The following is a 106,780-nucleotide window of genomic DNA, read 5'->3' on the forward strand; positions in this document are numbered from 1 at the left end:
TGCGGCCGCGCTCGGCGACGGTGTGCAGGTAGCCGCCGTCGAGCGTGGCGATCATGGCGTGCGCGCCGACCGCGCGGGAGGCGGCCTCCACCTCGGCGTCACTCGCGCCGGGCCGCCCGTAGGCGATGGCGTCGCGCACCGTCCCGGGGAAGAGGTAGGGCTCCTGCGGGACGACGCCCAGCCGGTGGCGGTACGCCGTCAGGTCGAGCTCCCGCAGGTCGGTGCCGTCGGCGGTGACCCGGCCGGAGGTCGGATCGTAGAACCGGGCCACCATCTTGACCAGCGTGGACTTGCCCGCTCCGGTCTCACCGACGAAGGCCACGGTCTGGCCGGCGGGAATCCGCAGGCTGATGCCGGCCAGGGCCTCGCCCTTCTCGCCGCGCTCCTCGGCGGTGCCGTACTGGAAGCGGACGTCCTCGAAGGCGATATCCCCGCTCAGTGCCGCGACCCGGCGGGGCTCGGCGGGCCGCGGGGTGCTGGTGGGCTCGCGGAGCAGCCCCTGGATGCGGCCGAGGGAGACGGTCGCCTGCTGGTAGCCGTCGAAGACCTGGGAGAGCTGCTGGACCGGGGCGAAGAACAGGTCGATGTAGAGCAGGTACGCCACCAGCGCGCCGGTGGTCAGGGTGCCCGCCTCGACCCGGCCCGCGCCGACGATCAGCACGGCGGCCGCCGCGCCCGAGGACAGCAGCTGGACGAAGGGGAAGTAGACGGAGATCAGCCACTGGCCGCGGACCCGGGCCGCGCGGTACGCGTCGCTGCGCTCCGCGAAGCGGACGGCGCCCACCCCCTCGCGGCGGAAGGCCTGGACGATGCGCAGACCGGCGACGGACTCCTGGAGGTCGGCGTTGACCAGGCTGACCCGGTCGCGGGCAAGCTCGTAGGCGGCGACGGACCTGCGGCGGAAGAAGACGGTGCCGACCACGAGCAGCGGCAGGGTGGCGAAGACGATCAGCGCGAGCTCGACGTCGAGGACGAGCAGGGCGATCAGGATGCCGAAGAAGGTGAAGACGGAGACGACGGCGGTGACGAGGCCGGTCTGGAGGAAGGTGGACAGGGCGTCCACGTCCGTGGTCATCCGCGTCATGATCTTGCCGGTGAGCTCGCGCTCGTAGAAGTCGAGGCCGAGGCGCTGCAGCTGGGCGAAGATCTTGACGCGCAGGGCGTAGAGCACGCGTTCACCGGTGCGGCCCGTCATCCGGGTCTCGGCGAACTGCGCGGCCCACTGGGCGATGACGATCACCAGGGCGAGCGCGGCCGCCACCCAGACGGCTCCGAGGGCGGCCTGTTCGACGCCCTGGTCGATGCCGTGCCGGATCAGGATCGGCAGGAGCAGCCCGGATCCCGCGTCGACGGCGACGAGAGCGAGGCTGATCGCGAGCGGCGCCCAGAAGCCGCCGAGCAGCCGGCGCAGGCCGTAGCTCTCCTCGGCGGAGGCGGCGCGGCTCTCGTCCACCTCGGGGCGGTCCTCGGCGGGCGGCAGTGCGGCCACCTGCGCGAGCAGCTCAGGGGTGGCGGGCATGCCCGCCACGGCCCCGGCCATGGAGTGTCCGGCGCCCGGCGCTCCGGTGGCGGCGGCCGGGGCGGCGGGGGACCCGCCGTCCGACTCGTCCTGGCGCCGCCACAGCTCGGGGGTGACCCCGTCGGCGACCCGGCGCTTGGCGTTGACGGGCTCGGAGTCGATCTCGGCTTCGAGCTCGATGTCCCGTTCGAGGTCGCTGTCGCGGCCGAGGTCGCGCTCGAACTCGGCCATCGGGGCGTCCGGGGTGCGCGGCGAACCGGCGCCGAGGGCGTCGGGGTCGGTCAGCAGCCTGCGGTACAGGGCGGAGCGGCGCTCCAGCTCCTCGTGCGTACCGATGTCGGAGAGCCGGCCGCCGTCGAGGACGGCGATCCGGTCGGCCAGGGCGAGCGTGGAGCGGCGGTGGGCGATCAGCAGGGTGGTGCGGCCGGCCATGACGGCCCGCAGCGCCTCGTGGATCTCGTGCTCGACGCGGGCGTCCACCGCGGAGGTGGCGTCGTCGAGGAGGAGCAGCCGGGGGTCGGTGAGGATGGCCCGGGCGAGCGCGATGCGCTGGCGCTGGCCGCCGGACAGGGTGAGCCCCTGCTCGCCGACCTTCGTGTCGTACCCGGCGGGCAGGGCCTCGATGAACCCCTCGGCCTGGGCGGCGCGGGCGGCGGCCCGGATCTGCTCCTCGCCGGCCTCGGGGTGCCCGTAGGCGATGTTCGCGCGGATGGTGTCGGAGAAGAGGAACGAGTCCTCCGGGACGAGCCCGATCGCCGACCGCAGGGACGCGTACGTCAGCTCGCGGACGTCGTGGCCGCCGACGCGGACGACTCCGGAGTCGGCGTCGTAGAAGCGGGGCAGCAGCAGCGAGACGGTGGACTTGCCGCTGCCGGAGGAGCCGACGAGGGCGACCGTCTCGCCCTCGTCGAGGGAGAGCGAGAAGCCGTCGAGGACGGGCCGGTCGGTGTCGTACCCGAAGCGGACGGCGTCGAACTCGACGGTGGCCGGCGCGTCGGCGGGGAGCGCGGTCGCGCCCTCCCGGATGGCCGGCTCGGTGTCGATCAGCTCGAAGACGCGCTCCACGCCGGCGCGGGCCTGCTGGCCGACGGTGAGGACCATGGCGAGCATGCGGACCGGACCGACGAGCTGGGCGAGGTAGGTCGAGAAGGCGACGAAGGTGCCGAGGGTGACCTGGCCGCGGGTGGCCATCCAGCCGCCGAGGGCCAGCATGGCGACCTGGGCGAGGGCGGGTACGGCCTGGAGGGCGGGGGTGTAGCGGGAGTTCAGGCGGATGGTGCGCATCCGGCCGGCGAACAGCCGGCGGCTCGCGGCCCGCAGCTTGCCGGTCTCCTGGTCCTCCTGGCCGAAGCCCTTGACGACGCGGACGCCGGTGACGGCCCCGTCCACGACGGTCGCGACGGCGGCGGCCTGGCCCTGGGCCCACCAGGTGGCGGGGAAGAGCTTCTTGCGGCTGCGCTTGGCGATGAACCAGAGGGCCGGGGCCATCAGCAGGGCGACGAGGGTGAGCAGCGGGGACAGCCACAGCATGATGCCGAGGGATATCCCGAAGAGGAGGAAGTTGCCGACGGTCATGGGCAGCATGAAGAGCAGCCCTTGGATCAGCTGGAGATCGCTGGTGGCCCGGCCGACGACCTGCCCGGTGGAGAGCTCGTCCTGGCGGCGGCCGTCGAGGCGGGCGATGGTGTCGTACATGTCGGTGCGCAGGTCGTGCTGCACGTCGAGGGCGAGGCGGCCGCCGTAGTACCGGCGGATGTAGGTGAGCACGTAGACGAGCAGGGCGGCGGCTATGAGCATCCCGGCCCAGGGCGCCATGTCCTTGGTCTTGTCCCCGATGACGTCGTCGATGATCACCTTGGTGACCAGCGGCACGAGGGCCATGACGGCCATGCCGGCCAGCGAGGAGCCGAGTGCGAGGAGCACGTTGGTCCTGTACCGCCAGGTGTAGGCGGTCAGCCTCCGGGCCCAGCCCTGTTCGTCCCCGGTCGCCGTCTCTGCCGCCGTCACGTGATGCCTCCCCGTCGCTGCTGTCCTGCCGCCTCCCCCAACGCGCCGACCGGCGGATTTCATCCCGCCGCAACAATCGAACGGGTTTATCCGCTGTTCGGCGAGCCGTTCTGGTCCGTACGGGTCACGGGGGCAGCGGGGGCGCCCGCGGGGGGTCCGGCGATACTCGGCCCATGACGATCAAGGAAACCGGCGCCGATCCGGACCTCTGGGTCCGCGGGGCGACGACGCGGCCGGCACCGGCCGCACCCCGCCCCCAACCGGCCCCCCGCCCGGCCCCGACGGCGGCCCCGGGATGGGGCCCGGGCCTGGAGGCGGAACCGGGCCCGGAGGCGGAACCGGGCCCGGAGGCGGAACCGGCGGAGGACGACCTCTTCCTGTCGGGCTGGTTCGCTCCGGTCTAACCAGGTCCGGTGAGGACGTCCGCAAGGAACGCCCGGCGTCCCTCAGACGTGCGTCGGGGCGAACATCCTGAGGGTCGCGGGGAGGACCAGGACCGAGGGGCCCGGGGTGGCGAGGGACGTCGTGAGGTCCTCGCGGAGGGTGGCCGGGGTGGTGGTGGCCGCCGGGATGCCGAAGGAGGCCGCCAGGGCGACGAAGTCGGGGCGGGTCAGTTCCGTGGCCACCGGGGCGTCGAACGCGGCCGTCATGTACTCGCGCAGGATGCCGTAGCCGCCGTCGTCCACGATCAGCCAGGTGACGTCGAGGTCGTGCTGGCGGGCCGTGGCCAGGTCCGCGATCGAGTACATCGCGCCGCCGTCGCCGGAGACCGCCAGGACGGGGGTGCCCGGTTCCGCGACGCAGGCGCCCAGCGCCGCCGGGAAGGCGTAGCCGAGGCCGCCCGCGCCCTGCGCCGAGTGCATGGTGTTCGGGTGCCCGGGGTCGAAGGCCGACCAGGCCCAGTAGGACAGGATCGTCATGTCCCAGAAGGACGGGGACCGGGCCGGGAGGGCGGCGCGGATCGAGGCCAGCAGCTCCTGCTCCAGGGTGACGTCCTGGGCGGACAGGCGGGCCGCGATGTCCGCGAGGACCATGCGCACGCGTTCCGGGGCGGTGGGGTCCTCCCGCTCCGGCACGGTCTCCAGCAGGGCCTGGAGCGCGAGGCGGGCGTCCGCGTGGATGCCCAGGCCGGCGTGGTTGGACTCCAGCTTGCCGAGGTCCGCCTCGATCTGGACGACGCGGCCCGTGGGGAAGAACGTGTGGTAGTTCGAGGAGAGCTCCCCCAGCCCCGAGCCCACCACCAGCAGGACGTCCGCGTCCTCCAGGAAGTCCGTCATGTGGCGGTCCTCCAGCCAGGACTGGAGGGAGAGCGGGTGCTTCCAGGGGAAGGCGCCCTTGCCGCCGAAGGTGGTGACCACCGGCGCGTTGAGGCGTTCCGCCAGCTGCCTGAGCTTGCCCGCGGCGTCGGCGCGGACCACTCCCCCGCCCGCGATGATCACCGGCCGGGAGGCGTTCGACAGCCAGTGCGCCGCCAGCGCCGTCAGCTCCGGCCGCGGGGCGGACTCGTGCGGGGTCGCGTCCATGCCCGTGACCTGCGGGATGAGCGTTCCGGCGCGGAGCACGTCCTCCGGGATCTCCACCCAGACCGGCCCGTGGGGGGCCGTGAGGGCCGATTCCCAGGCCTCGGCCACCACCGACGGGATCTGCGAGGGCGTACGGGCGGTGTGCACGGACTTGACCACCTCCCGGAAGGAGGCGGACTGGTCGCGCAGCTCGTGCAGGTGGCCGCGCCGCCCGCCGCCCAGCCCCGCGACCGGCACCTGCGAGGCGATGGCCAGAACGGGGGCGGAAGCGGCCGCGGCCTCCGCCAGCGCGGGCAGGGCCATCAGCGCGCCCGGGCCCGTGGACAGCAGGAGCGGGACCGCCTCGCCGGTGATGCGGCCGTACGCATCGGCGGCGAAGGCGGCGTTGTTCTCCGTGCGGAGGCCGACCAGTCGCAGGTCGGAGCGGCCCACCGCGTCGAAGAGGGCCAGCGCGTGCTGGCCGGGCAGCCCGAAGGCGGTGGTCGCGCCCAGCGAGCGCAGTGTCTCCACGACCAGGTCCCCGCCCGTGCGCCCCGGCGGCGGCGCCAGGGCGGCGGCCGTCTGGGCCTCGGTGGGACGGAGTACCAGGTCGTGGTCGTGCGTCACGTGCGCTTACTCGCCCTTCGGGTTCGCCGGCACCGTCATCCGGCAGCCTTCGCGGCGGCGATCTGACGGCTCATGATGGTGGTCAGCTCGTACGCGGTGTGCGAGGCCGCGACGGAGGTGATCTCCGCGTGATCGTACGCCGGGGCGACCTCGACGACATCTGCGGAGACGAGGTTGCAGGAGGACAGACCGCGGATGATCTCCAGGAGCTCGCGGGAGGTCATGCCGCCCGCCTCCGGGGTGCCGGTGCCGGGGGCGTGCGCGGGGTCCAGCACGTCGATGTCGATCGAGATGTACAGCGGCCGGTCGCCGATGCGCTGGCGCAGCTGGTCGGCGACCTCGTCGGCGCCGCGCCGGTAGACGTCGGCCGAGGTGACGATGCCGAAGCCCATCTTGGCGTCGTCGGTCAGGTCCTGCTTGCCGTACAGCGGGCCGCGGGTACCGACGTGGGAGAGCGCCTCGGTGTCGAGGATGCCCTCCTCGACGGCGCGGCGGAACGGCGTGCCGTGCGTGTACTCGGCGCCGAAGTAGGTGTCCCAGGTGTCCAGGTGCGCGTCGAAGTGCAGCAGCGCGACGGGGCCGTGCTTCTTGGCGACCGAGCGGAGCAGCGGGAGGGCGATGGTGTGGTCGCCGCCGAGGGTCATCAGGCGGGAGCCGGCGCCGAGCAGTTCGTCGGCGGCGGCCTCGACCGTCTCGACGGCCTCGTTGATGTTGAAGGGGTTCACGGCGATGTCGCCGGCGTCCGCGACCTGCGCGAGGGCGAAGGGGGAGGCGTCCTGGGCCGGGTTGTACGGGCGCAGCAGGCGCGAGGCCTCGCGGATGGCGTTGCCGCCGAAGCGGGCGCCGGGGCGGTAGGACACGCCGGAGTCGAAGGGGACGCCCACGACGGCGACGTCGGCGGAGCCGACCTCGTCCAGGCGCGGCAGCCGGGCGAAGGTCGCGGGGCCCGCGTACCGGGGGATGCGGGAGGAGTCGACGGGTCCGCGCGGCTGCGTGCTCATGAGGGGGTGCCCTTCTGGAGGTCCTGCTGGGGGTCCTGCGGTGGCCGCCGGGGGTCCGCCCGGGGGGGTGCTGCTGGGGGGTACTGCTGGGGGACCGGGTCCTGCGGGTGCGGTGCTTCGAGCGTAAACGGACACCCCGGGCACGCGACGTGTACGTTTCATACACCACGCTTCCCCGATGTGTACGGAGTATCCATGGAGGCCCCTCCCACCGCCCCGGTGTCCCTCGCCCGGCTGCTCGCCGATGCCGAGCTGGGGCTGCGGCACCTGGCCGGGCCCGCCGACGGTGAGGTGCACGGGGTGCACGCCTCCGAGATGGCGGACCCGTCGCCGTACCTGCTGGGCGGTGAGCTGCTGCTGACGGCGGGGGCCGAGCCGGCCGATCCGGAGGAGTACGTGGCCCGGCTGGTACGGGCGGGCGTGGCGGCGCTGGGCTTCGGGGTGGCGCCGGTGCACGAGGCGGCGCCGCCCGGACTGGCCGAGGCGTGCGCGCGGCACGGGCTGCCGCTGCTGGAGGTCCCGCCCGGCACCCCGTTCACGGCGGTCGCCCGCGCGGTCTGGCGGCTGATGGCGGAGGCAAGGACGCGCGAGCTGCGCCGGGTCACCGAGGCCCAGCAGTCCCTCGCGGCGGCGGCCGCCCGGCCGGACCCGGTCCCGGCGGTGCTCCGCCGGCTCGCGTCCGCCCTGGGCGGACGGGTCGAGCTGACCCCGGACGGCCGGTCCGCGGGCGGGCCGGTGCCCGCGCGGGCCGCCGAGGCGCTCGCCGGCCTGCTGGCCCGGGTCGGCCGCCCGGGGGGCCCGGCCACGGCCACCGACGAGGTGGCGGGCTGGCACCTCACGGCCCACGCCCTGCCCCGCCCCCCGGAACCACCCCCCGCGAACGCCCCGCCACCGTCCGGCCCTCCACCGACCGGCCCTCCACCGACTGTGCCGACGACGGGCGGGCCGGTGACGGCCGGCTCGGCAGTAGGCGGGGGTCCGGCGCCGGTCGGCCCGACGACGGCCCGGCAGGGCGGCGGGCCGCTCGGGGGGCCGGGGGCGACCGCTCGGGCGCTCGGGACCGCCACGCCCGCCCGCGCCCCCGGTGACCACACCATCGCCTCGGTGGCGGCCGTCCTGCTGGCTCTGCTCACAGCCGACCGGCCCGCCGGGGACGAGGCCGCGGCGCTGACCCGGCTGCTGCTCGGCGGCTCCCCCGCCGGATCGCTGGGCGGGCCGGGCCCCTGGTACGCCGTCCATGCCCGCGGCGGCGCCGACCCCCGGTCGCTCGCGGCAGCGCTGGGCACCGTACTGCTCGACCCGCACGAGGAGCCCGTACGCCTGCTCACCGACCGGGAGCCCGCTCCGCAGCCCGGGTGGCGGCTGGGGGTCAGCGCCCCGGCCGCGCCCGCGGACCTGGCGGCCGCCGACGCGCAGGCGCGGCGGGCCCTGGAGCGGGCGGAGGCGGCCCGCAGCCCCCTGGCCCGCCACACCGACCCCGGCTTCACGGGCCTGGTCGGCGAAGCCGAGGCCCGCGCCCACGCCGAGGCACTGCTCGGGCCCCTCTCCCCCGCGCTGCGGGACACGCTGCGCGCATGGCTGGCCCACCACGGCAGCTGGGACCGCTCGGCCGGCGCGTTGGGCGTGCACCGCAACACCGTCCGCCAGCGCATCGCCCGCACCTCGGCCCTCCTCGGCCGAGACCTGGACGAGGCGGACACCCGGATGGAGCTGTGGTTCGCCTTGCGCAGTGCCTCCGCGCCCCCGGCAGGCCGCGCTCCGGCAGGGGACGCCCCCTCACGCGGCTGACCGCCGTCGGCCGGGAGCCGCGGGAGGTCCCCGCGCGCGTCCTCCCCAGGGGGTCCGGGGAGATGTCTGGACAGAATCGGCAACCCGCCGGTAACTTACGATGAGCAAGCGCTTAGCCATGGCGGCGGACCGCCGCGACCGAAGGGAGCCGGCCGTGCGCCGTACCGTTTTCACCGAGGACCACGAGGCGTTCCGCGAGACCATCCGCGCCTTCATCGAGGCCGAGGTCGTCCCCGTCTACGACGAGTGGTTCCAGGCCGGCCAGGCGCCGCGCGACTTCTACTACAAGCTGGGCGAGCTGGGCGTCTTCGGCATCAACGTGCCCGAGGAGTTCGGCGGCGCGGGCCTGGACACCCACAAGTTCGAAGCCGTCCTCTACGAGGAGACCTCGCGCGCGGGCGTCAACTTCGGCGGCTCCGGCGTGCACGTGCTGCTCGCCCTCCCCTACATCAAGATGCTCTCCACCGACGAGCAGAAGAAGCGCTACCTGCCGAAGTTCGTCACCGGCGAGGAGATGTGGGCGCTCGCCATGACCGAGCCGGGCACCGGCTCCGACGTCGCCGGCATGAAGACCACCGCCAAGCTCTCCGAGGACGGCACCCACTACGTCCTCAACGGCTCCAAGACCTTCATCACCGGCGGCGTGCACGCCGACCGGGTGATCGTCTGCGCCCGCACCTCCGCCCCGCGCGAGGACGACCGCCGCTTCGGCATCTCCCTCTTCGCCGTGGACACCAAGTCCGAGGGCTACTCGATCGGCCGCAAGCTCGACAAGCTCGGCCTGCGCACCTCCGACACGGCCGAGCTCGCCTTCGTCGACGTGAAGGTCCCGGTCGAGGACCTGATGGGCGAGGAGAACAAGGGCTTCTACTACCTCGGCGCCAACCTGCCGTCCGAGCGCTGGGGCATCGCCTTCGGCGCGTACGCCCAGGCCAAGGCCGCCGTCCGGTTCGCCCAGCAGTACGTGACCGACCGCACCGTCTTCGGCAAGCCGGTCGCGCACTTCCAGAACACCAAGTTCGAACTGGCCTCCTGCCAGGCCGAGGTGGACGCGGCCGAGGCGGTCGCCGACCGCGCCCTGGAGGCGCTGGACGCCGGGGAGCTGACCGCCGCCGAGGCCGCGTCCGCGAAGCTCTTCTGCACCGAGGTCGCGCACCGCGTGATCGACAAGTGCCTCCAGCTGCACGGCGGTTACGGCTACATGAACGAGTACCCGATCGCCCGCCTGTACGCCGACAACCGCGTGAACCGCATCTACGGCGGCACCAGCGAGGTCATGAAGTCGATCATCGCCAAGTCGATGGGCCTGTAGGGGACCAGAGGTCCGCACCCCTCCCCCATGAACGAGGCACTGACGACGCTCCTCGATCTGCTCGACCTGGAGCAGATCGAGGAGAACATCTTCCGCGGTACCAGCCGCTCGGCGCTGGTACCGCGGGTCTTCGGCGGTCAGGTCGCGGCCCAGGCGCTGGTCGCGGCCGGCCGGACCGTGCCCGAGGACCGCACCGCGCACTCGCTGCACTCGTACTTCCTGCGCGCCGGCGACCCCGGCGCGCCCATCGTGTACTCGGTGGACCGCATCCGCGACGGCCGCTCCTTCACCACGCGCCGGGTCGTCGCCGTCCAGCACGGCCAGCCGGTCTTCCACCTCTCCGCGTCGTTCCAGACGTACGAGGAGGGCCTCGACCACCAGGCCGCGATGCCCGGCGCCCCGGACCCGGAGACCCTGCCGACGGCCGCCGAGGCGCTCCCCGCCCACCGGGAGGTCTTCCGCGACCCGGACACCGTGGAGCGGCTGATCGAGGCGCGCGCGGCGGTGGACCTGCGCTACGCGACGGTCCCGCCGTGGGGCAGCGTCGGCGCGCCGGTGGAGCCGCGCTCGCAGGTGTGGTTCCGCACGGCCGGGAAGCTGGAGAGCGACGACCCCCTGCTGCACACCTGCCTGGCCACGTACGTCTCGGACATGACGCTGCTCGACTCGGTGCTGCTCGCCCACGGGCGGGGCGGCTGGGCCGTCGGCGACGTGGTGGGCGCCTCGCTGGACCACGCGATGTGGTTCCACCGGCCGTTCCGCGCCGACGAGTGGCTGCTGTACGACCAGGAGTCGCCCTCGGCGGCGGCCGGCCGGGGCCTCGGCCAGGCCCGCATCTGGACGCAGGACGGACGCCTGGCGGTGACGGTCATCCAGGAGGGCGTCGTCCGCGTCCCCCGCGCCTGACCCCGGCCGCCGGCGCGGGGGCCCGGGGGCCTTCTCCCACCGGGCCTACGCGTCGAGCAGGCCCGCCGCGTCCAGCAGGTACGCCACCATCGGGTCGTAGTAGCGCGGGTCGCGGACGTGGTCGTCCAGGGGCACCGCCACCTGGAGGGTGCCCTCCGCCTCGGCGAGGAAGAGCGCCGGGTCGTTGCAGTCGGCGTAGCCCACCGCGTCCAGGCCCCGCTGGGCCGCGCAGCCCGCCCAGCCGTGGTCGGCGACGACCAGGTCCGGCTGCGGGCGGCCGGAAGCCGCCAGGCCGTCCAGGATGGCGCCCATCGGCTCCGGGGAGTGGGTGTGCCACAGGGTCGCGCCGCGCTCCAGCACCGCGACGTCGGCGAACTGCCACACCGAGCCCTCGTCGGCGTGCAGCCCGGCCGGGATGACGACGATCTCGCAGCCGGCCGCCCGCAGTGCGGCGGCGGTCGCCCGGTGGACGTCGAGCAGCCCGCCCGGGTGGCCGGTGGCCAGCAGCACGCTCTGGCGGTCCAAGGCGGCCTTGCGCAGCCGCGCCGCCAGCCGGTCCAGGCCGGACACGGTCAGCTCCGGGTCGATGGTGTCCTGGCCGAAGCGGTGCTCGGCGTCGTCCACGACCCCGCACCGCTCGGCCATCACCGCGAGGACGTCCTGCTCGTCGCTCCAGCGGTCGCCCAGCTCCAGGCCGAGCCAGTAGTGCCGGTCGCCGTTGGCGAGCTTGCGGTAGTGGGAGAGGTTGTTCTCGCGCGGGGTCGCGACCTGCCCCGCGATGCGGGTGCGCACCAGGTGGTCGACGAGTTCGGCGCGGCTCGGCGGTTCGACGGATCGGTCGGGCGTCTGTATCGGCTTCGGCATACGGCTCATTCTGCCGCCGCCCAGGCGGAGGCGCTCCGTCCATCTCGTCCTCCGGACGCGCCCGCTCACGCCGACAGCGCCCCGAACGCCCCGTGCGCCAGCCTGCGCAGCAGCGATTCCGTCGCCCCCCGGCCCAGCGCCGCCAGGTGCGGGGTGGAGTTCAACAGGCCGAAGACGGCGTGGACGGAGACCCGCACCTCGGCCTCGCCGACCTGCGGGTGCAGTTCGCGTACGACGGCCACCCACAGCTCCACGTACTGGCGCTGGAGCTGCCGGACGAGCTTGCGGTCGGCGTCCCGCAGCCGGTCCAGCTCCCGGTCGTGCAGGGTGATCAGCGCCCGGTCGTCGAGCGCGAAGTCGATGTGGCCGTCGATGAGGGACGACAGGACCCGCGCCGGGTCGCCCAGCGCCTCGGCCACCCGGTGGCGGCCCCCGGTCAGCAGCCGTTCGCTGATGCCGACCAGCAGCTCGGCGAGCATGGCGTCCTTGCCCGCGAAGTGCCGGTACAGGCCGGGGCCGCTGATGCCCACCGCGGCCCCTATCTCGTCGACGCCGACCCCGTGGAATCCGCGCGCGGCGAAGAGTCGAGCGGCCTCGTTGAGGATCTGCTCGCGACGGGTGGGGGCGGCCGCTCTGGTGCTCATGGGAAACCATTCTAGACAGGGGCGTTAGCGCTCGTTAACCTGAGCGCCAGAAGCGTTAACGCTCATTAACAGCGTGCACCGAGCAAGGGAGCTCGACCGATGCAGCAGGCACCAGTGCTGACGAGCACGGCGGACCCGGCGTCCGCGGCCTGGCGGGCCAACGAGGCCGCCCACCGCGAGCTCGCCGAGGGCCTGCGCGCCCGCCTGGAGGCGGCCCGGCTCGGCGGCGGCGAGAAGGCCCGCGCCCGCCACACCGCCCGGGGCAAGCTCCTCCCGCGCGACCGCGTGGACGCCCTCCTCGACCCCGGATCGCCCTTCCTGGAGCTGGCCCCGCTGGCCGCCGAGGGCATGTACGGGGGCGCCGCCCCGGCCGCCGGGGTCATCGCGGGCATCGGCCGGGTCAGCGGCCGCGAGTGCGTCATCGTCGCGAACGACGCCACCGTCAAGGGCGGCACGTACTACCCGATGACCGTCAAGAAGCACCTGCGCGCCCAGGAGGTGGCCCTGGAGAACCGTCTCCCCTGCCTCTACCTGGTCGACTCGGGCGGTGCCTTCCTCCCCATGCAGGACGAGGTCTTCCCCGACCGGGAGCACTTCGGCCGCATCTTCTACAACCAGGCGCGCATGTCGGGCGCCGGCATCCCGCAGATCGCCGCCGTCCTGGGCTCCTGCACGGCGGGCGGCGCGTACGTGCCGGCGATGAGCGACGAGGCCGTCATCGTGCGCGGCCAGGGCACGATCTTCCTCGGCGGCCCGCCGCTGGTGAAGGCCGCCACCGGCGAGGTGGTCACGGCCGAGGAGCTCGGCGGCGGCGAGGTCCACTCCCGGATCTCCGGGGTGACCGACCACCTCGCGGAGGACGACGCGCACGCGCTGCGGATCGTACGGAACATCGTGGCGACCCTGCCCGACCGCGCGGCCCTGCCCTGGTCGGTGGAGGCCCCCGAGGAGCCGAAGGCGGATCCGTTCGGGCTGTACGGCGCGGTCCCCGTCGACTCCCGCACCCCCTACGACGCGCGCGAGATCATCGCCCGGATCGCGGACGGCTCCCGCTTCCAGGAGTTCAAGGCGGAGTTCGGGCAGACGCTGGTCACCGGCTTCGCCCGGATCCACGGCCACCCGGTCGGGATCGTCGCCAACAACGGCATCCTGTTCGCCGAATCCGCCCAGAAGGGCGCCCACTTCATCGAGCTGTGCGACCAGCGCGGCATCCCGCTGCTGTTCCTGCAGAACATCTCGGGCTTCATGGTCGGCCGCGACTACGAGGCGGGCGGCATCGCCAAGCACGGCGCCAAGATGGTCACCGCCGTGGCGTGCACCCGGGTCCCGAAGCTGACCGTGGTGGTCGGCGGCTCGTACGGCGCGGGCAACTACTCGATGTGCGGGCGGGCCTACTCGCCCCGGTTCCTGTGGATGTGGCCCAACGCCAAGATCTCCGTGATGGGCGGCGAGCAGGCGGCCTCGGTGCTGGCCACCGTCAAGCGGGACCAGATCGAAGGCGCGGGCCAGGAGTGGCCGTCCGAGGACGAGGAGGCCTTCAAGGCCCCGGTGCGCGCCCAGTACGAGGAGCAGGGCAACGCCTACTACGCCACCGCCCGACTGTGGGACGACGGGGTCATCGACCCCCTGGAGACCCGGCAGGTGCTGGGACTCGCCCTGACCGCGTGCGCGAACGCCCCCCTGGGCGACTCCGCTTTCGGCATCTTCCGTATGTGACGTGAGGACCATGCAGATGTTCAGCACTGTTCTGGTGGCGAACCGGGGCGAGATCGCGGTACGCGTCATCCGCACCCTGCGGGAGCTGGGGGTGCGCTCGGTCGCGGTCTTCAGCGACGCGGACGCGGACGCCCGGCACGTCCGGGAGGCCGACACGGCCGTCCGGATCGGCCCGGCCGCCGCAGCCGAGAGCTACCTGTCGGTCGAGCGGCTGCTGGACGCGGCCCGCCGCACCGGCGCCGAGGCCGTCCACCCCGGCTACGGCTTCCTCGCGGAGAACGCGGCCTTCGCCGCCGCCTGCGCCGACGCCGGGCTGGCCTTCATCGGGCCGCCCGCCTCCGCGATCTCCCTGATGGGGGACAAGATCCGGGCCAAGGAGACGGTGCGGGCGGCCGGCGTGCCGGTGGTCCCGGGCTCCTCGGGCAGCGGGCTCTCCGACGCCGAACTGGCCGCCGCCTCCCGGGAGATCGGCATGCCGGTGCTGTTGAAGCCCTCGGCGGGCGGCGGCGGCAAGGGCATGCGGCTGGTGCGCGACGAGGCGGTGCTGGCCGAGGAGATCGCGGCGGCGCGGCGCGAGGCGAAGTCCTCCTTCGGCGACGACACCCTGCTCGTGGAGCGCTGGGTGGACCGGCCGCGGCACATCGAGATCCAGGTGCTCGCGGACGCCCACGGGAACGTGGTCCACCTGGGCGAGCGGGAGTGCTCCCTCCAGCGGCGGCACCAGAAGGTGATCGAGGAGGCGCCGTCGGTCCTGCTGACGCCGGAGCTGCGGGAGTCGATGGGCGCGGCGGCCGTGGAGGCCGCCCGCTCGTGCGGGTACGTCGGCGCGGGGACGGTGGAGTTCATCGTCCCGGGCGGGGACCCGTCCTCGTACTACTTCATGGAGATGAACACCCGGCTCCAGGTCGAGCACCCGGTGACGGAGCTCGTCACCGGGCTGGACCTCGTGGAGCAGCAGCTGCGGGTCGCGGCCGGCGCGGAGCTGGGCTTCGGCCAGTCCGACGTGTCCCTGACCGGCCACGCGATCGAGGCCCGCGTCTGCGCGGAGGACCCGGCCCGCGGGTTCCTGCCGTCGGGCGGCACGGTCCTCGCCCTGTCCGAGCCGTCGGGCGGGGCGGTCCGCACGGACTCCGGCCTGGTGGCGGGCGTACCGGTGGGCTCCGCCTACGACCCGATGCTGTCCAAGGTCATCGCGTACGGCCCGGACCGGGCGACGGCGCTGCGGGTGCTGCGGGGCGCGCTCGCCGACACCGTGATCCTGGGCGTCCAGACGAACACCGGGTTCCTGCGGCGGCTCCTCGCCCACCCGGACGTGGTCGCGGGCGACCTGGACACGGGCCTGGTCGAGCGCGACCTGGCCGGACTCCTGCCGGAGGGCGTCCCGCCGGAGGTGTACGCGGCGGCCGCGCTGCTGTCCCGGCCGGCCGCCCCCGCGGGCGGCGGCTGGCGCGACCCCTTCGACGTGCCGAACGGCTGGCGGCTGGGCGGCACCCCCGCCTGGACGGTCCACCCCTTCCGCCTCCCGGGCCAGGACCCGGTCACGGTCCGCACCCGCCTCCAGGGCTCCGACACGGAACTCCTCCTCCCGACCGCCGACGATGACGCCGACGCCGGCAGCGGCCAGAGTCCAGCCCCGCCGGCGATGGAGGCGCGGGGTCCGGGGCGGAGCCCCGCGGCACCGGCCCGCGCCCGGATCGTCAGCCGCACCCCCGACACCCTCACCCTCGAACTCGACGGCGTCACCCACCGCTTCAGCCACGCGACCTCCCCGGAGGGGACCTGGCTGGGCCGCGACGGCGACAGCTGGCACGTCCAGGACCACGACCCCGTGGCGGCAGCGCTCGGCGGCCGGGGCCAGGGCGGCGCCGGAACCCTCGCCGCGCCCATGCCGGGCACCGTCACCGTCGTGAAGGTGGCCGTCGGGGACGAGGTCGTGGCCGGTCAGAGCCTGCTCGTCGTGGAGGCGATGAAGATGGAGCACGTCATCTCCGCACCGCACGCCGGCACCGTCACCGAGCTCGATGTCACGCCCGGCACCACCGTCGCCATGGACCAGGTCCTGGCCGTGGTGACCCCGGACGAGGAGGTGGCCGCGTGAACGGCCTGCCCATGAAGGTCCCCGCGGCCGGCCTCCTGGCCCGGGTCCGCATCCACGAGGTCGGCGCCCGCGACGGCCTGCAGAACGAGAAGACGGCCGTACCGACCGCCGTCAAGGCGGAGTTCGTCCACCGCCTCGCCGCCGCCGGACTGACCACCATCGAGGCCACCAGCTTCGTGCACCCCGCGTGGGTGCCCCAGCTGGCCGACGCCGAGGAGCTCTTCCCGCTGCTCGCGGACGTGGCGGCGGAGCTCCCCGTCCTGGTCCCCAACGAGCGCGGCCTGGACCGCGCGCTCGCCCTGGGCGCCACCCGCATCGCGGTGTTCGGCTCGGCCACCGAGACCTTCGCCTCCCGCAACCTGAACCGCACGGTCGCCGAGTCCCTCGCAATGTTCGAGCCCGTCGTGGCCCGGGCCCGGCAGGCCGGCGCCCACGTCCGCGGCTACCTCTCGATGTGCTTCGGCGACCCGTGGGAGGGGCCGGTCCCGCTCCCCCAGGCCGTCTCCGTCGCCAAGGCCCTGCTGGACCTCGGCTGCGACGAGCTGAGCCTCGGCGACACCATCGGCGTCGCCACCCCGGGCCACGTCCATGCCCTGCTGGAGGCCCTGAACGGCGCGGGCGTCGCCACCGAGCGGATCGGCGTGCACTTCCACGACACGTACGGCCAGGCCCTGTCCAACACCCTCGCCGCACTCCGGCACGGCGTGACCACCGTCGACGCCTCCGCCGGGGGCCTCGGCGGATGCCCGTACGCGAAGAGCGCCACCGGGAACCTCGCCACCGAGGACCTGGTGTGGATGCTCGACGGCCTCGGCATCGAAACCGGGGTCGACCTCGCCGCCCTCACCGCCACGAGCGTGTGGATGGCCGAACAGCTGGGCCGGCCCAGCCCCTCCCGCACCGTCCGCGCCCTCTCCCACAAGGAGTAGTCACACCATGCCCCTCGACCACCGGCTCACCCCCGAGCACGAGGAACTCCGCCGCACTGTCGAGGAGTTCGCGCACGACGTCATCGCCCCGAAGATCGGCGACCTGTACGAGCGGCACGAGTTCCCGTACGAGATCGTCCGCGAGATGGGCCGCATGGGCCTGTTCGGCCTGCCCTTCCCCGAGGAGTACGGCGGCATGGGCGGGGACTACCTCGCCCTGGGCATCGCCCTGGAGGAGCTCGCCCGGGTCGACTCCTCCGTCGCCATCACCCTGGAGGCCGGGGTCTCCCTCGGCGCCATGCCGATCTTCCTCTTCGGCACGGAGGAGCAGAAGCGCGAGTGGCTGCCGAGGATGTGCTCCGGCGAGGTGCTGGGCGCCTTCGGCCTGACCGAGCCGGACTGCGGTTCGGACGCGGGCGGCACCCGGACCACGGCCGTCCGTGAGGGCGACGAGTGGGTGATCAACGGCTCCAAGTGCTTCATCACCAACTCCGGTACGGACATCACGGGCCTGGTCACCGTCACCGCCGTGACCGGCCGCAAGGCGGACGGCCGGCCGGAGATCTCCTCGATCATCGTCCCGTCCGGCACCCCGGGCTTCACGGTGGCCGCGCCCTACTCGAAGGTCGGGTGGAACGCCTCGGACACCCGCGAGCTGTCCTTCGCGGACGTGCGGGTGCCCCTCGCCAACCTCGTCGGCGAAGAGGGCCGCGGGTACGCGCAGTTCCTCCGCATCCTGGACGAGGGGCGCATCGCCATCTCGGCGCTCGCCACCGGCCTCGCGCAGGGCTGTGTGGACGAGTCGGTCAAGTACGCCCACGAGCGGAAGGCCTTCGGCCGCCCGATCGGCGACAACCAGGCCATCCAGTTCAAGCTCGCGGACATGGAGATGCGCGCCCACATGGCGCGCGTCGGCTGGCGCGACGCGGCCTCCCGGCTGGTGGCGGGCGAGCCGTTCAAGAAGGAGGCGGCCATCGCGAAGCTGTACTCCTCGACCGTGGCCGTGGACAACGCCCGCGAGGCCACCCAGATCCACGGCGGCTACGGGTTCATGAACGAGTACCCGGTGGCCCGCATGTGGCGCGATTCGAAGATCCTGGAGATCGGCGAGGGCACCAGCGAGGTCCAGCGCATGCTGATCGCCCGCGAGCTGGGCTTCTCCGCCTGACACCCCATCCGGCCCGCCCCCTGCCCGGCCGCGCGCACGCGCCCGCAGGGGGCGGGCCCGTGCGCGGCCGGGGCCCCTGCACCCATCTGACGAAGGTTAGGCTAACCTTCCTTCCGAACGCCCCCCGGCCACCCTGCGCGCACGAAAGCGGACACCGACATGCCCCAGTCCCGGACCCCCCTCCTCACCCGCCGCGGCCTCCTGGCCGCCGGCGGCGCCCTCGGCCTCGTCGTGGCACTCGCCGCGTGCGGCGGCAACGACACGGCGAAGGGCGACGGCGGCAAGGACAAGGGCGCCGCCTCGGGTCCCTGGTCCTTCAAGGACGACCTCGGCAAGGACGTCAGCGCCAAGGCCACACCGAAGAACATCGTCGCCTTCACCGGCACCGCCGCCGCGCTCTCCGACTACGGCATCCCGGTCAAGGGCGTCTTCGGCCCGACCAAGACCGGCGACGGCAAGCCCGACGTCCAGGCCGGCACGATGGACATCTCCAAGGTCGAGATCCTCGGGAACGCCTACGACCAGTTCAACGTGGAGAAGTACGCGGCCCTGCGGCCCGACCTCCTCGTCACCAACACCTGGGACGGCACCTACTGGTACGTCCCGGAGGCCGCGAAGGACAAGATCCTGAAGCTCGCGCCCGCCGCCGCGATCGGCGCCGGCGGCGACGTCACCATGGACAAGGCCCTCCAGCGCACCGCGGAGCTCGCCCAGTCCCTCGGCGCCGACCTGGAGTCCCGCAAGACGGTGGACGCCAAGGCCCGCTTCGAGGCCGCGGCCGGCAAGGTCCGCGAGGCCACGAAGGCCAACCCGGGCGTCAAGGTGCTCGCCGGCTCCGGCGCGGACGCCCTCTTCTACGTCTCCAGCCCCGACACCGCGGCCGACCTGAAGTACTTCAAGTCCCTCGGCGTCGAGTTCGTCACGCCGCAGAACCTGGGCGAGGGCGGCTTCTTCGAGAGCCTCAGCTGGGAGAACGCCGGCACGTACAAGGCCGACGTCATCCTGCTCGACAACCGCACCAGCGCCCTGCAGCCCGAGCAGCTGAAGGCCAAGCCGACGTGGGGCGAGCTGCCCGCCGTCAAGGCCGGCCAGGTCGTCCCGCGCATGGCCGAGCCGATCTACTCCTACGACAAGTGCGCCCAGCTCCTGGAGGACCTCGCCACGTCCATCCGGAACGCCAAGAAGGTCAGCTGACCCGCCGTCGGCGGCGCGGGCCACGCGCCGCCGGCCCGCACCTCATTGACCCCATTACTTAACTGAGGCTAACCTAAGAACGCAGGGTCGATCCGGGAGACCGACACCCTCGTGAACCCCGTCGCGACCCCCGCGCGGCGGTGTCAACGGGCCGGGCGGGGGCTCCGATACGGTCCCTCGGAGCCCCCGCCCGGCCCACCCCGTTCCTCAGCTCCAGGGGACGTCCGGCGACCGGTGGTAGTTCACACCCTGTGCGTCCAGCCGCGGACCCTGGGCCGCGAGCCGCTTGCGGTATCCGTCCCAGCCGAGCGAACCGGCCGGGGACCACCCCAGCTCCGCCAGCCCGAGCATCCGTGGGAAAGCCATGAACTCCCAGTCGGCGCGCGTCGCGACAGTCTCCGTCCACAGCGGGGCCTCCACCCCCAGCACGGCCGACTCCGGCACCCCGGCCAGATGGGCGCCCGGGTCCCAGGAGTACGCCCGCTCCACCGGGACGTAGCCGGCCCACGTCAGCCCCGGCTTCGTCGCCGCGTCGTACTTCATGTCCAGGTACAGCCGGTCGGACGGCGACAGGATCACCGGGTGTCCCGCCTGCGCGGCCGACGCCACCGCCGCCTTCTCCGCGGCGGCCGTCCTGTCGTGGCCCCAGTACTGGAGCACCGCGCCCTCGGCCGGCCCGGCCGCCGACAGCTGGTGCCAGGCCACGACCGTCTTGCCGTGCCTGCCGACCACGGCCTGCGCCCGGTCCATGAAGGCCTCGTAGTCCGCCGCGGGCGTCGAGTGCGCCTCGTCGCCGCCGATGTGCAGGTAGCGGCCCGGGGTCAGCTCCGCGACCTCGCCGAGCACCTCGTCGACGAACTCGTACGTCCGCTCCTTGCCCACGCACAGCGAGCTGAAGCCGACCTTGGTCCCCGTGTAGCGCTCGGGGGCCCTGCCGTCGCAGTTCAGCTCGGCGTACGAGGCCAGCGCCGCGTTCACGTGCCCCGGCATGTCGATCTCCGGGACCACGTCCACGTACCGCTCCCCCGCGTACGCCACGAGGTCGGCGTACTGCTCCTTCGTCCAGTACCCGCCGGGGCCCCCGCCGACCTCCGTCCCGCCGCCGTACTCGGCCAGCCGCGGCCAGGAGTCGACGGCCAGGCGCCACCCCTGGTCGTCGGTCAGGTGCACGTGCAGTGCGTTGACCTTGTACGGGACGAGCTGGTCGACGTACCGCTTGACCTGCTCCACCGTGAAGAAGTGCCGGGCGACGTCGACCATGGCCCCTCGGTACGCGAACCTGGGCCGGTCCTCCACCGTCCCGCCCGGCACCGTTCCGGGGCCCGCCGCCGGCAGCAGCTGGCGCAGCGTCTGGCCCGCGTGGAAGAGGCCGGCCGGGGTCCGCGCGGTCAGCGTCACCCCGCCGGGGGCGGATTCCAGCCGGTACCCCTCGTCGCCCACCCCCTCGGCCTCCTCGTCCAGCCGGAGCCGGATGCCGTCCCCGTCCGACCCGCCGACCACCGGGAGCGGGAGCCCGCTCGGGCCGCGCCACTGCTCCGCGAGGAGTTCGCCGACCCGGCGGACCTCCTCTCCGGGGCCCGCGCCCGTACGGATGACCGTGCCGGGCCCGACGGCGTAGCCGGGGCCTGCGGCCCGGACGGAGACCGGGGCCGGCAGCAGCCCTTCGAAGGGCGCGAGGGCGGCGGGGGGATCGTCGCCGGGCCGGGCGTCGTCACCGCGGGCGGCGGTGCAGGACAGCGCGGCGCCCAGTGCGAGGAGGGTGCCGAGCGTGCGTCGCAGGACTCTCATGGGCCCAGGTATAGGCCAAGTGGGCCGCCGTCGCCGGTGCGAGAATCGCGGGATGGCGGAAATCATCCAGAAGGACGGCACATGGACCTTCGACGGGGACACGGTGCGCATCGTTCCGGGCCGCGACAAGGGGGTGGGGCCGCTGCGCCAGACCCTCGGCGAAGTCGCCGTTCCCCTGCACGCGCTGGCCGGCATCAGCTACGAACCGGGCCGCAGGTCGGGACGGTTGAGGCTGCGGCTGCGCGACGGCGCCGATCCCCTGCTCCAGGTGACGGGCGGGCGGCTGCCGGACGCGTCCGACCCGTACCGGCTCACCGTGGACTCGGACCGCAGCGGGGTCGCGGAGTACCTCGTCGACGAGGTGCGCAACGCGCTGCTGCTGGACCAGGTGGGGACCGGCCCGACGGACGCGTACCTGCTGCCGGGGCCCGCCGTGCCGATCACGGTGGGCGCGGGCGACGGGACGGTGGCCTTCGACGGGGAGCGGGTCACCCTGGAGTGGAACTGGACGGCGGAGGAGGCCAAACGCTCGGGCGGGACCCGCTCCGTCGAGCTGGCGCAGCTGCGGGCGGTGGAGTGGTCCCCGTCCAAGGGGCTGGGGAGCGGCTGGCTCCGCTTCCTGCCGGCGGGCGGCTGGACGCCGGTCTCCCCCAAGTACGACCCGTACACGGTGGAGCTCTTCGGCTTCAAGAACGACCCCCTGATGGCCCTGGTCGCGGCGGCGGTGGCGGCCCGCATGCCCCACCCCGGGGCCGCGGCGGCGGACGCGCCCGCCCTCGCCGCCGCACCGGCCGCGGCCCCGGCTCCGGCGGCCGAGGAGGGTCCGGCGGATCACGACGCCCTGCTCCGCCGGCTGCGCGAGCTCGGGGAGCTGCACCGGGCGGGGGTCCTCACCGCCGATGAGTTCGCAGCCGCCAAGCAGGCCGTTTTGGCACGATTCTGACCGGAATAACACACTCCGCTGGTCCAGGCCAGAGAGATCCTGCCCGATTTCGGGCAGGATCTTTGCATTCGATCACGCGAGACGCCAGTATCTACGCATGCTCGATCGCCGTCCGCCGTCGCACGACGACCTCGTCGACCACCTGGTGCGCAGCACCGCGCTCCAGCGCGGCGAAGCCGCCCGGGTGGTCCTCGACGTGCTCGCGTACTTCGACGAGACGACCGAGGAGTTCGTCCGCCGCCGCCACCGGGAGATGCAGTCCGGCGGAGCGGTCAACGCGGAGATCTTCGAGCGCATCGCGGCGGAACTGCCGCACCGCGCCGTGGCGCCACCGGAGCTGTCGCTCCGGCAGCTGCGCCGCATCGTCTACGGCTGAGCACGGACACCGGACTTCAGGAGGGGCACAACCGTATGTGCGGAATCGTGGGATACATCGGCAGGCGTGACGTGGCACCGCTGCTGCTGGAGGGACTCCAGCGGCTGGAATACCGCGGCTACGACTCCGCGGGCATCGTGGTCAACACCCCCAAGGCCAGCGCCCTGAAGGTGGTCAAGGCCAAGGGCCGCGTCCGCGAGCTGGAGTCCCGCGTCCCCAAGCGCTTCGCCGGCACCACCGGCATCGCCCACACCCGCTGGGCCACGCACGGCGCCCCGAGCGACATCAACTCCCACCCGCACCTGGACCCGGAGAACAAGGTCGCCGTCGTCCACAACGGCATCGTGGACAACGCCTCCGAGCTGCGCACCAAGCTCGAGGCCGAGGGCGTGGTCTTCGTCTCGGAGACCGACACCGAGGTCATCGTCCACCTGATCGCCCGCTCGCGGGCCGACTCCCTGGAGGAGAAGGTCCGCGAGGCGCTCAAGGTCATCGAGGGCACCTACGGCATCGCCGTCATGCACGCCGACTTCGCCGACCGCATCGTCGTCGCCCGCAACGGCTCCCCGGTGGTGCTCGGCATCGGCGAGAAGGAGATGTTCGTCGCCTCGGACGTCGCCGCGCTGGTCGCCCACACCCGCCAGGTCGTCACCCTCGGCGACGGCGAGATGGCCACCCTCAAGGCCGACGACTTCCGCACCTACACCACCTCCGGCACGACGACCACCGCCACCCCGGAGACCGTGGAGTGGGAGGCCGCCTCCTACGACATGGGCGGCCACGACACCTACATGCACAAGGAGATCTCCGAGCAGCCCGACGCGGTGGACCGCGTGCTGCGCGGCCGGATCGACGACCGCTTCAACACCGTGCACCTGGGCGGCCTGAACCTGGACCCGCGCGAGGCGCGCGGCATCCGCCGGGTCAAGATCCTGGGCTGCGGCACCTCCTACCACGCGGGCCTGATCGGCGCCGGCCTCATCGAGGGCATGGCCCGCATCCCCGCGGACGCCGAGCCGGCCTCGGAGTTCCGCTACCGCAACCCGGTGGTGGACCCCGACACGCTCTACATCGCGGTCTCGCAGTCCGGCGAGACGTACGACGTCCTCGCGGCCGTCCAGGAGCTCAAGCGCAAGGGCGCCCGCGTCCTCGGCGTGGTCAACGTGGTCGGCTCCGCCATCGCCCGCGAAGCGGACGGCGGCGTGTACGTGCACGCCGGCCCCGAGGTCTGCGTCGTCTCCACCAAGTGCTTCACCAACACGGTGGTGGCCTTCGCCCTGCTCGCCGTGCACCTGGGCCGCATCCGGGACCTGTCGGTCACCGACGGCAAGCGGATCATCGAGGGCCTGCGCAGGCTGCCCGCACAGATCCAGGAGATCCTCGACGGCGAGGACGAGATCAAGAGGCTGGCCGCCGAGTACGCGGAGGCCAAGTCGATGATGTTCATCGGCCGGGTGCGCGGCTACCCGGTGGCCCTGGAGGCCTCGCTCAAGCTCAAGGAGATCTCCTACATCCACGCCGAGGCCTACCCGGCCTCCGAGCTCAAGCACGGCCCGCTGGCGCTCATCGAGCCGGACCTCCCCACGGTCGCGATCGTCCCGGACGACGACCTGCTGGAGAAGAACCGGGCGGCGCTCGAGGAGATCAAGGCCCGCAGCGGCCGCATCCTGGCGGTCGCCCACCGCGCCCAGGAGAAGGCCGACCACACCATCCTCGTCCCCAAGAACGAGGACGAGCTGGACCCGATCCTGATGGGCATCCCGCTCCAGCTGCTGGCCTACCACACGGCCCTGGCCCTGGGCCGGGACATCGACAAGCCGCGCAACCTGGCGAAGTCGGTCACCGTCGAGTAGTCGCCCCGCGACGAAGGGCACGGCCCCCGGGACCTCCCGGGGGCCGTGCCCTTCTTCCGCTTCCGGACTCGCGCGACCCGGCCGGCCGTCAGGCCGCGGGGACCGCGTCGCCCCGGGCCGTCAGGCCGCGGGGACCGCGTCGCCGCGTCGCGAGGCCCGGCCCAGCGCCATCGGCCAGTGCGCCAGCGCCGCGGTGGCCCCGTACCAGGACAGCAGGCCGGCGACCGCCGCCACCCAGCCGGCGGCCTTGCCCAGCACGCTGCTGTCGGCGAAGGCGCCGACCGCCAGGAGCAGCAGGGAGAGGGTGAACAGGCCGTACACGCCCTGTCCGAACAGTCCGCCCGCGGCGCCCGCGGTGAGGCTGAGCCCGAGCAGGGCGAACAGGACGAGGAACGCTCCGGCGGCGTCCGGCGAAACCTTTCCGTCCGCCGCGGCGGCCCAGGTGAACCAGAAGGCTCCGAGCCCCGCGAACGCCGTGCCGTCGAAGCCGTCGCCGGCGCGGAACGCGAGGATTCCGAGGACGAACAGCGCCAGACCGCCGACGTAGGTCGCGAGCGACACCGAGTCGGCGGCGGTGACACCGCTGATGATGCCGGTGTGGCCGATACCGAATGCCAGAAGGGTCAGCCCCAGGGCTATGTGCCCCAGGGTCGAAGTCGAGGCCGTGCTTCCCGCAGAGACACCGTTGTCCACGGCGGGCTCCCTTCGATCTGCAGTTGTTTGCTGGGTCCCAGCAGCACTTATCTACCCTTTACAGGGGTGCACAACCGCACAAGCGACGTACAAAGGGTCACGGAATGACAACGACAGGTCGCTGTGCGCGCTTGGCCAGCCGGCCGGCCACCGATCCGAAGACCCGACCGACGATCCCGTGCGTGGAGCCGACCACGATGGCGTCGGCGCAATACTCCCGGCCGACCTCCTCCAGCTCATGGCAGATGTCCCCGCCCCGCTCGACCAGAATCCATGGCACTTCCGCCAGGTAGTCCGCACAGGCGAGCTCCAGCCCGAGCACCTCGGTGCGGTGGTCCGGCACGTCCACGAAGACCGGCGGCTCGCAGCCGGCCCACACGGTGGTGGGCAGCCGGTTGGCCACGTGCACGATGATCAGACCCGATCCGGACCGCCTGGCCATGCCGATCGCGTACGCGAGGGCGCGCTCACTGGACGTGGATCCGTCGAAACCCACGACGACGCCGTGGCGGAAGGCCGGGTCGCACGGAAGGCGCGTCTGCTCCACCGCGCGCACGTCGGCGGCCGACGCGGGGTCGGCGAGCCGTTTGCGCTTGCGGTCCGCGGGTTCGGAGAATTCGTGACCGGCCATGGGTGTCTCGGTGAAGAGGTCCTTGGAGGAAGCAACAGGGGGAAAGTGGCGACGCTGTGTGACGGAGCTCTGGCCGGGAAGCATCTTCCCAAGCCCATACCCACCAGGGTACGGCGACACTCCCGTCCTGCACAGGGCATGCCGCCCTTGGAGAGCGTCCCAGGGAGCATGCCGGAGCGCGCGCTCCTTGGCAATGGCCCCTGCCCCCTACAGCCAGTGACGAACTGGCGCGGAGCCACCCGTGCGCGCAGTGACCGAGCCCCGCCGCGCGGCGTTGGTCATGCGTCCGACCGTCCAGGAAGAGCCCGCAGGGAGCACGCCGTGCCCGGCCGTCCGGTCCACCCCGTCCAGCCAGCTCAGCCGACGCAGTCCGCCCGCTTCACCGACCCGCCCCTCCACTTCACCCCTCCCCCGCGGTCCACGCCGCACCCGTCCGCGCACCCCGCCGGACGCCCCCTCGACGACCCCGCGGGCGACGTCGTGCGCTGGGCCGCCTTCAGCTGCCTGCTCGTCCCGGTCGTCCTCGTCGTCTACGGGACGTCCTTCGGCGGGGCCGCGGTGGCCACCCTCGGCCTGCTCGCCGTCACGGCCGCGTGCCGGGCGATGCTGCGGTACTCGGAGAAGGCGGAGCGGGCCGCCCGGCCGGCCCGGGCGCAGGCGCGCCCTCCGTCCGCGCACCGGGGCCGGCACTCCCGTTCCGGGGCGGGGAGCCACCGCGGGTGCCGCGGTTCCGGCGCGACGTCCCCGCACGACTGACTCATTCGCACACCCACACCCGCGCGTTTTCAGCCAACTTCCCGGCAGGGCGCCCCCCTTGCCGGAATGTCCGGCCAACCCCCCTACCACCAGCGACGACAGAGCCCGAGGGGCGCCGTGACCCTATGGGTACTGGCCATGGCCGGACGGCACGCTTCCCACCCGGGTAGCGGAGTGGAACGCTTCCTGATCGAATGCTTTTCGCCAAGTTGCCAAGTCGACATAGCGCTGCGTGCTGAACTTGTCACGCCGACACCACGGGACGCAGTAGATTCGATCATGTATTTACGGCGGGGGATCCACGTGCAAGGCCGAGGGGAAACGTGCAGGTGCGACCAGACCAAGGAGTCGCGACACCCAAGGGGGGCTTAGCGCCATGAGCCAGGATTCCACCGCCGTCGTCGCAGACGCCGGCCGGAAGCTCGCGGGGCGTCGCCGCAGGGAGATCGTCGCGGTGCTGCTCTTCAGCGGCGGACCGATCTTCGAGAGTTCCATTCCACTATCCGTGTTCGGCATTGACCGGCAGGACGCGGGCGTTCCACGCTACCGACTGCTCGTGTGCGCCGGTGAGGACGGTCCGCTCAGGACCACCGGCGGACTCGAACTGACCGCGCCGTACGGGTTGGAGGCGATCGCCCGGGCAGGCACGGTCGTCGTGCCCGCATGGCGTTCCATCACATCGCCACCGCCTCCGGAGGCGCTCGACGCACTGCGTCTGGCGCACGAGGAGGGGGCCCGGATCGTCGGCCTGTGCACGGGAGCCTTCGTGCTCGCCGCCGCGGGCCTGCTGGACGGCCGGCCCGCGACGACGCACTGGATGTACGCGCCGACGCTGGCCAAGCGGTACCCGTCCGTCCACGTCGATCCGCGGGAACTGTTCGTCGACGACGGCGACGTGCTCACGTCCGCGGGCACGGCGGCCGGAATCGACCTGTGCCTGCACATCGTGCGCACGGACCACGGCAGCGAGGCGGCCGGGGCCCTGGCCCGCAGGCTCGTCGTCCCGCCGCGCCGCACGGGCGGCCAGGAGCGCTATCTCGACCGGTCGCTGCCGGAGGAGATCGGCGCCGATCCGCTGGCCGAGGTCGTGGCCTGGGCGCTGGAGCACCTCCACGAGCAGTTCGACGTGGAGACCCTGGCGGCCCGCGCCTACATGAGCCGGCGCACCTTCGACCGGCGCTTCCGCTCGCTCACCGGCAGTGCGCCGCTGCAGTGGCTGATCACCCAGCGGGTGCTCCAGGCACAGCGGCTGCTGGAGACCTCCGACTACTCGGTCGACGAGGTCGCCGGGCGCTGCGGGTTCCGCTCGCCGGTCGCCCTGCGCGGCCACTTCCGGCGGCAGCTGGGGTCCTCTCCGGCCGCCTACCGCTCCGCCTACCGGGCACGCCGCCCGCAGGCGGACGTGGCGCAGGTCTCCGAGCTCTCCGGGGGTCCCGTGCCGCACCAGCGCACTCCGCAGCCCCAGCGGACGGCGGCGGCCCTGGCCGCCGCGGGCCCGACGGTGACGGAGCTGTACGCTCCCGGCCGCGTCCTGCGGGAACACGCCTAGCCCGTACCACGGGTGGGACATGCGAAGGTCCCCCGTCGGTCACCGCCGACGGGGGACCTTCCGCATATGCGGTCCGGGCCGGAAGGGACCGCATAAGGTGGGACACATGAACGATCGCATGGTGTGGATCGACTGCGAGATGACCGGGCTCTCGTTGACGGACGACGCACTTATCGAGGTGGCCGCACTGGTCACCGACTCGGAGCTCAACGTGCTCGGCGAAGGCGTGGACATCGTGATCCGCCCGCCGGACGCCGCCCTGGAGACCATGCCCGACGTGGTGCGCGAGATGCACACCTCCTCCGGACTGCTCGAAGAGCTGGCCGGCGGGACCACCCTCGCGGATGCCGAGGCCCAGGTCCTGGCCTACGTACGGGAACACGTGAAGGAACCGCGCAAGGCTCCGCTCTGCGGGAACTCGGTCGGAACCGACCGCGGCTTCCTGCTGCGCGACATGGCCGCGCTGGAGAGCTACATGCACTACCGGATCGTGGACGTGTCCTCGGTCAAGGAGCTGGCGCGCCGCTGGTACCCGAAGGCCTACTTCAACAGCCCCCCGAAGAACGGCAACCACCGGGCGCTCGCGGACATCAGGGAGTCCATCGCCGAGCTGCGCTACTACCGCGAGGCGGTCTTCGTGCCGCAGCCCGGACCGGACTCGGACACGGCGCGGACCATCGCCGCCAAGCACGTCGTGCCGGGCGCGTAGCACCCCACCGGAGGCGGGCGCGGGAAAAGGGTGGAGCGAGCACCCTCCCGGACCCTGTACGCTTTTCTTCGGCCGGTCGGTTCTCCGACCGGACATGGTGGGTGTAGCTCAGTTGGTAGAGCACCTGGTTGTGGTCCAGGTGGCCGCGGGTTCAAGTCCCGTCACTCACCCTGCGTGAAGGCCCCGGCCCGCGAAAGCGGCCGGGGCCTTCTGCATGGCCGGGCCCGGGCCGGGCGGGCTTGCGGGCGCCCGCAGGCCGGGCAGGCCGGTGCGACCCGGGCTCCCGGGCGGCGGGCCGCCCGGCCGGAGCGCGCTCAGGAGGACTCCCGGACCACCAGGCTGTTCGGGAGCACGACGGCCGGCCCCTCCGACTGCTCCCCCGCGCCGAGCTTCCCGGAGATCCGCTCCAGCAGCACCCGCGCCATGGTCCGGCCCATCTCCTCGATCGGCTGCCGGACGCTGGTCAGCGGCGGGTCCATGTGCCGGGCCACCACCGAGTCGTCGAAGCCGACCAGCGCCACGTCCTGCGGGATCCGGCGGCCGGCCGCGCGCAGCTCGCGCCGGGCGCCCGCCGCCATCACGTCGGACGCGGCGAAGACGGCGTCCAGGGCGGGGCGGCGCTCCAGCAGGTCCCGCATGGCCCGGCGCCCCCCGTCCTCGGTGAAGTCGCCGACCGAGACCAGCGCCTCGTCGACGCGGTACCCGGCTGACGCCAGGGCCTGCCGGTAGCCGTCCAGGCGGCACTGGGCCCCGTACACGTCCAGCGGGCCGGTGATCGTGGCGATCGCGCGCCGGCCCCGCCCGAGGAGGTGGCGCACGGCCTCGGCGGCGCCCGCGAGGTTGTCGGAGTCCACGCTGGGCAGCGTCTCGTCGGCGGAGCGGCGGCCGCTGATCACGGTGGGGATGCCCAGCTCGGCGAGCAGCTCCGGCAGCGGGTCGCCGGCGTGGACGGAGACGAGCAGCACCCCGTCGACGCGGTGCCCGGAGAGGTACTGGGCCAGCCGGCGCCGCTCGCGGTCGCTGCCGGCCAGGGTGAGGACGAGCTGGACGTCGGTTTCGGCGAGGGCTGCGCCGACCCCGCGGACCACGTCGGAGAAGTACGGCTCGGCGAAGAACCGGGCCTCCGGCTCGGGGATCACCAGCGCGACGGCGTCGGTGCGGTTGGCGGCCAGGGCGCGCGCCGCACGGTTGGGGACGTAGCCCAGCTCCGCGACGGCCGCCTCGACGGCAGCCCGGGTGTGCTCGCTGACCTTGGATGATCCGTTGACCACCCGGGAGACCGTGCCGCGCCCCACCCCGGCGCGCGCCGCGACTTCCTCCAGGGTCGGCCGTCCCCCACTGCGCCCGTGCCCGTTCATGGCTTCCTCCCGGTTGCGAATCTACCCCTTGACGACTGTGGGAGCGCTCCCACACTGTGTCACACGACACCTGGCACGTTCCGTCCTTCAGGGAGGATGCACATGCGAGCCCACGCCCGAGCCCGAAGAACCCTTCTCCACACAGGCACCGCACTGGGGGTGGCGGCTCTGCTGCTCGCCGGTTGCGCGCAGGACCCGGATGCGGCGCCCGAGCCCGGCGCCCCGTCCGGAGGCAAGGCGAAGACCACGCTCACCGTAGGGGTCTTCGGGGCCTTCGGCCTCCAGGAGGCCGGCCTCTACGACGCGTACATGGCTCAGAATCCGGGCATCCGGATCGAGCAGACCTCGATCGAGCGCAACGAGAACTACTACCCCCAGCTCCTCACCCACCTGGGCACCGGAAGCGGCCTCGCCGACGTCCAGGCCGTCGAGGTCAACAACGTCGCCGAGATCACGGCCACGCAGGCGGACAAGCTGGTCGACCTGGGCAAGGTGCCCGGCGTGGACAAGTCGGCCTACCTGCCGTGGAAGTGGGCCCAGGGCACGGCGAGCGCGACCAAGGGCGGGGCCACGGTCGCCCTCGGCACCGACATAGGCCCGCAGGGCATCTGCTACCGCAAGGACCTCTTCGAGGCCGCCGGGCTGCCCACCGACCGGGCGGCGGTCGGGGCGCTGTGGGCGGGCGACTGGAACAAGTACCTGGAGACGGGCAAGGCGTACAAGGCGAAGGCCGGCGCGGGCAAGGCGTTCGTCGACTCGGCGTCGGGCGTGATGGCGGCGGTGACCGGGGGCAGTGCGCAGCGGTACTACGACGAGCAGGGCAAGGTCGTCTACAAGACCAACCCGGCGGTGCGCGGGGCCTTCGACTTCGCGGCGTCCTTCGCCACCGAGGGGCTGAGCGCCAAGCTCCAGCAGTTCACCCCGGGCTGGGACCAGGGCTTCTCCAACGGGACCTTCGCGACGGTCTCCTGCCCCGCCTGGATGCTCGGCTACATCCAGGACAAGGCCGGTCCGGCGGGCAAGGACAAGTGGGACGTGGCTCCCGCGCCGAAGCCGAGCAACTGGGGCGGCTCCTTCCTGGTGGTGCCGAAGGCGGGCAAGCACGCCGAGGAGGCCGCGAAGCTCGTGGCGTGGCTGACGGCCCCGGCGCAGCAGGCGACGCTGTTCGAGAAGCGGGGCAGCTTCCCGAGCGCCAGCGCCGCGTACACCCTCCCGTCGGTCTCGGGCGCACAGCACCCCTACTTCGGGGGTGCTCCGATCGGCGAGATCTTCGCGCGGGCGGCGGAGGGGGTGCCGGTGACGGTGCTGGGGCCGAAGGACCTGGTGATCGCGCAGAACCTGGGCGACATCGGGATGCTCCAGGTCGACCAGAAGGGCCGCAGTCCGCAGGAGGGCTGGGAGGCCGCGGTGAAGGCGATCGACAACGCCCTGGAGCAGTGAGGCAGCGGTGACGGACGATACGGCTGTCCTGTCCCCCTCCGCCGCCGGCTCGAAGGGGCCGGCGGCGGAGGGGGAGGGCCCGGGGCAGGTGTGGCGCTCGCGGCGCTACCGTTGGGACCTGCGCTGGAGCCCGTATGCCTTCGTGGCGCCCTTCTTCCTCTTCTTCGCCGCCTTCGGGCTGTTCCCGCTGCTGTACACGGGCTGGGCGGCGCTGCACCAGGTGGAGCTGACCGATCCCGACGCGATGACGTGGGTGGGGCTGCGGAACTTCACCCGGCTGTGGGACGACGAGTTCTTCTGGAACGCCCTGCGCAACACGGTCACCATCGGCCTGCTGTCCACGGTGCCGCAGCTGGCGATCGCGCTCGGCCTGGCGCACCTGCTCAACTACCGGCTGCGCGGCTCGGCCTTCTTCCGGGTCGCGGTGCTCACCCCGTACGCGACGTCGGTGGCCGCCGCGACGCTCGTCTTCGTCCTGTTCTTCGGGCGGGATTACGGGATGGTCAACTGGGCCCTCTCGGCCGTCGGGTTGGACGCGGTGGACTGGCAGAACGGCCCGCTGGCCTCGCAGGTGGCGGTCTCCACCATCGTCGTCTGGCGGTGGACCGGCTACAACGCGCTGATCTACCTGGCGGCCATGCAGGCCGTGCCGGGCGAGCTGTACGAGTCCGCCGCGCTGGACGGGGCCTCGCGCTGGCAGCAGTTCGTGCACGTGACCGTGCCCTCGCTGCGTCCGACGATCCTGTTCACCGCGGTGGTGTCGACGATCGGCGCGACCCAGCTGTTCGGGGAGCCGCTGCTGTTCAACGGCGGTGCGGGAGCCACGGGCGGCTCGGACCACCAGGTCCAGACGCTCGGGCTGTACCTCTACGAGCAGGGCTGGGTGAACCTCCACCTGGGGCGGGCCTCGGCCATCGCGTGGGCGATGTTCCTGATCCTGCTGCTGATCGCGGGCGCGGCGCGGCTGCTGCGCGGACGGGGGGAGTCCCGATGAGGGTCATGCGCGCGGGCCGGCTCACGTACGTGGTGCTGGCCCTGTTCACCGCCGGGTCGCTCTTCCCGCTGGTGTGGACGGCCGTCGCGGCCTCGCGGAGCAACACCCGCCTGGCCCAGACGCCACCGCCGTTCTGGTTCGGCGGGAACCTGGGGCGCAACCTCCGGATCGCCTGGACCGACGCCAACATGGGCGAGGCGCTGCTGAACACGGTGATCGTGGCGGGCACCGTCACCGTCGGCACCGTGCTCTTCTCCACGCTGGCGGGCTTCGCCTTCGCCAAGCTCACCTTCCGCGGCCGGCGGCTGCTGCTGGCGCTGGTGGTGGGGACGATGCTGATCCCACCGCAGCTGAGCGTGGTCCCGCTGTACATGCTGATCGCGCGACTGTCCTGGACGGACCAGCTCCAGGCCGTCATCCTGCCGACCCTGGTGGGTGCCTTCGGGGTGTTCTTCATGCGGCAGTACCTGGTGCACGCGCTGCCGATCGAGCTGGTGGAGGCGGCGCGCACGGACGGGGCCAGCTCGCTGCGCGTCGTGTGGCACGTGGTGTTCCCGGCGGCCCGGCCGGCCATGGCGGTGCTGGGGATGCTGACCTTCGTCATGGCATGGAACGACTTCTTCTGGCCGATCGTCGCGCTGACCCAGAACGGCAGCCCGACGGTGCAGGTGGCCCTGACCGGGCTGGGCCGGGGCTACATCCCGGACCAGTCGGTGATCATGGCGGGTGCGCTGCTGGGCACGCTCCCGCTGCTGTTGGTGTTCCTCGTCTTCGGCCGCCAGATCGTCGGCGGCATCATGCAAGGGGCGGTGAAGGGATGACGGACACGGGTACCGGGCAGCTGTTCCCGGAGGGATTCCTCTGGGGCGCGGCCACGGCGGCCTTCCAGATCGAGGGCGGGGCCGCACTGCGCGGGCCGTCCATCTGGGACACCTTCTGCCGTACACCGGGCAAGGTGTACGGCGGGCACACGGGCGAGGTGGCGGTCGACCACCTGCGGCTGTGGCGGGAGGACGTCCGGCTGATGGCCGGGCTGGGGCTCGGGGCGTACCGGTTCTCGGTGTCCTGGCCGCGCGTGCTCTCCGGGGGGATCGGTTTCTACGACGCGCTGGTGGACGAGCTGCTCTCGTACGGGATCCGGCCCTGCCCGACCCTCTACCACTGGGACCTGCCGCAGGAGCTGGAGTCCGCCGGGGGCTGGCCCGAACGCGAGACGGCCTACGCCTTCGCCGCGTACGCCGCGAAGGTGGCGGACGCCCTGGGTGACCGCGTGGAGATGTGGACCACCCTCAACGAGCCGTGGTGCAGCGCCTTCCTGGGCTACGGCTCCGGGGTGCACGCCCCCGGCCGCACCTCCCCCGCCGACTCGCTGCGGGCGGCGCACCACCTCAACCTGGCCCACGGGCTGGCCTCGGCAGCCCTTCCCTCCTCGGCCCGGGTCGGCATCGCCCTCAACCCGAGTGCGGTGCGGCCGCTGACCGGTTCGGCGGCCGATCTGGACGCGCAGCGCCGCATCGACGCCCTGGCGAACCGGATCTTCACCGGTCCGCTGCTGCACGGCGCCTACCCGCAGGACCTGCTGGCCGACACGGCCGCCGTGACGGACTGGGACTTCCTGCGCCCCGGCGACGAGGCGCTGATCCACCGGCCGCTCGGCTTCCTCGGCGTCAACTACTACACCCCGGCGGTGGTGTCGGCGGACGCCGGCCCGGGCGGGCCGCGTGCGGACGGGCACGGTGCGACCGCCCACTCCCCCTGGCCGGCGGCGGACGACATCGCCTTCCACCAGCCTCCGGGCGAGCGGACCGACATGAACTGGTCGATCGATCCGACCGGCCTGTACGACCTGCTGCTCCGCTTCACCCGCGAGGCACCGGGGCTGCCCCTGATGGTCACCGAGAACGGCGCGGCCTACGCCCCGGACCTGCACGACCCGGCCCGCATCGGCTACCTGGAGGCCCATCTCGACGCCGTCCACCGCGCCTTGGAGGCGGGCGCCCCGGTCGAGGGCTACTTCCTGTGGTCGCTGATGGACAACTTCGAGTGGTCCTACGGCTACAGCAAGCGCTTCGGCATCGTCCACGTCGACTACGAGACGCAGGCCCGGACCCTGCGGTCCAGTGCCCACTGGTACGCCCGGCTGGCCCGGACGGGCACCTTGTGAGCCCGCGTCACCGGTGGTCGCACCGTCCCGCCGGACGGCGGCTGCACGGCCACCGGTGACGGCACGGCCACCGGTGACGGCCCGCCGGACGATGACGGCCCGGCCGCGGGTGATGAGGATCGACATGACAGCTCCCCCTTGCCTAGAATGAATACGCAACACAGATTCTGCGTGGTGCACTCTCTGCGCCACACAGATAAATTTGAGGCATGGAGAAAGCGATGTCAACGGAGTTCCCCCGCACGGGTGAGGGATGGAGCCGCGCCGAGCTGCTCGCGCGCATCACCACCGAGAGCCGGCGGCATTACGCCGACCACTCGCTCTTGAACCAGGCCCTGGCCGACCACGTCGGCCTGCACCCCACCGACCTGCAGTGCGTCGCGCTCCTCGACATGGAGCCCGAGCCCGTCAGCACCGGGGACATCGCCCGCCTCACCGGCCTGACCTCCGGCTCCGCCACCCGGCTCGTCGACCGGATGGTCAGGGCGGGCATCGTCGAACGGCACGCCGACCCGCACGACCGCCGCCGCTCCCTCGTCTCCCTCGCGCCCGCGGCGCGCGAACGGATCCGCGCGGCCCGGGAGACCCCCGCCCGGGCCTTCGGCGCCGTACTGGAGGGCTACTCCGACGCGGAACTCGCCGTCATCGGGGACTACCTGCACCGCACGGCCGAGGTGGGACGGGCCCAGGCCCGGCGCCTGTCCTCGGGCAGCGCGGCCTGACCGGACACCGGCCCCCCCGGCGGGAATCGGCCCGGCCCGCCGGTCAGCCCCGCGCCCCGCCCGGCGGCCGGTCCACGATGCCCACATCGGAGAAGAACCGGTACCGCGTCGGCACGTCCGGCAGGAACCAGTGGAAGCCCTCCTCCAGGAAGACCGCCGCAAGGCTCGCCGCGATGGCCAGGCCCAGGAAGCCCAGCGCGAACAGCCCGGCCGACCGCAGCGCCCCCGGCCCCTCCGCCGGCACGCTCCGACCCGCCGTCACGCGGGCGCAGGCCAGCGCGACGCCGACGGCGACCGCCGAGGCCTGGAAGAGGATCAGGGCCCAGACGGACGGGTCCAGGCCGAACACCTCGCCCCCGTGCCCCCTGCCCCCGGGCACGACGTGCAGCAGCGACTGGCGCCACGACGCGAACGCGCCCGCCGTCACCGCGACCAGCGCCAGGCCCCAGCCCGTCATGTAGTCGCGGCCGCCCACCGCGCCGTAGGCGAGCCCCGTGCGGACGACGTACGCCGCGCCCGTCGCCGCCAGCAGCATGAAGATCCGCTGCGCGACGCAGAGCGGGCACGGGTGCTCCCCCAGCACGACCTGGCGGACCAGCGCACCGCAGACGACCCCCGCCCACCCGATGGCGAAGAAGCACGCGAACCAGTACTGGACCCGTCCGAACAGCCCGCCCGTGTCCTCCGCCTCCGGCAGGATGCCGTGCATCGTGACCACCGTCAGAAGCCCAGTCTGGCGGCGAGGCCGCCGGTGACGTGGTGCGCCGTCAGCAGGATCGCGGCGAGCAGCACGAGCCACCACGCCGCGAGCACGACCGCCCGGGACGACTCCCGGCACATGGCGATCAGCGTGGCGAGCAGGCCGCCGAAGATGAGGGTGTCCATGCCGCGGACCGTATCGACGTGCTGACATGTCGCCCGCGAGGCGCGCCCCCCGCCGGCCCCCGTTACGTCAGTTGCCGCGCCGCTTGCGCCTGCCGCGCCGGACCCGCGTCGCGCCCGAGCCGCCGCGGGTCCGTCCGTCCAGCGCGATCCAGACCCGCACCTCGGTCCCGCCGAGCACGGAGCATCCCAGCCGCACGTCGCCGCCGGTCGACTCCGCGACCCGGCGCACGATGTCCAGGCCCAGCCCCGTCGAGCCGTCCCGGCCGCCGTCGTTGCCGCGGCGCAGCGCCGCGTCCGGGTCGGCGATGCCCGGTCCCGCGTCCGAGACGAGCACGATGACCGCGTCCGAGGCGTCGTGGACGTCCACCGCGAAGGGCGTGCCCTCGGGGGTGTGCCGGAAGACGTTGCCCAGCATCGCGTCCAGGGCGGCGGCCAGTTCGGGCCGCGCCACGGGTATCCGTACCGTCCGGTCCACCCCCGCGAGCCGCACCTCGCGGCCCTCGTCCTCGGCCAGCGCCGACCAAAAGGCCATCCGGTCGCGGATCACCTCGGAGGCGTCGCAGCCCGCCCCCGGGCCCGCCGGGCCGGTGGCCGGTCGCTGCTCGCGTGCCGTACGGATGATCGTGTCGACCTCCCGCTCCAGCTGTTCGACGGCCGCCCGGGTCTGCTCGGCGGCCGGACCGTCCCCGAGCGAGGCCGTGTTGAGCCGCAGCACCGTCAGCGGCGTCCGCAGCCGGTGCGAGAGGTCGGCGGCCAGCTCCCGCTCGTTGGCCAGGAGTTGCACCACCTGGTCCGCCATCGCGTTGAAGGCCACGGCCGCCGAGCGCAGTTCCTTCGGCCCGGCCTCCGGGACCCGCGCCCCGAGCCGCCCCTCGCCCAGCTGGTGCGCGGCGTCCGCGAGCCGCTCGGCCGGGCGGACCAGCCGGGCCCCGAGCCGGTCCGCGACGCCGACCGAACCCACGACCAGCGCCAGCCCGACACCGGCGAGCACCAGCCAGGCGGTGGTGACCCCGTTGCTGACCTCGCTCTCCGGTACGAGGATCTCCACCACCGCGATGTCCCCGGACCCCAGCGCGGTCGGCTGGAGCAGCGCGGAGCCGCCGCCGTGCACCGAGGCCGTCGTGGCCCGGCCGATCCGCCGGGTTTCGGCGACGACCCGCTCGCCCGCCCAGCCGTCGCCGATGTCCACGGGCGGCCGGACGTCCGTCGCGGGGAGGTGGACGGCCATCCGCCCGACGGCGCCCATCTGCGTGGTCTCGACCGCCTTGCGCAGCTGCACCGGGTCCGTGGTGATGGACAGGGTCGGCCCGATGGTGGCGGCCTGCCGCTCGGCGTTGGAGAACGCCCGGTCGCTGGCCATCTCCCGGACCACCAGACCGAGCGGGACGGCGAAGGCCACGACCACCATGGCGGTGACCGCGAGGCACACCTTGACCAGGGCCCATCTCATCGGGCCCGGCCCGCTTCCCCGCTCACCGGGGCGGCTCCAGTTTGACTCCGACACCCCGCAGCGTGTGCAGGTAGCGGGGGCTGGCCGCGGTCTCGCCGAGCTTGCGGCGCAGCCAGGACAGGTGCACGTCGATGGTCTGGTCGTCCCCGTACGACTGCTGCCAGACCTCGGCCAGCAGCTCGCGCCGGGCCACGACCACCCCGGGCCGTCCGGCGAGGAAGGCCAGCAGGTCGAACTCCCGCCGCGTGAGGTCCAGTACGGCCCCGTCCAGCTCGGCCTGGCGGCGCAGCGGGTCGATGGCCAGCCCGCCGACGCGCAGGACGCGCGAGGGCGGTTCGGCGGCGGCCGCCTGGGAGCGGCGCAGTACGGCGGCCATCCGGGCGGAGAGGTGCTCCACGGAGAAGGGCTTGGTCAGGTAGTCGTCGGCGCCGTCGTTGAGCAGCCGGACGATCTCCGCCTCGTCGTCGCGCGCGGTCGCGATGATCACGGGGACGTCGGTGATGCCGCGCAGCATCTTGAGCGCCTCCGACCCGTCCAGGTCGGGCAGCCCGAGGTCGAGGATGACCACGTCGAAGCGGTGGTGGGCGACCTCGCGCAGGGCCTCCAGGGCCGTGCCGACGCTGCGCACGGTGTGCGAGGCCTCGGTCAGGTGCCGGATGAGGGCGGAACGTACGAACTGGTCGTCCTCGACCACGAGCACACTTGCCATGGCCCGCACCGTAGTCCATTCGGGCGACCCCGGGAGGTGCCGGGCTGCTCTTGGGGCGGGTGGTGCAGGATGTCCACTGATGCGACGAGGACTTGCACATGCCGCGGCGTGGCTGCTGGCGACGGGGGCCGCGGTCACCCTGTCCTGGTGGGGCGTGCACGCCGTCATGTCCGGGACGGCCTACGATCCGCCGCTCGCGGTGCCCCTGACCGCGCACCCGCTGTCGTCCTCGACGCAGCGGGCGCAGCCGGAGGAGTCGCCCGGCGCCCCGCCGTCCCCCTCCCCGTCGCCGTCGCCGTCCCCCGCTCCGTCCGCCGCGCCCGCCCCGTCGTCGCCCTCCCCCTCCCCCGGCACGCCGTCGCAGGAGCCCGCGGGCGGTTCCCGCCCGGACCGGCCCGGGGTCGGCGGGGAAGACGGCGGGGAGGGGGGCCACGTCAAGGCGTACCCGGTCGCGGGCGGCCGGGTGGTCTTCGACCTGGGGACCTCGTCGGCCGAGCTCGTCTCCGCGACCCCGGCGGCGGGCTGGCGGATGCAGGTGTGGAAGCAGGAGTTCTGGATCAGGGTCACCTTCACCCGGGACGACCGCGAGGTCTCGGTGTTCTGCACCTGGCACGACAGTGCGCCGCGGGTCCAGTTCGACGAACGGTGACGGCGGGCCCCGCCCGCCGCGCCGCCCCCGCGGGCCCTACCGGAAGACCGAGGGCGGCGGCTGCGGGGACGCCACCGCGGAGGCGTCCGCGACCGGGGCGGCGCCGCCGGCGAAGTCCGCGAGGGCGCGGCCGTGCTCGACCCGGCCCGGGTGCGGATCGCTCGCGACCCTGCGGGTGAACTCCGCGACCGGCAGTTCGCGGTCCGCGGCCACCAGGACGGCGTTGCCGAAGCGCTTGCCCCGCCACACCACCGGGTCGGCGGCCAGTGCCAGCTCGCGGAAGCGGGACGCGGCCGTGGCGATCTGACCCCGCAGGTGCGCCAGCGGCGGACCGTCGGCGAGGTTCGCCACGTACCAGCCGGCGGGCGACAGGGCCCGGCGTACCTCGTCCAGGAACTCGGCGCTCGTCAGGTGCGCGGGGGTGCGCGCACCGCTGAACACGTCCGCGATCACCAGGTCGGCCCAGCCGTCCGGCACCTTGGCCAGACCGGCCCGGGCGTCCACCGCCCGGACCCGGATCCGCGCCTGCGGGTCCAGCGGCAGGTGTTCCCGTACGAAGGCCACCAGGGCGGCGTCGACCTCCACGACCTGCTGGCCCGACCGGGGGCGGGAGGCCGCCGTGTAGCGGGCCAGCGTGAAGGCGCCGCCGCCCAGGTGCACCACGTTCAGGGGCTGCCGGGCGGGCGCGCAGAGGTCGATGAGGTGGCCGATGCGCCGCTGGTAGGAGAAGTCCAGGTACCCGGGATCGGCAAGGTCGACGTGCGACTGGGGAGCCCCGTCGACCAGCAGGGTCCAGCCGTCCGCGCGCTCGCGGTCCGGCTGCAGCTCGGCCAGGCCGCCGTCCACCTGCCCGACGACCGCCTCGGCGGCGCCGCGTCCGCGCTGCCTGCCCTTGCCCTTGTCCTTGCCTGCCACCCCGCCATTGTGACCGGTCGACGGCCCGGGCCGGCCGGCGGGCGGTCTGCGGCGGGCGCCCGCCGCCGGGCCGGGGGCCCGGCCGGGCCGCCGCTCAGCGGCAGTTGTCCGCGGCCTCGATCAGCCGGGCCGCCTCGCCGAGCGCGGCCCGCAGCACCTCCGGGTCCGTCACCGGCCCGACCGCCTCCGGGGGGAGCAGCCAGCCGCCGGTACCGCCCGCGGCGGGCGCGGGGGCCTCGTCGAAGCGCATCCCGCGGCCGTTGGTGTGCGTGCACGCGCTGCCCGGCATGTCCCAGGCGTCGGCGGTGCCGGGCGGGACGAGGAAGCCGAGGGTGTCCCCGGCCCCGTCGTGCAGGACCGGCCCGACCCCGCCGGCCCGGCTGGCGGCCCGGCGGATGATGTCCACCGCCTCCAGCCCCTGCCGGGTCGGCACGGTGACCAGGTCAGGCGCTTCGGCGGGGGCGACACCGGGGGCGGTGTCCGTTCCAGTGCTCTCCATGCCGACCTCCACCAAGGGAACCCCTCCTCGATCCGCGTACGACCGGGAACGGGAGTCTCCTCCCGCTCCGCTCGGGTTCAACGCGCGGAAACGTCAACGGGTGCGGCGGCAAGACGCCGCAAAGGATGGCAGTTCATGGCGGATCGCGGGTGAGATATCCGTTTTGTAGCCAAACACAGTGTGAACACCCCGTCACTGGCGGTACGTTCATGCGCGCCGGGCCACTCGCTCCCCACGCGAGGGCATCGGCGCTGCGTTCCACGCCAGAGAGGTCACGTCCATGGCGGCGTCCCCCCACTCACCCAACTCCACGTTCCGGCGGCTGCGCGGACAGCGCTCCCCGGCCGAGTTCGCGGCCCTCGTGCGCCGGGCGGCGAGGGAGATCGGCGAAACGGTTTCCTGCGACGCCCGCTACATCGGCCGGGTCGAGTCGGGGGAGATCCGCTGTCCCAACTACGCGTACGAGCGGGTCCTCCTCCACTTGTTCCCCGGCCGGACCCTGGCCGACCTGGGCTTCCCCCCGCGCGAGGCGGTCCGGGGCCGCTCCGCGCAGCGCACCCCCGCCCCCGCCCCCGCCCACCACCGCACCGGCCCCAAGGAGAGCGACGTGCTGCGTCGCGCGTTCATGGCGGGAGGCTCCGCGACCGTGGCGGCCGCAACGCTCGGCCTGACCCTGCTCGGCGACACCCGCCGCCTCCCCTCCCGCGCCGGGGAGGCCGAGGCCGCGGCCGTCGAGGACGCCGTACGCCAGATCCGGCTGCTGGACGACCGGCACGGGGCGGACGCCCTCTACCGCCGGGCCGCCGAGCCCCTGCGGACCGCGTACGCGCTGCTCGACGCGGGGTCCGCCCGGCAGTCCACCGAGGACCGGCTGCACGCGGGCGCCGGAGAACTGGCCGTCTCGGTGGGCTGGCTGGCCCACGACTCCGGCCGCTTCGACGACGCGCGCTCGCACTACGCGGAGGCGCTGGCGACGGCCCGGGTGGCGGGGGACCCGGGGCTGGAGGCGCACGCCTTCAGCAACATGGCGTTCCTGGCCCGGGACTGCGGCCGCTCCCGCGAGGCGGTACGGGCGGCCCAGGCGGGCCGCCGGGCCGCCCGCGCCGTCGGGTCGCCCCGGCTCCTGTCCCTGCTCGCCCTGCGGGAGGCGGGCGGCTGGGCGGGGCTGGCCGACCGCAAGGCCTGCGAGGAGGCGCTGTCCCGGGCCCACACGGAATTCTCCCGGGGCCCGGGCGACAAGGACCCCGAGTGGATGTCCTTCTTCGGCGAGGCGGAACTGGAGTCCCTGGAGGCCCGGTGCCGGGCGACGCTCGGGGAGTACGCCCGCGCGGCCCGGCACGCCCGCCGCGCCGCCGACCTCCAGGACCCGCACTTCGCGCGGAACGTGGCGCTCTACACCGCCGAACTCGCCGGGGACCTCGCCCACGCGGGCGCCCCGGACGAGGCCGCCTGGGCGGGCGGGCGGGTGCTCGACCTGCTGGCCGAGGTCCAGTCCACCCGGGTCCGGTCCATGCTCGCGGACACCGCCCGCACCCTGGCGCCGCACCGGCGCTCCCCGCGCGTGGGCGCCTTCCTGGCCCGGCACGCGTCCGCTTAGGCCGCCCCTTTCGGATCGCGCCGGGCCCGTGACCGCAGAGGTCCACCGGGTCGGCGGGCCCGGGCCGGCGGGCCCGTGCCGGCGGCCCGGCGGCGCTATCCGTCCAGGTGCCCGGTGTCGTTCCAGCGCTCCAGCGCGGGGGCGCCGTAGGCCCACCCCAGCACCGAGAGGGAGGTCGGCTCCAGGCGGATGCGGGCGCCGAAGGAGGCCTCGAAGCCGAGCCAGCGGGCGGCCAGGGTGCGCAGGATGTGCCCGTGGGCGAAGACCAGGACGTCGCGCTCCGCCGAGCGCGCCCAGGCCACCACCTCGTCGGCGCGGGCCGCGACCTCGGCCACGGACTCGCCGCCCGGCACCCCGTCGCGCCAGATGAGCCAGCCCGGGCGGACCGCCTGGATCTCGGCCGGGGTCATGCCCTCGTAGTCGCCGTAGTCCCATTCCATCAGCGCGTCCCACGGGTCGGCCGACGCCCCGAAGCCCGCCAGGTCGCAGCTCTCGCTGGCGCGCACGAGCGGGCTGGTGCGGACCTCCAGTCCGGCGCGCAGGCCCGCCCACGGGTCCCGGGCCAGCCGCTCGCCGAGCAGTTTGGCGCCCCGCTTCCCCTCCTCCAGCAGGGGCACGTCCGTGCGTCCGGTGTGCTTGCCGAGCTGGGACCACGCCGTCTGGCCGTGGCGGGCCAGCAGGATGCGGGGGGCCATGTGAATTCTCCGGATAGGTGAGAGTCTGCGCGTTTTTACGATGATTCTGTTGCCCGTCCATCATCCATCACGCGTACACCGGGCGGCCCGCGCCCGCCCCCAGCGCGGAACCACCGCCTCCCCCCGGCCGCCGGTTTCCGCGGTAAGTCCACGATTGTCAGTGGCGGATGGGACACTTCCGCGGGTGAGCTCCTACCCGCCCCGCGTCCCTCCGCAGAGCAGCGCGCACCAGGCCCCGCAGCCGGCGACCCTGCGGCAGCGGCTCGCCGATCTGCGCGGACCCGCCGTGCCGCCCCGCCCCCTCGACGCCCGGGCGCTGGCGGCCCTCGCCGCCAATCCCGGCTGCGGCAGACGCGCCCTGCTCGACGGCGCCGGAGTGGACAAGACCGTGCTCGCCGCGGCTCTCGGCTCGCCCGCGGCCTTCGGACAGTCGCAGTTCGCCATCGTCCGCGGGAACTCCTTCGAGGCCAAGGTCAAGGGCGACGGCGGGGCCGAGCTGCTGCGGTTGGTCCACGAGCACCTCGGCGCCGGCGCCGATGCCCCGGGGCCGGACGCCCTGGTCCCCGACCTGACCGCGGCCGGGCCCGAGGGCCGCGCCGCCCGCACCGCCCTGGCCCTGCGCGAGGCGACCGCCGCCCGGGCGTGGACGCTCCTCGACCACCCGATGCTGGCCCTGGAGGTGGCGGGCACCCCCGCCTACCTGGAGCCTGACGCCGTCGTCGTGCATCCCGACGGCCGCTGGAGCGTCGTGGAGATCAAGTCGTTCCCGATGATCGACGGGGCCGCCGACGCGGCGAAGGTCGGCGCCGCGGCCCGCCAGGCCGCCGTCTACGTCCTGGCCCTGGAGAAGACCGCGGAGAAGCTGCCGGGCGCCCGCGCCGCGCACACCGTGCTGCTGGTCTGCCCCAAGGACTTCTCCAACCTGCCCACCGCCGCACCCGTCGACGTCCGGCGCGAGCGCTCCGTGACACGGCGCCAGCTGGAGCGGCTGACCCGGGTCGAGGAGCTGGCCGGGGCACTGCCCGAAGGGCTCAGCTTCGACCCCGAGCGCACCGCCGAGGAGCTGGCCGAGGCCGTCGCTGCGGTGGACGCCGCCTACGCCCCCGAGTGCCTGGCCGCCTGCGAACTGGCCTTCCACTGCCGGGAGAAGGCCCGCGCCGCGGACGAGGTCACCGCCCTGGGGCGTTCCGTGCGGGGCGAGCTGGGCGCGCTGACCACCGTCGAGCAGGCCCTCGCCGCAGCCGCCGGGCGGCCGCACGCGGAACGGGGCACCGGGCCGCACGCCGAACCGGGCATCGCCGAGGACCCCACCGCGGCCGCGCTGCACCGGGCGGCCCGGCTGCGCGCCGAGGCGCTGGCCGGGGTACTGGAGACGGCCGGATGAGCCTGATGAGCACCCTCGCCCGCCTGGAGGCCCTCCGGGCCGGCCGGGCCCAGCCGCTGGCGACCGTACGGCACCGGCACCTGAGCGGGCGCCCGCTGGTCCTCGTCCCCCTGACGACGGCCGGTGAGGCCGGGGCGCCGCTGGGCGCCCTGGTGGGCACCGACCCCGCCGCGCCCCGGCTCCTCGTGGTGCCGCAGCCGCGCGACCGCGACCTGCGCTGGGGGTTCCTCGCCGACCTCGCGGACGTGGTCCTCCCGTACGTCGACGCCTACGCCGACGACGTCGAGTACGTGGAGCGCAACGAGACCGACCCGGAGACGGGCCGCAAGACCAAGGTCGAGGCCGAGCTGTGCCTGGACGCCCCGCAACTGGTCGTGCCGAGCCGGGCGGGCGTCGAATACGTCCGGCTGCTGGGGCGGTCGATGCGCTTCCGGCGGACCGCCGAGGAGGACCCGGAGAATCCCTATCCGGCGCCCGCGCGGGTGCCCCTGCTGGGGCGCTGGTTCACGCACCTCGGGGAGCGCGCGCGGGTGCCCGGCTCGTCCATGCTGCTGTCGGCGACCGACCTGCTGTCCCGGCACTGGGCGAGCGGCCAGAGCAACCTGGAGGACCAGCACCTGGGCGCGCTGCTCGCCTGGACGGCCCCGCCGGAGGGCGAGTCCGGTGCGGAGGCCGCCCTGCGCGCCGAGCTGGGCCGCGACCGGGAGGGGCAGCTGCTCGTGCCGCCCGCCGGCCCGGCCACCGACCCGGCCTTCGACAACCGCGTGCTGGCCCCGGCGATGGCCCGCTACGACGCGGCGCGCACCGCCGAACCCCCGGACGCCGCGGCGCTCGCCCGCGCCGAGGAGCACGTAAGCGCCCTGGTGGAGGCCCAGATGCGGCCCGCGTGGGACGCGGTGTGGCGCTCCCTGGAGCTGGTGCGCGCACTGCCGGCCGGTGAGCGCGCCGAGGAGCGCTGGACCCGCGACCGCTGGTCCTACACCGGCCACCGCGACCGGGTCCGGGCGGGCGAGCCCCCGCAGCCGCGCCGCGACGACGCGGTGACGGCGGCTCAGAAGCTGGCCACCCGGGAGACCGAGCAGGTGCGTCTGGAGGCCCAGGAGGCACTGGACGACCCCCTGGTCATGGCGGGCCGCCGGCTGGCCGGCGAGGCCTTCTCCGGCGAGGTCACCGAGGTGGTGATGGAGTGGACGCAGGGGAAGCGGCCGAGTCCGCGCCCGCTGGTGACGGTGGCCACGGAGGACCGGCCGCAGCTCGCGGAGGAGGGCGGTGCGAAGGTGTACCGGTCGCTCGACGGCCGGCCGCAGTCCGCCCGGTTCGTCCGGTTCGAGGAGGACGGGCAGCTGGTGCTGCGGCTGCTGGACAAGATGGGCCGCGGCAGGGACCCGGAGCCGGGCTCGGTGCCGGAGAAGGGCGACCGGGTGTGCTGGACGCTCTTCGAGCACGACGCGCGCGGCGGACCGAAGCTCCCGGACCCGGAGCGGACCCCGTGGACGCACGGCGGCCCGCCCGGCCACCTGACCGCCCCGACCGCCCCCGCGCCCGACGCCGTGACCGACGAGGACCTCCTGTGACCGCCTTCGACCCGGGTGCGGCCGCCGCGCGGGCGACCGCCGCGATCCTGCACGACACGCTGCACGGGACCGAGCGGGGTGTCGTCGTCGACTCCCCGCCCGGAGCCGGAAAGTCCACCCTCGTGGTGCGGGCCGCACGCGAGCTGGCCGCCGCCGGACGCCGGCTGATGGTGGTGGCGCAGACCAACGCGCAGGTCGACGACCTGGTGCTGCGGCTCGCGGAGAAGGACCCCGGGCTCAAGGTCGGCCGGCTGCACAGCAGCGACGGCGAGGCCTACGATCCCGCGCTGCGCGAGTTGCCGTCGGTCACGCTCTCCGCCAAGCCGGGGGACCTCGCCGGGCTGCCGGTGACCATCTCCACCGCGGCGAAGTGGGCCTACGTCAAGGACGCCGAGCCGTGGGAGCACGCGATCGTCGACGAGGCGTACCAGATGCGCTCGGACGCGCTGCTGGCCGTGGCCGGACTGTTCGAGCGGGCGCTGTTCGTGGGCGATCCCGGGCAGCTCGACCCGTTCAGCGTGGTCGGCGCGGAGCAGTGGGCGGGCCTGTCCTACGACCCCTCCGCGTCGGCGGTGAGCACCCTGCTCGCCCACAACCCGCAGCTGCCCCAGCACCGGCTGCCCGTGTCCTGGCGGCTCCCGGCGACGGCGGCGCCCCTGGTCTCCCGCGCCTTTTACCCGTACACGCAGTTCCGCAGCGGTACCGGCCCGGGCGAGCGGCGGCTCTCGTACGGCGTCGCCTCGGACGGGTCCGGCCCCGACCGGGTGCTGGACGAGGCCGCCGAGGCGGGCTGGGGCCTGCTGGAGCTCCCGGCCCGGCACACCCCGCGCACCGACCCGGAGGCGGTGCGGGCGGTGGCCCAGGTGGTCCGCCGCGCCCTGGACCGGGGCGCCGTGACCTCGGACGAGCACGCGCGGGGCCCGGCCCCCCTCACCGCCGACCGCATCGCGGTGGGCACGGCCCACCGCGACCAGGCGGCCGCGGTCCGCACGGCGCTGGCCGGGCTCGGGGTCACCGGGGTCATCGTGGACACCGCGAACCGCCTCCAGGGACGGGAGTACGACCTCACCGTCGTCCTCCACCCGCTGTCGGGCCGCCCCGACGCGACGGCGTTCCACCTGGAGACGGGCCGCTTGTGCGTACTGGCCTCCCGGCACCGGCACGCGTGCGTGGTGGTGGCGCGGGCCGGCATCGCGGAGCTGCTGGACGACCACCCCTCGACGGAGCCGGTGCAGCTCGGGGTGACGGTGAAGTTCCCGGACGGCTGGGAGGCCAACCATTCGGTTCTCGCACACCTTGCCGAACACCGGGTGTCCTGGCGGCCGTAGTCCGAGCGGCGGACGGCGCGCGGCGGCGGGTGGCATGCCCCGGGTCGCGGGCAGCGGCTCGGCGTGGGCGTCGGGGTGGCGGCTGACGGGGCATCGGCCGCTCACCTGCTCGACCCAGCGGCCACTGTGCCGGTGGGCCTCCCCGTCCGCCTCAGCGCTCGTACGGGCGTTCCAGCGCGTCACGGTCCACGGCGGTGCGCCCTTGCGCGGCGTTGGACAATGGACGGTGGCCCGGCAGCATTTCGCACGCGCAGCACCAGGAGGACACGCATGGCAGAGCCCGAGCGGACCGAGCGCCGGCTGCGGCCCGCGCCGCTGCTCTTCGAGCCCTCGGAAGCCGTCACGGACCCGGAGCACTTCTTCGATCTGGAGTCGATCGACGACCCGCGCGAGCTGCTGACCCGCGCGACGGAACTGACCCTGGCCTTCCGGGCCGCACAGGAACGCGCGGTGGAGTTCCAGGCGATGGCGGCGGCGCAGCTGGCGGACCCGCGGCGCTTCGACCGGCTCTCCCCCGCGGTGATCGCCGCGCAGGCCGACTGGACCGAGGACTACGCCCGCAAGATGATCGAGTTCGGCGAGACCCTCCAGCGCGGAGCCGGCCCGGACGCCCCGTGACCCGCGACCCGCGACCCGTGACCCGCAAGGGGCGCGGGCGGAGCCGAGCGGGGTCGCGCGGGGTCGCCTGGCATATGCGCGGCGCAACATACCGCAGTGCCACCCGCCCTGTCCCCGTTTCCGGTAACTCCCGGGAGCGGTCCTGCTACGGACTGTAGACCTGGGCCATGACGACCCTGACGACGGCTCCCGGCTGCCCCGCCCCCGACGCACGCACCACCCCCGCCACCCGCGTCACCCCGCAGGGCGCGGCCTGGCTCGCCTCGGCGTCGGCCCACCCCCGGAGCACCCTCGCCCTCTGGCAGGCCCGGCCCGCGGCGCCCGCCGTGCTGCCCTGCGGGACCGCCTTCGACGTCGTCAACGTCCCGCTCGTCCTCGGCCGCCGGGTACTGGGCCTGCTCCGGGCCGAGGGTCCCGGCTCCGGGCCGGTCGCCGCGCACCGCGGCCGGCTGCTGCTCTTCGCCGCGCCCGGGACGGCGCACCGGCTGCCCGCCCTGCTGGCCTGGGAGGAGTGGGGAGGTTCCCGTACGGCTCCGGCGCCCCTGTGCCACGGGCGCGGCGACGCCGTCAGCGTGCCGCCGCTGGCCGCCGTGCCCGGCCCCTCCCGCTGGCTCGTGGCCCCCGACACCCGGACGCCCTGGCTCCCCGGCCCCGAGGCTCTGCTCTGGGCCTTCGTCCGGGCCGCCCGCCACACCGGGCCCACCACCGACCTGGGGATTTCGATTTTTCCTTCGGCGGATCCGGATGCTAATGTCTACGACGTCAGCAAGCGCCGCTAGCTCAGTTGGTTAGAGCAGCTGACTCTTAATCAGCGGGTCCGGGGTTCGAGTCCCTGGCGGCGCACAGACGGAAGAAGGCCCCCACCAACGTGGGGGCCTTCTTCGTGTTCCGGTGGGCGTGCGCGCCGCTCAGGTCGTGATCTTCACCGTGTAGGCGCCCGACGGGGTCCGGTCCGCCACCTCGATGGTGATCCGCTCCCCCGGCACGGTGTAGGTCTCGCCGACCTCCAGCGGCGCGTCCGCCAGCGGCGGGTACACCGAGCGGTCCCAGCAGGCCTCGGTCCGCGGATGCGCGTCCAGCACTTCGATCGGGCCGCCGCCCGACGCCGGCTCGTTGCGCACGCGGTAGACCAGTACGCCCTCCGTACAGGTCTCCCCGTCGTTGCCGGCGGAGCCGCGCGCCTCGACGGCGATCGCGCTGCCGCTGCCCGTACGGACGACCGCGAGGCGGGTGCCGCCCGTACCGCCGGTCGGCGGGGTCTGCGCGAGCGGCTGGAGCGTGTGCATCGAGGAGCCCGACCGTACGCAGTCCACCTGGGAGGCCTCCAGCCAGCCCAGCTTCCACTTGTGCCAGGCGAAGAGGTCGGGCGCCATGCCGAACTGGCTGCCCATGACGTCCCAGTCCCCGACGTACGTGTCCCAGTCCCCCTTGCCGTCGGTGGGCCGGTGGTAGAGGTCGGGCAGGTCGAAGACGTGTCCGGTCTCGTGGGCCAGCACGTTGCGGTCCGGGGGGTGCTGCTCGAAGACCGTGACGATCCGGCGCAGGTCCGTGCCGTCCGCGCGGATCGGCCGGTCGAAGTTGACGACCTTCGTGGCGTCGGAGTCCACTCCCGGCGCGTCCGGGTCCGCGACGAAGTACACGACGTCGTACCGGGAGAAGTCCACCCGCACGTCGGCGGTGGCGACCGCGTCCCGGAGGTAGGCCGCCCGGTCCTCGGGCGCCCAGTCGCGCTGTATGCCGTACGCGGTGGAGGGCCTGGGCATCGTGGCCCACTCCCGCTGGGGGTGCGGCACGAGGCGGAAGCGGCCGTACGAGGCCCGCTCGAAGAACTCGCTCGTGGCGGGGAAGTGGTCGCCGGCCACCTCCTGCGGGGTGACGGTGGGGCGGTGGTCGGGGAAGGAGAGGAAGACCATGACCGCGTCGAGGGTGCGCTCGGGCCGGGGGTAGGCGCCGTTCCAGGTGTCCAGCCCCAGGGAGTGGTGGGCCGCCGTGCGCGTCAGTGCGCAGGGACCGGCCCCGGAGTCGGCCACGGCCGGCCCAGCGACGAGCGACATGGCGGCGAGCGCCGTGAGGGAGGTGAACGCCGCTCCGGTACTTCGCAAGCGGGAGCAGCGATCCACTCCCCCGGGTGTCTGCTGTCGCGGCACATCGACCTCCGGTGGTGGATTGGTACCATCTCGTCCACCTTGAGGCGATTGTCGTACCAATGCCCTGTTCCGCTGCCCCACACGAGTGAGGGGTACGTCAAGCCGGTGACCCCCGGCCTTCACGCGACCCTCTACGGAACGTCACGTCCGATCAGCCGAGATCAGCGGAGGTCGCAGCACGTTCAGAGCCGCGCAGAAACGATCACTCCGGTATCGGCCGACGATCCGTCACCTTGCCGAACACCCCTGTTCCGCCCGGCGATGCCGCTGGATGGGCCTCCCGGCAGCCTCTATGATCGGCACACTTTCCTGCACGGACACTCACGAGCACTGCGGGAGCCAACGGTGAGCGGAACCTCAGAGGGAGCCGGATCGGCGGCCGACGGCATCCGATCGGCCATTACGGAGCGTCACCCGCCCGCACCGGCAGCGCCGTCGGTGTCGGTGTCGGTGTCGGCCGCCGGGGCTGTCGCGTCCCCCGCGGCCGTCACGTCCACCGCCGCCGCGGGGCCGTCGTCCCGCGCCCGGTCCGAGCTGCGCGACTACCGGGCCGCCTTCAACGCGGCCCACCTCGCCATGGCCGTCGTCGACCGCGACGGCTTCGTGGTCACCGCCAACCATGCCTTCGCCGGACTGCTGGGCACCGAGCCGCACGCGCTCACCCACCAGTGCGCCGCCGACCTGGTCGACCTGGCCGCCGAGGCCCGCACCTGGGCGGCGTACCAGGAGGTGCTCCGCGGCCGGCAGGCCCGGCTGCGCTGCACCCGCCGCCTCAAGCACCCGGACGGGCACTCGCTGTGGACCGAGGTCTCGCTGGGGCCCGTGCCGGGCACCGGGGACGTCCTGCTGTCCGTCGCGGACATCAGCGACCGGCGCGACCTCCAGGCCCGGCTGCGCCACCTCCAGATGCACGATCCGGTGACCCGGCTGCCCAACCGGGCGCTGTTCTTCGAGCGGCTCTCCGCCGCCCTGGAGGCCGCCTCGTACGAACACGGCGGGGGCAGCGGCCGGATCGGGCTCTGCTACCTGGACCTCGACGGCTTCAAGGCGGTCAACGACACCCTCGGCCACCGGGTCGGCGACCGGCTGCTGGCCGCCGTCGCCGCCCGGCTGACCCAGTGCGCCGACCAGTCCGGCTACGGGCGCACGGGCGGGCACCTGGTGGCCCGGCTCGGCGGCGACGAGTTCGCCCTGCTGGTCGAGGACTCCACGGGCACCGAGCAGCTCTCCGACCTGGCGCGGAGCGTGCTGGCCGCCGTGCAGGAACCGTTCGACCTGGCCGGGCAGCGGCTGTCGGTCTCGGCCTCGATCGGCGTGGTGGAGCGGGCCGCGGCCGGCACCTCGGCGACCGCGCTGATGCAGGCCGCCGACACGACCCTCTACTGGGCGAAGGCGGACGGCAAGGCGCGCTGGACCCTCTTCGACCCGGAGCGCAACGCGCACCGGATGACGAGACAGGCCCTCTCCTCCACGCTGCGCCCGGCCGTGGAGCAGGGCGAGTTCGCGCTGGAGTACCAGCCGCTGGTGGACCTGGAGAGCGGCGCGGTGCGCGGGGTGGAGGCGCTGGTGCGCTGGAACCACCCGCAGTTCGGCACCCTGACGCCGAACCGATTCATCGGCATCGCCGAAGAGGACGGCTCCATCGTCCAGTTGGGGCGGTGGGTGCTGCGGACCGCCTGCGGGCAGGCCCGGCGCTGGCAGCTCGAACAGCCCAGCGACGATCCCGTCTTCGTCTCGGTGAACGTCGCCGTGCGGCAGGTGTGGGACTCCGACCTGGTGGGCGACGTCGCGGAGATCCTCGCGGAGACCGGGCTGGCGCCGCAGCTGCTCCAGCTGGAGCTGACCGAGTCGGCCGTGATGGGCTCGGCGGGCCGCCCGCTCCAGGCCCTCCAAGCACTGAGCGACATGGGGGTCCGGATCGCGATCGACGACTTCGGCACCGGCTACTCGAACCTGGCCTACCTCAGCCGGCTGCCCGTCTCGGTGCTGAAACTGGACGGCTCCTTCGTACGGGGCTTCCGCTACGAGGAGGGCGCCCACCCCAACCCGGCCGACGAGACCATCGTCGAGGCCCTGGTCCAGCTCGCCCACCGGCTGGGCCTGACGGTGACGGCGGAGTGCGTGGAGACCGCCGGCCAGGCGGCACGGCTGCGGCGCGTCGGCTGCGACACCGGCCAGGGCTGGCTGTACTCCCGGGCGGTGGCACCCGAGGTGATCGCCGGCATGATCGACCGCCAGGCCGCCGCCGAGGGCTCCGCGGCCTTCGCGACCCCGGCCGAGGGGCCCGCCCCGCATCCCCGGGTCTGAGGGGTACGGGGCGGGGCCGGGCGGGCCGGGCGTACGGTCACAGGCTCCGGACGAACGCGCCGAACGCCTCCGGCGCCACGGTGAAGGCGGGCCCGTCGGGCCGCTTGGAGTCCCGAACGGCGACCCGGCAGGGCTGCGCGGCCACCTCGACGCACTCGCCCCCGTTGGTGCTGCTGTAGGAGGCCTTGCGCCAGCCGGCGGCGCCGAGGGGGGCGCACTCGACGCACTCGCCGCCGGTGTTTCCGCTGTAGCTCGACTTACGCCACCGCGCGTTGGTCAGGTTCTGGCTGGTGCCCATAACGTTCCTCCATTACGCGGATGATCAACGCCGCCGAAGCCTCCACAGAGAGAGCGGCGGCCTGCAGGTGAGCGTAACGAAGTGCGGCTTCCTTGACGGTGACAGGGTTGGCCGTCATGTGTCCGGAGATGAGGTCCTCCGAGTAGACGATGTCGGGATCGTCATCAAACCTCATGGTGGTGAACGAGCCGATCAGACTCGCGTGTTCACCAGCCGAGAATGGCAGGACCTGGATCCTGGCCCAGCGCCTTTCACTAAAGCTCAACAGGTGGGCGAGTTGCTCCCTCATGGACTCTCCACCGCCGATCGGCCGATACAGGGCAGCTTCGTCGAGCACCACCCAGACCATGGGCGGCTGTTCCCGGCCCAGGATCCGCTGCCGCTCCAAACGGGCGGCCACCAACTCATCCAAACCATCCGGCAGGCCGGTGGCCAGCACCGCGCGTGCATAGTCGGGAGTCTGCAACAGCCCGTACACCAACTGGGCTTGATACGTGGAGATGTACGTGGCCCGCGCCTCCATCTCCGCGTACGGCTGGAACCACGTCGGCAGCTGGCTGCGCAGGACCAGGCCGGCGAGGCGGGAGAACAGCCCACCGGTCCCCAGCGCCGCGTCCACCCGCTCGGAGAAGTCCCGGGTCGGGACCTTCCGGGCCGTCTCGATCTGGCCGATCAAGGACCCCGTGCAGTAGATGATCTCGCCCAGCTGCCCCTGTCTCAGCCCGGCGTCCTCCCTCAGCCTGCGCAGTTCGAAGCCGTAGTAGTCCAGCGGCGAGGCGCTGGGGTCGAGGTCGCGGATGTTGACCACGGGACGGTCACCCCCATGAGGACGCGGGTCGGATGCAGCCGTGGCCGAGCGTAGCGAGGCCGATACGCGGCGGTGTCCGGAATCCGGCAACCATGTGACACACCTCCGCCCCGCACCCGGGAAACCGGGTGCGGGGCGGGGTGTCGCTCGGCGCGGGGTGGGGGGATCAGCAGGCGCCGAGGTCCTTCCAGACACCCCATTCACCGGTGGTGCCGGGCACCTCGTTCTGCGTCCACCACTGGGCCTTGTACTTGCGGCCGTTGTGGGCGACCTCGTTGCCCGCCGTGTAGACGGTCCCCGCGACGTAGGCCGGGACGGAGCCGCAGCCGGTGGCCGGCGGGGTCGTCGGAGGCGTGGTCGGGGGCGTCGTGGGCGGCGTGGTCGGAGGCGTCGTCGGCGGGGTGGTCGGCGGGACGGTGGTCCCGCCGAGGGCGTCCGAGATCTGGTTCAGCAGCGTGGTGTTGTTGTCCAGGCCGAGCAGCGAGTACATCATCGCGCCGGCCAGGCCGCGCTGCTTGCCGTAGTCGACCCGGGCCTGGATGGACTTCTGGTTGAGGCCGGTGAAGAACTCGCCGTCCTTGTAGAAGTACGAGGCCTTGGCCTGGTCGTCCCAGAAGGTGGTCGCCGCGTTGTCGACGATCCCCCCGAGCTCCTTGTAGTTGGCGATGCCGGCCTGCTGGCTGGTGGGCCGGGCGGCGGAGGCTCCGGTCGCGGACTGGGCGAGGCCGTTGTTCGCCCCGGCCGGGACGCCCTTCCAGCCGCGGTAGTAGAACTCGTAGCCCAGGGTCAGCTTGTTGGCGGGGAAGCCGCCGGCGATGCCGTAGGCCGGGTTGCCGTCGATCCAGGAGTCGATGGCGTTGTCGATGCTGTACTTCTGGGTGCCCGGGGCGATCGGGTCGGTCGGGTCGCCGGCCGGGGAGTAGAGCGGCGACTGGTGGTACGTCGGCCCGTCGCTGTCCCACGCGCCGTGCATGTCGTACGTCATGATGTTCGCGTAGTCGAGGTACGCGCCGATCTTGTCCGTCTCGATGTACTTGATCTTGTCCTGGCCGGCCGGGAGGGCCGAGGTCAGCAGGTACTTCTTGCCGCCGTTGGCCGCGCCGTGGGCGTCGAGCTGCTGGCGGAACTCCTTGAGCAGGAGCGTGAAGTTCTGCTTGTCCTCGGGGGCATAGTGGTTGCCCAGGTGGCCGCCGGACGAGCCGGGGTACTCCCAGTCGATGTCGATGCCGTCGAAGATCCCGGCCGCGGCGCCCTGGCCGCCGAAGCCGCCCTCGACCGGCAGGTTGCCCTTGATGTACTGGTCGATGCAGGAGGACACGAGCTTCTTGCGGGAGGCGTCGGTCTTCGCCGCGTCGCTGAAGTACTTCGAGTACGTCCAGCCGCCGAGCGAGATGTTGATCTTCAGGTGGGGGTACTTGGCCTTCAGCTGCTTGAACTGGTTGAAGACGCCCACGATCGGCTGGTCCCACTTGTCCGCGACGCCGCTGACGCTGTCCGCGGCGCTGAAGGACTTCTGGTAGTCGGCGTACGAGTCACCCGCACCGTCACCGGCGTTGGGGTTGTTGTCGTCGCCCGCCGCCTTGTTCGCCTCGAAACAGGTGAGGTTGGTGGGGTGGATGTTGCCGAACGAGTAGTTGATCACGTCCAGCTTGCCCGCTATGCCGCGGGTGTCGAGGTGCTTGGGGTAGAAGGCGTTCCCGTACACGCTCCACTGGTCGTAGTAGGCGATGCGGACACCGCCCGCCGCCGCGCCGGCCGAGGCGCCCGCGGCCTGGGCCGTGCCGAGCCCCGCGAAGGAGGCGAGCGCTCCGGCTGCCAGCGCGGCCGTGGCGGCGGCCGCGATGAGGGGTTTACGGATGTGCATGAACTGCCTCCGGGGGGTGGGAGGGGGGAGCGAGAAGTTCGGGTGGGAGAAGTGATAGCGATCACCGGGGCCCCGAGTCAATGGTTTGGACCAAACAAGGACTAGACCACTCCGGGCGCAAACCCGCTCGTCAGAGACCTGAGCGCACATCAGAAACCGCTCGCCACCTCAGGTGACGAGCGGTTTAAGGTTGCCTTGAGCCACCCTGCGGCAAGGTTTCGGCAACAAACCAGCCAAACTCCGTTCGCGTGCGGTCAGCCCGCCTCGCGGCCCTCCACCGGCAGGCCGTACGCATCTGCGACGAGACCGTACGAACGCAACCGGGCCTCGCCCCCGTGGGCGTTGGCGGTGAGCATCAGCTCGTCCGCGCCGGTCCGCTTGGCCAGGTCGTCGAGTCCGGTGCGGACCTCGTCCGGCGTGCCGTGCACGACGTTCGCGAGCCAGCTGTCCACGAACTCCCGCTCCAGCCGGGTGTAGGGGTACGCGGCCGCTTCCTCGGGTGTCGGGACCAGTCCGGGCCGTCCGCTGCGCAGCCGCAGCATCGACAGGGCGCCGGTGAGCGCCTGGGCGCGGGCCTGCTCCGCGGTGTCGGCGGCGAGCGCCGCGACCCCGATGACGGCGTACGGGGCGTCCAGGGCGGCCGAGGGCCGGAAGCTCTGCCGGTAGAGGTCGAGCGCGGGCAGGGTGCCGGCGGCCGAGAAGTGGTGGGCGTAGGCGAAGGGCAGTCCGAGCTCGCCGGCGAGCCGGGCGCTGAAGCCGGAGGAGCCGAGGAGCCAGACCGGCGGCCGTCCGGTCGGGCCCTGCACCGGACCCGGGACGGCATGGACGCGGGCGTACGGGTGCCCGTCGGGGAAGTCGTCGTCGAGGAAGCGGACGAGCTCCGCGAGGCTGCGGGGGAAGTCGTCCGCCCCCTCGTCCAGGCGCCCGGCCCCGCGCAGGGCGGCCGCGGTCCGCGGGTCGGTGCCGGGGGCGCGGCCGAGCCCGAGGTCGATGCGGCCCGGGGCGAGCGCCTCCAGGGTGCCGAACTGCTCGGCGATGGCGAGCGGGGCGTGGTTGGGCAGCATGACCCCGCCCGAACCGAGCCGGATGCGGGAGGTGTGTGCGGCGAGGTGGGCCAGGATCACGGCCGGGGAGGAGCTGGCGACCCCTGGCATGGAGTGGTGCTCCGCGACCCAGTGCCGGTGGTAGCCGCGGGCTTCGGCGAGCCGGGCTATCTCCACACTGGTGCGCAGGGATGCGGCGGCGGTGCTGCCGGCGCCCACCGTGACGAGGTCCAGCACCGACAGGGGTACGGGCGCCCGGCCCCGTGCGGTGCCGCGGATCGTGTCGCGGTCCTCCTGTTGACGCGCGTCCCCGGTGTCACTCATCGTCGCTCCCGTCTCGATTCCACGTCGGTACGACATCTGTACGGACGTACCGGGAAGGGGAACCCCGCGAGGGCCCGGGACATTCCCGGGACGACACGCTTGACCTTGGCATATGCCAGTGGAGTAGATCCTGGCCGAACGATGTGATTGAGCCGTCAATCTCTTCAACAGGACCACCGCACCGGCCTGTTGGTGGCTATCGTGGAAGGGCAAGCGGTACCAACCTGGTAGGGGGAGACCGTGGCGCTGAAGCCCGAGCCGACCGCGCCGTTCCACTCGGTGCAGTACGCACTGCGCGTACTCGAAACGATCGCGCGGCACACCGGCGGTGTGACCGACGCGCAGATCGCGCGTGAGACCGGCCTGCCCACCGTGCACCTCGCCCCGATGCTGCTCATGCTGCGCCGCGAGGGGTACGTCCTGCAGGTCGCCGACGGGGCCTACGCCATAGGGGACTCCCTCGTCCTGCTCGGCTCCGGCGTCCACCGGCAGCAGGCCCTCACGGGCAAGCTCCAGGAGACCCTTGACCGGCTCCGGGACTCGGTCGGTGCCGCCGTCTACATCAGCAGGTACGTGGACGGCGAGGTCAGGATCACGCAGTTCGCGGACAGCCCCCGCACCCCGAAGGTGCACGAGTGGGTCGACTTCCGCTCCGCCGCGCACGCCAGCGCGGTCGGCAAGTGCCTGCTGACGCAGCTCGACCAGAACGGCCGGCGCGACCACCTGTCGCGCCACAAGATCGCCCGGCTCACGTCGAAGACGATCGTGAACGAACGGGTCCTCTTCTCCAAGCTCGACGCCCAGCCCGCCACCGTGCCGGTGCTGGACCTGCAGGAGTACGCCGTCGGGACGGTCTGCGCGGCGGTCCCGATCACCGCCGGCTCCTCGGTCGGCTGCCTGGCGCTGTCGATGCCGGTCGAGCACGCGCACCGGCTGCGGGCCGCCGCGGAGACGCTGAACCGGAAGGCCGCGCCGCTGCTGCTGTCGCTCACGCTCTGAGTACGGAGGGGGTGGCGGGGGCCGGGAAACACTTCGGGCGGTCCCCGGTGAACCGGAAACCGCCCGAAGGACAGGTGCGCCGCCAGGGACTCGAACCCCGGACCCGCTGATTAAGAGTCAGCTGCTCTAACCAACTGAGCTAGCGGCGCCTGCTGACAGAGAAAATACTACCCGGTCCCGCGGGGTGCTCAAAACCATGGTCCGCGCCCCTGCCGCAGGGCGCCCGGAGGGGCGTGGCGGTCCCGCCCGGTCAGCGGGGCAGCAGGTGGGAGCGGCCGTGGGCGCGGTACCGCGCGAGCAGGGCGGCGAGGTCCGCCTCCGTCAGGGGCCGGTAGTCCCCCTCGGGGGCGCGGTGCCAGACCGGGTCCGGGCCGGGGGCGGCGGCTCCCGTCGCCGCGGGCAGGAAGCCGGCGCGGCGCAGGGCGGTCCGGTGGACCTTGTTCGTGGCGGTGACGGGCATGGCGGGGACCACCCGCACGTACCGGGGGGACATCTTCGTGCCCAGGTCCGGCTGGGCGGCCAGGAACTCCGCGAAGGCCCGGGGATCGAAGACCGCGCCCTCGCGCAGGGCGAGGGCGGCCATCACCTGGTCCCCCGAGGCCTCGTCCGGTACGGCGTAGACGGCGACCGCCGCCGCCTCCGGCCAGCGGGCCAGGATGTTCTCGATCATCGCCGCGGCCAGGTTCTCGCTGTCGACCCGGAGGCGGTCGTCGGTGCGGCCCGCGAAGTACAGGAAGCCCTCCGGGTCACGGAAGAAGAGGTCACCGGTCCAGTACCAGCCGTCGCGGGTGCGGTCGGCCTCCGCCTCCGGATTGCGCCAGTAGCCCTCGAAGAGGCTGCGGCCCCGGTTGACGAGCTCGCCGATCGCCTCGTCGCCGTTGCGCAGGCGGCCCTCGGCGTCCAGCCGGGCCGGGGGGCACTCCAGGCCGGTCGCCGGGTCGATCACCGCCAGGTCGTCGCCCGCGCCGGCCCGGCCCAGGGCGCCCGGCGGGGTGTCCGGGGTGCTCTGGACGGAGGCGCCGCCCTCGGTGGCCCCGTAGCCCTCGACCAGCCGGACCCCGAACCGCTCGGCGAAGCGGGCGGCGTCCACCGCCCCGGCCTCGGTGCCGAAGCCGAGCCGCAGGGTGTGGTCGCGGTCGTCGGGGCGGGGCGGGGTGGCGAGGAGGTACTGGACGGCCCGGCCGACGTAGGTGAAGTACGTCGCCCCGTAGGCCCGTACGTCGTCCAGGAACGCGGAGGCGGAGAAGCGCCGGCGCAGCGCCACCGGGGCTCCCCCGGCGAGGGCGGGGAGCCAGTCGGCGATCACCGCGTTGCCGTGGAAGAGCGGCATGCAGACGTAGTGCACGTCGTCGGGGGTGACGGAGAACCGCCGGGCGAGCGCAGAGCCGGCGGCCGCCAGCCGGCCCTGGGTGCAGACGGCCGCCTTGGGGGCGCCGGTGGAGCCGGAGGTGAAGTAGAGGAGCATCCGGGAGGCCGGGCCCGGGCGGCCGAGCGTCGCCGCGCCGGGCTCGGCGCCCGCGTACGGGGCGAGCAGGGCCGCGTACTCCTCGGTGCCGGTGACGAGGACGCGCACGCCGGGCAGGTCCAGGCCGCGCAGCAGCGGCAGGTGGGCGGGCTCGGTGACCAGGAGGCGGCAGTCGGTGTGCAGGATGTCGCGCGCCAGCTCGGGTCCGCGCCGGGTGGGGTTGATCCCGGCGACGGCGGCCCCCGCGAGGGCCGCCGCGCCGAGCCAGAACGGGAACTCGGGGGTGTTGTCGAGCAGCACCCCCAGGTGGGGTTCGGCCCCCGGCGGCATGAGGTCGACGAGGAGCGCGGCGCGTGCGGCGGCCTCCTGGGCGGTCCGGTGGCGGGTGAGGACGCGGCGCTCGGTGTCCTCGTACATCAGACCGGGCCGGTGGTCGCCCCATTGGCGCGCCATGAGCTCCGCGACGGTTCCGGGTGCAGTCGTCGTCCGCATGCCGCCGGAGGTTAGCTGACGTTACGTCAGAACTGAACGTCGGAGCAGGAGTAGAACGCCATCGGGGTGTCGTTGACGGTCCAGACGGCGAGGATCATGTGGCGGCCCGACTTGCCGCTCGGCATGGCGCCCTGGTGGACGGTGGTCATGGACGGCCGGGCGCCGTTGTAGGCGACGGTGAGGAAGGGCTGGGGGTCGAGGGAGGCGCGGGTGAGGGGCTTGGTGCGGTCCCAGCCGTTCTTGGTGACGTAGTACTTGAAGTCGGTGGTGGAGTGGTTGGCGGTGAACTGCCACCGGAAGGAGTAGCTCTGGCCGCTGGTCACCGAGGTGGCCGGCCAGGCGCCGCCGCGCGGGTCGTCGAGCTCGGCGAACTGGGTGTTGCCGGCCGCGCATATCCTGCCGTCGGCGGGGCCGGCGGCCGGGAAGCCCTTGGGGCCCTCGGCGCTCTGCGGCTCCCACTGGATGGCTCCGCAGTTGGAGACCGTCTTGTTGGCGCAGAGCTTCTGGCGGCTGATGGGGGTGTCGGTGTAGCCGTGGCTGCTGGCGCTGGGGGCGCTGAGCAGGGTGGCACCGGCGACGAGACCGAGTCCGAGCGCGGCGGCGCCGGCCCGTCCGGGCATGCGGAAGTGACGCATGATGCTCCTTGAACGTGGGGGGAGTTCGGCGAGAGCGTGCGCACGCGTGGGGATGGTGTGGCGGGCCCTGGATCGCCGTACGGATTTCAGGTCTAGACCAAGTCCCAGATTATTGACATGAGTTGGCCGTGTCCATACCAACGGGGGAACGGGTGGTCCGGTTCGATACCGGCCACCCGTTCCCGTACCGCCGCGGAACGCGCTACTCGGAGCGTCCCGTGTAGAAGGCGACCGTCAGGTCCTTCACGAGGGCCTTGCGCTCGTAGTCGTCGAGCTCGACGATCCCGCGCGAGGTCAGCCGGTGGACGGTGTCGTCCACCGCGTCGACCACCGAGGTCAGCACCGTGTCGCGGTGCCGGGCGTCGATGGCCGCGACCCGGCGGCGGCGCATGGCCTCGGCGACCTCGGGCGCGTACTCGATCCGGATCGGCTGGGCCGAGAAGACCTCGACGCCGACGGCCTCGGTCTCGGCGGCCAGCATCCGGGTCAGCGCGTCGCCGACGGCCTCGGCGTCGCGCAGGGTCGGGGCGTCCTCGTGGAAGGCGTCGGCCGGGAGCTGGGACAGGACGCGGGCCATGGCCGACTCGACCTGCTCCGCGAGGTACTCGGTGTGGTCGGCGACGGCGAGGGTGGCCCGGGCGGTGTCCTTGACCTGCCAGACGACCTGGACGACGACCTGGAGGGCGAGGCCGCCCGAGTCCACGGCGGGCATGGGGTCGCTGCGCCAGTGCCGCAACCGCACGTCCACCCGGCGGCGCAGTAGGAGCGGGCTCACCCAGGTCAGGCCGGTACGGCGGACCGTGCCGCGGTAGCGGCCGAAGAGGGTGAGCACCCAGGCGTGGCCGGTACGGGCGCGGCCGAGGCCGCCGAGGGCGACGAGCGCGACGACGCCGAGGAAGGCCAGCGGAGGCCAGTGCGCGGCGCGCAGCCCCTGGTAGGCGCGGGGGGTCGCGCCGAAGGCGGCCACGAGGGGGGCGGGGACGACCCCGGCCCGCCAGAGGACGGCCGCGCAGCCGGCGAGGGCCAGGCCGCCGACGGCCACGCCGACCCAGCCGGGGAGGACGGGGCCGCGGTGCTCCCGGAGCCGGTCGTCGCCGCGGGGGACGCGGCGGCCGGGGGCCGGGCGGGGGTTCCGCGCGCGGTGGGGCGCCGTGCGGGCGGGGGCCGGCGCGGGGGCGGGGGGCCGGTGTGCGGCGCGGAAGGGCAGGTGCACGGGCACGTCGGTGACCGCCGTCCCGCGGAACCCCGCGACGCGGGGGATGTCCGGGGTGCCGTCGTCCTCCCGCTCCAGGCCGCGGGCCACGGCCTGCGCGACGATCTCGGCGGCCCCGGGGCCGGGGACGCCGGCGTGCGCGGTCTGCGGCACGGCGTGGGGGTGGAGGTCCGGCTGGGGTGGGGACTGCGGCTGGGTTGGGGACTGCGGCTGGGGCGGAGGCGCGAGTGCGGGCCCGGGCTGTACGCGGGCGGCGGGCACCGGGGTCTCGGCGCCTCCGCGCGGGGCGGCGACCACCGCGACCGGGTGCCCGTGCGGTGAGGCGCCGCCGGGCTCGGGTGCCTCGACGGCGGGCGTCGGGCGGGTGTGCGGCAGGACCGGCGCGGCCTCGGCGGGGCGGGCGTGGGACACCTCGTCGGCGTCGTCCGCGCCGCCCGCGGCCGGCGCGGGGACGGCCACGGCCGACGGGGCCGGCGCGGTCCGGGGCACGGCCGCCGGGGCCGCCGCCGGGAACGGCGGCACGGTCGTGCCGGTCTCCACCGGGGCGTCGGCCGGGGCCGGGGCGGCCTCCGGTGCGGCGGCGACGTCGGCCGCCGGGTCCACCGGCGCCGGCACACCGCCGGTCTCCACGGCCCGGGCCGAAGCCGGGGCGTAGTGGTCGTACGGAGCGTCCACCCGGTCCGGCGCCGCCCCGGCGCCGGGGACGTACGGCACGGCCGACACCGCTTCACCCCGGGTGGTCTCCGCCGGAAAGCCGGCGGGGGCCACGGGGGAAGGGCCGTACGGGACCTCGGCGACGGCGGACCGGGGCGCCGGGGGCGAGTCGGTACCGGCCGGGCGGGCGGCCGCCGGGAACGCCGCGGGCGGTGCGACGCCCGCCGGGGAGCCAGCCGGGGACGCCTCGGCCGGTACGGGCCCCGTCGGGGAGCCGGTCGGGAACGCCTCCGGTGGTGCGACGCGCGCCGGGGAGTGGGGCGGGGGCGGTGCATCGGGGGTTCGCGTGTGGGGCGGAGTGCCCGCAGCGGGGTCGTACGGCGGGGTCGGGCCCGTCGGCGGCGCGGTGTCCGGCCCGGTGGGCCGCGGGGCGGCCGGGGGGATCCGGAGGGTGCCCGTGGTCGAGGTGGTGCGCGTGGGGTACATCGTTGCCTCCGTCATGCGAACAGCCGGCGCCAGGTTTCCGGGCCCGGGTAGCCGTTGGCCGCGGCGCCGCGCCAGCCCTGCGCGCGCTGGAACGCCTCGACGTTGCGGCGGTCGGCCTCGCCCCAGCGGGGGCCCGGGCCGGAGGTGTAATACGTGCCGAAGCCCTTCGCGACCAGCCGGCGGCCGAGGGCGGCGACGGCCTCGTGCGACGAGCCGAGCCGGAAGACCGAGGCCCCGGGGTACGCCCGCACCCCGCCCGGCCCCGGCGCACCCGTCACCGAGGGCGGGATGTCCTTGCCTTGGCGCTCGACCAGCAGGCGCCACGTCTCCGCGCCCGGCAGGCCGTCCGCGTCGGCGCCCGTCCAGCCCTGGGCGCGCTGGAAGGCCTGGGTGGCGAGCCGGTCGGCCTCGGTCCACTTCTTGGCCGGGCCCTTCGGGTAGAAGCGGAAGCCGCCGCGGTCGACGAGCATCCGGCCCAGCCGCTCGATGTGCTCGTTGCTCAGCCCGGGCCCGAACTTCGCCGCGCCCGGGAAGGCCGTCGGCGTCGCCGGCTGGGGGCCCGGAGCCGGGGCGTCCGGAGTGATCCCGCCCGTGACCCCGTTGAACCGGTACGGCAGGTACTTCGCCGAGTTGGTCCAGTAGCCGTAGGGCGTCGCCAGTCTCCGCGTCGTGGGCTTCGTCTGCTCGTAGGCGATGTAGTGCTTGCGCGTCGCGTCCGCCCAACCGCCGAAGAGCACCACGTGCGATCCCTTGCTGGGGTCCGCGGGATTGTGGAAGAGCAGCATGTCGCCCGGCAGCAGATCGTCCTTGCCGATCCGGGTGGCGAACTTGTCGAGGCTGCCGGTCCACTCGTTCGTCCCGAGGTTCCAGGCCATGGAGACGTAGCCCGAGCAGTCCTGCCGGTAGCCGTCCGTCCAGTACTCGGTCATGCTGTACGGGACCTTCGCGTCCAGCCACAGCTTCGCCCGGTTGATGATCGTCGTCCGGTCGATCCGCCGCACGGCGCCCGGGACCCCCGGCGCACCGGGGGCGCCGGGCTGGCCGGCCTTCGGCCCGTGAAGCGGGGCCCGGCCGCCCTGCGGGGAGCCGGGCGGGTCGTCCGCGGTCAACGGCCCGGCGGCCGGCACGGCAGCGACCGCCGCGGCCGTGGCGCCGCCACCGAGGACCACTCCGGCGGCGGTGGCCAGGACCAGCGCCCTGCGGGCCCCGCGGGCGGCGGGGTGCCCCCCGTCCCGCAGCGGTATGGCCCGCGCCCGCGCGAGGGCCCGGCGGCGCTGAGCACAGCCCTGGCACCCGCAGTCGCCCGCGGGCTCGTACTCCTCGAAAACGGGCATCGGCATCTGCGTCTGCGCGTGCGTCGGCGGCTGCATCGTCATGCGGTTCCGTCCACTCCCCTGCTCGTCCACTGGTCGGTCGGCCCTCCGCCTGGCGGGGCATCAGGTGGGGCACGGCCAAGACATATCGTGCACGACAAACCACTCAAACATGGGTTAATCGGACAAGGCGGGCGTGGCTTGTCACGAGCACCCGCGCAGGTGGGGTAGAGTTTTGCCTGTCACCAAGCGCCGCTAGCTCAGTTGGTTAGAGCAGCTGACTCTTAATCAGCGGGTCCGGGGTTCGAGTCCCTGGCGGCGCACAGACGGAAGAGGCCCTCCGCAGCGAAAGCTGCGGAGGGCCTCTTCGTTTTCGCCCGTACGGGCGCGCGACCTAGACCGCCGTGCCGGCGGGGACGCCCGTGCCGGTCAGGTAGGCGGAGACCACCACATTGGCCGTGTACTCCTTGGCCGCCTTGTCGTAGGAGCCGCCGCAGGTCACGAGCCGCAGCTCCGCCCTGCCCGCGACCCGCTGGCCGTACGCCTTGTGCGGGTCGAAGCCCGCGCGCTCGTAGACCCGTACGTCCTCGATGGTGAACTCGGCGACGGACCCGTCGGCCCGCACCACCCGCACCTTCTCGCCCCGCTGCGCCGAGCTCAGTCCGAAGAACACCGCCGGCTTCGACTTGGTGTCCACGTGCCCCACCATCAGCGCGGTCCCGGCGGCACCCGGCTGGGTGCCCGCGCCCCACCAGCCGACCGTGCCCGGACTGCCGTACGGGGGCGGCTCGATCGCACCGTCCTTGTCCAGGCTCCGGGATATCACCGGAGCCTGGATGCCTATGGAAGGCACGTCGACGCGCTGCGGCGAGGAGCCCGGCATCGGGGCGTGGGCGGCCGGCAGCCCCGGCCCCACCGCGCCGTCGGCCTGGCCGGCCGTCGGCACCGCGACCCCGGTGAGCTGGCGGCCCCACAGCCACAGGCCCAGGACCAGCACCGCCCAGGCGGCGAAGGTCAGCAGCCGGCCGCCGGCCGCCGCACCGGCCCGGCTCACTCGCCGCTGCGGCGACGCCGCAGGGCCAGTGCGCGCCCCGCGACGGCCAGGGTGGCGGCGGCCGCGAGGACCGCGCCGATCACCGTGTGCGGCAGGCCCGGGCCCTGCGTCCCGTGCGCCTTCTCGGCGGTCGCGGCCGGCCGGGAGCCCTCGGCGAGCTCGGCGGCCATGCCGCCGCCGCCCGCGTGGACCGGCCAGACCGGCGAGGGGTGGTGCGTCGGGCGGTGGTGGCGGGTGATCTCGATGGACCCGGTGACCTTGTCGTGGCCGTCGCAGGTCACCCGGACGGAGTGCCGGCCGGGCGGGGCGTGCGAGCTGATCATCGCCTCGCCGTAGAGCGGGCTGCGGCCGCCGCCGTCGCGGCCGTACAGCTCGGCGTCCGCCACGAAGACGGACGACTTGGCGGCGCCCCGGGTGCCCTCACAGCCGTGGACGCGCAGCTTGACCTGCGCTCCGGGGTGGGCCGGGTCGGGATCGGCCGAGATGCTCCCGCGGCCGCCGCGGTCCTCCTCCCCGGCGAGGGCGGTGGGCGCGGTCACCGCGGTGAACGCCGCCAGGGTGACGGCCACACCGGTGACACGGAGAGCAGTGGGAATGCTGCGCATGGTGAACCTCCTCACCAAGGAGATTCACGCGCGGCGCGCCGCTCCGCATCCGGAGCGGCGCCGTACGTGTCAGCCGTACGCGCTAAACCAGATCGACCAGGTCGGCGATCGAGTCGACCGTCTTCGTGGGGCGGTAGGGGAACTTCTCGGTGTCCGCGAGCGAGGTCAGGCCGGTGAGGACGAGGAAGGTCTGCATGCCCGCCTCCAGCCCCGCCAGCACGTCGGTGTCCATGCGGTCGCCGATCATCGCGCTGGTCTCGGAGTGCGCGCCGATGGCGTTCAGGCCGGTCCGCATCATCAGCGGGTTGGGCTTGCCGGCGAAGTAGGGCTGCTTGCCGGTCGCCTTGGTGATCAGCGCGGCGACGGCGCCGGTGGCCGGGAGCGGGCCCTCGGTGGAGGGGCCGGTCTCGTCGGGGTTGGTGCAGATGAAGCGGGCGCCGGCGTTGATCAGGCGGACCGCCTTCGTCATCGCCTCGAAGCTGTACGTGCGGGTCTCGCCGAGGACCACGTAGTCGGGCTCGTGGTCGGTCAGGATGTACCCGATGTCGTGCAGGGCCGTGGTCAGGCCGGCCTCGCCGATGACGTACGCGGTGCCGCCGGGGCGCTGGTCGTCGAGGAACTTCGCGGTGGCCAGGGCCGAGGTCCAGATGTTCTCGACGGGGACGGCCAGGCCCATGCGGCTCAGGCGGGCCTGCAGGTCGCGCGGGGTGTAGATGGAGTTGTTCGTCAGCACCAGGAAGGGCTTGCCGGACTCGCGCAGCCGCTTGATGAAGGCATCCGCCCCGGGGATCGGGGTGCCCTCGTGGATGAGGACCCCGTCCATGTCGGTGAGCCAGGATTCGATCGGCTTGCGCTCTGCCACGGGATTGTTCTCCGCTCTGCGGGGCCTCTGACCTCGGGGGCCTCTGGTCTGTACCACCCTATCCGGGACGGGCCGTGGACGCGGAGGGCGTCCACGGCCCGGACGGTCCGGCCCCGGGGGGTCAGCCCAGCTGGACGTTGTCGACGGTCCAGTACCAGTTGTTGTCGCCGCTGTAGCGGAAGCGGACCTGGACGTCGGTGGCGCCGGCCGGGACCTGGAGCGCGATCGACTCGGACTTCGCGACGGCGTCGGCGGTGTAGCTCTTCACGACGGCCGGGGCGGCGCCGTTGTAGGAGACCAGGACCTGCGCGGTCTGCCCGGCCTCCTGGCGGTAGTGGGTCTGGAAGGTCAGGTTCCTGGTGGTGCCGCCGGTCACCGGCCACTTCGGGGTGATCAGGGTGGAGTCGAAGGTGCCGGTGTGGCTCTTGTCGTCCCACTCGTCGGAGTCGGCGACGGCGAAGACGTCACGGGAGCGGACGTTCAGCTCGCGCCACTGGTCCCGCTGGGACTGGCTCCAGAACTCGTCGGTGGCGAAGGTCCAGCCCGCCCACTCGGTGACGCCGCCCGTGCCCATCTTCGAGTTGTCCACGGACCAGCCCGCGGGCGGGGTACGGGTGAAGCCCTTGGTGCCGGCCGGTATGCCGGTCTCGTCCACGCGGGCCTGGAGGGCGGGGCGCAGGGTGTCGAAGGGGTCGCTGTCGGGGGCGTTCAGCGGAACCCCGTCGAGGCCCGCGGCGCTGACGCCGACGTGGGCGAGGGCGGTAGCGGCGACGTCGGCCAGGCGCACGTCGTCCCGTACCGAGCCGGCCGGGATGCCCGCGCCCCTGGCGATGACGAAGGTGCCGCGCTCGGCGATGCTGGAGCCGCCGTGGCCGCCGCCGCTGGTGTGGCCGTGGTCGGTGGTGACCAGGACCTTCCAGTTCTCCTGGGCGTACGCGGGACGGCTCTGGACGGCGGTGAGTAGCTTGCCGACGAGGACGTCGACCCGGGCGACGGCGTTCAGGTAGGCCTGGCTGGCGGCCCCCGAGGAGTGGCCGGCCGCGTCGATCTCGCCGAGGTAGACGAAGGCCGCGTCCGGGTTCTGGTCGCGCAGTTCTGCGGCGGCAGCGGCGGCGATCTTCGGGTCCTCGCTGCCGTAGCCGTCGCGGTCGCCCTTGAGGGAGAGCCGCTTGTCGACCTTGGCCGAGAAGATGGGGCCGTTCTGGTCGGTGGAGGTGATGGGCTCCCAGTCGGCGGCCGCGTAGGTGTTGAGCGTCGGCCTGGCGTTCTCGATGCGGGTCAGGAAGTCCGGGTGGGCGGTGTAGTTCTTGCCGGTGAAGGAGTTGTCCTTCACGCCGTGCTTGTCGGGCCAGACCCCGGTCGCGATGGTGGACCAGCCGGGGCCCGAGGAGGTCGCGGCCATCGGGTTCGCGTACAGGGTGCTGCGGGCGGTCAGGCCCTGGGCCATCAGGCCTTGCAGGTGGGGGGCGTTGGCGGCCTTGACGCGGTCGAGGACCGCGCCGTCGAGGCCGATCACGAGGACCTTGTCGGCGTTCGCGGCCGACTCCTTCGCGGTGGCGGTGTGCCCGCCGAGGGCGGTGGCGAGCAGGGCCGTGGCGGTGGCCGCCACGGCGAGGGCGCGTCCGGACAGGACAGCAGTGGGCACGTACTCCTCCGGGAGTAGTCGTGGGGAAGGCGCGGCAGGTCGGGGTGTCGTCGGGGCGGGTCCGGACCGCAGGTGCGGTCCTCGGTCCAGACCCGTTACCCGAGGGGCGTGGCGCAGGGGTCACCGTGCGGTGTCGCCGTGCAAGCGTCACTCTCGCGGCCTCGGGTGGCCAGGAAGTAACCGGTCAGCTTCCGGTTGCCGACTTCCACGCGTCCACGTAGCCGGTGAGGTTCTGGTCGATGTCGGCCCAGTCCGGCTCGAATACGTCCACGCCCGTCATGAGCCGGGTGAGCGCGACGGCGTTGGCGTCGGTCGGCTTGACGTCGGTGCGGGCCGGGAAGCCGCCGCCGACCCCGCTCACCTGCTGCTGGGCCTCCGTGCTGAGCAGGTGGTCCAGGAGCTTCCTGCCGTTCTCGGTGTGCGGGGCCTTGTCGACGAGGCCGGCCGCGTACGGCAGGGCGAAGGTGGTGGGCCGGGCGCCGTCCCGGGCCGGGAACCAGATGCCCAGGTTCGGCATGGAGCGGGACTGCGCGAAGTTCATCTGGACGTCGCCGTTGGCCACGAGCAGCTCGCCCTTGTCGGTCTTGGGTGCGAGCTTGCTGGTGGAGGAGGAGGGGCCGACGTTGTTGGCCTGGAGCTTCTTCAGGTACTCCATCGCCGGCTCCTTGCCGCCGAAGTCGTGCATCGCCTTGATGAGGACGGCGGTGCCGTCGCCCGCGACACCCGGGGTGGAGTACTGGAGCTTGCCCTTGTACCGGGCGTCCAGGAGCTCCTCCCAGGTCTTGGGGGCCTCGGCGAGCTCCTTCTTGTTGTAGACGAAGCCGAAGTAGTTGTTGACGACCGAGGTCCACTTGCCGTCGGCGTCCTTGTCCGCTCCGTTGACCTTGTCGGAGCCCTGCAGCCGGTAGGCCTGGAGCAGGCCCTTGCCGTCGGCCTGCTGGATGAAGGGCGGCAGCGTGATCAGCACGTCGGCCTGGGTGTTGGTCTTCTCGCGGACGGCGCGCTGCACCATCTCGCCCGAGCCGCCCTCGACGTACTTGACCTCGATGCCGGTCTTCTTGGTGAAGTCGGCGAAGACCTTGTCGTACCAGCCGTCGCCCTTGTCGCTCTTGAGGCCGTCGGCGCTGTAGACGGTGACCACCTTCTCGGCGGCCCGGGAGTCGGCGGAGGAGGAACCGCCGCAGGCGGTGAGGGTGGTGGTGAGGGCGAGGGCGGCGGTCAGCGCCGCGGTGGTGCGGAGCAGGAGCGTGCTGGGCATGGGGCTTCCTCCTGGGGAAGGGGGATTCGGGCGGGGGACGTCGTACGGGGACGCTGCTGCGGGGGACGTCGTACGGGGGCGTTGGCGCGGGTCGCTCAGCGGTACGAGGCCCTGGTGCGGATGCGCGAAACGGCCAGCAGGACGAGCAGCGTGGCCGCCATCAGCACCACGGCGACGGCGGAGCCGCCGAAGAGCGCACCGCGGTCGGTGGCCGTGAAGACGCGGACGGGCAGGGGCATCCAGTCCGGCGGGTAGAGCATCATCGTGGCGCTCAGCTCGCCCATGGACAGGGCGAAGCAGAGGCCGCCGGCGGCGGTGAGGGACGGCAGCAGGAGCGGCAGCCTGATCCGCCACAGGACGTACGCGGGGCCGGCGCCGAGCGAGGCCGCCGCCTGTTCGTAGGCGGGGTCGAGCCGGACGATCGCGGCCGAGACCGACTGGTAGGCGAAGGCGGTGACGAGGATCGTGTGCGCCAGGACGACGATGGAGCCGGTGCCGTTGAGGAGCAGGGGCGGCCTGCTGAAAGCGACGAGTACGGCGAGGCCGACGACCACGGACGGCACGGCGACGGGAAGCACGAACAGCGCGTCGAGGAGGCGCTTGCCGCGCTTGCCCAGGGCGGCGGCGGCGAGCGCGGCCCAGGTGCCGAGGGCGAGGGCCAGCACGCTCGCCGTCACCGCGGTGACGAGGGACGTGGTGAGGGCCTGTAGGGATTCGCCCCGTACGGCTGCGGCGTAGTTCGCGGTGGTCGGTCCGGAGGGGAAGGCGCCGGACCAGTGGGTGGCGAGGGAGGCCGCGACCACGACGAGCAGCGGCAGGGCGAAGAGGGGGAGGAAGAGGAGGCCGAAGAGGGCCCAGGCGGCCCAGCGGCCGGTCCGGCTATGCACCAGCACGCTTGCCCACCACCCGGTAGAGGCCGAACAGGCCGACGGAGACGGCGATGTTGACGACGGCAACCACGCAGGCGGCCGCGTAGTCGGATTCCAGGATGGCCTTGCCGTAGACGAGCATCGGCAGGGTCGTGACGCCCTTGGCGCCGGTGAACAGGACGATCCCGAACTCGTTGAGGCACATGACGAGGACGAGGCTGCCGCCGGCGGCGAGGGCCGGGAGGGCTTCGGGGAGGATCACCCGGCGGACGATCCGGGCGGGCCGGGCACCGAGGCCGGCGGCGACCTCCAGCTGGGCGGTGTCCAGTTGGGAGAAGGCGGCCAGCAGGGGGCGCATCACGAACGGGGTGAAGTAGGTGATCTCGGCGAGGAGGACGCCCCAGGGGGTGGCGAGGAACCGGAAGGGGCCCTCGGGGGCGCCGGTGAGGTCGGTCCAGGCGCCGTTGGCCATGCCGACGGTGCCGTAGACGAAGAGGAGGGCGAGGGTGATGAGGAAGGAGGGGAAGGAGAGGAAGACGTCGATGAACTTGGCGACGGCGCGGGCCCCGGGGAAGGGGACGAAGGCGATGACGAGGGCGAGCGCGAAGCCGAGGACGAGGCAGCCGGCGGTGGCTCCGACGGCCAGCCAGACGGTGGTTCCGAGGGCCTCCCGGAAGGCGGTGGAGGCGAAGACGGAGCGGTAGGCGTCGAGGGCGCCGCCGCCGTTCTCGGGGGTGAAGGACTGCTGGACGACGAGCCCGAGGGGATAGAGGAACGCGAGGGCGAGCACGGCCACGGGCGGCAGGGCCCACACGCCGCGCGGCAGCCGGCGGCTCCGCGGCGCTCCCCCGCCGGGCCGGCCGAGCCCCGGCTCGCCGGAACCCCGCCCGGCGGACGGGGCTTGGGCCGGGACCGGGACCGGGGTTTGGGGCTCGGGCTGGGTTTGCGGTGGCGGGGTGGGGGCGGGGGCTCGCCGCGAGGCGTCACGCATGGGACACCCCCGCCGCCAGCAGCACCGCGTCCCGCGGTTCGAAGTGCAGGGTGACCCGGTCCCCCAGGGCGGGGGTCTCGCGCAGTTCCGGCAGGTCCGCCTTGACGCGGTGGCCGGCGACGTCGACGTACAGCCGGTGCGTGGAGCCGCGCCACTGGACCTCGGCGATCGTGCCGCTGAGGGCGTTGGGTCCGTCGCCGAGGCCGAGCAGGTGCGGCCGTACGCACAGCGTGGCGTGCGAGCCGGGCACCGCGCGGCCGCGGTCGAGGAGCAGCGGACGGCCGGCGAAGACCGCTCCGGCCTCCGCCACCGTGACCGGGAGCAGGTTCGCGTTGCCGACGAACGAGGCGGTGAACTCGGTGCGCGGCGCGCGGTACAGCTCCTGCGGGGTGCCGCAGTCCCGGAGTCGGGCCCGGTCCATGACGGCGATCCGGTCGGCCAGGGTGAGCGCCTCGACCTGGTCGTGGGTGACGTACAGGAGGGAGACCTCGGGCAGTTCGCGGTGGAGCCGGGCCAGTTCGGCGAGCATCCCGGAGCGCAGCTGCGCGTCGAGCGCGGACAGCGGCTCGTCGAGCAGGAGCACGCCGGGCCGGATGGCGAGGGCGCGGGCGATGGCCACGCGCTGCTGCTGGCCGCCGGAGAGCTCGCGCGGGTAGCGCCTCGCGTAGGCGGCCATCCCCGTCATGTCCAGGGCCTCGGCGACCCGGCCGGGGATCTCCGCCTTGGTTGTCTTGCGGGCCTTCAGTCCGAAGGCCACGTTCTCCTCCACCCGCATGTGCGGGAAGAGCGCGTACTGCTGGACCACCATGCCGATGCCCCGCTTGTGCGGCGGCAGCGCGGTGACGTCGCGGCCGCCGATGAGCACCCGGCCCGCGGAGGGCCGTACGAACCCGGCGACCGCGCGCAGCGCCGTGGTCTTGCCCGAGCCAGAGGGGCCGAGCAGGGCCATGACCTCGCCCGGCTCGACGGTCAGGTCGAGGGAGTCCAGGACGGTGGTGCCGTCGTAGGCGACGCTGACCCCGTCGAAGCGGATGCCGCTCACGTCGACTCCGCCAGGACGGAGGGGAGTTCGGCGATGGAGGCGAGGACGTGCGTCGCGCCGTGCTCCACGAGGGCCGCGCGGTCGTGGGCGCCGGTGAGGACGCCGGCCACGACGCCCGCGCCGGCCCGGCTCCCGCTGAGCATGTCGTAGGCGGTGTCGCCGGCGACCACCACGTCACGCACGTCGGCGACGGCGCCGGTCCGCAGGAAGGCGGCGAGCACCATGTCCGGGTAGGGGCGGCCGCGGCCGCCCGCGTCGGCCGGGCAGAGGGTGAGGTCGGCGAGGTCCGTCCAGCCGAGGGCGTCCAGGATGGCGTCCTGGGTCACCCGGGCGAAGCCGGTGGTCAGGACGACGGTGCGGCCGTCGGCGCGCAGCTCCTCGATGGTCTCGCGGGCCCCGGGGAGCGGGGTGACGAGGCCGCCGGAGACGAGGTCGCCGTACGCCTCCTCGAAGGCGGAGTTGGCGCGCCGGGCCAGCTCCTCGCTGCCGAAGAGGTGGCGGAAGACGGAGATCTTCGACTCGCCCATGGTGTCGCGGACGTACTGGAGCTTCTCGGCGTGGTCGGGGGTGCCCGGGGCGACGCCGAGGCGTTCCGCGGCGCGCTCGAAGGCCTGCTCGACGAGCCCTCCGTCGGCGACGGTGGTACCGGCCATGTCGAGGACGATCAGCCTGCGGTCGGCGGCGCGGGAGCCGGTCCTCCGGTTCACGTCCGCGTTCGGGTCCGCGTTCGGTTCTGCGTGCGTGTGCGTGTGCGTGTTCGTGTCCACGTACGTGTCGGTTTCGGCCTCGGCCTCGGTGCGGGTCGTTTCGGTCATCCGGCTCACCAGCCCAGTTCGTTCGCGGTGGTCTCGGCTATGGCGGGCGAGCAGGTCATGCCGCGGCCGCCGGGCCCGGTCACCAGCCAGACGTCGTCGGTCACCTGCTGGCGGTGGACGACGCGGGTGGTGTCGGTGCACTGCGCGTACACGCCCGCCCAGCGGCGCCGGATCTTCGGCAGGGGGCGGCCCAGGAAGGCCTCGGCCACTGAGGAGAGGTGCTCGTAGGGGTCTTCGAGGGTGTCGAACGCGAAGGGGTGCTCGTACTCGTGGGTGTCGCCGATGGTCAGTCCGCCGTCCTTGCGCTGGACCATCAGCAGCTGCATCTTGTGCGCTGCGGCGATCGACGCTTGCGCCTGCTCCCTGTTGAGGCCGTCGAGCGCGGGCGACGCGTAGGCGGGGTAGTAGCGGAAGCTGTCGGCGTCCGCGATCGAGGTGGTCAGCTCCTCGCCGAGCGGCTCCGTCTGCATCATCTGCAGCCGTACGCGCCGCACGGGCAGGTCGTGCGCCAGCTCGCGGACCAGGCCGGACAGCCAGGCGCCGGTGGCGAGGACGACCACGTCGCCGCGGTGGATGTACCCGTGGTCGTCCCGTACGCCGCCGTGGCCCGCCAGGGCCCGGACCTCGCGTCCGGGGACGAAGGTGTAGCGGCCGCTCGCGCGCAGGGCCTCGCGCAGGTGGAGCTGTGCGGTGCGCGGCTCCACGGCCGCGTCCCGCTCGCACCACAGGGCCGCCTCGAAGTCGCCGCGCAGGGCCGGGTTGATCTCCCGGGCCTCGGCGGCGGTGACCAGCTCGTAGCCGCGGGCGGCGGCGTCGGGGCGGGCCGCGGCCGCCTCGGCGACCGCGTACTCGCGGGCGGTGCGGACGGGGGTGAGGGAGCCGTTGGCGCGAAATCCCAGGCCGGGCACCTCCGCGCCGATGCGCTCCCAGAGCTCGCGGGCCCGCAGGGCGGTGTCGAGCTCCTCTCCCCCGGCCCGGCCGCTGACCCAGATCTGGCCGAAATTGCGCAGTGATGCGCCGCGTGCCTCCGCCTCTCGCTCGATCTGGACGACCTCGTGGCCGCGTTGGACTGCTTGCCAGGCGTGCATGGTGCCGACCACGCCGCTTCCGACGACTATGACTCTCACGGCGTCCACGGTGGTCCGCCGCCGTGGCCCGGGAGGGTCGGGCCGGCGACGGGCCGGTGAACGGCCCTCGACACTTGGACTAGACCCGTTACCTTTCTGTGACATCAGCGTGCCGTTTCCGTCCGGTTATGGGTGGTCGGGCCGGGGCTAGTCAGCCCGCAGGCGGGTCGTGAAGCTGAACCGGTCACCACGGTAGAGCGACCGCACGCGTTCCAGGGGCACGCCGTCCTGGTCGCGCGAGAAGCGGTGGATGAGCAGCATGGGCAGGGCGGGCGGGGTGCCGATGAGGAGGGCCTCGCGGGGGGTCGCGAGGACGGTCTCCAGCTTCTCGTCGGCGTCCCCGAAGGAGATGCCGAGGCAGTCGCGGAGATATCCGTAGAAGGAGGAGTCCGGCTGGAAGTCGCTGTCGAGGCGGGGTGCGCGGGCCACCCGGAGGTACGTGCTCTCCAGGCCGACGCGCTCGTCGTCGGCCAGCAGGACGCGCTCCAGGTGCCAGACGGGCTCGCCGGGCTTGGCGCCGATGCCGGCGGCGAGGTCGGGCGGGCAGGGGAAGCGCTCCAGGCCGATCAGGTTGCGGCCGGGCCGGCGGCCCTGGCGGCGTACGCCCTCGGTGTAGCTGGCGAGGGAGAGCGGCTGCTCCAGCTTCGGTCCGGCGACGACGGTGCCGCGGCCGGAGCGGCGCAGCCGGCCTTCGAGCAGCAGCTCCCGCAGGGCTTGGCGGACGGTCTCGCGGGAGACCTCGTACCGGTCGGCGAGGTCCCGTTCGGTGGGCAGCGGGCCGCCCTCGCCGAGCTCGTCGAGGAGCGCGGCGATCCGCGCCTTGACGGCGTAGTACTTGGGGATGCGGCCGTGCTCGGGAATCCCGGAGCGGACGGGCGACCCGGGGCGGTGGTGCCGGTTCTGATCTTCCACGGTCGGACTCTATGCGGGCCGGGTGAACGGCTTCCGTACGCGGCTTGCGTACGCGGCTTCCGTACGCGGGCCGGGACGCCGGGGCAGGGGCGCGGGCGCGGGGGCGGGGGCGGTGTAGGCCCGGGGTGTGGCGCGCCGGGGGTATGGCGGGGTCAGCGGGCGGGGGTGCGCAGGCGGCGGGCGCCCAGCAGGAGTCCGCCGCCGGTGGCGAGGGCGGCCACGGCGCCGGCGCCGTACGCCCAGTCGCGGGGGCCGGTCTGGGCCAGCGCTCCGGCCCCGGCGCGGTCCTCGTCCCGGGAGCCTACGACGGAGAAGCGGTAGCCGCCGGCCTCGCCGATCCAGTCGCCGTCGTCGCCCTTGCGCTGTACGAGAGCGGCGTCGGCGACGACCTCGCCGGCCGGGGTGTCGGGGGCGAAGGCCAGGGCGACCTTGACGGTCAGCGAGCCGCCGGCGGCGACGGTGAAGCCGGGAAAGGCCTCGCCCCCGTCGAAGACGGCGATGATCTCGTCGCGGTCGGTGGCCTCCAGGCTGACGGGGAGGGCGCCTCCGGGGGCGTCGAACTCCATCTGCAGGTGGGCCGGGCGCAGGGCGCGGGCCTTGTCGGTGAACACGACGACGGGGTGGATGGCCGTGCACACGGAGGCGGTGGTGTTCGTCAGGTCCAGGTACCAGGTCTGCGGGCCGCCGCCGGTGCGGTAGACGGCCGGGCCGCCGCGGATGCGCGCTCCGATGGGGAAGGCGGTGCTCTTCCCGTCGCCGCAGGTGGCCTGCGCGCGGGAGGGCAGGGCGGGTGCGGGGCGGGCCCCGCCGCCCGTGCCCACGTCGGCGCCGGCGGAGGGGGCGGTGGCCGCGGCGAGGGCGGCGGAGAGTACGGCGGTGAGGGCAAGGGCTTTGCGCAGTCGCATGGAAGACCTTCGCTTATCGCCGGACGGGACGATGATCGGACCAGGTGACTATCACCCCGGCCCGGCTCGCACCCTGCCACGCACGCGCGAAGCCGCGCCGGGCGCCGCGCGCGAGTCGTTCCGGTTTACGCCCGGATGGCGGACCAGGTCAAGCGACCCCGCCCCACGCCCGCCGGTACCACTGAGCCACGAAGCCACTGACCCGCTGCCGGAGCCGGTTCGGGGCGGGGGCGGGGGCGGCCGGGCGGCTGGGTGCAGCGGGCCGCCGCCACGGGACCGGGCCGAGGGGGTCAGCCGTGGCCGAACAGGGGGGACAGGACCAGTTCGGCCGCCCCCTCGGCCACGCCCCTCGGGGCCAGGGAGACCGTGGGTGCTCGCGGGGTCAGGGCTCGGGCCGAGAGAACGGCGCGGACCCCGGTCGTGAAGACCGCCGGGGCCGCCGTCACCACCCGGCCGCCGAGGTGGACGTGGTCCACGTCCAGCAGTGCGACCAGGTTGGCCGCGGCCTGGCCCAGAATCCTCGCTGCCTCGGGGAGGTCGCCGCGGGCCACCGCAGCCATGCAGAGCACCTCCGCACAGCCCCGAGCCCCGCAACGGCACGGCGGGCCGTCCAGCATGAGCACCTGGTGGCCGAACTCCCCCGCCGCCGAGCGTGACCCCCTGTGGAGCCGTCCGCCCAACAGCAGCCCGGCACCGAGCCCGGTACCGACGTGCAGGTACACGGAGGTCTCCGGGACCCCGGACGCGTCCGGAGTCCCGGGCACCTCCGGGGTCCCGGCGGTCCCGCAGATTCCGGAGGGTCCGGAGGGTCCGGAGGGTCCGGAGGGTCCGGAGGGTCCGGAGGGTCCGGGAGGCCCGGAGGGTCCGGGAGGCCCGGAAGGTCCGGGAGGCACCGGCGGCCCGGGGGGCACCGGCGGCCCGGGAGGCCCCAGCAGCCCGGGAGGCACCGGGGGTCCGGACAGCCCGCTGGCCCCGCCCGGTCCGGCGGACGCAAGGGACCCAGCGGGCATAGGGGGGCCGGCCGGCATCGGGAGGCCGGCGGGCGTCGCGGCATCGGCAGGCGTCGCGGGGCCGCGGGGCATCGCGGGGCCCGGGGATGTCGCAGGGCCGCGGGGCGTCGCGGCATCGGCAGGCGTCGCGGGGCCGCGGGGCATCGCGGGGCCAGGGGATGTCGCAGGGCCGCGGGGCGTCGCGGTATCGGCGGGCGTCGCGGGGCCGCGGGGCGTCGCGGGGCCAGGGGTTGCGGGGCCATGGGATGTGGCGGGGCCAGGGGTTGCGGTCGCGGCCGCACCGGCGTTGGTGTCCTTGTCCAGGAGCACGGGCCGGCCCAGCCGCTCCTCCAGCACCTCCCGCAGCGCGAAACCCTCCCACCCCGGGAACCCCGTCACCCGGCCCATCACCCCGGTCCGGTGGTCGAGCGGCCCCGGCGCGGCCACGCCGACCCCCAGGAGCGGCGGCCCGGCCGGGTCCGCGACCCGCGCGACCGCCCGTACGACCGCCTCCACCGCCGCCTCGGGGCCCGCCGCGAAGTCCAGCGGGCCGCCGGTCTCGGCGAGCACCCGGCCCGCCAGGTCGACCCGTACCGCCCGGAGTTCGTCGCGGTCCAGGTGCACGCCCACCGAGTGGCGGGCCTGCGGGGCCAGCCGGAGCAGGGTCCGCGGTTTGCCGCCGGTGGACGCGGCGCGGCCGGCCTCGGCGAGCAGCCCCTCCGCGCCGAGCCGCGCCGTGATCTTGCTGACGGCCTGCGGGGTGAGCCCCGTACGGGCGGCGAGCTCGGAGCGGCCCAGTCCGGCCGGTCCGGCGGCGCGCAGCAGGTCCAGCAGCAGCGCCTCATTGTGCCCGCGCAGCGCCGGCAGATTCGCCCCTCCGCGCCCGCCGCGCACGCCGCGCCCATCCCGCTCGCCGCGCCCACCCCGCTCGCCGCCGTCCCCGATGCCCCTGTTCACCTGCTCATTGTCCACCTTCCTTGCACTTTGACAACAGTGTTGCCAAAGTGGAGTTCATGAACGCCACCGCCCCCACCAGCCCCCTCCGCGTCGGCCTCATCGGCTACGGCCTCGCCGGTTCCGTCTTCCACGCGCCCCTCGTGACCGCCACCGACGGGCTCGTCCTCGACACGGTCGTCACCTCCGATCCCGAGCGGCAGGCGCAGGTCCGCGAGGCCTACCCGGACGTGCGGACCGTCGACTCCGCCGACGCGCTGTGGGAGCTCGGGGAGGCCCCCGCCCTCGACCTCGTCGTGGTCGCCTCCCCCAACAAGACGCACGTCCCGCTCGCCACCGCCGCCCTCACCGCCGGCGTCCCGGTCGTCGTCGACAAGCCGCTCGCCGCGACCGCCGCCGAGGCCCGCGCGCTGGGCGAACTGGCCGAGCGGACCGGCACCTTCCTGTCCGTCTTCCAGAACCGCCGCTGGGACAACGACTTCCTCACCGTGCGCCGCCTCGTCGAGGACGGCGAACTCGGCGAGATCCAGCGCTTCGAGTCCCGGTACGAGCGCTGGCGCCCGCAGCTCAAGGGCGGCTGGCGCGAGTCGGGCGCCCCGGAGGAGATCGGCGGCCTGCTGTACGACCTCGGCAGCCACGTCGTGGACCAGGCGCTGGTGCTGTTCGGCCCGGCGGTACGGGTCTACGCGGAAGCCGACGCCCGCCGCCCGGGCGCCGCGACGGACGACGACACCTTCATCGCCCTCACCCACGCGAGCGGCGTCCGCTCCCACCTGTACGTCAGCGCGACCACCGCGCAGCTGGGGCCGCGGATGCGCGTCCTGGGCTCCCGGGCCGGCTACGTCAAGTACGGGCTGGACCCCCAGGAGGGCGCCCTGCGCGAGGGGCTACGGCCCGGGTCGGACGCCCCGTGGGGCGAGGAGCCGGAGCACCTCTGGGGCCGGCTCGGTTGCGGCGAGTCCCCGCTGACCGGCGGCGGGACCCCGGTGCCGACGGTGCCCGGGGACTACCCGGCGTACTACGCGGCGGTGGCCGCCGCGCTGCGCGAGGGCGGTCCCGCCCCGGTCACGGCGTACGAGGCCGCGCACTGCCTGGACGTCCTGGAGGCCGCGCGGACCTCGTCGCGGGAGGGCGTGACCGTGGAGCTCCCCGCCGCGGGCTGACGGACACCCCGGCCGCCCGGTCGGCGCGACACGGCGCCGCTCGGCCGGGCGCGGCGGCGCGTCGCCGTGCGGCGGGTGCGGGGGCGCGTCGCCGTGCGGCGGGTGCGGGTCCACCATCGGCGGCCCGCTCCCGCTCCCGCACCTTCCCCGGCACCCGGTGTCCGGCGCCCGATGTCCGGCGCCCGGCACCCGACGCCAGCGCCCGGTGTCCCGGGCCGGGCGTCCCGGGCCGGGCGTCCCGGGCCGGGCGTCCCGGGCCGGGCGTCCCGGGCCGGGTGTCCCGGCACCGGTGCTGACTACGCGCTCTTGAACTCCTGGCGCTGGCGGCCCAGACCCTCGATCTCCAGCTCCACGACGTCTCCGGCCCGCAGGTACGGCTTCGGCTCGGGCTGCCCCATGGCCACGCCCGCCGGAGTACCGGTGACGATGAGGTCGCCGGGGTACAGGGTCATGAACTGGCTCAGGTACCGCACGACCTCGCCGACCGGGAAGATCTGGTCCGCGGTGTTGCCGTCCTGCCTGAGCTCGCCGTTCACCCACAGCTTCACGTCCAGCAGCTGCGGGTCCGGGACCTCGTCGGCCGTGAGCAGCCAGGGGCCGACCGGGGTGAAGGTCTCGCAGTTCTTGCCCTTGTCCCAGGTGCCGCCGCGCTCGATCTGGAACTCGCGCTCGGAGACGTCGTTGACCAGCACGTAGCCGCCGACGTGCGCGAGACCCTCTTCGGCGGAGGCCAGGTAGCGGGCGGTGGCGCCGATGACGACGCCGAGCTCGGCCTCCCAGTCGGTCTTCACGCTGCCGCGCGGGATCAGCACGGTGTCGTCGGGGCCGCCCACGGTGTCGGGGGCCTTCAGGAACAGGATCGGCTCGGCCGGCGGCTCCGCGCCGACCTCGGCCGCGTGCCCGAAGTAGTTCAGGCCGATGCCCACGACCTTGCCCACCCGGCCGACCGGCGCGCCGATGCGCAGCCCTTCGGCGTTCAGGACCGGAAGTCCGCCGGACGCGGCCGCGTCCCGTACCCGGGACAGCGCGGAGTCGTCGGCGAGCAGGCCGCCGTCCACATCCGTGATCAGGCCGGACAGGTCCCGCAGGGTCCCGTCCCGGTCGAGCAGCGCGGGGCGCTCCGACCCGACCGGTCCGACACGCAGCAGCTTCATGGGCATTCTCCCGTGGTCGAGGGTGGTCGGCCCAGGGGGAGCCCCCGGGCCGGCCGATGGGTTGCGGCCATCGGAGGATTGGCTGATCCTCCAAGAAGTCGACCCAATCCGCAAGACCCCGTTCACAGACTGGAACGCACGGCTCCGCCGGTCTCCCGCTCCGTCCGGTCCTTGCGGTACTGGAGCCAGGCCCGCTCCGCCACCGTCCACGCGGTGGTCGTCACCAGGTAGAGCCCGGCGGCCAGCGGCACCACGGCGGCCGTGATCAGCGTCCCGAAGGAGAGCAGCGGCAGTACGCCGCCCAGCTTGCGCATGACCTCCTGCTGCTCGGCGCTCATCTGGGCCGGCAGACCGGCGGCCGCCTTGCCCCGCGCCCCGGCCGGCCCCCCGGACCGCGACCCGGCCGCACCCCCGGACCGCACCCCCGCCGGCCCCCCGGACCGCGACCCGGCCGCACCCCGGGACCTCGACCCGGCCGAGCGGTCGGCGCCCACCCCGCCTGCGCCCGCCCCGCCTGCGGCCGCCCCGCCTGCGCCCGCCCCGCCGGTGGCCGCGGCGGCTTCGGAAGCCGCGGCGGCCGCCCGGCGCCCCCGCACCGCGCTCCACGCGGCGACCACCGCGATCGAGGCGAACAGCCCGAGGAAGACCATCCCCTGCGCCCCGAGGAAGCCGCCCTCCTCCAGCGCCCCGGTCCACCGGGCGCCCAGCGGCGCCGCGAACAACCGGTGCCCGAGCAGCTCGTTGGCTGCCCCGCCCACCTCCGCCGAGGAGAACGCCTGGTACATCACGAAGAACACCGGGAGCTGGAGCAGCACCGGCAGGCACCCCGCCGCCGGGGTGGCCCCGCGGAACGCAGCCCGGCTCAGCGGGTGCAGGGCCAGCCGGACGAGAACGGTGAACAGCACGATCGCGGCAGCGGTCGCGGATTCGGCCAGCACCGGCTCCAGGAGCCCGCCCAACTGGGCAACGAGATGAGTGAAAACGGACACGCGGGCCCTCCGAGGGGTCTCGTCGAACGTCGAAAACGGTGCAGCGATGCGGGATGCAGGGCTGCATTTCGGCGTGACGACCCGCGAGGGGCGACAGCAGTGTTCAGTCAGCAGAAGGCGAGGAGTACTGCGCGCCCCTACGCGGCCGTCGGAAGGGGACGGCCGGGTGCCCGGGGCCGCGAGCGGCCGGAGGCGTCGGGATCGCGCTGCGGCAGGAACGCCGTGCGCTGCTCGCGATCACGGATCGCGGTGCGTATGCGGTGCGGCGGCACGGGCCGCACGAGCCGTGCGGCGGCCGCCAGGGCCTCGACTCCCAGCGCGACGGTGGCCGCGAGTGCGATCACCACGGTGCCCAGGCCGCTCTCCCCGGCGAACAGCGTGAGGACCCCGCCGAGCAGGACCAGGGACAGGGCGCGGAACAGGGCCGGCGCCGGCAGTACCGCGGACGCCCGCCGGGCGGAGCGGCCGAGGAAGGACAGCGGCGGGCGGACGCCGCTTCGTTGCCGAACCACGCAGACCACCCCTTCCCCTCCCGCGCACGAACTCCCGTACGAGACCGGCTACCTGAACGATACTAACCGCGCCCGCCGACAACCGGCCGCGCTCACGCCCCTGTTGTGGATAGCGGGCCCGGCACCTCCTCGTCCGGGCACCGGTCGGCCCTCCCCCGCGGCCCGGAACGGCAGACCGCCAACGCAACCGCCGGGTTCACGGCGAGGGCCGCCATCCCCGCGGTGGCGAGCCGTCCCGGCTGCGGACGCTTCACCCGGTTCGGCCGCGCCGCCCCGCCTCAGGGCTGTCCCGTCGCCCCCCGGGCGGGACGGCCCTCAGGCCGTCGACGCGAGCGTCCCCCACACCACCAGCCGGTACCTGGAGCTGTATTCGGGGGTGCAGGTGGTCAGCGTGATGTACGCGGCCGGCACGCCGTACCCGTAGGAGGGCTTGACCGCGCTCCGCGGCACCGGCGCGATCACCCCGGTGTCCCTCTCGGTGGTCTCCCCGAGGACCTGGCCGACCACGTAGGTGTACCGGCGCCCCCGGACGTCGACGATCAGCTCGTCCCCCGCCCGCAGCCGGTTGATGTACCGGAACGGCTCGCCGTGGGTGTTGCGGTGCCCCGCGAGCGCGAAGTTCCCCCGGGCGCCGGGCGGGGCCGTCCCGGGGTACTGGCCGGCGTACCCCTTGTCGAGCACGCTCCGCTTGTCGACGCCGCGGGCGACGGGCACGGAGAGGCGTAGGCGCGGGATGCGCAGCACGGCGTACGCCGCGCCGCCGGCCGCAGTCCCCGCAGCGGGGGCGGGGGTGCGGGCGGGCACGGACGGTACGCCGGGGCCGCCGGGCGCCGCGGAACCGTCCGGCCCGGCCTCGGGCGCGGGCTCCCCGCCGGCCTCGCCACCCGGCTGCGCTCCGGAGCCGCCCGGCTCGACGGGCGCCGCGCCGTCCGGCGCCGCATCCGCCGGCTGCTCCCACGCGCGCTCCAGGGCCCGCACCCGCTGCTGCGCGGAGGCGTGGGCCTGCCGGTTGGTCCACCACACCTGGTGCACCACCAGCAACGCCACCACCACCCCCACGGTGGTCATCACCTCGCCGCACGCCCACAGCGCCCACGCGAACACGACCCGCGGCGCCCGCCGGCCGCGCCCCTGCACCACCACCGGTATGTGATCTCGCACGGGCGGCACCCTAAGTCCTGCCCCGTCAACTGACCAGCGGCAGTACGGTGTGAACCATGCGCCCCGACACGCCTGCCGAGCACATCGCCGAAGCCGAGCGCCTCATCCGCACGGCGACCCGCTACCCCGAGGACCAGGAGCCGTTGCTCCTCCAGGCCGCGGCCCACCTCGAACTGGCCGACGCACGCGACCGGGCGAGCGCCCTGTACGACCAACTCCTGTCGGCCTCACCCGCCGACCCCCACCTGATCAAGGCGCTCCAGGCGGCCAACCTCTGGGAGTACGGCCACGAGGCGGAGGCCCGCGCCCTGATCTCCGGCATCCGCGCGGCGGCCCCGCTCGAAGCGGCGCCCTGGGAGGTGATCGCGGAGGCCCTGGAGACCCACGACGAGCTGGAGGCCTCGCACGACTGCTTCACCGAGGCCGCCGCGCTCCTCATCACCGAGGACGCCCCCCTCACCCCGGCCACCACCGCGCTGCTCACCGGCCGCCACCGCGTCCGCCGCCTCCTGGGCCTGCCGCACGACGACTGGGACATGGTCGCCGACACCCGCCACATCGGCCCGATCCCCCTCGACGAACTCCACGACCCGAAGCGCATCTGGGCCCTGGGTTCCGACGACCCGGCGGAGCTGCGGGCCGAGATCGCCCGCCTCCGCGCCGAACTGGGCGACCGCCGCGCCGCGCTCTCGCGCCCGTTCCCGGTGGCGATCCTGCACTGGCCCCAGCGCGAGCTGGCCGAGCTCCTGACCAGCTACCCGACGCTGGCCGCGGAGTACCCCTCGCACGAGACCCACCTGGCCCGCACCGAGGCCTCCCTCCGCGCCCTCGCCGCCTCGGGCACCACGAACCTCGGCATCGTCACGGCGAGCGTCCCGTCCTACGAGGCCTTCGCGGCGTCGGAGAAGACCTCCCCGGCGTCCCCGTCCCTCCTGGCGGAGTACGCCACGACCCTGGCGGCCCGCGGCAAGGCGACGCGCTGGCCCCCGAGCCCGACGGAACCCTGCTGGTGCACGTCGGGCAAGCCGTACTCGGAGTGCCACGGCACCAAGGAATGACGGGAACCAGCCGTCACCTGGTCGATCATCGGCCATCGTTAACTCTGCTCGGACCCTGTCGCGTCAAAATGCGGCAGACGGCGTCAGTTGTGCCTGATACAAGGGCAGCAACGATCAAGTCCTGAGGAGATTCCGTGACGTCTGGTTCCCGCTCGCACGCCTCGAAGCCCGTCACGGGACTGCACGAGACGCTGATCACCAGCGGACTCGAGGAAAAACTCCAGGAGCTCATCGCCGCAGGCGGCGTCGTCATAGCCGATCAAGTCAGCGGAGAATCCACCCAGCACGTCTTGACCCGGCACATCTCCCGCGCAGTCGGCGAAGCCCTGAAGAAGCTGCCAGCCACCGATCAGGTCCGAGCCGCCAATGAAATCCTCCGCTCCCTGTCCACCCTTGAGGGAATCGGAGCGGCCAGGGAATGGGCAGCCCCTCTTGTCGATGGTCCCCGCCAGCTGCTCGCCGTATCCGGACACGGCGCGTCCGAGACGTACACCGTCCGGCCGTCGACTCCCCTGTCGGAGACGGCACTCATCACCAACTCACATGACGATCCGAGCCTGGGCTACGAACTGCGTGCCGAGTTGGCAACGGCCGACCGCATCGACCTGCTGTGTGCCTTTGTGAAATGGACCGGGCTACGCGTACTGGAGCAGCCGCTCAAAGCCGCGGCTGAACGTGGTGTTCCCATCCGCGTCATCACCACGACCTACATCGGGGCCACGGAGCGCAAAGCCCTGGACCGCCTCGTCCGCGAGTTCCATGCGGAAGTGAAGGTGAACTACGAGCTCCGCTCGACCCGCCTCCACGCCAAGGCTTGGCTCTTCCGCCGCCACTCGCGGTTCGACACCGCGTACGTCGGCAGTTCCAACCTCTCCAAGGCAGCGCTCCTCGATGGGCTGGAATGGAACGTCCGACTGTCCGGCATTGCGACCCCGGACGTGCTGCGAAAATTCGAAGCCACCTTCGACTCCTACTGGAACGAGCGGTCCTTCGAGGCGTACGACCCGGACGTGGACGCCGACCGACTGGACGAAGCGCTCCGGATCGCCAGCGGCTCGGGAAGGGACCAGAACGCCGCACGCATCATCAGCCTCTCCGGGCTGGAGGTACGACCCTTCCCTCACCAACGGGACATGTTGGAGCACCTCGAAGTCGAACGTATGGTGCACGACCGCCACGCGAACCTCCTGGTCGCTGCGACCGGCACCGGCAAGACCGTGATGGCGGCACTCGACTTCAAGCAACTCCAGCACACGCTGGGTCGCACGCTGCGCCTGCTGTTCATCGCCCACCGCAAGGAGATCCTCGAACAGTCCTTGCGTACCTATCAGGACGTGCTGATCGATCCGAACTTCGGTGAGCTCTTGTGTGACGGCGAGATACCGAAGAAATGGGATTCCGTATTCGCCAGTGTTCAATCACTGAACCAAAAGAGGCTGGACGAGTTCCCCGCCGACCACTTCGACGTCGTCGTCTTCGACGAGTTCCACCACGGCACCTCACCCACGTACCGAAAGGTACTGAACCATTTCACCCCCAAGGAGTTGCTCGGGCTCACCGCTACACCCGAGCGAATGGACGGCCTCAACATCCAGGATGAGTTCTTCGACGGACGCATCGCAGCGGAGATGCGACTATGGGAGGCCCTTGAGGCAGACCTGCTCTGCCCGTTCCACTACTTCGGCATCACCGACAACACGGATATGAGCGCCATCGCCTGGAAGCGCGGCGCATATGATTCCGCTGCCCTCAGCACGCTCTTCACCGGAAACGACGCAAGGGCCAGGCTCGTCGTCCGCGCACTGCAAGAAAAGCTCAGCGCACCGGAGACGATGCGTGCGCTCGGCTTCTGTGTCTCCGTCGCCCACGCCCACTTCATGGCCGACTTCTTCAACCGTGCGGGCTTCCGCGCCACCGCGCTGTCGGGCGAAACACCCCGTGCCGAGCGCAAGGCAGCACTCGACTCGCTGAAGGCCGGCGACCTCAATGTCCTTTTCTCCGTCGACCTCTTCAACGAGGGACTCGACCTTCCCGACGTCGATACCCTGCTGCTCCTGCGCCCGACGTCCAGCGCCACCGTGTTCCTCCAGCAACTGGGGCGCGGCCTGCGGCGCAGCGAAAACAAGTCGGTCCTGACCGTGCTCGACTTCATCGGTCAGCACCGCAAGGAGTTCCGATTCGAGGAGCAGTTCCGCGCTCTGACCAACCTGACGCGTAACCGCCTCCTCAACAGCGTGGAGAACGGCTTCCCCCAGCTGCCGTCCGGTTGTCAGATCGTCCTTGAACCCAAGGCCAAGGACCTGATCATCGAAAACATCCGGAACCAGATCAACGTCAACGTCGCCCAGCTCAGCAAGGAGGTCGCGGCCTACGCCACGACCGATCTCTCGACGTACCTCGCGGAGAGCGGTCGCCGGATCAATGCGCTGTACCGGGGCAACGGCAACTCCTGGACGGGCCTCCTCCGTCGGGCGAAGCTCCTCACCAGTCCCGTTCCCACCGGCGAAGAAGCACTCCTCAAGCGCATGCCGGCCTTCCTCCACGTGGATGATCCTGACCGTGTCCACGCTTACTCAGCTCTCATCGCCGCTAAATCACCCGCCTACGACGAGCTCGATGAGCAGATGAAGGCGTACGCCCGCATGTTCTTCTTCTCGATTTGGCCGCTCGGTGGCAAATTCAGGAACTACCAGGAGGGAATCGACTTCCTTCGCTCGCAGCGCGCCTTTCGCGATGAGCTGCGTCAGGTACTCGCCCACAACCTGGATCGGACCGAACACGTTCCCCTTCCGCTCACGGGCGACCTTGCGGCGCTGCCGTTGACCGTTCACGCGTCGTACAGCCGAGAAGAGATCCTTCCGGCCCTGGGACAGTCCGCGCTCGGAGGCTTCCTACCGCAGAACTTCCACGAAGGGGTCAGGTGGTGCGAGGGCATCCGGACCGACGCCCTCTTCATCACACTGGAGAAGAACGCCAAGGACTTTTCTCCGCAAACCCAGTACAAGGACTACGCGATGGGTGAGTTCCAGTTTCACTGGGAGTCGCAGAACGCCACCTCCGAAACCTCCCCCACCGGAGTGCGGTACCAGACTCACATGGAGAGGGGATCGCACGTCTTGCTGTTCGTCCGCCGGTTCAAGACGACTGACATCGGCGGTCCGCAGGCTTGGATGTTGCTCGGGCCTGCGGAGTACGTGCGCCATGAGGGGAGCAAACCCATGGGCATCGAGTGGAAACTCCGCCACGAGATCCCCGCGGACGTCAGGTCCTACTCCGCCGTCACGGGCTAGCCAGCAGGTCTGCGGGGCTCATCCCGCCCCTCGGAACAGCGGGAGTTGTTGGTGGCCGCGGGCTTGGGCCGTGGGTGGTGTGGGGCGGGGGGTCGTCAGGGTCAGGAGGGCGCGGAGGGCCGCCAGGACTTCCGTCGGGGTGTCGCGGAGCATCGACGGGGTCGCGCTGACCACCAGGATTCCGTGGGACTCCAGGCGCAGGCGGCGGCGGAGCGTGGCGTGCCAGGCGTCGCGGGTGTAGTGGTACTCCGCCGAGTCGATCTCCAGGGCCACGCCCTCGTCGGGCCAGTAGGCGTCCGGGCTCGCCAGGAAGGCGCCGTCCGGGGTGTAGAGGCGGGCGTTCCACAGCGGGGTCGGGAGGTCCGTCGCCGTGAGGGTGTCGCGGGCCCGGCCCTCGGCGATCGAGCGGACTCCGGCGAGCAGCTCCGCCGCCGCCGCGCGGATCGCGGGGCGGCCCAGGAGTCGGGAGGCGCGCAGTTCGGCGTGCAGGTCGTGCGGGTGGCACCAGCCGGCCTGCACCACCTGGGCCAGCACCGAACGGATCCGGTCGGGGTGTTCGGCGCGGGCGGCGAAATCGGCCGCCGCCCGGACCGGCCGGGTGCTGGGGATGCCGGAGACCGTGATGGTACGGGGCCACCGCGAGGTGGCGAGGGGGCGGACCTCGGGGGTGGCGGCGAGCCGGCGCGGGGCTCGGATCAGTACGTCCAGGGGGCTGGCCGGGCCGTACGGGGCTTCGCGGATGCCGAGGAGGCCAAGGGCGGCGCCGCCGGTCAGGGCGGCCGTGTCGCCGGTCAGGGGGTCCGCGGTGGGCGCGGCGGCGTACAGGACGGCGGAGAGGGCGCGCTGGCGCTGGTCCGGGGGGCCGGTCTGGAGGAGGTAGACCCTGGGCAGCAGCCGTTGCCAGGGGCCGCCGGGGCGGGTGCGGGAGGTGATCGTGCCGGCGGGGACGCCGGCGGCGGTGAGCTGGTGGCGCGTGGCCAGGTTGAGCTGGCGGCGGGCTGCCCGCGGATGGTGACGCTGCGTAGTGATCATGCGTCGGGTATGCCCTGCCGTGGGAGCCGCGTACCGCCGTCGGGGGTGGCGGGTACACCCCGGCCCCGGGAGGCGCGAACCGCCGCCCCGAGTGGTGGCGGCACTACCCGCCGCGGGGACCGCGTACCCGCATCAGGGAAGCGGGAACGACCGGCCGCAGGGGACCGCGTACCGCGTCAGGGATGCCGCGTACGGCCGGCCGCGGGAGCCGCGCACCAGCGTCAAGGGTGGCGGGTACGCCCGGCCGCACGGGCCGCGGCCACCGTCAGCGAGGGTGCGGGTATATCCCGGCCCCGGGGGCCGCGTACCGCCGTCAGGGGTGGCGGGTGGGTACCGGCCGCGGGGGGCGCGTACCGCCGTCAGGGGTGGCGGGTGGGTACCGGCCGCGGGGGGCGCGTGGCGGCGTCAGCGGCCCGGGTGTTCCGGGGACAGGAAGACGATCACTCCCGTCTCCGTGCCGGGCCGCGCCGCGACCTCGTGCCAGCCCAGGCGGCGGTAGGTCGCCACCGTGTCGGTGGCGAGGCGGGAGGTCAGCAGCCAGGCCCGTCCGTCCGGGGCGTCGGCGGTGATCTCGGTGAGCAGGTCGCGTCCGGTGCCGCGGCCGCGCGCGTGGGGGCGTACGGCGAGCTCGTCTATCTCCAGCGCGCCGCTCAGGAGCTCCTTCACCCGGGCCGGGCCGAGCTGCGCCGCGACCTGGGAGTACGCGCGGTTCTTGGGGAAGGCCGCCGGGGTGATCCAGCCCGTGGCGAAGCCCTCGATGCCGGTCGCGGACTGGGCCAGCGCGGTACGGAAACCACGGCGCCGGGCGTCGGTGGTGAGGCGGGCCTCGAATTGGCGAATGGTTTCTTCATCCTCGTTCCACGGCGGGCCGGAGAAGACGTCCGCATAGACGTCGACCAGCTCGTCCGCGAGGTCGAGGACGGCCTGTCCGTAGCAGATCACGATGTTCTGGCTCCTGAGGTCGGGGTTCCGCGGGTGGGAGGGGATTTTGCCCATTTGGGTTGGGAGAGTGAATTTATGGGCTTCGCGTTCCCACGACGGGTACCGCACGGATCCGGCGAGTGTGCGACAAATCCCCTCCCCGCTCTCCGTGTCGGGAAACCGGGCGGCCGCGTTGGGCACCGGTGGAAGCCGTGGACAGACTGCTTCGGGCGGCCGGCCGGTGCGCGCTCGCCCTCCTCCTCGCGCTGGGCGCGCTGGCGGTGCTGCCGCGCGCGGCACGGGAAGCGGTCCCGGACTCCGTGGTCGGCGGGGCCGTGATCGTGCTGGTGGCCGTGGTGGGCGGCCGCCGCGGGGCGGGGCCGCCGCGTTAGCCTCGTCTTCGTTGTGTGACTCATGGGACGAGACGACAAGGGAGTTCGAGATGGTTCGGGTACCGAGTTCCGCCGTTGCCGCAGCCGGTCTGGTCGGCGGGTACGCCACCGCCCGGTGGACCGGGAAGCGGCCCCTGGGCGGTGTCGTACTCGCCGCCGCCGGCCTCGCGGCCGGACGGGAGTGGCACCGGCGGGGCGGGGTCCCCGCGGCGGCCGGGCTGGGGACGCTGTACCTGGCCGGCTTCGCCGGCTCGCACCCCCTCGCCAGGAAGGTCGGGGCCTGGCCCGCCGTCCTCGGCGCCGCGGGGGTCGTGGCCGCTGCCGCCTGGGCCGTCGCCGACCGCGGCTGACGGGAGCGGGCGGGCTGCCGACCGGTCAGTCGCCCCGGCCACCGCCCGGGCAGCCGACCCCCGGCGGCCGACCCCCGGGCAGCCGGCCCGGCAGTCGGCCCGGCCGCCGCCCGCTCCTCCCCACCCCCGCCCGGCTCCCGCGCTACGCCCCGAAGGCCCTCGACACCGTGTAGATCAGCAGGCCCGCCAAGGCGCCGACCACCGTGCCGTTGATGCGGATGAACTGCAGGTCGCGCCCGATGTGGGCCTCGATCTTGCGGGACGTGTGCTCGGCGTCCCAGCCCGCCACCGTGTCCGTGATCAGCGAGGTGATCTCGGTGCGGTACGTGGTGACCACGTACACCATCGCGCCCTCGATCCAGCCCTCCACCTTGTCCTGGAGCCGGCCGTCGGTGGCCAGTCGGGCCCCCAGCGTCAGCAGCGAGGACCGGACCCGCAGCCGCAGCGCGCTCTGCTCGTCCTCTGCCGCCGAGATGATCATCGATCGGACCGCGGTCCAGGCGGAGGCGATCACGTCCTGCACCTCGTCCCGCGCCAGCAGCTCCGACTTGAGCCGCTCGACGCGCGCCCTGGTCTCGGTGTCGGACTGGAGGTCGGCCGCGAAGTCCGTGAGGAAGCGGTCGACCGCCCCGCGCGCCGGGTGCTCCGGCATGTCCCGCATCTCCGTGACGAAGCGCAGCAGTTCCTTGTAGACGCGGTCGCCGATCTTGCGGTCCACGAAGCGCGGGGTCCAGCCGGGCGCGCCGCCCTGGACCGCGTCCATCACCGACTCCCCGTGCGTGACCAGCCAGTCGTGCGCCCGCGCGCACACCAAGTCGACGATCCGGTGGTGTCCGCCGTCCGAGACGACCCGCTCCAGGGTCTTGCCCATGCCCGGCGCGATCTCCGCGGTCTCGGCCCGCCGGGTGATCGCCTCGCCCACGACCGCCTGCACGTCCGAGTCGCGCAGTACGGTCAGGGCCCCGCGCAGCGCGGTGGCCAGCTCCTCCGTGACCCGGTCGGCGTGCGCGGGGTCGGCGAGCCAGGTACCGAGTCGGCCGCCGATGCCGAGGGCGTTCAGGCGGGTCTTGACCACGTCGGAGGAGAGGAAGTTCTCGCCGACGAACTCGCCCAGGGAGACCCCGAGCTGGTCCTTCTTGGTCGGGATGATCGCGGTGTGCGGGATGGGCAGGCCCAGCGGCCGGCGGAAGAGGGCGGTGACCGCGAACCAGTCCGCGAGCGCGCCGACCATGCCGGCCTCGGCCGCCGCGGCGACGTATCCGGCCCAGGGGCCGGCGCCGGTGTGCTGCGCCCACTTGGCGAACACGTAGACCAGGGCGACCAGGAGCAGCAGGCCGGTCGCGAGGGTCTTCATCCGGCGGACGCCGCGCCGGCGCTCCTCGTCCGCGGCGCTGAACACGAAGGCTCCGGGGGCGGGTAGCGGCGGCGGTGCCGCTGTCGCTGTCGCTGTGCCGGAGCCTCCGGCGGTGGTTCGGTTGTCCACGTGGTCCTGCCTTCCCCCGGGGGCGCCGGTTTTGTCTGCATAGCATCCGACTCCCGGGAGGGACGGGGAGTTCCCGCCACGCCATGTCGCTCCCGCGAGGGTGTGGGTGGGCGTCTGCCCGGCGGGCGGCTCGACGATGCCTCCGGGCCGCGGCTGCGCGGGCGAGGCCCGGGCTGCGGCTGCGTACCCGGAGCCCGGGCTGCGGCTGCGTACCCGGAGCCTGGGCCTGGGCCGCGGCTGCGTACCGGGAGCCCGGGCCGCGCCCGGCCTTCTGGGGCTCCGCCCCAAACCCCGCACCTCAAATGGTTCTGGCCGCCGGTCGGTGGGGTGGGGACGCGCAGGAGGGGTCCCCGCAGGACGAGCGCGCATCCGGGCTTCGCTTTCGCAGCGGGGGCTCAGTGCGCGAGCCGAGGAGATCCCTCCGGAGAGGCACCGCCCCACCGACCGGCGGCCAGAACCAGCCCCGCCGGCGATCGAGGCGCAGGGTGCGGGGTCCGGGCGGAGCCCCGTGCAACGGCGCCGCGGGCACGCCCCGGACCGGCCCAGCGCCGCAACGGACCCGGCCCCGGGCACCGGCGCCTCAGGACACACCCCGCCCTACAGCTCCTTGCGGAGGCGGCCGCCTCCCAGGCCCTTCGGGGGTTTGACCTTGATCTCCACACCGCCCCAGAAGGCGAGGCCCGTCACCACCACCCGGGGTGCGCCCGGGTCCGTCCCCGCCGAGGTCGGGCGGTGGTCGAAGGCGCCCATGACGCCGACGCCGCGCACGTCGACCTCCACGCCCGGCGGGACGGTGATCTGGATGCCGCCCATGACGGCCACACAGGTGATCACGACCTCGCGTTCCGCGAAGTTCGCCTCGCGCAGGTCGATCTCCCCGCCGCCCCAGAACGCCACCGCGTGGAACCGGGCCGGCACCGTCCACCGCCCCTTGCGCTGGAACCCCGACATGACGGCCACCGCCGTCGAGGAGGACCCCGTGCCACCGATCCGCGCCGGCCAGGCCGTGCCCGATCCCGACCCCGGCACCGCCCCGGGACCCGCCGGGGCCGCCACCGGACGCCCGCCCGGCGCGCCCGTCCCGCCCGGCAGGTCGCGCGTCAGCGGCTCCAGCTCCCCGTACGTACGGGACCGGTACGCCGCGTCCAGCCGCTCCTCGAATTCCTCCATGTCGAGCCGGCCCTCGGCGACGGCGTCCCGCAGACGCTCCACCACCCTCTCCCGGTCGGCATCGGACGCCCTCAGCTCCGGCAACGGCTTCTCCGGCCGCTCGTCACTCATGCGGACCAGCCTATGCACCGATCCACGGCAGAGATACGGCCCGCGGCCGCCCCGCACCCCGGGCTTGTCCCTGATGCGTCCCCGACTCAACCCCGACCCGCGTACATCCGCGCGATCACGTCCTCGATGTCCGGCTCCCGCACCGACAGGTCCACCAGCGGGTAGTGCGCGGCCACCGCCGCCACCAGCGGCGCCGCCGACGCCCCCGCCGGGAAGGCCAGCCACTGCCGCGGGCCGTCCACCTTCACCACCCGCGCACCCGGCACGCTGATCGGCGCGAACTCCCGCTCCAGGTCCACCACCAGCGTCCGCTCGCTCTCCCCCGCCGACCCCGCCGCGTGCAGCCCGTCCAGCCGCCCGTCGTACATCAGCCGCCCGTGGTCGATCACCATCACCCGCTCGCACAACTGCTCGATGTCCTGGAGGTCGTGCGTGGTCAGCAGCACCGTCGTGCCCAGCTCCTCGTTCAGCTGCCGCAGGAACCCCCGCACCTTCGCCTTGCTCACCACGTCGAGCCCGATCGTCGGCTCGTCCAGGTACAGCACGTCCGGGTCGTGCAGCAGCGCCGCCGCGATGTCCCCGCGCATCCGCTGCCCCAGCGAGAGCTGCCGTACCGGTACGTCGAGCAGCTCGGCCAGGTCCAGCCGGTCCACGCAGCGCTCCATGTTCTCCTTGAACCGGGCCGCCGGAATCCGGTACATCCGCCGCATCAGCCCGTACGAGTCCTTCAGCGGCAGGTCCCACCACAGCGTGGTGCGCTGCCCGAAGACCACCCCGATCCGGTGCGCCAGCCGCATCCGCTCCCGCGCCGGGTCGATGCCCGCGACCCGCAGCCGGCCGCCGCTCGGGGTCAGGATGCCGGTCAGCATCTTGATCGTGGTCGACTTCCCGGCGCCGTTCGGCCCGATGTAGCCGACCACCTCTCCCCGGGCCACCTCGAAGCTCAGCCCGTCCACGGCCCTGACCTGCCGTTTCTCCCGGCGCAGCAGACCCACCCGGCGCCGTACGTCAAAGACCTTCTCGACCCCGTCCAGCGAGATCAGCGCATCGGCCACGGCCGGCACCCCTAACTTCCCGTGCTTCGGTACGAACGGACTCCCGCGCGCCACGCCAGCGACGCGGGCAGGAACACGGCGAACGCCACCAGCGGGCTCACGAACGCCGCCCACTGCGGCAGCCCCAGCGGATCGGGCCGCCCCAGCAGGTACAGCGCGGGCAGCCAGTTGACGAAGGCCAGCGGGACCACGAAGGTCACCCCGCGCAGCAGGTCCTTGGCGAAGACGGTCGGCGGGTACTGGAGCATCGTGCAGCCGCCGTACGTGAAGGAGTTCTGCACCTCCGCCGCGTCCCCGGCCAGGAACTGGAACGCCGCCCCCGCCACCATCACCGCGCCGAAGATGGCCGCCCCGGCCACGACCATGACGGGCACCAGCAGCGCCTTGCCGAAGGTCCACTCCACGTCCACCGCCGAGGCCGCCCACGCCAGCAGTCCCGCCCCCTGCACGATCCGCCCGACGCGGCGCAGCGCGAAGCGGTCCGCCGCGACCTGCGCGAGCACCGGGACCGGACGCACCAGCATGGTGTCGAGCGAACCGTCGCGGATGCGGGAGCCGATCCGGTCGGTGTTGCCCAGGACCAGGTCCGCCAGTCCCAGGGAGGCCGAGCAGGACCCGTACAGCAGGGCGACCTCGGGCAGGGTGAAACCGCCGAGGGCGTCCACGTGCGAGAACATGATGGAGATCGCGACGAAGTCGAGGAGCGTGATCGCCGCGTTCCCGACGGCGGAGAGCAGGAAGGACGTCCGGTACGTCATCGTCGACCGGATCCACATCGCGACGATCAGCCCGTAGCCGCGCACGCCCTCCACGGCGCGGTTGCGCCGAAGCGGCGCCACCTCCGCGAGGCCCGCCCCCCGCTCCCGCCCCAGTACCGCCTCAGCCACCCTGGACCACCACCTTCCGCGTCGCGGCCGACTGCAGCAGCCGCCCCGCTCCCAGCAGTACGAACGCCCACCCGGCCTGGAACGCCAGCGCGCCGGCCGCCGCCCCGGACCCGGAGTGCTTGCCGAGCAGCACGTCCATCGGGACCTGGAGCACCGCAGCCCACGGCAGGGCCCGGACGATGTCGCCGAAGCCGCCCGGGAAAACGGTGAGCGGCAGCAGCATCCCGGAGAAGAAGATCATGACCACGGTCGCCATCAGGTTGATCCCGGCCCCGTCCATCAGCCAGAAGGCGGCCAGCCCCAGCAGGTAGCGCAGGGCGAAGCTCACCACCAGTCCGAGGAGGACGGAGACCAGGAACAGCAGCCAGCGACCCGGAGCCGTGGGCAGCGCCAGCCGGAAGACGAGCGCCCCCGCGACCAGCGGGACCACCCCGCGCCCCGCCAACTGGAAGGCGGCCCGCCCCAGATCGGCCGCGAGCCACCACATCTGGAGGTCCGCCGGACGGTAGAGGTCGACGGCGACGTCCCCGGTGCGGACGCGCTCCTGGAACTCCTCCTGGAACCCGCCCCCGATGAGCGCCGCGGCGGCGAGCAGCGACTGGCTGACCCATACGAAGGTCAGGGCCTGCGCCTGGTCGTAGCCGCCGAGTCCGGGCCGCTCGTCCCACAGCGCGATGTACGTGGACGCGACGACGAAGCCGAAGACGGTGTTGGTGAACACCCCGGCCGCTGTCGCCGTCCCGTAGGTGGCGTAGCGCCGGAACCCCCCGGCGGCGACCGCGAGGTAGAGGCCCAGCGCCTGGTGGACCGTCCCGCGCACCCACGGGTGTGCCGACTCGTGTGCCGTCCCGCGCGCCGACTCACGTGCCGCCCCGCCCTTGGGCCGAAGCACTCTCTGACGCACCGTATCCCTCCGTTTCCCACGTCGTTCCTACGTCGGCCAAAGCGCGCGAGCTTAGTGCGGAGGGGCGAGCCACGCGACCGATTTACGCCGGTCCGGCGCCGAACCAGTGGCCATCGGGTAGACACCATGAGGTACAGAAGTGGATATTTCGCACGGCGCCGAGGAGTCCTGGAGATGAGCGACCCGTCACCACCGCCGGGCTGGACCCCTCGCGACCCGGACACCCCTCCCGAGGGGCCGCGGGCGCAGCCGCCCCCGCGGCCCGGCCCGCCCGGGAAGCCGGGGAAGTCCGGGAAGACCGGCAGACCCGGCAGGAAGCCGCGCCGCGAGCGGACCGGTCTGCGCCGGATTCTGCCCACCTGGCGCATGGTCGCGGGCGGCGTCCTACTGGTCGCCCTGCTGATCGGCGGCGCCCTCGTCGCCGGCTACCTCCTGGTCGACATCCCGCCCGCCAACGCCGCCGCGACCGCCCAGTCCAACGTGTACCTCTACTCCGACGGCTCCCTGATCGCCCGCGACGGCGAGGTCAACCGGGTCAACGTCCCCCTCTCGCAGGTCCCGCTGGACGTCCAGCGGGCCGTACTGGCCGCCGAGGACCGCGACTTCCACTCCGAACGGGCGGTGGACCCCAAGGCCATGGTCCGGGCCGCCTGGAACACCGCGACCGGCAAGGGCACCCAGTCCGGCTCGACCATCACCCAGCAGTACGTCAAGAACTACTACCTGGGCCAGGAGCAGACGATCAAGCGCAAGGCCAAGGAGTTCTTCATCGCGATCAAACTCGGTCGTGAGAAGTCGAAGGGCTACATCCTCGAGGGCTACCTGAACACGAGCTACTTCGGCCGCAACGCCTACGGCATCCAGGCCGCCGCCCAGGCCTACTACGGCAAGGACGTCGGCGAACTCACCACCGCCGAGGGCGCGTACCTCGCCACCCTCCTCAACTCCCCCAGCGCCTTCGACGTCGTCTCCCACCCGCAGAGCCGCCCCCGCGCCGTCGCCCGCTGGAACTACGTGCTCGACGGCATGGTCAAGAAGGGCTGGATGCCGCCCTCCGAGCGCGCGGCCACGCAGTTCCCCGAGCCCGGCAAGGTCCGCGCCGCCGCCGGCCTGTCCGGCCAGCGCGGCTATCTGGTCGAGGCCGTCAAGGACTTCGTCGTCGAGCACGGCATCCTCGACGACAAGACCCTCGCCGAGGGCGGCTACCGCATCACCACGACCATCGACAGGCGCCGCCAGGGCGACTTCGTCGCAGCCGTCGACACCCAGATGGTCAGCAGGCTCGACCCGGACACGCGCAAGGCCGACCGCCTGGTGCGCGCCGGAGGCGTCTCCATCGACCCGCTCACCGGCAAGGTGGTCGCCATGTACGGGGGCATCGACTACACCAGGCAGTACGTGAACAACGCGACGCGCCACGACTACCAGGTGGCCTCCACCTTCAAGCCGTTCGTCTTCGCGGCCGCCGTCGAGAACGGCTCCCGCACCCAGGACGGCCGCCTGATCACCCCCAACACCGTCTACAACGGCGACAACAAGCGCCGGGTCGTCGGCACCCGCATCCCCTACGCCCCCGAGAACGAGGGCCAGGTGTCGTACGGGAACATCACCGTCAACACCGCCACCGACCTCTCCGTCAACACCGTCTTCGCCCAGATGGTCGTCGACGTCGGCACCGACGAGGTCAAGCGGACCGCCGTCGCCCTCGGCATCCCGGAGGACACCCCGAACTTCGACCAGGGCCCGGCCATGGCGCTCGGCACCCTGCAGGCCAGCGTCCTGGACATGACCGCGGCGTACGCGACCCTCGCGGACCACGGGCGCCACACCCCGTACACCTTCCTGGAGGAGATCACCAAGGGCGGCGACACCGTCGGGCTGCCCGACCGCCCCCCGACTCAGGCCATCAGCCGCGAGGCCGCCGACACCACCACCGCCATGCTGGTCAGCGTCGTGGACAACGGCACCGGCACGGCCGCCCTGGCCGCCGGCCACCCTGCCGCCGGCAAGACCGGAACCGGCGAGCTGGACCGCTCGGCCTGGTTCGCGGCGTACACCCCGGACCTGGTCACCGTGGTGTCGATGATGGGCCAGGACCCCGACACCGGCACTCTGCAACCCCTGTACGGAGCCCTCGGCGAGCCCCGCATCAGCGGCGGCGGCTACCCGGCCCGCATCTGGGCCGCCTACACCAAGGCCGCGCTCGCCGACAGCGACCCCCTCGACTTCGAACTCGACCTCCAGCCCGGCGCGGCCCAGCCCCCGCCGTCCTCGGCGTTCCCGCCACCGCCGCCGGCCGAGTCGGACACCCCGCCGCAGACCCCGGACGGCCGCAGCCCGACGCCCCCGCAGCGGCCGAACCGCCCGACCCGCCCCACCCCTTCGGCGGGCGGCCAGAACCAGGGGGGACAGACGAACGGCGGCCGGACCGACGGCGGCCAGACCCAGGGGGGACAGACTCAGGGAGGACAGACGAACGGCGGCCAGACGAACGGCGGGCAGAGCGACGGCGGGCAGAGCGACGGCGGGCAGAGCGACGGCGCCACCCAGGGCAACCAGGGCGGCACCACCGCGGGAACCGAGGGCACCCGGGGCACGGACGGGGGCGCCACCGAAAGCCTGCGCCCGCCCCCGTCCGCGTTCCTGGAATGACGGGGGTCGGCGGGTCAGTGCCCGGAGGTCACCTTCAGGCCCACGACGGCGACCAGCAGCAGACAGATGAAGAAGATCCGGGCGGCGGTGACGGGCTCGCCCAGCACCGCCATGCCGAGGACGGCCGCACCGGCCGCGCCGATGCCCACCCACACCCCGTACGCCGTGCCGATGGGCAGGGTCTTCGCGGCGTAGGACAGCAACACCATGCTGGCGACGATGCCGGCGCCCGTGAACACACTGGGCCAGAGCCGGGTGAAGCCCTCGGTGAACTTCATTCCGATCGACCAGCCGACTTCGAGCAGACCGGCGACGAGCAGCAGGATCCAGGCCATGACGGGCACCTCCGGGACGAGAGCGAACGGGGTGCGTCGTCTTGTCGTCAACCCGGTACGGCGCGTCTCGTCGGGGTACCCCACCACCGTAGCAAAAGGGCGCGGAAAGGGCCGGTGACCCCGGTCACCCGGCCCTCTTCCAGCCGCTCCGTCCGCGCTCAGCCCTCAAAGACCCTGGCGCCCGTCGGGGCCCGTCGGGGCGCCGTCGGAGCATGGTCAGAGTCTGCCGGAGGTCGTCAGAGGTACAGCCCGGTGGAGTCCTCCGAACCCTCCAGCCGCTCCGCGGCCACGGCGTGCAGGTCGCGTTCGCGCATCAGCACGTACGTCGCCCCCCGCACCTCCACCTCGGCCCGGTCCTCGGGGTCGTACAGCACCCGGTCCCCGGGCTCGACGCCCCGTACGTTCTGCCCGACCGCGACCACCTCGGCCCAGGCCAGCCGCTTGCCCACCGCGGCCGTCGCCGGAATGAGGATGCCGCCGCCCGAACGGCGCTCGCCCTCGGGCAGGTCGGACTTCACGAGCACGCGGTCGTGCAGCATGCGGATGGGCAGCTTGTCGTGGGTGGTGTTCTCGCTCACGCCCCGAACCTACCCGCCCGTGCCCGCCCGGTGCGCCGGAGGGTCCTCAGCGCTTGCGGCGAGCCGCCACCACGATGAGGCCGACGACACCCGCCGCGAGCAGCGCCACGGGGACGATCCGCTCCAGGCGCGGGGCCCCGTCGTCGTGCCGCAGGCCGCCCTTCACGTCCGTCACCAGACGGTTCACCGCGACGAAGGCACGCCCGGCGGTCTCGTCGACCGTCGAGGCGACCTTGGCCTTCGCGTCCCCGACGATCGTCTTCGGGTGCATGCGCACGCCGATCTCGTCGAGCGTCTCGGCGAGCTGCTCGCGTCGGCGGACGATGTCCGCCTCGATCTGTGCGGGGGTCCTGGCTTCCGGCACCGCGCTGCCTCCGTCGTCGTGTCTGTCGCCTGTGGGCGTGATCCGTCATGGACAGTCTGTCAGCTCCGTCAGCTTAGGCTCATGCGGTACCGATCCCCTCCCGAGGAGACTGTTGACATGAGCGAGCGACTCCAGCCGGGCGACACCGCCCCCGCCTTCACCCTGCCGGACGCGGACGGCAACGAGGTCTCGCTGGCCGGCCACGCGGGCCGCAAGGTGATCGTCTACTTCTACCCGGCCGCGCTGACGCCGGGCTGCACCAAGCAGGCCTGCGACTTCACGGACAACCTGGAGGCGCTGGCGACGGCGGGCTACGACGTCATCGGCGTCTCCCCCGACAAGCCGGAGAAGCTCGCGAAGTTCCGCGAGCAGGAGAACCTCAAGGTCACGCTGGTCGGGGACCCGGAGAAGACGGTCCTGGCGGCGTACGGCGCGTTCGGCGAGAAGAAGCTGTACGGCAAGACGGTGACCGGGGTGATCCGCTCCACGGTGGTCGTGGACGAGAAGGGCAAGGTCGAGCACGCCTTCTACAACGTCAAGGCCACGGGCCACGTAGCGAAGATCATCAAGGACCTGGGCATCTGACCCGGCCCCCCTTCCCCGCGGAGCGGCCCCGCCCACCCGGGCGCGGGCCGTTCCGCTCGCCCGACGGCACGTGACGTAACCGCCCCGGCCCCGCCTCGTTACTCCGTACGAGGGCCGCACGGACGGCCGGGAGACGGAGGGGGCGAACATGCCGATCAGCCCGTACACGAGGGAGCGGCTCGCGCTGGCGGCCGCGGGGGCGCGGACGCTGTCCGAGGCGCTGGAGCGCCTGGGGGTGGACCCGACCGGCGGCTCGCGGCGCTACCTGCACGACCGCATGCGGAAGCTGGGGGTGGACGTGTCCCACTTCGAGCGCGAGGGCGTGAAGTGGACGCGGGCGGTCCTGGCCGAGGCCGTCGCGGCCTCGACCTCCCTCTGCGAGGTGCTCAGGCGGCTCGGGCTGGACGTCGTGGGCGGCCACCACTCGCACATCGGCCGCAGGGTGAAGGCCTTCGGCATAGACACCTCACACTTCCGGACGCCCGAGCGCACCGAGCGCATGCGGGACAACCGGCGGCGGCGTTCGGCCGGGGAAATCCTCCGTGAGGACCGCTCCACCACCACGGTCAGGGTCGACAACACCAGGCTGCGCCGCGCACTTCTGGAGACCGGCCGGGAGGAGTGTTGCGCGATGTGCGGCCTCGCCGCCGTCTGGCAGGGCGAACCCCTGCCCCTGGAGATCGACCACGTCGACGGCAACTGGCGCGACAACCGCGCCGAAAACCTGCGCTTCCTCTGCCCCAACTGTCACTCCACAACCGACACGTACCGCGGCAGGTCCAAGGGGCGGCGATGAGCAGCGGGACCGGCCGGAAGTACGCGAGACGGCCAAGACCGGACGGGCAGGCCCTGCGGGAAGCGGTCGCTCTTTCCCGCTCCCTGGCGGAGACCCTGAGACGCCTGGGCCGGTCCGTGTCCGGGAGCCAGCATGCCGCGCTGAAGCAGTGGATCCGCGAGGAGGGCCTGTCGACCGCCCACTTCCTGGGGCAGGCGCATCAGCGGGGGAAGCCGGGTACCACCGCGCGCGCCGCCGAGGACGTCCTCGTCCGGCACGAGGGCAGGCGGCGCACCACGACGAAGGTCCTGCGGCGCGCCCTGCGCGAGGTCGGCATCCCCGACGAGTGCAGCAAGTGCGGTACACCGCCCGAGTGGTCAGGGCTCCCCATGACCCTGGAAATCGATCACATCAACGGTGACTGGAGCGACGACCGGCGCGAGAACCTGCGGCTGCTGTGCCCCAACTGCCATGCCGTGACCACCACCTGGTGCCGTGGCGGCCGACGGGCGAAGCCCACGCAGTAGAGTGGGCCCAGCACGTGCGCCCGTACTCCAACGGCTAGAGAGAATGGCTTTAGGTGCCATGTGTTGTCGGTTCGAGTCCGACCGGGCGTACTGAAAGAGGCCCGCTGCCTCCCACCGGGGACAGCGGGCCTCTTCGCATCAGCCCAGGAGTTCGCGGATCGCCGGGAGCAGGGCGCGGAAGGCCTGGCCGCGGTGGGAGATGGCGTTCTTCTCCTCGGCCGTCAGCTCCGCGCAGGTGCGGGTGTCGCCCAGGGGCTGGAGGATCGGGTCGTAGCCGAAGCCGCCCGTGCCCGCCGGGGTGTGGCGCAGGGTGCCCGGGAGGCGGCCCTCGACCACGCGTTCGGTGCCGTCCGGGAGGGCCAGGGCCGCCGCGCAGAAGAAGTGGGCTCCGCGGTGCTCGTCGGCGATGTCGCCGAGCTGGGCCAGCAGGAGCGCGAGGTTCGCGGCGTCGTCGCCGTGGGCGCCGGCCCATCGGGCGGAGAAGATGCCGGGGGCGCCGTTCAGGACGTCCACGCACAGTCCGGAGTCGTCGGCGACGGCCGGCAGGCCGGTGGCCCGCGCCAGGGCGTGGGCCTTGAGGAGGGCGTTCTCGGCGAAGGTGACGCCGGTCTCCTTCACGTCCGGGATCTCGGGGTACTCGTCCGCGCCGACCAGCTCGTGCGGCAGGCCGGCGTCGGACAGGATCGCGCGGAGTTCGGTGACTTTGCCCGCGTTGCGGGTGGCGAGGATCAGGCGGCTGGGCGTGGAGGTCATGTGCGCCATTATCGCGACCTGCGGGCCGGGCCGGAGGAGGCCCCGGGGGCCCCGGGGGGGTCAGCCCGGCGTGCAGACCTTGGAGATCTCGGTCGCCGCGTCCGCGACCGGCTGGATGTCCGGGGTGGCGTCGCCGCCCTCGATCGCGGTGCGGACGTTCGTGACCGCCGCCTCCATGGAGTCGATGGCCTTGCCCAGGTCGGCGTTGCCCGTCTGGTCGCCGATCTTCTTGAGGTTGGTCTCGATCTGGTCGAGCGCGTTCTGGGCGTCCTGCGGGCTGTTGCCGGCCTGCGAGACCGCCTGCTGGAGGTCGTTCGCGCCGTCCGTGATGGCCACCGCCGTGTTGGCGCAGTCCATCGCCGTGGATATCGCGTCGCAGGAGGAGAGGGCGGGTACGGCCAGGGCCGCGGCGAGGGCGACGGCGGCGATACGGTGCTTCGGCTTGATCGGCTTCACTTCGGGTCCCCCGGGGGTTCGGATACCTGGACGGGCGCACGGCTGTGACACCGGGCGCCCGTGACTGCCTAGACGCCGGGCGGGGCCCGGCGGTTGCCGCCTACAGTTCCAGCGCGCCGCGCTGGATGGCCTCGAGGTCCGCGCAGCCGCCGGCGGCGAGGTCGAGGAGGGCGTTCAGTTCCTTGCGGTCGAAGGGCTCGCCCTCGGCGGTGCCCTGGACCTCGACGAAGCGGCCGTCGCCGGTGCAGACCACGTTCATGTCGGTCTCGGCGCGCACGTCCTCCTCGTAGCAGAGGTCGAGGAGCGGCTCGCCGTCGACGATGCCGACGCTGACGGCGGCGACGGTGCCGGTGAGCGGCTTGCGGCCGGCCTTGATCAGCTTCTTCTTCTGGCCCCAGGCGACGGCGTCGGCGAGGGCGACGTACGCGCCGGTGATGGCGGCGGTGCGGGTGCCGCCGTCGGCCTGGAGGACGTCGCAGTCCAGGACGACGGTGTTCTCGCCGAGGGCCTTGTAGTCGATGACGGCGCGCAGGGAGCGGCCGATCAGCCGGGAGATCTCGTGGGTGCGGCCGCCGATCTTGCCGCGTACGGATTCACGGTCGCCGCGGGTGTTGGTGGAGCGGGGCAGCATCGAGTACTCGGAGGTGACCCAGCCTTCGCCGCTGCCCTTGCGCCAGCGCGGGACGCCTTCGGTGAAGGAGGCGGTGCAGAAGACCTTGGTGTCGCCGAAGGAGATGAGGACGGAGCCCTCGGCGTGCTTGCTCCATCCGCGTTCGATGGTGACCGGGCGGAGCTGTTCGGGCGTGCGGCCGTCGATGCGAGACATGGCTCCGAGCCTAGTGGCTGCGGAGGGACGCGAAGACCCCGTCCGGGCGTCCGTACGGGGTCTGCGGTGATCTGCGGCGGCCTGCGGCGGTCCTGCCGTGCTTCCGGTGGGGTTCCGGTGCTTCGGGGCGGGTTCCGGCGGGCTTCCGGTCAGGAGGACCGGATCACATCATGTCTTCGATGTCGGCGGCGATCGGGTCGGCGTCGGTGCCGATGACGACCTGGATCGCGGTGCCCATCTTGACGACTCCGTGGGCTCCGGCGGCCTTCAGGGCGGCCTCGTTGACCAGGCCGGGGTCCTTGACCTCGGTGCGGAGGCGGGTGATGCAGCCCTCGACCTCTTCGATGTTGTCGATACCGCCGAGCCCGGCGACGATCTTCTCAGCCTTGGTGGCCATGTGTTTCTCCCTGAGTTCTACGAAGAACGAGTCTCGGCGGCCAGTACGTGGGTTCCGACCGGTGCGCTCCGCTCGGTCACGGTAACTCACGGTTGGCCCATCTACGCGGGCACATGTCCGGCCCCTGCCGAATGATGACGATCAGCAGCAACCTGCCCACAACTGGTCTACACCAGTGTGCCGCACGTGTTGCGACTGCCAAAAACGGGCCGGTCAGGGAGGACGCCGATGAGCGCGAGCAGCGCCGCCGCAGCACCCCAGCAGAAGTGGTGGAACGGCTTGTTCCAGGGACTGCAGAAGATGGGGCGGAGCCTCCAGCTGCCCATCGCCGTCCTGCCCGCGGCAGGCATCCTCAACCGGCTGGGCCAGGACGACGTCTTCGGCAAGGACGGCCTCGGCTGGACGGACGTCGCCAGGGTCATGGCGAGCGCCGGCGGCGCGCTGCTCAACACGGACCTCGGTCTGCCGCTCCTCTTCTGCGTCGGCGTCGCGATCGGCATGGCCAAGAAGGCCGACGGCTCCACCGCCCTCGCGGCCGTGGTGGGCTTCCTCGTGTACCGCAGCGTGCTGCGCGCCTTCCCCACTCCCTGCCCCGTCGGGACCAAGGACGTCGGCGGGGGCTGCCTGGGGCCGGACGACACCCTCGCCGAGTACACCTTCCAGAATCCGGGGGTCTTCGGCGGCATCGTCATGGGCCTGCTGGCCGCCTGGTTCTGGCAGCGCTACCACCGGGTGAAGCTGGTCGACTGGCTCGGTTTCTTCAACGGCCGCCGCCTCGTCCCGATCATCATGACCTTCGTCGCGATCGCCTTCGCCGTGCTCTGCCTGTGGGTCTGGCCGCCGATCGGCGGCGCGTTGGAGAGCTTCTCGGACTGGCTGGTGGGCCTGGGCTCCTGGGGCGCGGGCATCTTCGGCATCGCCAACCGCGCCCTGCTGGTGATCGGCCTGCACCAGTTCCTGAACGTGCCGGTGTGGTTCCAGTTCGGCAGCTTCACCAAGCCGGACGGACAGGTCGTCCACGGCGACATCCCGATGTTCCTGGCGGGCGACCCGAACGCCGGGCAGTTCCTCTCCGGTTTCTTCCCCATCATGATGTTCGCCCTCCCGGCGGCGGCCCTGGCCATCACGCACTGCGCCAAGCCGGTGCGCCGCAAGGAGGTGGGCGGGCTGATGCTGTCGGTCGCACTGACCTCCTTCGTCACCGGCATCACGGAGCCGCTGGAGTACTCGTTCCTCTTCGTCGCGCCGCTGCTGTACGTGATCCACGCGGTGCTGACGGGCGTGTCGATGGCGGTGACCTGGGCGCTGGGCGTGCACGACGGCTTCAGCTTCTCGGCCGGTCTGATCGACTACGTCATCAATTGGAGCCTGGCGACCAAACCGTGGATGATCATCCCGATCGGCCTGTGCTTCGCCGTCGTGTACTACGTGGTCTTCCGCTTCGCGATCACGAAGTTCGACATCCCGACCCCGGGCCGTGAGCCGGACGAGGAGATCGAAGCCATGCAGGCGGAGAACACCAGGGCGTAGCCAAGCCGTTATGAAGGCGCGGTCGAGCCGCGCCGGGTCTTACGGCCCTGCCGTCCAGGCCCTCGGATGCCGGTATCCGGGGGCCTCGGCCGTGTCCGGGGGCCCGTCGTTCCGGATGTGCGGCCGGTCGGCGCCGGGTGTGGCGCAGGCCACAGGAAATTGAAGGTTCCTTATCTAACCCTCACCGTGTTACAACTGGTCTACACCACCTATTGGTGTAGACCACGCGTGGCTTGTTCCGGTCCCCGCGGTCCCCCTTTCTGAGACGTCGCCTCCGCTTCCCTGTCCTCCGGCGACGCCTTGCCCACTGGAGGAAGTTGATGAGTACGGCCACCGCCGCTCCCGCCAAGAAGCGGGGCTCCGGCCTGATGCAGGGTCTCCAGAAGGTCGGCCGCAGCCTTCAGCTGCCGATCGCCGTCCTGCCCGCCGCCGGCATCCTGCTGCGTCTCGGTCAGCCCGACGTCTTCGGTGCGGACGGTCTGGGCTGGGGCAAGGTCGCCACGGTGTTCGCCACCGCCGGCGACGCCGTCTTCAGCAACCTGCCGCTGCTCTTCTGCATCGGCGTGGCGATCGGCTTCGCCAAGAAGGCCGACGGCTCGACCGCGCTCGCCGCGCTGGTCGGCTTCCTGGTCTACAAGAACGTCCTCACCGCCTTCCCGGTGACCGAGGCCGTCATCAACACCACCGAGAACAAGGGTGTCGACGTCGCGGCGACGTACAACAACCCCGGCGTCCTCGGCGGCATCATCATGGGTCTGCTCGCCGCCGTCCTGTGGCAGCGCTTCCACCGCACCAAGCTGGTGGACTGGCTCGGCTTCTTCAACGGCCGCCGCCTCGTCCCGATCATCATGGCCTTCGTCGGCGTCCTCGTCGGTGTCTTCTTCGGCCTGGTCTGGGAGCCGATCGGCGAGGTCATCTCCAACTTCGGCGAGTGGATGACCGGCCTCGGCGCCGGTGGCGCGGGCCTCTTCGGCCTGATCAACCGCGGCCTGATCCCGATCGGCATGCACCAGTTCGTCAACACCGTCGCCTGGTTCCAGATCGGTGACTTCACCAACGCCGCCGGCGACGTCGTCCACGGCGACCTGAACCGCTTCTTCGCGGGCGACCCGAGCGCCGGACTCTTCATGACCGGCTTCTTCCCGATCATGATGTTCGGTCTGCCGGCCGCCGCCCTGGCCATCGCGCACACCGCCCGCCCCGAGCGCCGCAAGGCCGTCACGGGCATGATGGTCTCGCTCGCGCTGACCTCGTTCGTCACCGGTGTGACCGAGCCGATCGAGTTCTCGTTCATGTTCATCGCGCCGCTGCTCTACGCGCTCCACGCCGTGCTGACCGCCCTCTCCATGGCGATCACCTGGGCGCTGGGGGTCCACGCGGGCTTCACCTTCTCCGCGGGTCTGATCGACCTCGGCCTGGGCTGGAGCAAGTCCACGCAGGCCTGGATGCTCCTGCCGATCGGCCTGGTGTTCGCCGCGGTCTACTACGTGGTCTTCCGCTTCGCGATCGTCAAGTTCAACCTCCCCACCCCCGGTCGTGAGACCGACGAGGAGATCGCCGAGATGGAGAAGGCCGAGGCGAAGTAGCCCTCCCCTCGGGCCTGCCCCGCGGCGGACACGACGGAGCCCCTGTCCCTCCCGGCGGAGGGACAGGGGCTCCGTCGTGTCCGCGCGCCCGGCGGTGGATGCCGCCCTGCCCCGGGGGGGGGCGGGGCGCACAGCCCCGATGAGGCTCCCCGGG

At 73.2% G+C, this 106,780-nt stretch carries 96 protein-coding genes, 5 tRNA genes, 1 pseudogene and 1 riboswitch (1 of these 103 running past the window's edge); of the genes and pseudogenes, 44 read left to right on the plus strand and 58 right to left on the minus strand.

Features of this window, described 5'->3' with window-relative positions; all coding sequences use genetic code 11:
- Window positions 1-3,526: the 5' portion of an ABC transporter ATP-binding protein gene (locus ACFWU6_RS01770; RefSeq protein ID WP_383977590.1), read on the minus strand. Its footprint begins 332 nt before the window's first position; only the first 3,526 of its 3,858 coding nucleotides appear in the window; its start codon is at window positions 3,524-3,526; the stop codon falls past the left edge of the window.
- 173 nt (window positions 3,527-3,699) lie between these two features.
- Between ACFWU6_RS01770 and ACFWU6_RS01775 the strand changes: the two genes are divergently transcribed.
- Window positions 3,700-3,930 (plus strand): hypothetical protein, encoded by a 231-nt coding sequence (locus tag ACFWU6_RS01775; RefSeq protein WP_383977593.1) that lies wholly within the window; start codon window positions 3,700-3,702, stop codon window positions 3,928-3,930.
- 42 nt (window positions 3,931-3,972) lie between these two features.
- Here ACFWU6_RS01775 and ACFWU6_RS01780 read toward each other — a convergent pair whose 3' ends face one another.
- Both ACFWU6_RS01780 and speB read right to left on the minus strand, forming a co-directional pair.
- Window positions 3,973-5,655 carry a thiamine pyrophosphate-binding protein gene (locus ACFWU6_RS01780; RefSeq protein WP_383977597.1) on the minus strand — a complete coding sequence of 561 codons (1,683 nt, stop codon included), beginning with the start codon at window positions 5,653-5,655 and terminating at the stop codon, window positions 3,973-3,975.
- A gap of 35 nt (window positions 5,656-5,690) precedes the next feature.
- Complete coding sequence (speB, locus tag ACFWU6_RS01785) at window positions 5,691-6,656, minus strand: agmatinase (protein ID WP_383806169.1); 966 nt, start codon at window positions 6,654-6,656, stop codon at window positions 5,691-5,693.
- A 195-nt stretch (window positions 6,657-6,851) separates the two neighbouring features.
- Here speB and ACFWU6_RS01790 point away from each other — a divergent pair, with 195 nt between their 5' ends.
- The 3 genes from ACFWU6_RS01790 (at window position 6,852) to tesB (ending at window position 10,662) form a co-directional block, all read left to right on the plus strand.
- Window positions 6,852-8,444: a PucR family transcriptional regulator gene (locus tag ACFWU6_RS01790; RefSeq protein WP_383977600.1), complete on the plus strand. Its 1,593-nt coding sequence runs from the start codon at window positions 6,852-6,854 to the stop codon at window positions 8,442-8,444.
- A gap of 154 nt (window positions 8,445-8,598) precedes the next feature.
- Window positions 8,599-9,756: an acyl-CoA dehydrogenase family protein gene (locus ACFWU6_RS01795; protein WP_383806165.1), complete on the plus strand. Its 1,158-nt coding sequence runs from the start codon at window positions 8,599-8,601 to the stop codon at window positions 9,754-9,756.
- Window positions 9,757-9,783: 27 nt separating this feature from the next.
- Complete coding sequence (gene tesB / locus ACFWU6_RS01800; RefSeq protein ID WP_383977603.1) at window positions 9,784-10,662, plus strand: acyl-CoA thioesterase II; 879 nt, start codon at window positions 9,784-9,786, stop codon at window positions 10,660-10,662.
- A gap of 45 nt (window positions 10,663-10,707) precedes the next feature.
- On the opposite strand, the gene ACFWU6_RS01805 is transcribed toward tesB, so the two are convergent.
- Both ACFWU6_RS01805 and ACFWU6_RS01810 read right to left on the minus strand, forming a co-directional pair.
- Window positions 10,708-11,535, minus strand: coding sequence for a phosphatase (locus ACFWU6_RS01805; protein ID WP_383806162.1), 828 nt, complete (start codon window positions 11,533-11,535; stop codon window positions 10,708-10,710).
- A 56-nt stretch (window positions 11,536-11,591) separates the two neighbouring features.
- Window positions 11,592-12,170, minus strand: coding sequence for a TetR/AcrR family transcriptional regulator (locus ACFWU6_RS01810; RefSeq protein ID WP_383806160.1), 579 nt, complete (start codon window positions 12,168-12,170; stop codon window positions 11,592-11,594).
- Between the two features lie 99 nt (window positions 12,171-12,269).
- Here ACFWU6_RS01810 and ACFWU6_RS01815 point away from each other — a divergent pair, with 99 nt between their 5' ends.
- The 5 genes from ACFWU6_RS01815 (at window position 12,270) to ACFWU6_RS01835 (ending at window position 19,275) form a co-directional block, all read left to right on the plus strand.
- Complete coding sequence (locus ACFWU6_RS01815) at window positions 12,270-13,886, plus strand: carboxyl transferase domain-containing protein (RefSeq protein WP_383977606.1); 1,617 nt, start codon at window positions 12,270-12,272, stop codon at window positions 13,884-13,886.
- A gap of 16 nt (window positions 13,887-13,902) precedes the next feature.
- Window positions 13,903-15,984, plus strand: coding sequence for a biotin carboxylase N-terminal domain-containing protein (locus ACFWU6_RS01820; protein ID WP_383977609.1), 2,082 nt, complete (start codon window positions 13,903-13,905; stop codon window positions 15,982-15,984).
- A gap of 11 nt (window positions 15,985-15,995) precedes the next feature.
- Window positions 15,996-16,913: a hydroxymethylglutaryl-CoA lyase gene (locus ACFWU6_RS01825; protein ID WP_383977725.1), complete on the plus strand. Its 918-nt coding sequence runs from the start codon at window positions 15,996-15,998 to the stop codon at window positions 16,911-16,913.
- Window positions 16,914-16,920: 7 nt separating this feature from the next.
- The gene (locus tag ACFWU6_RS01830) at window positions 16,921-18,081 is read left to right on the plus strand and encodes an acyl-CoA dehydrogenase family protein (protein ID WP_383806151.1); all 1,161 of its coding nucleotides are present in this window, start codon (window positions 16,921-16,923) and stop codon (window positions 18,079-18,081) included.
- A gap of 159 nt (window positions 18,082-18,240) precedes the next feature.
- Window positions 18,241-19,275 (plus strand): ABC transporter substrate-binding protein, encoded by a 1,035-nt coding sequence (locus ACFWU6_RS01835; protein ID WP_383806148.1) that lies wholly within the window; start codon window positions 18,241-18,243, stop codon window positions 19,273-19,275.
- A gap of 207 nt (window positions 19,276-19,482) precedes the next feature.
- On the opposite strand, the gene ACFWU6_RS01840 is transcribed toward ACFWU6_RS01835, so the two are convergent.
- Entirely contained in the window at window positions 19,483-21,063 is a 1,581-nt protein-coding gene (locus ACFWU6_RS01840; protein WP_383977612.1) for a beta-N-acetylhexosaminidase, read from the minus strand.
- A gap of 52 nt (window positions 21,064-21,115) precedes the next feature.
- On the opposite strand from ACFWU6_RS01840, the gene ACFWU6_RS01845 reads away from it, so the two are divergent.
- The 3 genes from ACFWU6_RS01845 to glmS all read left to right on the plus strand — a co-directional run bounded on the left by ACFWU6_RS01845 (window position 21,116) and on the right by glmS (window position 24,235).
- Window positions 21,116-22,006, plus strand: coding sequence for a DUF4429 domain-containing protein (locus ACFWU6_RS01845; RefSeq protein WP_383806142.1), 891 nt, complete (start codon window positions 21,116-21,118; stop codon window positions 22,004-22,006).
- 97 nt (window positions 22,007-22,103) lie between these two features.
- Window positions 22,104-22,382 (plus strand): hypothetical protein, encoded by a 279-nt coding sequence (locus ACFWU6_RS01850; protein ID WP_383806140.1) that lies wholly within the window; start codon window positions 22,104-22,106, stop codon window positions 22,380-22,382.
- 35 nt (window positions 22,383-22,417) lie between these two features.
- Window positions 22,418-24,235, plus strand: coding sequence for a glutamine--fructose-6-phosphate transaminase (isomerizing) (glmS, locus tag ACFWU6_RS01855; RefSeq protein WP_383806138.1), 1,818 nt, complete (start codon window positions 22,418-22,420; stop codon window positions 24,233-24,235).
- A gap of 120 nt (window positions 24,236-24,355) precedes the next feature.
- Here glmS and ACFWU6_RS01860 read toward each other — a convergent pair whose 3' ends face one another.
- Both ACFWU6_RS01860 and ACFWU6_RS01865 read right to left on the minus strand, forming a co-directional pair.
- Complete coding sequence (locus ACFWU6_RS01860; protein ID WP_383977615.1) at window positions 24,356-24,928, minus strand: GPR1/FUN34/YaaH family transporter; 573 nt, start codon at window positions 24,926-24,928, stop codon at window positions 24,356-24,358.
- 97 nt (window positions 24,929-25,025) lie between these two features.
- Window positions 25,026-25,559, minus strand: a complete 534-nt coding sequence (locus ACFWU6_RS01865) for a universal stress protein (RefSeq protein ID WP_383806134.1) — start codon at window positions 25,557-25,559, stop codon at window positions 25,026-25,028.
- A gap of 321 nt (window positions 25,560-25,880) precedes the next feature.
- On the opposite strand from ACFWU6_RS01865, the gene ACFWU6_RS01870 reads away from it, so the two are divergent.
- From ACFWU6_RS01870 to ACFWU6_RS01885, 4 genes are all read left to right on the plus strand, one after another.
- Entirely contained in the window at window positions 25,881-26,315 is a 435-nt protein-coding gene (locus tag ACFWU6_RS01870; protein ID WP_383806132.1) for a hypothetical protein, read from the plus strand.
- Window positions 26,316-26,691: 376 nt separating this feature from the next.
- Complete coding sequence (locus ACFWU6_RS01875) at window positions 26,692-27,864, plus strand: helix-turn-helix domain-containing protein (RefSeq protein ID WP_383806130.1); 1,173 nt, start codon at window positions 26,692-26,694, stop codon at window positions 27,862-27,864.
- 106 nt (window positions 27,865-27,970) lie between these two features.
- Window positions 27,971-28,573: an oligoribonuclease gene (gene orn / locus ACFWU6_RS01880; protein ID WP_383806128.1), complete on the plus strand. Its 603-nt coding sequence runs from the start codon at window positions 27,971-27,973 to the stop codon at window positions 28,571-28,573.
- Between the two features lie 97 nt (window positions 28,574-28,670).
- Window positions 28,671-28,743: transfer RNA gene (locus tag ACFWU6_RS01885), tRNA-His, on the plus strand.
- 144 nt (window positions 28,744-28,887) lie between these two features.
- Here the strand turns inward: ACFWU6_RS01885 and ACFWU6_RS01890 are convergent.
- Window positions 28,888-29,931 (minus strand): LacI family DNA-binding transcriptional regulator, encoded by a 1,044-nt coding sequence (locus ACFWU6_RS01890; protein ID WP_383808625.1) that lies wholly within the window; start codon window positions 29,929-29,931, stop codon window positions 28,888-28,890.
- A gap of 102 nt (window positions 29,932-30,033) precedes the next feature.
- Here ACFWU6_RS01890 and ACFWU6_RS01895 point away from each other — a divergent pair, with 102 nt between their 5' ends.
- The 5 genes from ACFWU6_RS01895 to ACFWU6_RS01915 all read left to right on the plus strand — a co-directional run bounded on the left by ACFWU6_RS01895 (window position 30,034) and on the right by ACFWU6_RS01915 (window position 35,251).
- Window positions 30,034-31,371: an ABC transporter substrate-binding protein gene (locus tag ACFWU6_RS01895; protein ID WP_383977618.1), complete on the plus strand. Its 1,338-nt coding sequence runs from the start codon at window positions 30,034-30,036 to the stop codon at window positions 31,369-31,371.
- 88 nt (window positions 31,372-31,459) lie between these two features.
- Window positions 31,460-32,365, plus strand: a complete 906-nt coding sequence (locus tag ACFWU6_RS01900; protein ID WP_383808698.1) for a carbohydrate ABC transporter permease — start codon at window positions 31,460-31,462, stop codon at window positions 32,363-32,365.
- The gene (locus ACFWU6_RS01905; RefSeq protein WP_383808631.1) at window positions 32,362-33,186 is read left to right on the plus strand and encodes a carbohydrate ABC transporter permease; all 825 of its coding nucleotides are present in this window, start codon (window positions 32,362-32,364) and stop codon (window positions 33,184-33,186) included. Before ACFWU6_RS01900 ends, ACFWU6_RS01905 begins: the two co-directional genes overlap by 4 nt.
- Complete coding sequence (locus ACFWU6_RS01910; RefSeq protein ID WP_383808634.1) at window positions 33,183-34,529, plus strand: GH1 family beta-glucosidase; 1,347 nt, start codon at window positions 33,183-33,185, stop codon at window positions 34,527-34,529. Before ACFWU6_RS01905 ends, ACFWU6_RS01910 begins: the two co-directional genes overlap by 4 nt.
- Window positions 34,530-34,750: 221 nt before the next feature.
- Window positions 34,751-35,251 carry a MarR family winged helix-turn-helix transcriptional regulator gene (locus ACFWU6_RS01915; protein WP_383808637.1) on the plus strand — a complete coding sequence of 167 codons (501 nt, stop codon included), beginning with the start codon at window positions 34,751-34,753 and terminating at the stop codon, window positions 35,249-35,251.
- Window positions 35,252-35,294: 43 nt separating this feature from the next.
- Here the strand turns inward: ACFWU6_RS01915 and ACFWU6_RS01920 are convergent, their stop codons facing one another.
- The 4 genes from ACFWU6_RS01920 to ACFWU6_RS01935 form a co-directional block, all read right to left on the minus strand.
- Window positions 35,295-35,960: a disulfide bond formation protein B gene (locus tag ACFWU6_RS01920; protein WP_383977621.1), complete on the minus strand. Its 666-nt coding sequence runs from the start codon at window positions 35,958-35,960 to the stop codon at window positions 35,295-35,297.
- Window positions 35,961-35,971: 11 nt separating this feature from the next.
- Window positions 35,972-36,136: a DUF5993 family protein gene (locus ACFWU6_RS01925; protein WP_383808642.1), complete on the minus strand. Its 165-nt coding sequence runs from the start codon at window positions 36,134-36,136 to the stop codon at window positions 35,972-35,974.
- 67 nt (window positions 36,137-36,203) lie between these two features.
- Window positions 36,204-37,586 (minus strand): sensor histidine kinase, encoded by a 1,383-nt coding sequence (locus tag ACFWU6_RS01930; RefSeq protein WP_383977624.1) that lies wholly within the window; start codon window positions 37,584-37,586, stop codon window positions 36,204-36,206.
- A gap of 22 nt (window positions 37,587-37,608) precedes the next feature.
- Window positions 37,609-38,295: a response regulator transcription factor gene (locus ACFWU6_RS01935; RefSeq protein WP_383808648.1), complete on the minus strand. Its 687-nt coding sequence runs from the start codon at window positions 38,293-38,295 to the stop codon at window positions 37,609-37,611.
- A gap of 79 nt (window positions 38,296-38,374) precedes the next feature.
- On the opposite strand from ACFWU6_RS01935, the gene ACFWU6_RS01940 reads away from it, so the two are divergent.
- Window positions 38,375-38,944: a hypothetical protein gene (locus ACFWU6_RS01940; RefSeq protein WP_383977627.1), complete on the plus strand. Its 570-nt coding sequence runs from the start codon at window positions 38,375-38,377 to the stop codon at window positions 38,942-38,944.
- A gap of 36 nt (window positions 38,945-38,980) precedes the next feature.
- Here the strand turns inward: ACFWU6_RS01940 and ACFWU6_RS01945 are convergent, their stop codons facing one another.
- Together ACFWU6_RS01945 and ACFWU6_RS01950 are read right to left on the minus strand one after the other, a co-directional pair.
- Window positions 38,981-39,859 (minus strand): spermidine synthase, encoded by an 879-nt coding sequence (locus ACFWU6_RS01945; RefSeq protein WP_383808653.1) that lies wholly within the window; start codon window positions 39,857-39,859, stop codon window positions 38,981-38,983.
- A 94-nt stretch (window positions 39,860-39,953) separates the two neighbouring features.
- On the minus strand, window positions 39,954-40,358 hold the full coding sequence (locus ACFWU6_RS01950) for a hypothetical protein (RefSeq protein ID WP_383808655.1): 405 nt from the start codon (window positions 40,356-40,358) through the stop codon (window positions 39,954-39,956).
- 280 nt (window positions 40,359-40,638) lie between these two features.
- On the opposite strand from ACFWU6_RS01950, the gene ACFWU6_RS01955 reads away from it, so the two are divergent.
- The gene (locus ACFWU6_RS01955; RefSeq protein WP_383977630.1) at window positions 40,639-41,955 is read left to right on the plus strand and encodes a tetratricopeptide repeat protein; all 1,317 of its coding nucleotides are present in this window, start codon (window positions 40,639-40,641) and stop codon (window positions 41,953-41,955) included.
- Window positions 41,956-42,050: 95 nt separating this feature from the next.
- Here ACFWU6_RS01955 and ACFWU6_RS01960 read toward each other — a convergent pair whose 3' ends face one another.
- Window positions 42,051-42,650 carry a histidine phosphatase family protein gene (locus tag ACFWU6_RS01960; RefSeq protein ID WP_383808660.1) on the minus strand — a complete coding sequence of 200 codons (600 nt, stop codon included), beginning with the start codon at window positions 42,648-42,650 and terminating at the stop codon, window positions 42,051-42,053.
- A 184-nt stretch (window positions 42,651-42,834) separates the two neighbouring features.
- Between ACFWU6_RS01960 and ACFWU6_RS01965 the strand changes: the two genes are divergently transcribed.
- The 6 genes from ACFWU6_RS01965 (at window position 42,835) to ACFWU6_RS01990 (ending at window position 48,397) form a co-directional block, all read left to right on the plus strand.
- A complete protein-coding gene (locus tag ACFWU6_RS01965; protein WP_383977633.1) occupies window positions 42,835-44,034 on the plus strand; it encodes a hypothetical protein in 1,200 nt (399 codons plus the stop codon).
- Window positions 44,031-45,608: a hypothetical protein gene (locus ACFWU6_RS01970; RefSeq protein WP_383977635.1), complete on the plus strand. Its 1,578-nt coding sequence runs from the start codon at window positions 44,031-44,033 to the stop codon at window positions 45,606-45,608. The genes ACFWU6_RS01965 and ACFWU6_RS01970 overlap by 4 nt, the downstream gene beginning before the upstream one ends.
- Window positions 45,605-46,936 (plus strand): AAA domain-containing protein, encoded by a 1,332-nt coding sequence (locus ACFWU6_RS01975; protein ID WP_383977638.1) that lies wholly within the window; start codon window positions 45,605-45,607, stop codon window positions 46,934-46,936. Before ACFWU6_RS01970 ends, ACFWU6_RS01975 begins: the two co-directional genes overlap by 4 nt.
- A 270-nt stretch (window positions 46,937-47,206) precedes the next feature.
- Window positions 47,207-47,554, plus strand: a complete 348-nt coding sequence (locus ACFWU6_RS01980) for a hypothetical protein (protein ID WP_383808670.1) — start codon at window positions 47,207-47,209, stop codon at window positions 47,552-47,554.
- Between the two features lie 167 nt (window positions 47,555-47,721).
- Window positions 47,722-48,333 carry a bifunctional DNA primase/polymerase gene (locus tag ACFWU6_RS01985; RefSeq protein ID WP_383977641.1) on the plus strand — a complete coding sequence of 204 codons (612 nt, stop codon included), beginning with the start codon at window positions 47,722-47,724 and terminating at the stop codon, window positions 48,331-48,333.
- Window positions 48,324-48,397 (plus strand) — tRNA-Lys (locus ACFWU6_RS01990). The genes ACFWU6_RS01985 and ACFWU6_RS01990 overlap by 10 nt, the downstream gene beginning before the upstream one ends.
- A gap of 65 nt (window positions 48,398-48,462) precedes the next feature.
- Here ACFWU6_RS01990 and ACFWU6_RS01995 read toward each other — a convergent pair.
- Window positions 48,463-49,701, minus strand: coding sequence for a M6 family metalloprotease domain-containing protein (locus tag ACFWU6_RS01995; RefSeq protein WP_383977643.1), 1,239 nt, complete (start codon window positions 49,699-49,701; stop codon window positions 48,463-48,465).
- A gap of 345 nt (window positions 49,702-50,046) precedes the next feature.
- On the opposite strand from ACFWU6_RS01995, the gene ACFWU6_RS02000 reads away from it, so the two are divergent.
- Complete coding sequence (locus ACFWU6_RS02000) at window positions 50,047-52,008, plus strand: putative bifunctional diguanylate cyclase/phosphodiesterase (protein ID WP_383977646.1); 1,962 nt, start codon at window positions 50,047-50,049, stop codon at window positions 52,006-52,008.
- A gap of 37 nt (window positions 52,009-52,045) precedes the next feature.
- Here the strand turns inward: ACFWU6_RS02000 and ACFWU6_RS02005 are convergent, their stop codons facing one another.
- The 4 genes from ACFWU6_RS02005 to ACFWU6_RS02020 all read right to left on the minus strand — a co-directional run bounded on the left by ACFWU6_RS02005 (window position 52,046) and on the right by ACFWU6_RS02020 (window position 56,345).
- Window positions 52,046-52,306, minus strand: a complete 261-nt coding sequence (locus ACFWU6_RS02005) for a DUF397 domain-containing protein (RefSeq protein ID WP_383808680.1) — start codon at window positions 52,304-52,306, stop codon at window positions 52,046-52,048.
- Window positions 52,266-53,114: a helix-turn-helix domain-containing protein gene (locus ACFWU6_RS02010; RefSeq protein ID WP_383808682.1), complete on the minus strand. Its 849-nt coding sequence runs from the start codon at window positions 53,112-53,114 to the stop codon at window positions 52,266-52,268. The genes ACFWU6_RS02005 and ACFWU6_RS02010 overlap by 41 nt, the downstream gene beginning before the upstream one ends.
- A gap of 166 nt (window positions 53,115-53,280) precedes the next feature.
- Entirely contained in the window at window positions 53,281-54,978 is a 1,698-nt protein-coding gene (locus ACFWU6_RS02015) for a glycosyl hydrolase family 18 protein (protein ID WP_383977649.1), read from the minus strand.
- 254 nt (window positions 54,979-55,232) lie between these two features.
- Window positions 55,233-56,345 (minus strand): LLM class flavin-dependent oxidoreductase, encoded by a 1,113-nt coding sequence (locus tag ACFWU6_RS02020; RefSeq protein ID WP_383808687.1) that lies wholly within the window; start codon window positions 56,343-56,345, stop codon window positions 55,233-55,235.
- Between the two features lie 240 nt (window positions 56,346-56,585).
- Between ACFWU6_RS02020 and ACFWU6_RS02025 the strand changes: the two genes are divergently transcribed.
- Window positions 56,586-57,344, plus strand: coding sequence for an IclR family transcriptional regulator (locus tag ACFWU6_RS02025; protein ID WP_383808690.1), 759 nt, complete (start codon window positions 56,586-56,588; stop codon window positions 57,342-57,344).
- A gap of 75 nt (window positions 57,345-57,419) precedes the next feature.
- On the opposite strand, the gene ACFWU6_RS02030 is transcribed toward ACFWU6_RS02025, so the two are convergent.
- The 5 genes from ACFWU6_RS02030 to ACFWU6_RS02050 form a co-directional block, all read right to left on the minus strand.
- Window positions 57,420-57,493: transfer RNA gene (locus ACFWU6_RS02030), tRNA-Lys, on the minus strand.
- A 101-nt stretch (window positions 57,494-57,594) separates the two neighbouring features.
- Complete coding sequence (locus ACFWU6_RS02035; protein ID WP_383977652.1) at window positions 57,595-59,301, minus strand: AMP-binding protein; 1,707 nt, start codon at window positions 59,299-59,301, stop codon at window positions 57,595-57,597.
- A gap of 26 nt (window positions 59,302-59,327) precedes the next feature.
- Window positions 59,328-59,921 carry a lytic polysaccharide monooxygenase gene (locus tag ACFWU6_RS02040; protein ID WP_383808701.1) on the minus strand — a complete coding sequence of 198 codons (594 nt, stop codon included), beginning with the start codon at window positions 59,919-59,921 and terminating at the stop codon, window positions 59,328-59,330.
- 217 nt (window positions 59,922-60,138) lie between these two features.
- Window positions 60,139-61,872 (minus strand): SPFH domain-containing protein, encoded by a 1,734-nt coding sequence (locus ACFWU6_RS02045; RefSeq protein WP_383977656.1) that lies wholly within the window; start codon window positions 61,870-61,872, stop codon window positions 60,139-60,141.
- Window positions 61,873-62,300: 428 nt separating this feature from the next.
- Window positions 62,301-63,629 (minus strand): peptidoglycan-binding protein, encoded by a 1,329-nt coding sequence (locus tag ACFWU6_RS02050; RefSeq protein WP_383977728.1) that lies wholly within the window; start codon window positions 63,627-63,629, stop codon window positions 62,301-62,303.
- Between the two features lie 222 nt (window positions 63,630-63,851).
- Here ACFWU6_RS02050 and ACFWU6_RS02055 point away from each other — a divergent pair.
- Window positions 63,852-63,925: transfer RNA gene (locus ACFWU6_RS02055), tRNA-Lys, on the plus strand.
- A gap of 71 nt (window positions 63,926-63,996) precedes the next feature.
- Here ACFWU6_RS02055 and ACFWU6_RS02060 read toward each other — a convergent pair.
- The 14 genes and pseudogenes from ACFWU6_RS02060 to ACFWU6_RS02125 all read right to left on the minus strand — a co-directional run.
- Window positions 63,997-64,656 carry a class F sortase gene (locus tag ACFWU6_RS02060; RefSeq protein WP_383977659.1) on the minus strand — a complete coding sequence of 220 codons (660 nt, stop codon included), beginning with the start codon at window positions 64,654-64,656 and terminating at the stop codon, window positions 63,997-63,999.
- The gene (locus tag ACFWU6_RS02065) at window positions 64,653-65,261 is read right to left on the minus strand and encodes a hypothetical protein (RefSeq protein WP_383977662.1); all 609 of its coding nucleotides are present in this window, start codon (window positions 65,259-65,261) and stop codon (window positions 64,653-64,655) included. Before ACFWU6_RS02065 ends, ACFWU6_RS02060 begins: the two co-directional genes overlap by 4 nt.
- A gap of 82 nt (window positions 65,262-65,343) precedes the next feature.
- Window positions 65,344-66,123 (minus strand): HAD-IIA family hydrolase, encoded by a 780-nt coding sequence (locus tag ACFWU6_RS02070; protein WP_383802869.1) that lies wholly within the window; start codon window positions 66,121-66,123, stop codon window positions 65,344-65,346.
- Between the two features lie 121 nt (window positions 66,124-66,244).
- A complete protein-coding gene (locus ACFWU6_RS02075; RefSeq protein ID WP_383802871.1) occupies window positions 66,245-67,768 on the minus strand; it encodes an alkaline phosphatase family protein in 1,524 nt (507 codons plus the stop codon).
- Between the two features lie 184 nt (window positions 67,769-67,952).
- Window positions 67,953-69,026, minus strand: a complete 1,074-nt coding sequence (locus tag ACFWU6_RS02080) for a 2-aminoethylphosphonate ABC transporter substrate-binding protein (protein WP_383977665.1) — start codon at window positions 69,024-69,026, stop codon at window positions 67,953-67,955.
- Between the two features lie 95 nt (window positions 69,027-69,121).
- On the minus strand, window positions 69,122-69,919 hold the full coding sequence (locus tag ACFWU6_RS02085; RefSeq protein WP_383802875.1) for an ABC transporter permease: 798 nt from the start codon (window positions 69,917-69,919) through the stop codon (window positions 69,122-69,124).
- A complete protein-coding gene (locus ACFWU6_RS02090; protein ID WP_383977668.1) occupies window positions 69,906-70,886 on the minus strand; it encodes a 2-aminoethylphosphonate ABC transporter permease subunit in 981 nt (326 codons plus the stop codon). Before ACFWU6_RS02090 ends, ACFWU6_RS02085 begins: the two co-directional genes overlap by 14 nt.
- Entirely contained in the window at window positions 70,879-71,928 is a 1,050-nt protein-coding gene (locus tag ACFWU6_RS02095) for an ABC transporter ATP-binding protein (RefSeq protein WP_383802879.1), read from the minus strand. Before ACFWU6_RS02095 ends, ACFWU6_RS02090 begins: the two co-directional genes overlap by 8 nt.
- On the minus strand, window positions 71,925-72,743 hold the full coding sequence (locus ACFWU6_RS02100; RefSeq protein WP_383802881.1) for a phosphonatase-like hydrolase: 819 nt from the start codon (window positions 72,741-72,743) through the stop codon (window positions 71,925-71,927). The genes ACFWU6_RS02095 and ACFWU6_RS02100 overlap by 4 nt, the downstream gene beginning before the upstream one ends.
- 5 nt (window positions 72,744-72,748) lie before the next feature.
- Window positions 72,749-73,870: a TIGR03364 family FAD-dependent oxidoreductase gene (locus ACFWU6_RS02105; RefSeq protein WP_383977671.1), complete on the minus strand. Its 1,122-nt coding sequence runs from the start codon at window positions 73,868-73,870 to the stop codon at window positions 72,749-72,751.
- A gap of 147 nt (window positions 73,871-74,017) precedes the next feature.
- The gene (locus ACFWU6_RS02110; protein ID WP_383802885.1) at window positions 74,018-74,782 is read right to left on the minus strand and encodes a GntR family transcriptional regulator; all 765 of its coding nucleotides are present in this window, start codon (window positions 74,780-74,782) and stop codon (window positions 74,018-74,020) included.
- A gap of 152 nt (window positions 74,783-74,934) precedes the next feature.
- On the minus strand, window positions 74,935-75,687 hold the full coding sequence (locus ACFWU6_RS02115; protein WP_383802887.1) for a hypothetical protein: 753 nt from the start codon (window positions 75,685-75,687) through the stop codon (window positions 74,935-74,937).
- Window positions 75,688-75,977: 290 nt separating this feature from the next.
- Window positions 75,978-76,841 (minus strand): ROK family protein, encoded by an 864-nt coding sequence (locus ACFWU6_RS02120; RefSeq protein ID WP_383977731.1) that lies wholly within the window; start codon window positions 76,839-76,841, stop codon window positions 75,978-75,980.
- A 111-nt stretch (window positions 76,842-76,952) separates the two neighbouring features.
- Window positions 76,953-77,570 (minus strand): annotated as a pseudogene (locus ACFWU6_RS02125) (ROK family protein); the annotation flags it as partial.
- A gap of 119 nt (window positions 77,571-77,689) precedes the next feature.
- Between ACFWU6_RS02125 and ACFWU6_RS02130 the strand changes: the two are divergent.
- A complete protein-coding gene (locus ACFWU6_RS02130) occupies window positions 77,690-78,793 on the plus strand; it encodes a Gfo/Idh/MocA family oxidoreductase (protein WP_383977675.1) in 1,104 nt (367 codons plus the stop codon).
- A gap of 296 nt (window positions 78,794-79,089) precedes the next feature.
- Here the strand turns inward: ACFWU6_RS02130 and ACFWU6_RS02135 are convergent, their stop codons facing one another.
- The 4 genes from ACFWU6_RS02135 to ACFWU6_RS02150 all read right to left on the minus strand — a co-directional run bounded on the left by ACFWU6_RS02135 (window position 79,090) and on the right by ACFWU6_RS02150 (window position 82,609).
- A complete protein-coding gene (locus ACFWU6_RS02135; RefSeq protein WP_383977678.1) occupies window positions 79,090-79,947 on the minus strand; it encodes a fumarylacetoacetate hydrolase family protein in 858 nt (285 codons plus the stop codon).
- Between the two features lie 122 nt (window positions 79,948-80,069).
- Entirely contained in the window at window positions 80,070-80,936 is an 867-nt protein-coding gene (locus ACFWU6_RS02140; RefSeq protein ID WP_383977681.1) for a hypothetical protein, read from the minus strand.
- Between the two features lie 137 nt (window positions 80,937-81,073).
- Window positions 81,074-81,373: a DUF6412 domain-containing protein gene (locus ACFWU6_RS02145; protein ID WP_383977734.1), complete on the minus strand. Its 300-nt coding sequence runs from the start codon at window positions 81,371-81,373 to the stop codon at window positions 81,074-81,076.
- A 390-nt stretch (window positions 81,374-81,763) separates the two neighbouring features.
- Window positions 81,764-82,609 (minus strand): class E sortase, encoded by an 846-nt coding sequence (locus ACFWU6_RS02150; RefSeq protein ID WP_383977683.1) that lies wholly within the window; start codon window positions 82,607-82,609, stop codon window positions 81,764-81,766.
- 56 nt (window positions 82,610-82,665) lie between these two features.
- On the opposite strand from ACFWU6_RS02150, the gene ACFWU6_RS02155 reads away from it, so the two are divergent.
- Both ACFWU6_RS02155 and ACFWU6_RS02160 read left to right on the plus strand, forming a co-directional pair.
- Entirely contained in the window at window positions 82,666-83,667 is a 1,002-nt protein-coding gene (locus ACFWU6_RS02155; RefSeq protein WP_383977686.1) for an SEC-C domain-containing protein, read from the plus strand.
- Between the two features lie 134 nt (window positions 83,668-83,801).
- Window positions 83,802-86,957, plus strand: coding sequence for a DUF3427 domain-containing protein (locus tag ACFWU6_RS02160; protein ID WP_383977689.1), 3,156 nt, complete (start codon window positions 83,802-83,804; stop codon window positions 86,955-86,957).
- A gap of 18 nt (window positions 86,958-86,975) precedes the next feature.
- Here ACFWU6_RS02160 and ACFWU6_RS02165 read toward each other — a convergent pair whose 3' ends face one another.
- On the minus strand, window positions 86,976-87,989 hold the full coding sequence (locus ACFWU6_RS02165) for a hypothetical protein (RefSeq protein ID WP_383977692.1): 1,014 nt from the start codon (window positions 87,987-87,989) through the stop codon (window positions 86,976-86,978).
- A 405-nt stretch (window positions 87,990-88,394) separates the two neighbouring features.
- The gene (locus ACFWU6_RS02170; RefSeq protein WP_383977695.1) at window positions 88,395-88,931 is read right to left on the minus strand and encodes a GNAT family N-acetyltransferase; all 537 of its coding nucleotides are present in this window, start codon (window positions 88,929-88,931) and stop codon (window positions 88,395-88,397) included.
- Between the two features lie 191 nt (window positions 88,932-89,122).
- Between ACFWU6_RS02170 and ACFWU6_RS02175 the strand changes: the two genes are divergently transcribed.
- Together ACFWU6_RS02175 and ACFWU6_RS02180 are read left to right on the plus strand one after the other, a co-directional pair.
- Entirely contained in the window at window positions 89,123-89,302 is a 180-nt protein-coding gene (locus ACFWU6_RS02175; protein WP_383802915.1) for a hypothetical protein, read from the plus strand.
- 50 nt (window positions 89,303-89,352) lie between these two features.
- On the plus strand, window positions 89,353-89,652 hold the full coding sequence (locus ACFWU6_RS02180) for a hypothetical protein (RefSeq protein ID WP_383802917.1): 300 nt from the start codon (window positions 89,353-89,355) through the stop codon (window positions 89,650-89,652).
- A 142-nt stretch (window positions 89,653-89,794) separates the two neighbouring features.
- On the opposite strand, the gene ACFWU6_RS02185 is transcribed toward ACFWU6_RS02180, so the two are convergent.
- From ACFWU6_RS02185 to ACFWU6_RS02205, 5 genes are all read right to left on the minus strand, one after another.
- Complete coding sequence (locus tag ACFWU6_RS02185; RefSeq protein ID WP_383977698.1) at window positions 89,795-91,135, minus strand: DUF445 domain-containing protein; 1,341 nt, start codon at window positions 91,133-91,135, stop codon at window positions 89,795-89,797.
- Window positions 91,136-91,732: 597 nt separating this feature from the next.
- Complete coding sequence (locus ACFWU6_RS02190) at window positions 91,733-92,416, minus strand: DUF1707 domain-containing protein (RefSeq protein WP_383977701.1); 684 nt, start codon at window positions 92,414-92,416, stop codon at window positions 91,733-91,735.
- An 86-nt stretch (window positions 92,417-92,502) separates the two neighbouring features.
- Entirely contained in the window at window positions 92,503-93,480 is a 978-nt protein-coding gene (locus tag ACFWU6_RS02195; protein WP_383802923.1) for an ATP-binding cassette domain-containing protein, read from the minus strand.
- A 2-nt stretch (window positions 93,481-93,482) separates the two neighbouring features.
- On the minus strand, window positions 93,483-94,358 hold the full coding sequence (locus ACFWU6_RS02200; RefSeq protein ID WP_383977704.1) for an ABC transporter permease: 876 nt from the start codon (window positions 94,356-94,358) through the stop codon (window positions 93,483-93,485).
- Entirely contained in the window at window positions 94,351-95,154 is an 804-nt protein-coding gene (locus ACFWU6_RS02205) for an ABC transporter permease (RefSeq protein WP_383802992.1), read from the minus strand. The genes ACFWU6_RS02200 and ACFWU6_RS02205 overlap by 8 nt, the downstream gene beginning before the upstream one ends.
- 282 nt (window positions 95,155-95,436) lie before the next feature.
- Between ACFWU6_RS02205 and ACFWU6_RS02210 the strand changes: the two genes are divergently transcribed.
- Window positions 95,437-97,914, plus strand: coding sequence for a transglycosylase domain-containing protein (locus ACFWU6_RS02210; protein WP_383977707.1), 2,478 nt, complete (start codon window positions 95,437-95,439; stop codon window positions 97,912-97,914).
- Window positions 97,915-97,928: 14 nt separating this feature from the next.
- Here ACFWU6_RS02210 and ACFWU6_RS02215 read toward each other — a convergent pair whose 3' ends face one another.
- The 3 genes from ACFWU6_RS02215 to ACFWU6_RS02225 all read right to left on the minus strand — a co-directional run bounded on the left by ACFWU6_RS02215 (window position 97,929) and on the right by ACFWU6_RS02225 (window position 99,191).
- Entirely contained in the window at window positions 97,929-98,249 is a 321-nt protein-coding gene (locus ACFWU6_RS02215) for a DMT family transporter (RefSeq protein ID WP_383802929.1), read from the minus strand.
- Window positions 98,250-98,279: 30 nt separating this feature from the next.
- A riboswitch (guanidine-III (ykkC-III) riboswitch) is annotated at window positions 98,280-98,355 on the minus strand.
- A 130-nt stretch (window positions 98,356-98,485) separates the two neighbouring features.
- The gene (locus ACFWU6_RS02220; protein ID WP_383802931.1) at window positions 98,486-98,827 is read right to left on the minus strand and encodes a GroES family chaperonin; all 342 of its coding nucleotides are present in this window, start codon (window positions 98,825-98,827) and stop codon (window positions 98,486-98,488) included.
- 46 nt (window positions 98,828-98,873) lie between these two features.
- Window positions 98,874-99,191 carry a DUF3618 domain-containing protein gene (locus ACFWU6_RS02225; protein ID WP_383802933.1) on the minus strand — a complete coding sequence of 106 codons (318 nt, stop codon included), beginning with the start codon at window positions 99,189-99,191 and terminating at the stop codon, window positions 98,874-98,876.
- A 117-nt stretch (window positions 99,192-99,308) separates the two neighbouring features.
- On the opposite strand from ACFWU6_RS02225, the gene bcp reads away from it, so the two are divergent.
- From bcp to ACFWU6_RS02245, 4 genes are all read left to right on the plus strand, one after another.
- Window positions 99,309-99,776, plus strand: a complete 468-nt coding sequence (gene bcp, locus ACFWU6_RS02230) for a thioredoxin-dependent thiol peroxidase (protein WP_383802935.1) — start codon at window positions 99,309-99,311, stop codon at window positions 99,774-99,776.
- 148 nt (window positions 99,777-99,924) lie between these two features.
- The gene (locus ACFWU6_RS02235) at window positions 99,925-100,572 is read left to right on the plus strand and encodes an HNH endonuclease signature motif containing protein (RefSeq protein ID WP_383977710.1); all 648 of its coding nucleotides are present in this window, start codon (window positions 99,925-99,927) and stop codon (window positions 100,570-100,572) included.
- Entirely contained in the window at window positions 100,569-101,078 is a 510-nt protein-coding gene (locus ACFWU6_RS02240; protein ID WP_383977713.1) for an HNH endonuclease, read from the plus strand. The genes ACFWU6_RS02235 and ACFWU6_RS02240 overlap by 4 nt, the downstream gene beginning before the upstream one ends.
- A gap of 16 nt (window positions 101,079-101,094) precedes the next feature.
- A tRNA-Leu gene (locus ACFWU6_RS02245) sits at window positions 101,095-101,168 on the plus strand.
- A gap of 48 nt (window positions 101,169-101,216) precedes the next feature.
- Here ACFWU6_RS02245 and rdgB read toward each other — a convergent pair.
- The 4 genes from rdgB to ACFWU6_RS02265 form a co-directional block, all read right to left on the minus strand.
- Window positions 101,217-101,831 (minus strand): RdgB/HAM1 family non-canonical purine NTP pyrophosphatase, encoded by a 615-nt coding sequence (gene rdgB, locus ACFWU6_RS02250; protein ID WP_383802939.1) that lies wholly within the window; start codon window positions 101,829-101,831, stop codon window positions 101,217-101,219.
- Window positions 101,832-101,891: 60 nt separating this feature from the next.
- On the minus strand, window positions 101,892-102,287 hold the full coding sequence (locus ACFWU6_RS02255; protein ID WP_383802941.1) for a hypothetical protein: 396 nt from the start codon (window positions 102,285-102,287) through the stop codon (window positions 101,892-101,894).
- 100 nt (window positions 102,288-102,387) lie between these two features.
- Window positions 102,388-103,113, minus strand: a complete 726-nt coding sequence (gene rph / locus ACFWU6_RS02260) for a ribonuclease PH (protein WP_383802943.1) — start codon at window positions 103,111-103,113, stop codon at window positions 102,388-102,390.
- Window positions 103,114-103,276: 163 nt separating this feature from the next.
- The gene (locus tag ACFWU6_RS02265; protein ID WP_383802945.1) at window positions 103,277-103,600 is read right to left on the minus strand and encodes a glucose PTS transporter subunit EIIB; all 324 of its coding nucleotides are present in this window, start codon (window positions 103,598-103,600) and stop codon (window positions 103,277-103,279) included.
- A 138-nt stretch (window positions 103,601-103,738) separates the two neighbouring features.
- On the opposite strand from ACFWU6_RS02265, the gene ACFWU6_RS02270 reads away from it, so the two are divergent.
- Together ACFWU6_RS02270 and ACFWU6_RS02275 are read left to right on the plus strand one after the other, a co-directional pair.
- Window positions 103,739-105,040 (plus strand): PTS transporter subunit EIIC, encoded by a 1,302-nt coding sequence (locus tag ACFWU6_RS02270; protein WP_383977716.1) that lies wholly within the window; start codon window positions 103,739-103,741, stop codon window positions 105,038-105,040.
- A gap of 320 nt (window positions 105,041-105,360) precedes the next feature.
- The gene (locus tag ACFWU6_RS02275) at window positions 105,361-106,626 is read left to right on the plus strand and encodes a PTS transporter subunit EIIC (protein WP_383977719.1); all 1,266 of its coding nucleotides are present in this window, start codon (window positions 105,361-105,363) and stop codon (window positions 106,624-106,626) included.
- Window positions 106,627-106,780: the final 154 nt, after the last annotated feature.

Source organism: Streptomyces sp. NPDC058674 (genome assembly GCF_042716505.1).
Taxonomy (GTDB): Bacteria; Actinomycetota; Actinomycetes; order Streptomycetales; family Streptomycetaceae; genus Streptomyces.

What these genes read in the sequence shown, in the direction of transcription:
- ACFWU6_RS01775 (WP_383977593.1), top strand. Translation starts at nt 3,700, where the DNA reads ATGACGATCAAGGAAACCGGCGCCGATCCGGACCTCTGGGTCCGCGGG.
- speB (WP_383806169.1), bottom strand. Translation starts at nt 6,656, where the DNA reads ATGAGCACGCAGCCGCGCGGACCCGTCGACTCCTCCCGCATCCCCCGG.
- ACFWU6_RS01790 (WP_383977600.1), top strand. Translation starts at nt 6,852, where the DNA reads ATGGAGGCCCCTCCCACCGCCCCGGTGTCCCTCGCCCGGCTGCTCGCC.
- tesB (WP_383977603.1), top strand. Translation starts at nt 9,784, where the DNA reads ATGAACGAGGCACTGACGACGCTCCTCGATCTGCTCGACCTGGAGCAG.
- ACFWU6_RS01805 (WP_383806162.1), bottom strand. Translation starts at nt 11,535, where the DNA reads ATGAGCCGTATGCCGAAGCCGATACAGACGCCCGACCGATCCGTCGAA.
- ACFWU6_RS01810 (WP_383806160.1), bottom strand. Translation starts at nt 12,170, where the DNA reads ATGAGCACCAGAGCGGCCGCCCCCACCCGTCGCGAGCAGATCCTCAAC.
- ACFWU6_RS01815 (WP_383977606.1), top strand. Translation starts at nt 12,270, where the DNA reads ATGCAGCAGGCACCAGTGCTGACGAGCACGGCGGACCCGGCGTCCGCG.
- ACFWU6_RS01820 (WP_383977609.1), top strand. Translation starts at nt 13,903, where the DNA reads ATGTTCAGCACTGTTCTGGTGGCGAACCGGGGCGAGATCGCGGTACGC.
- ACFWU6_RS01825 (WP_383977725.1), top strand. Translation starts at nt 15,996, where the DNA reads ATGAAGGTCCCCGCGGCCGGCCTCCTGGCCCGGGTCCGCATCCACGAG.
- ACFWU6_RS01830 (WP_383806151.1), top strand. Translation starts at nt 16,921, where the DNA reads ATGCCCCTCGACCACCGGCTCACCCCCGAGCACGAGGAACTCCGCCGC.
- ACFWU6_RS01835 (WP_383806148.1), top strand. Translation starts at nt 18,241, where the DNA reads ATGCCCCAGTCCCGGACCCCCCTCCTCACCCGCCGCGGCCTCCTGGCC.
- ACFWU6_RS01840 (WP_383977612.1), bottom strand. Translation starts at nt 21,063, where the DNA reads ATGAGAGTCCTGCGACGCACGCTCGGCACCCTCCTCGCACTGGGCGCC.
- ACFWU6_RS01845 (WP_383806142.1), top strand. Translation starts at nt 21,116, where the DNA reads ATGGCGGAAATCATCCAGAAGGACGGCACATGGACCTTCGACGGGGAC.
- ACFWU6_RS01850 (WP_383806140.1), top strand. Translation starts at nt 22,104, where the DNA reads ATGCTCGATCGCCGTCCGCCGTCGCACGACGACCTCGTCGACCACCTG.
- glmS (WP_383806138.1), top strand. Translation starts at nt 22,418, where the DNA reads ATGTGCGGAATCGTGGGATACATCGGCAGGCGTGACGTGGCACCGCTG.
- ACFWU6_RS01865 (WP_383806134.1), bottom strand. Translation starts at nt 25,559, where the DNA reads ATGGCCGGTCACGAATTCTCCGAACCCGCGGACCGCAAGCGCAAACGG.
- ACFWU6_RS01875 (WP_383806130.1), top strand. Translation starts at nt 26,692, where the DNA reads ATGAGCCAGGATTCCACCGCCGTCGTCGCAGACGCCGGCCGGAAGCTC.
- orn (WP_383806128.1), top strand. Translation starts at nt 27,971, where the DNA reads ATGAACGATCGCATGGTGTGGATCGACTGCGAGATGACCGGGCTCTCG.
- ACFWU6_RS01890 (WP_383808625.1), bottom strand. Translation starts at nt 29,931, where the DNA reads ATGAACGGGCACGGGCGCAGTGGGGGACGGCCGACCCTGGAGGAAGTC.
- ACFWU6_RS01895 (WP_383977618.1), top strand. Translation starts at nt 30,034, where the DNA reads ATGCGAGCCCACGCCCGAGCCCGAAGAACCCTTCTCCACACAGGCACC.
- ACFWU6_RS01905 (WP_383808631.1), top strand. Translation starts at nt 32,362, where the DNA reads ATGAGGGTCATGCGCGCGGGCCGGCTCACGTACGTGGTGCTGGCCCTG.
- ACFWU6_RS01910 (WP_383808634.1), top strand. Translation starts at nt 33,183, where the DNA reads ATGACGGACACGGGTACCGGGCAGCTGTTCCCGGAGGGATTCCTCTGG.
- ACFWU6_RS01915 (WP_383808637.1), top strand. Translation starts at nt 34,751, where the DNA reads ATGTCAACGGAGTTCCCCCGCACGGGTGAGGGATGGAGCCGCGCCGAG.
- ACFWU6_RS01920 (WP_383977621.1), bottom strand. Translation starts at nt 35,960, where the DNA reads ATGCACGGCATCCTGCCGGAGGCGGAGGACACGGGCGGGCTGTTCGGA.
- ACFWU6_RS01925 (WP_383808642.1), bottom strand. Translation starts at nt 36,136, where the DNA reads ATGGACACCCTCATCTTCGGCGGCCTGCTCGCCACGCTGATCGCCATG.
- ACFWU6_RS01930 (WP_383977624.1), bottom strand. Translation starts at nt 37,586, where the DNA reads ATGAGATGGGCCCTGGTCAAGGTGTGCCTCGCGGTCACCGCCATGGTG.
- ACFWU6_RS01935 (WP_383808648.1), bottom strand. Translation starts at nt 38,295, where the DNA reads ATGGCAAGTGTGCTCGTGGTCGAGGACGACCAGTTCGTACGTTCCGCC.
- ACFWU6_RS01940 (WP_383977627.1), top strand. Translation starts at nt 38,375, where the DNA reads ATGCGACGAGGACTTGCACATGCCGCGGCGTGGCTGCTGGCGACGGGG.
- ACFWU6_RS01950 (WP_383808655.1), bottom strand. Translation starts at nt 40,358, where the DNA reads ATGGAGAGCACTGGAACGGACACCGCCCCCGGTGTCGCCCCCGCCGAA.
- ACFWU6_RS01955 (WP_383977630.1), top strand. Translation starts at nt 40,639, where the DNA reads ATGGCGGCGTCCCCCCACTCACCCAACTCCACGTTCCGGCGGCTGCGC.
- ACFWU6_RS01960 (WP_383808660.1), bottom strand. Translation starts at nt 42,650, where the DNA reads ATGGCCCCCCGCATCCTGCTGGCCCGCCACGGCCAGACGGCGTGGTCC.
- ACFWU6_RS01970 (WP_383977635.1), top strand. Translation starts at nt 44,031, where the DNA reads ATGAGCCTGATGAGCACCCTCGCCCGCCTGGAGGCCCTCCGGGCCGGC.
- ACFWU6_RS01980 (WP_383808670.1), top strand. Translation starts at nt 47,207, where the DNA reads ATGGCAGAGCCCGAGCGGACCGAGCGCCGGCTGCGGCCCGCGCCGCTG.
- ACFWU6_RS01985 (WP_383977641.1), top strand. Translation starts at nt 47,722, where the DNA reads ATGACGACCCTGACGACGGCTCCCGGCTGCCCCGCCCCCGACGCACGC.
- ACFWU6_RS02005 (WP_383808680.1), bottom strand. Translation starts at nt 52,306, where the DNA reads ATGGGCACCAGCCAGAACCTGACCAACGCGCGGTGGCGTAAGTCGAGC.
- ACFWU6_RS02015 (WP_383977649.1), bottom strand. Translation starts at nt 54,978, where the DNA reads ATGCACATCCGTAAACCCCTCATCGCGGCCGCCGCCACGGCCGCGCTG.
- ACFWU6_RS02020 (WP_383808687.1), bottom strand. Translation starts at nt 56,345, where the DNA reads ATGAGTGACACCGGGGACGCGCGTCAACAGGAGGACCGCGACACGATC.
- ACFWU6_RS02035 (WP_383977652.1), bottom strand. Translation starts at nt 59,301, where the DNA reads ATGCGGACGACGACTGCACCCGGAACCGTCGCGGAGCTCATGGCGCGC.
- ACFWU6_RS02040 (WP_383808701.1), bottom strand. Translation starts at nt 59,921, where the DNA reads ATGCCCGGACGGGCCGGCGCCGCCGCGCTCGGACTCGGTCTCGTCGCC.
- ACFWU6_RS02050 (WP_383977728.1), bottom strand. Translation starts at nt 63,629, where the DNA reads ATGCCGATGCCCGTTTTCGAGGAGTACGAGCCCGCGGGCGACTGCGGG.
- ACFWU6_RS02065 (WP_383977662.1), bottom strand. Translation starts at nt 65,261, where the DNA reads ATGCGCAGCATTCCCACTGCTCTCCGTGTCACCGGTGTGGCCGTCACC.
- ACFWU6_RS02080 (WP_383977665.1), bottom strand. Translation starts at nt 69,026, where the DNA reads ATGCCCAGCACGCTCCTGCTCCGCACCACCGCGGCGCTGACCGCCGCC.
- ACFWU6_RS02090 (WP_383977668.1), bottom strand. Translation starts at nt 70,886, where the DNA reads ATGCGTGACGCCTCGCGGCGAGCCCCCGCCCCCACCCCGCCACCGCAA.
- ACFWU6_RS02100 (WP_383802881.1), bottom strand. Translation starts at nt 72,743, where the DNA reads ATGACCGAAACGACCCGCACCGAGGCCGAGGCCGAAACCGACACGTAC.
- ACFWU6_RS02115 (WP_383802887.1), bottom strand. Translation starts at nt 75,687, where the DNA reads ATGCGACTGCGCAAAGCCCTTGCCCTCACCGCCGTACTCTCCGCCGCC.
- ACFWU6_RS02120 (WP_383977731.1), bottom strand. Translation starts at nt 76,841, where the DNA reads ATGCCCCGCGGCCCCGCGACGCCTGCCGATGCCGCGACGCCCCGCGGC.
- ACFWU6_RS02130 (WP_383977675.1), top strand. Translation starts at nt 77,690, where the DNA reads ATGAACGCCACCGCCCCCACCAGCCCCCTCCGCGTCGGCCTCATCGGC.
- ACFWU6_RS02135 (WP_383977678.1), bottom strand. Translation starts at nt 79,947, where the DNA reads ATGAAGCTGCTGCGTGTCGGACCGGTCGGGTCGGAGCGCCCCGCGCTG.
- ACFWU6_RS02155 (WP_383977686.1), top strand. Translation starts at nt 82,666, where the DNA reads ATGCGCCCCGACACGCCTGCCGAGCACATCGCCGAAGCCGAGCGCCTC.
- ACFWU6_RS02165 (WP_383977692.1), bottom strand. Translation starts at nt 87,989, where the DNA reads ATGATCACTACGCAGCGTCACCATCCGCGGGCAGCCCGCCGCCAGCTC.
- ACFWU6_RS02180 (WP_383802917.1), top strand. Translation starts at nt 89,353, where the DNA reads ATGGTTCGGGTACCGAGTTCCGCCGTTGCCGCAGCCGGTCTGGTCGGC.
- ACFWU6_RS02190 (WP_383977701.1), bottom strand. Translation starts at nt 92,416, where the DNA reads ATGAGTGACGAGCGGCCGGAGAAGCCGTTGCCGGAGCTGAGGGCGTCC.
- ACFWU6_RS02210 (WP_383977707.1), top strand. Translation starts at nt 95,437, where the DNA reads ATGAGCGACCCGTCACCACCGCCGGGCTGGACCCCTCGCGACCCGGAC.
- ACFWU6_RS02215 (WP_383802929.1), bottom strand. Translation starts at nt 98,249, where the DNA reads ATGGCCTGGATCCTGCTGCTCGTCGCCGGTCTGCTCGAAGTCGGCTGG.
- bcp (WP_383802935.1), top strand. Translation starts at nt 99,309, where the DNA reads ATGAGCGAGCGACTCCAGCCGGGCGACACCGCCCCCGCCTTCACCCTG.
- ACFWU6_RS02235 (WP_383977710.1), top strand. Translation starts at nt 99,925, where the DNA reads ATGCCGATCAGCCCGTACACGAGGGAGCGGCTCGCGCTGGCGGCCGCG.
- ACFWU6_RS02240 (WP_383977713.1), top strand. Translation starts at nt 100,569, where the DNA reads ATGAGCAGCGGGACCGGCCGGAAGTACGCGAGACGGCCAAGACCGGAC.
- rdgB (WP_383802939.1), bottom strand. Translation starts at nt 101,831, where the DNA reads ATGACCTCCACGCCCAGCCGCCTGATCCTCGCCACCCGCAACGCGGGC.
- rph (WP_383802943.1), bottom strand. Translation starts at nt 103,113, where the DNA reads ATGTCTCGCATCGACGGCCGCACGCCCGAACAGCTCCGCCCGGTCACC.
- ACFWU6_RS02270 (WP_383977716.1), top strand. Translation starts at nt 103,739, where the DNA reads ATGAGCGCGAGCAGCGCCGCCGCAGCACCCCAGCAGAAGTGGTGGAAC.
- ACFWU6_RS02275 (WP_383977719.1), top strand. Translation starts at nt 105,361, where the DNA reads ATGAGTACGGCCACCGCCGCTCCCGCCAAGAAGCGGGGCTCCGGCCTG.